121 protein-coding genes (1 of these 121 cut by a window edge) are annotated in these 114,637 nt (G+C 50.4%); 47 read left to right on the top strand and 74 right to left on the bottom strand.

Translation table 11 applies throughout. The features are described from left to right. Positions 1–189, top strand: partial view of a DUF441 domain-containing protein gene (locus HGD79_RS02155; protein WP_000460707.1) — the end only. Its footprint begins 258 nt before the window's first position; the window shows 189 of its 447 coding nt (coding positions 259–447); its start codon lies off the left edge, out of view; its stop codon occupies positions 187–189. Here HGD79_RS02155 and nimR read toward each other — a convergent pair. After that, positions 146–967: a DNA-binding transcriptional regulator NimR gene (gene nimR / locus HGD79_RS02150; RefSeq protein ID WP_000972252.1), complete on the bottom strand. Its 822-nt coding sequence runs from the start codon at positions 965–967 to the stop codon at positions 146–148. The two genes, HGD79_RS02155 and nimR, sit on opposite strands and share 44 nt — an antisense overlap. A gap of 96 nt (positions 968–1,063) precedes the next feature. Here nimR and nimT point away from each other — a divergent pair, with 96 nt between their 5' ends. Both nimT and HGD79_RS02140 read left to right on the top strand, forming a co-directional pair. Next, positions 1,064–2,245 (top strand): 2-nitroimidazole transporter, encoded by a 1,182-nt coding sequence (gene nimT / locus HGD79_RS02145; RefSeq protein WP_000128477.1) that lies wholly within the window; start codon positions 1,064–1,066, stop codon positions 2,243–2,245. Between the two features lie 54 nt (positions 2,246–2,299). Then, a complete protein-coding gene (locus HGD79_RS02140) occupies positions 2,300–2,647 on the top strand; it encodes a DUF488 domain-containing protein (RefSeq protein WP_001297652.1) in 348 nt (115 codons plus the stop codon). A gap of 21 nt (positions 2,648–2,668) precedes the next feature. Here HGD79_RS02140 and yoaF read toward each other — a convergent pair whose 3' ends face one another. Then, positions 2,669–2,923, bottom strand: a complete 255-nt coding sequence (gene yoaF, locus HGD79_RS02135; protein ID WP_000691903.1) for a DUF333 domain-containing lipoprotein YoaF — start codon at positions 2,921–2,923, stop codon at positions 2,669–2,671. A 182-nt stretch (positions 2,924–3,105) separates the two neighbouring features. Here yoaF and dgcP point away from each other — a divergent pair, with 182 nt between their 5' ends. From dgcP to yoaJ, 3 genes are read left to right on the top strand one after another with little or no spacing between them, the layout of a single operon-like run. Continuing rightward, on the top strand, positions 3,106–4,131 hold the full coding sequence (gene dgcP / locus HGD79_RS02130) for a diguanylate cyclase DgcP (protein WP_001306169.1): 1,026 nt from the start codon (positions 3,106–3,108) through the stop codon (positions 4,129–4,131). 32 nt (positions 4,132–4,163) lie between these two features. Continuing rightward, positions 4,164–4,262 (top strand): YoaK family small membrane protein, encoded by a 99-nt coding sequence (locus tag HGD79_RS02125; protein ID WP_001219350.1) that lies wholly within the window; start codon positions 4,164–4,166, stop codon positions 4,260–4,262. A 2-nt stretch (positions 4,263–4,264) separates the two neighbouring features. Then, the gene (gene yoaJ, locus HGD79_RS02120) at positions 4,265–4,339 is read left to right on the top strand and encodes a protein YoaJ (RefSeq protein WP_001386836.1); all 75 of its coding nucleotides are present in this window, start codon (positions 4,265–4,267) and stop codon (positions 4,337–4,339) included. A gap of 58 nt (positions 4,340–4,397) precedes the next feature. Here the strand turns inward: yoaJ and HGD79_RS02115 are convergent, their stop codons facing one another. Continuing rightward, positions 4,398–4,646, bottom strand: a complete 249-nt coding sequence (locus HGD79_RS02115; RefSeq protein WP_000512153.1) for a GlsB/YeaQ/YmgE family stress response membrane protein — start codon at positions 4,644–4,646, stop codon at positions 4,398–4,400. Positions 4,647–4,872: 226 nt separating this feature from the next. Then, positions 4,873–6,081: an RNA-guided endonuclease TnpB family protein gene (locus tag HGD79_RS02110; RefSeq protein ID WP_137584614.1), complete on the bottom strand. Its 1,209-nt coding sequence runs from the start codon at positions 6,079–6,081 to the stop codon at positions 4,873–4,875. Between the two features lie 7 nt (positions 6,082–6,088). On the opposite strand from HGD79_RS02110, the gene tnpA reads away from it, so the two are divergent. Then, complete coding sequence (gene tnpA / locus HGD79_RS02105; protein WP_024203821.1) at positions 6,089–6,520, top strand: IS200/IS605-like element IS609 family transposase; 432 nt, start codon at positions 6,089–6,091, stop codon at positions 6,518–6,520. A 15-nt stretch (positions 6,521–6,535) separates the two neighbouring features. Here the strand turns inward: tnpA and HGD79_RS02100 are convergent, their stop codons facing one another. From HGD79_RS02100 to dmlR, 4 genes are all read right to left on the bottom strand, one after another. Next, complete coding sequence (locus HGD79_RS02100) at positions 6,536–6,724, bottom strand: DUF1869 domain-containing protein (protein ID WP_000513743.1); 189 nt, start codon at positions 6,722–6,724, stop codon at positions 6,536–6,538. 3 nt (positions 6,725–6,727) lie between these two features. Further along, positions 6,728–7,087, bottom strand: a complete 360-nt coding sequence (gene yeaR / locus HGD79_RS02095) for a DUF1971 domain-containing protein YeaR (protein ID WP_088376174.1) — start codon at positions 7,085–7,087, stop codon at positions 6,728–6,730. A 172-nt stretch (positions 7,088–7,259) separates the two neighbouring features. Continuing rightward, a complete protein-coding gene (gene leuE, locus HGD79_RS02090; protein ID WP_000457202.1) occupies positions 7,260–7,898 on the bottom strand; it encodes a leucine efflux protein LeuE in 639 nt (212 codons plus the stop codon). A gap of 126 nt (positions 7,899–8,024) precedes the next feature. Next, on the bottom strand, positions 8,025–8,948 hold the full coding sequence (gene dmlR, locus HGD79_RS02085) for a DNA-binding transcriptional regulator DmlR (RefSeq protein WP_001061578.1): 924 nt from the start codon (positions 8,946–8,948) through the stop codon (positions 8,025–8,027). Between the two features lie 102 nt (positions 8,949–9,050). On the opposite strand from dmlR, the gene dmlA reads away from it, so the two are divergent. From dmlA to yeaX, 4 genes are all read left to right on the top strand, one after another. Continuing rightward, positions 9,051–10,136: a multifunctional D-malate/3-isopropylmalate/tartarate dehydrogenase gene (gene dmlA / locus HGD79_RS02080; RefSeq protein ID WP_168848272.1), complete on the top strand. Its 1,086-nt coding sequence runs from the start codon at positions 9,051–9,053 to the stop codon at positions 10,134–10,136. Positions 10,137–10,386: 250 nt separating this feature from the next. Continuing rightward, positions 10,387–11,997: a BCCT family transporter YeaV gene (gene yeaV, locus HGD79_RS02075; protein ID WP_168848271.1), complete on the top strand. Its 1,611-nt coding sequence runs from the start codon at positions 10,387–10,389 to the stop codon at positions 11,995–11,997. Between the two features lie 31 nt (positions 11,998–12,028). Next, entirely contained in the window at positions 12,029–13,153 is a 1,125-nt protein-coding gene (yeaW, locus tag HGD79_RS02070) for a carnitine monooxygenase, oxygenase subunit YeaW (protein ID WP_139496529.1), read from the top strand. 55 nt (positions 13,154–13,208) lie between these two features. Further along, entirely contained in the window at positions 13,209–14,174 is a 966-nt protein-coding gene (gene yeaX, locus HGD79_RS02065; protein WP_001287005.1) for a carnitine monooxygenase reductase subunit YeaX, read from the top strand. 53 nt (positions 14,175–14,227) lie between these two features. On the opposite strand, the gene rnd is transcribed toward yeaX, so the two are convergent. The 5 genes from rnd to HGD79_RS02040 all read right to left on the bottom strand — a co-directional run bounded on the left by rnd (position 14,228) and on the right by HGD79_RS02040 (position 20,599). Further along, a complete protein-coding gene (rnd, locus tag HGD79_RS02060; RefSeq protein WP_001303529.1) occupies positions 14,228–15,343 on the bottom strand; it encodes a ribonuclease D in 1,116 nt (371 codons plus the stop codon). An 81-nt stretch (positions 15,344–15,424) separates the two neighbouring features. After that, positions 15,425–17,110: a long-chain-fatty-acid--CoA ligase FadD gene (gene fadD / locus HGD79_RS02055; protein WP_000758422.1), complete on the bottom strand. Its 1,686-nt coding sequence runs from the start codon at positions 17,108–17,110 to the stop codon at positions 15,425–15,427. Between the two features lie 204 nt (positions 17,111–17,314). Further along, positions 17,315–17,896 carry a Slp family lipoprotein YeaY gene (gene yeaY, locus HGD79_RS02050; protein ID WP_000290576.1) on the bottom strand — a complete coding sequence of 194 codons (582 nt, stop codon included), beginning with the start codon at positions 17,894–17,896 and terminating at the stop codon, positions 17,315–17,317. 39 nt (positions 17,897–17,935) lie between these two features. Then, entirely contained in the window at positions 17,936–18,631 is a 696-nt protein-coding gene (tsaB, locus tag HGD79_RS02045; RefSeq protein ID WP_001220997.1) for a tRNA (adenosine(37)-N6)-threonylcarbamoyltransferase complex dimerization subunit type 1 TsaB, read from the bottom strand. Positions 18,632–18,688: 57 nt separating this feature from the next. Continuing rightward, positions 18,689–20,599 carry an ATP-dependent DNA helicase gene (locus HGD79_RS02040; RefSeq protein WP_000128847.1) on the bottom strand — a complete coding sequence of 637 codons (1,911 nt, stop codon included), beginning with the start codon at positions 20,597–20,599 and terminating at the stop codon, positions 18,689–18,691. A gap of 131 nt (positions 20,600–20,730) precedes the next feature. On the opposite strand from HGD79_RS02040, the gene HGD79_RS02035 reads away from it, so the two are divergent. Then, positions 20,731–21,075 carry a RidA family protein gene (locus HGD79_RS02035; protein ID WP_001295493.1) on the top strand — a complete coding sequence of 115 codons (345 nt, stop codon included), beginning with the start codon at positions 20,731–20,733 and terminating at the stop codon, positions 21,073–21,075. Positions 21,076–21,497: 422 nt separating this feature from the next. Next, on the top strand, positions 21,498–21,797 hold the full coding sequence (locus tag HGD79_RS02030) for a DUF1889 family protein (protein ID WP_001111995.1): 300 nt from the start codon (positions 21,498–21,500) through the stop codon (positions 21,795–21,797). 119 nt (positions 21,798–21,916) lie between these two features. Here HGD79_RS02030 and HGD79_RS02025 read toward each other — a convergent pair whose 3' ends face one another. Next, complete coding sequence (locus HGD79_RS02025) at positions 21,917–22,096, bottom strand: YoaH family protein (protein WP_000457334.1); 180 nt, start codon at positions 22,094–22,096, stop codon at positions 21,917–21,919. Positions 22,097–22,169: 73 nt separating this feature from the next. On the opposite strand from HGD79_RS02025, the gene pabB reads away from it, so the two are divergent. From pabB to HGD79_RS02005, 4 genes are all read left to right on the top strand, one after another. Next, complete coding sequence (gene pabB, locus HGD79_RS02020; protein ID WP_000854972.1) at positions 22,170–23,531, top strand: aminodeoxychorismate synthase component 1; 1,362 nt, start codon at positions 22,170–22,172, stop codon at positions 23,529–23,531. A 3-nt stretch (positions 23,532–23,534) separates the two neighbouring features. Continuing rightward, complete coding sequence (locus tag HGD79_RS02015) at positions 23,535–24,113, top strand: CoA pyrophosphatase (protein WP_000456725.1); 579 nt, start codon at positions 23,535–23,537, stop codon at positions 24,111–24,113. A gap of 183 nt (positions 24,114–24,296) precedes the next feature. Next, the gene (gene sdaA / locus HGD79_RS02010; protein ID WP_000624298.1) at positions 24,297–25,661 is read left to right on the top strand and encodes an L-serine ammonia-lyase; all 1,365 of its coding nucleotides are present in this window, start codon (positions 24,297–24,299) and stop codon (positions 25,659–25,661) included. 130 nt (positions 25,662–25,791) lie between these two features. Further along, the gene (locus HGD79_RS02005; RefSeq protein WP_053272932.1) at positions 25,792–27,390 is read left to right on the top strand and encodes a cyclic diguanylate phosphodiesterase; all 1,599 of its coding nucleotides are present in this window, start codon (positions 25,792–25,794) and stop codon (positions 27,388–27,390) included. Positions 27,391–27,393: 3 nt separating this feature from the next. Here HGD79_RS02005 and yoaE read toward each other — a convergent pair whose 3' ends face one another. Next, positions 27,394–28,950 carry a CNNM family cation transport protein YoaE gene (yoaE, locus tag HGD79_RS02000; RefSeq protein WP_000394983.1) on the bottom strand — a complete coding sequence of 519 codons (1,557 nt, stop codon included), beginning with the start codon at positions 28,948–28,950 and terminating at the stop codon, positions 27,394–27,396. Next, positions 28,938–29,096 carry a protein YoaL gene (gene yoaL, locus HGD79_RS26815; protein ID WP_269212562.1) on the bottom strand — a complete coding sequence of 53 codons (159 nt, stop codon included), beginning with the start codon at positions 29,094–29,096 and terminating at the stop codon, positions 28,938–28,940. The genes yoaE and yoaL overlap by 13 nt, the downstream gene beginning before the upstream one ends. A gap of 316 nt (positions 29,097–29,412) precedes the next feature. Between yoaL and manX the strand changes: the two genes are divergently transcribed. From manX to mntP, 5 genes are all read left to right on the top strand, one after another. Beyond that, positions 29,413–30,384, top strand: coding sequence for a PTS mannose transporter subunit IIAB (gene manX / locus HGD79_RS01995; RefSeq protein ID WP_000150543.1), 972 nt, complete (start codon positions 29,413–29,415; stop codon positions 30,382–30,384). A 62-nt stretch (positions 30,385–30,446) separates the two neighbouring features. Continuing rightward, a complete protein-coding gene (gene manY, locus HGD79_RS01990; RefSeq protein ID WP_137587285.1) occupies positions 30,447–31,247 on the top strand; it encodes a PTS mannose transporter subunit IIC in 801 nt (266 codons plus the stop codon). Positions 31,248–31,259: 12 nt separating this feature from the next. Then, positions 31,260–32,111: a PTS mannose transporter subunit IID gene (gene manZ, locus HGD79_RS01985; RefSeq protein WP_001331209.1), complete on the top strand. Its 852-nt coding sequence runs from the start codon at positions 31,260–31,262 to the stop codon at positions 32,109–32,111. Positions 32,112–32,165: 54 nt separating this feature from the next. Then, positions 32,166–32,624 (top strand): DUF986 family protein, encoded by a 459-nt coding sequence (locus HGD79_RS01980; RefSeq protein WP_032205293.1) that lies wholly within the window; start codon positions 32,166–32,168, stop codon positions 32,622–32,624. A 428-nt stretch (positions 32,625–33,052) separates the two neighbouring features. After that, on the top strand, positions 33,053–33,619 hold the full coding sequence (gene mntP, locus HGD79_RS01975; RefSeq protein WP_001296134.1) for a manganese efflux pump MntP: 567 nt from the start codon (positions 33,053–33,055) through the stop codon (positions 33,617–33,619). Here mntP and rlmA read toward each other — a convergent pair. From rlmA to mgrB, 5 genes are all read right to left on the bottom strand, one after another. After that, entirely contained in the window at positions 33,616–34,425 is an 810-nt protein-coding gene (gene rlmA / locus HGD79_RS01970; protein WP_096147398.1) for a 23S rRNA (guanine(745)-N(1))-methyltransferase, read from the bottom strand. The two genes, mntP and rlmA, sit on opposite strands and share 4 nt — an antisense overlap. A gap of 165 nt (positions 34,426–34,590) precedes the next feature. Next, positions 34,591–34,800 (bottom strand): transcription antiterminator/RNA stability regulator CspE, encoded by a 210-nt coding sequence (gene cspE, locus HGD79_RS01965; protein WP_001062678.1) that lies wholly within the window; start codon positions 34,798–34,800, stop codon positions 34,591–34,593. 12 nt (positions 34,801–34,812) lie between these two features. Further along, positions 34,813–34,956: a DUF2627 domain-containing protein gene (locus HGD79_RS01960; protein ID WP_001295496.1), complete on the bottom strand. Its 144-nt coding sequence runs from the start codon at positions 34,954–34,956 to the stop codon at positions 34,813–34,815. A gap of 669 nt (positions 34,957–35,625) precedes the next feature. Beyond that, positions 35,626–35,913 (bottom strand): YebO family protein, encoded by a 288-nt coding sequence (locus HGD79_RS01955; RefSeq protein ID WP_001006865.1) that lies wholly within the window; start codon positions 35,911–35,913, stop codon positions 35,626–35,628. A gap of 74 nt (positions 35,914–35,987) precedes the next feature. After that, a complete protein-coding gene (mgrB, locus tag HGD79_RS01950) occupies positions 35,988–36,131 on the bottom strand; it encodes a PhoP/PhoQ regulator MgrB (RefSeq protein WP_000714550.1) in 144 nt (47 codons plus the stop codon). A 158-nt stretch (positions 36,132–36,289) separates the two neighbouring features. Between mgrB and HGD79_RS01945 the strand changes: the two genes are divergently transcribed. Beyond that, entirely contained in the window at positions 36,290–36,529 is a 240-nt protein-coding gene (locus tag HGD79_RS01945; RefSeq protein WP_001211011.1) for a YobH family protein, read from the top strand. 142 nt (positions 36,530–36,671) lie between these two features. On the opposite strand, the gene kdgR is transcribed toward HGD79_RS01945, so the two are convergent. Continuing rightward, positions 36,672–37,463 carry a DNA-binding transcriptional regulator KdgR gene (kdgR, locus tag HGD79_RS01940; protein ID WP_001262174.1) on the bottom strand — a complete coding sequence of 264 codons (792 nt, stop codon included), beginning with the start codon at positions 37,461–37,463 and terminating at the stop codon, positions 36,672–36,674. A gap of 176 nt (positions 37,464–37,639) precedes the next feature. Between kdgR and HGD79_RS01935 the strand changes: the two genes are divergently transcribed. Beyond that, positions 37,640–39,013: an MFS transporter gene (locus HGD79_RS01935; RefSeq protein ID WP_001127216.1), complete on the top strand. Its 1,374-nt coding sequence runs from the start codon at positions 37,640–37,642 to the stop codon at positions 39,011–39,013. Positions 39,014–39,058: 45 nt separating this feature from the next. Here HGD79_RS01935 and htpX read toward each other — a convergent pair whose 3' ends face one another. From htpX to msrC, 4 genes are all read right to left on the bottom strand, one after another. Further along, positions 39,059–39,940: a protease HtpX gene (htpX, locus tag HGD79_RS01930; protein ID WP_000984517.1), complete on the bottom strand. Its 882-nt coding sequence runs from the start codon at positions 39,938–39,940 to the stop codon at positions 39,059–39,061. A 191-nt stretch (positions 39,941–40,131) separates the two neighbouring features. After that, on the bottom strand, positions 40,132–42,180 hold the full coding sequence (gene prc / locus HGD79_RS01925) for a carboxy terminal-processing peptidase (RefSeq protein ID WP_168848270.1): 2,049 nt from the start codon (positions 42,178–42,180) through the stop codon (positions 40,132–40,134). Between the two features lie 19 nt (positions 42,181–42,199). Then, entirely contained in the window at positions 42,200–42,898 is a 699-nt protein-coding gene (gene proQ, locus HGD79_RS01920; protein ID WP_000431370.1) for an RNA chaperone ProQ, read from the bottom strand. A 96-nt stretch (positions 42,899–42,994) separates the two neighbouring features. After that, positions 42,995–43,492 carry an L-methionine (R)-S-oxide reductase gene (gene msrC, locus HGD79_RS01915; RefSeq protein ID WP_001043882.1) on the bottom strand — a complete coding sequence of 166 codons (498 nt, stop codon included), beginning with the start codon at positions 43,490–43,492 and terminating at the stop codon, positions 42,995–42,997. A 129-nt stretch (positions 43,493–43,621) separates the two neighbouring features. On the opposite strand from msrC, the gene yebS reads away from it, so the two are divergent. The 5 genes from yebS (at position 43,622) to HGD79_RS01890 (ending at position 49,676) form a co-directional block, all read left to right on the top strand. Then, entirely contained in the window at positions 43,622–44,905 is a 1,284-nt protein-coding gene (gene yebS / locus HGD79_RS01910; protein WP_001207283.1) for a membrane integrity lipid transport subunit YebS, read from the top strand. Next, a complete protein-coding gene (yebT, locus tag HGD79_RS01905; RefSeq protein WP_001297532.1) occupies positions 44,874–47,507 on the top strand; it encodes a lipid-binding membrane homeostasis protein YebT in 2,634 nt (877 codons plus the stop codon). Before yebS ends, yebT begins: the two co-directional genes overlap by 32 nt. A 79-nt stretch (positions 47,508–47,586) precedes the next feature. Further along, entirely contained in the window at positions 47,587–49,026 is a 1,440-nt protein-coding gene (rsmF, locus tag HGD79_RS01900) for a 16S rRNA (cytosine(1407)-C(5))-methyltransferase RsmF (protein WP_000057022.1), read from the top strand. Positions 49,027–49,143: 117 nt separating this feature from the next. Then, entirely contained in the window at positions 49,144–49,380 is a 237-nt protein-coding gene (locus HGD79_RS01895) for a YebV family protein (protein ID WP_001295499.1), read from the top strand. A 104-nt stretch (positions 49,381–49,484) separates the two neighbouring features. Further along, the gene (locus tag HGD79_RS01890) at positions 49,485–49,676 is read left to right on the top strand and encodes a YebW family protein (protein WP_001296140.1); all 192 of its coding nucleotides are present in this window, start codon (positions 49,485–49,487) and stop codon (positions 49,674–49,676) included. Here the strand turns inward: HGD79_RS01890 and pphA are convergent, their stop codons facing one another. The 4 genes from pphA to yobA all read right to left on the bottom strand — a co-directional run bounded on the left by pphA (position 49,677) and on the right by yobA (position 52,333). After that, on the bottom strand, positions 49,677–50,333 hold the full coding sequence (gene pphA, locus HGD79_RS01885; RefSeq protein ID WP_168848269.1) for a protein-serine/threonine phosphatase: 657 nt from the start codon (positions 50,331–50,333) through the stop codon (positions 49,677–49,679). A 395-nt stretch (positions 50,334–50,728) separates the two neighbouring features. Further along, complete coding sequence (locus HGD79_RS01880) at positions 50,729–51,070, bottom strand: YebY family protein (protein ID WP_000976472.1); 342 nt, start codon at positions 51,068–51,070, stop codon at positions 50,729–50,731. Positions 51,071–51,082: 12 nt separating this feature from the next. Beyond that, positions 51,083–51,955 (bottom strand): copper homeostasis membrane protein CopD, encoded by an 873-nt coding sequence (copD, locus tag HGD79_RS01875; protein WP_000879280.1) that lies wholly within the window; start codon positions 51,953–51,955, stop codon positions 51,083–51,085. Positions 51,956–51,958: 3 nt separating this feature from the next. Then, on the bottom strand, positions 51,959–52,333 hold the full coding sequence (gene yobA / locus HGD79_RS01870; protein ID WP_000204700.1) for a CopC domain-containing protein YobA: 375 nt from the start codon (positions 52,331–52,333) through the stop codon (positions 51,959–51,961). Positions 52,334–52,471: 138 nt separating this feature from the next. Here yobA and holE point away from each other — a divergent pair, with 138 nt between their 5' ends. From holE to exoX, 3 genes are all read left to right on the top strand, one after another. Beyond that, complete coding sequence (holE, locus tag HGD79_RS01865; protein ID WP_000916763.1) at positions 52,472–52,702, top strand: DNA polymerase III subunit theta; 231 nt, start codon at positions 52,472–52,474, stop codon at positions 52,700–52,702. Positions 52,703–52,803: 101 nt separating this feature from the next. Continuing rightward, entirely contained in the window at positions 52,804–53,460 is a 657-nt protein-coding gene (gene yobB / locus HGD79_RS01860) for a carbon-nitrogen hydrolase family protein YobB (RefSeq protein ID WP_000011658.1), read from the top strand. 23 nt (positions 53,461–53,483) lie between these two features. Further along, on the top strand, positions 53,484–54,146 hold the full coding sequence (gene exoX, locus HGD79_RS01855; RefSeq protein WP_000944256.1) for an exodeoxyribonuclease X: 663 nt from the start codon (positions 53,484–53,486) through the stop codon (positions 54,144–54,146). Here the strand turns inward: exoX and ptrB are convergent. The 4 genes from ptrB to yebG form a co-directional block, all read right to left on the bottom strand. Beyond that, positions 54,143–56,203, bottom strand: a complete 2,061-nt coding sequence (gene ptrB / locus HGD79_RS01850; RefSeq protein WP_000936951.1) for an oligopeptidase B — start codon at positions 56,201–56,203, stop codon at positions 54,143–54,145. The two genes, exoX and ptrB, sit on opposite strands and share 4 nt — an antisense overlap. 208 nt (positions 56,204–56,411) lie before the next feature. After that, positions 56,412–57,071, bottom strand: coding sequence for a tellurite resistance TerB family protein (locus HGD79_RS01845; RefSeq protein ID WP_000024756.1), 660 nt, complete (start codon positions 57,069–57,071; stop codon positions 56,412–56,414). A 326-nt stretch (positions 57,072–57,397) separates the two neighbouring features. Beyond that, positions 57,398–57,754 carry a protein YebF gene (gene yebF / locus HGD79_RS01840; protein WP_001295500.1) on the bottom strand — a complete coding sequence of 119 codons (357 nt, stop codon included), beginning with the start codon at positions 57,752–57,754 and terminating at the stop codon, positions 57,398–57,400. 66 nt (positions 57,755–57,820) lie between these two features. Beyond that, positions 57,821–58,111 (bottom strand): DNA damage-inducible protein YebG, encoded by a 291-nt coding sequence (yebG, locus tag HGD79_RS01835; RefSeq protein ID WP_000257738.1) that lies wholly within the window; start codon positions 58,109–58,111, stop codon positions 57,821–57,823. A 133-nt stretch (positions 58,112–58,244) separates the two neighbouring features. Here yebG and purT point away from each other — a divergent pair, with 133 nt between their 5' ends. Beyond that, a complete protein-coding gene (purT, locus tag HGD79_RS01830; RefSeq protein ID WP_000173511.1) occupies positions 58,245–59,423 on the top strand; it encodes a formate-dependent phosphoribosylglycinamide formyltransferase in 1,179 nt (392 codons plus the stop codon). A gap of 55 nt (positions 59,424–59,478) precedes the next feature. Here purT and kdgA read toward each other — a convergent pair whose 3' ends face one another. The 3 genes from kdgA to zwf all read right to left on the bottom strand — a co-directional run bounded on the left by kdgA (position 59,479) and on the right by zwf (position 63,678). Further along, complete coding sequence (gene kdgA / locus HGD79_RS01825; RefSeq protein ID WP_168848268.1) at positions 59,479–60,120, bottom strand: bifunctional 4-hydroxy-2-oxoglutarate aldolase/2-dehydro-3-deoxy-phosphogluconate aldolase; 642 nt, start codon at positions 60,118–60,120, stop codon at positions 59,479–59,481. Between the two features lie 36 nt (positions 60,121–60,156). Continuing rightward, on the bottom strand, positions 60,157–61,968 hold the full coding sequence (gene edd / locus HGD79_RS01820) for a phosphogluconate dehydratase (RefSeq protein WP_001069467.1): 1,812 nt from the start codon (positions 61,966–61,968) through the stop codon (positions 60,157–60,159). A gap of 234 nt (positions 61,969–62,202) precedes the next feature. Continuing rightward, the gene (gene zwf, locus HGD79_RS01815; RefSeq protein ID WP_000301727.1) at positions 62,203–63,678 is read right to left on the bottom strand and encodes a glucose-6-phosphate dehydrogenase; all 1,476 of its coding nucleotides are present in this window, start codon (positions 63,676–63,678) and stop codon (positions 62,203–62,205) included. A gap of 337 nt (positions 63,679–64,015) precedes the next feature. Here zwf and hexR point away from each other — a divergent pair, with 337 nt between their 5' ends. Together hexR and pyk are read left to right on the top strand one after the other, a co-directional pair. Then, entirely contained in the window at positions 64,016–64,885 is an 870-nt protein-coding gene (hexR, locus tag HGD79_RS01810) for a DNA-binding transcriptional regulator HexR (protein WP_001056706.1), read from the top strand. A 127-nt stretch (positions 64,886–65,012) separates the two neighbouring features. Continuing rightward, on the top strand, positions 65,013–66,455 hold the full coding sequence (gene pyk, locus HGD79_RS01805; RefSeq protein ID WP_000091148.1) for a pyruvate kinase: 1,443 nt from the start codon (positions 65,013–65,015) through the stop codon (positions 66,453–66,455). A 130-nt stretch (positions 66,456–66,585) separates the two neighbouring features. Here the strand turns inward: pyk and lpxM are convergent, their stop codons facing one another. The 3 genes from lpxM to znuA all read right to left on the bottom strand — a co-directional run bounded on the left by lpxM (position 66,586) and on the right by znuA (position 69,947). Next, entirely contained in the window at positions 66,586–67,557 is a 972-nt protein-coding gene (lpxM, locus tag HGD79_RS01800; protein WP_000448381.1) for a lauroyl-Kdo(2)-lipid IV(A) myristoyltransferase, read from the bottom strand. A gap of 119 nt (positions 67,558–67,676) precedes the next feature. After that, complete coding sequence (mepM, locus tag HGD79_RS01795) at positions 67,677–68,999, bottom strand: murein DD-endopeptidase MepM (RefSeq protein WP_001184045.1); 1,323 nt, start codon at positions 68,997–68,999, stop codon at positions 67,677–67,679. A gap of 15 nt (positions 69,000–69,014) precedes the next feature. Then, a complete protein-coding gene (gene znuA / locus HGD79_RS01790) occupies positions 69,015–69,947 on the bottom strand; it encodes a zinc ABC transporter substrate-binding protein ZnuA (protein ID WP_001342995.1) in 933 nt (310 codons plus the stop codon). A 78-nt stretch (positions 69,948–70,025) separates the two neighbouring features. On the opposite strand from znuA, the gene znuC reads away from it, so the two are divergent. After that, entirely contained in the window at positions 70,026–70,781 is a 756-nt protein-coding gene (gene znuC, locus HGD79_RS01785) for a zinc ABC transporter ATP-binding protein ZnuC (protein WP_000202996.1), read from the top strand. Further along, on the top strand, positions 70,778–71,563 hold the full coding sequence (gene znuB, locus HGD79_RS01780) for a zinc ABC transporter permease subunit ZnuB (protein WP_000571465.1): 786 nt from the start codon (positions 70,778–70,780) through the stop codon (positions 71,561–71,563). The genes znuC and znuB overlap by 4 nt, the downstream gene beginning before the upstream one ends. Positions 71,564–71,709: 146 nt before the next feature. Here the strand turns inward: znuB and ruvB are convergent, their stop codons facing one another. The 3 genes from ruvB to yobI form a co-directional block, all read right to left on the bottom strand. Continuing rightward, a complete protein-coding gene (gene ruvB / locus HGD79_RS01775; protein WP_000568519.1) occupies positions 71,710–72,720 on the bottom strand; it encodes a Holliday junction branch migration DNA helicase RuvB in 1,011 nt (336 codons plus the stop codon). An 8-nt stretch (positions 72,721–72,728) separates the two neighbouring features. After that, a complete protein-coding gene (gene ruvA / locus HGD79_RS01770) occupies positions 72,729–73,340 on the bottom strand; it encodes a Holliday junction branch migration protein RuvA (protein ID WP_000580323.1) in 612 nt (203 codons plus the stop codon). A gap of 138 nt (positions 73,341–73,478) precedes the next feature. After that, positions 73,479–73,544, bottom strand: coding sequence for a stress response small protein YobI (gene yobI / locus HGD79_RS01765; protein ID WP_001386853.1), 66 nt, complete (start codon positions 73,542–73,544; stop codon positions 73,479–73,481). 70 nt (positions 73,545–73,614) lie between these two features. On the opposite strand from yobI, the gene HGD79_RS01760 reads away from it, so the two are divergent. Continuing rightward, on the top strand, positions 73,615–74,217 hold the full coding sequence (locus HGD79_RS01760; protein ID WP_001024929.1) for a YebB family permuted papain-like enzyme: 603 nt from the start codon (positions 73,615–73,617) through the stop codon (positions 74,215–74,217). A gap of 1 nt (position 74,218) precedes the next feature. Here HGD79_RS01760 and ruvC read toward each other — a convergent pair whose 3' ends face one another. The 4 genes from ruvC to aspS form a co-directional block, all read right to left on the bottom strand. After that, on the bottom strand, positions 74,219–74,740 hold the full coding sequence (ruvC, locus tag HGD79_RS01755; RefSeq protein WP_001295503.1) for a crossover junction endodeoxyribonuclease RuvC: 522 nt from the start codon (positions 74,738–74,740) through the stop codon (positions 74,219–74,221). Between the two features lie 34 nt (positions 74,741–74,774). Next, positions 74,775–75,515, bottom strand: coding sequence for a YebC/PmpR family DNA-binding transcriptional regulator (locus HGD79_RS01750; RefSeq protein WP_000907248.1), 741 nt, complete (start codon positions 75,513–75,515; stop codon positions 74,775–74,777). A 28-nt stretch (positions 75,516–75,543) separates the two neighbouring features. Then, positions 75,544–75,996 carry a dihydroneopterin triphosphate diphosphatase gene (gene nudB / locus HGD79_RS01745; RefSeq protein ID WP_001443602.1) on the bottom strand — a complete coding sequence of 151 codons (453 nt, stop codon included), beginning with the start codon at positions 75,994–75,996 and terminating at the stop codon, positions 75,544–75,546. Positions 75,997–76,113: 117 nt separating this feature from the next. Beyond that, positions 76,114–77,886 (bottom strand): aspartate--tRNA ligase, encoded by a 1,773-nt coding sequence (aspS, locus tag HGD79_RS01740; protein WP_001258662.1) that lies wholly within the window; start codon positions 77,884–77,886, stop codon positions 76,114–76,116. Between the two features lie 309 nt (positions 77,887–78,195). Between aspS and HGD79_RS01735 the strand changes: the two genes are divergently transcribed. Genes HGD79_RS01735 through cmoB form a run of 5 tightly spaced genes read left to right on the top strand, consistent with a single transcriptional unit; the run spans position 78,196 to position 81,777 of the window. Next, positions 78,196–78,762, top strand: coding sequence for a hydrolase (locus tag HGD79_RS01735; protein WP_000891620.1), 567 nt, complete (start codon positions 78,196–78,198; stop codon positions 78,760–78,762). Beyond that, the gene (locus tag HGD79_RS01730) at positions 78,759–79,577 is read left to right on the top strand and encodes a DUF72 domain-containing protein (protein WP_000639271.1); all 819 of its coding nucleotides are present in this window, start codon (positions 78,759–78,761) and stop codon (positions 79,575–79,577) included. The genes HGD79_RS01735 and HGD79_RS01730 overlap by 4 nt, the downstream gene beginning before the upstream one ends. Positions 79,578–79,629: 52 nt before the next feature. Further along, positions 79,630–80,025, top strand: a complete 396-nt coding sequence (locus HGD79_RS01725; protein WP_168848267.1) for an MAPEG family protein — start codon at positions 79,630–79,632, stop codon at positions 80,023–80,025. Between the two features lie 40 nt (positions 80,026–80,065). Beyond that, entirely contained in the window at positions 80,066–80,809 is a 744-nt protein-coding gene (gene cmoA / locus HGD79_RS01720; RefSeq protein WP_000019588.1) for a carboxy-S-adenosyl-L-methionine synthase CmoA, read from the top strand. Continuing rightward, positions 80,806–81,777: a tRNA 5-methoxyuridine(34)/uridine 5-oxyacetic acid(34) synthase CmoB gene (gene cmoB, locus HGD79_RS01715; protein ID WP_168848266.1), complete on the top strand. Its 972-nt coding sequence runs from the start codon at positions 80,806–80,808 to the stop codon at positions 81,775–81,777. The genes cmoA and cmoB overlap by 4 nt, the downstream gene beginning before the upstream one ends. A 164-nt stretch (positions 81,778–81,941) precedes the next feature. On the opposite strand, the gene torZ is transcribed toward cmoB, so the two are convergent. From torZ to HGD79_RS01695, 4 genes are all read right to left on the bottom strand, one after another. Further along, positions 81,942–84,371, bottom strand: coding sequence for a trimethylamine N-oxide reductase TorZ (gene torZ, locus HGD79_RS01710; protein ID WP_000176771.1), 2,430 nt, complete (start codon positions 84,369–84,371; stop codon positions 81,942–81,944). Between the two features lie 24 nt (positions 84,372–84,395). Further along, positions 84,396–85,496: a NapC/NirT family cytochrome c gene (locus HGD79_RS01705; protein ID WP_001214304.1), complete on the bottom strand. Its 1,101-nt coding sequence runs from the start codon at positions 85,494–85,496 to the stop codon at positions 84,396–84,398. A 387-nt stretch (positions 85,497–85,883) separates the two neighbouring features. Next, complete coding sequence (cutC, locus tag HGD79_RS01700) at positions 85,884–86,630, bottom strand: copper homeostasis protein CutC (protein ID WP_001185741.1); 747 nt, start codon at positions 86,628–86,630, stop codon at positions 85,884–85,886. 13 nt (positions 86,631–86,643) lie between these two features. Then, positions 86,644–87,210 carry a VOC family protein gene (locus tag HGD79_RS01695; RefSeq protein ID WP_001300190.1) on the bottom strand — a complete coding sequence of 189 codons (567 nt, stop codon included), beginning with the start codon at positions 87,208–87,210 and terminating at the stop codon, positions 86,644–86,646. Positions 87,211–87,425: 215 nt separating this feature from the next. Between HGD79_RS01695 and argS the strand changes: the two genes are divergently transcribed. Beyond that, positions 87,426–89,159, top strand: a complete 1,734-nt coding sequence (gene argS / locus HGD79_RS01690) for an arginine--tRNA ligase (protein ID WP_001025336.1) — start codon at positions 87,426–87,428, stop codon at positions 89,157–89,159. Between the two features lie 41 nt (positions 89,160–89,200). On the opposite strand, the gene yecV is transcribed toward argS, so the two are convergent. Then, positions 89,201–89,245 carry a protein YecV gene (gene yecV / locus HGD79_RS26480; protein ID WP_211180499.1) on the bottom strand — a complete coding sequence of 15 codons (45 nt, stop codon included), beginning with the start codon at positions 89,243–89,245 and terminating at the stop codon, positions 89,201–89,203. 90 nt (positions 89,246–89,335) lie between these two features. Between yecV and HGD79_RS01685 the strand changes: the two genes are divergently transcribed. Beyond that, a complete protein-coding gene (locus HGD79_RS01685) occupies positions 89,336–89,824 on the top strand; it encodes a lysozyme inhibitor LprI family protein (protein WP_001297434.1) in 489 nt (162 codons plus the stop codon). A gap of 119 nt (positions 89,825–89,943) precedes the next feature. Here the strand turns inward: HGD79_RS01685 and flhe are convergent, their stop codons facing one another. The 15 genes from flhe to flhD form a co-directional block, all read right to left on the bottom strand. Further along, the gene (gene flhe / locus HGD79_RS01680; protein ID WP_001259583.1) at positions 89,944–90,336 is read right to left on the bottom strand and encodes a flagellar protein FlhE; all 393 of its coding nucleotides are present in this window, start codon (positions 90,334–90,336) and stop codon (positions 89,944–89,946) included. Next, positions 90,336–92,414, bottom strand: coding sequence for a flagellar biosynthesis protein FlhA (gene flhA / locus HGD79_RS01675; protein WP_000066997.1), 2,079 nt, complete (start codon positions 92,412–92,414; stop codon positions 90,336–90,338). Before flhA ends, flhe begins: the two co-directional genes overlap by 1 nt. Then, positions 92,407–93,555 carry a flagellar biosynthesis protein FlhB gene (gene flhB / locus HGD79_RS01670; RefSeq protein ID WP_001278954.1) on the bottom strand — a complete coding sequence of 383 codons (1,149 nt, stop codon included), beginning with the start codon at positions 93,553–93,555 and terminating at the stop codon, positions 92,407–92,409. The genes flhA and flhB overlap by 8 nt, the downstream gene beginning before the upstream one ends. A 201-nt stretch (positions 93,556–93,756) precedes the next feature. Continuing rightward, a complete protein-coding gene (gene cheZ / locus HGD79_RS01665) occupies positions 93,757–94,401 on the bottom strand; it encodes a protein phosphatase CheZ (protein WP_000983609.1) in 645 nt (214 codons plus the stop codon). Positions 94,402–94,411: 10 nt separating this feature from the next. Beyond that, positions 94,412–94,801, bottom strand: a complete 390-nt coding sequence (gene cheY, locus HGD79_RS01660; protein WP_000763867.1) for a chemotaxis response regulator CheY — start codon at positions 94,799–94,801, stop codon at positions 94,412–94,414. Positions 94,802–94,815: 14 nt separating this feature from the next. Then, a complete protein-coding gene (gene cheB, locus HGD79_RS01655) occupies positions 94,816–95,865 on the bottom strand; it encodes a protein-glutamate methylesterase/protein glutamine deamidase (protein WP_000036378.1) in 1,050 nt (349 codons plus the stop codon). A gap of 2 nt (positions 95,866–95,867) precedes the next feature. Next, the gene (gene cheR / locus HGD79_RS01650; RefSeq protein ID WP_000204339.1) at positions 95,868–96,728 is read right to left on the bottom strand and encodes a protein-glutamate O-methyltransferase CheR; all 861 of its coding nucleotides are present in this window, start codon (positions 96,726–96,728) and stop codon (positions 95,868–95,870) included. 18 nt (positions 96,729–96,746) lie between these two features. Then, positions 96,747–98,348 carry a methyl-accepting chemotaxis protein IV gene (gene tap, locus HGD79_RS01645; RefSeq protein ID WP_000483214.1) on the bottom strand — a complete coding sequence of 534 codons (1,602 nt, stop codon included), beginning with the start codon at positions 98,346–98,348 and terminating at the stop codon, positions 96,747–96,749. A 45-nt stretch (positions 98,349–98,393) separates the two neighbouring features. Next, positions 98,394–100,055: a methyl-accepting chemotaxis protein II gene (gene tar, locus HGD79_RS01640; protein ID WP_168848265.1), complete on the bottom strand. Its 1,662-nt coding sequence runs from the start codon at positions 100,053–100,055 to the stop codon at positions 98,394–98,396. 144 nt (positions 100,056–100,199) lie between these two features. Then, complete coding sequence (gene cheW, locus HGD79_RS01635; protein ID WP_000147302.1) at positions 100,200–100,703, bottom strand: chemotaxis protein CheW; 504 nt, start codon at positions 100,701–100,703, stop codon at positions 100,200–100,202. Between the two features lie 20 nt (positions 100,704–100,723). Beyond that, entirely contained in the window at positions 100,724–102,688 is a 1,965-nt protein-coding gene (gene cheA / locus HGD79_RS01630) for a chemotaxis protein CheA (protein WP_001355823.1), read from the bottom strand. Positions 102,689–102,692: 4 nt separating this feature from the next. After that, positions 102,693–103,619 carry a flagellar motor protein MotB gene (gene motB, locus HGD79_RS01625; RefSeq protein ID WP_000795630.1) on the bottom strand — a complete coding sequence of 309 codons (927 nt, stop codon included), beginning with the start codon at positions 103,617–103,619 and terminating at the stop codon, positions 102,693–102,695. Continuing rightward, complete coding sequence (gene motA, locus HGD79_RS01620; protein ID WP_000906336.1) at positions 103,616–104,503, bottom strand: flagellar motor stator protein MotA; 888 nt, start codon at positions 104,501–104,503, stop codon at positions 103,616–103,618. Before motA ends, motB begins: the two co-directional genes overlap by 4 nt. 126 nt (positions 104,504–104,629) lie before the next feature. Next, positions 104,630–105,208: a flagellar transcriptional regulator FlhC gene (gene flhC, locus HGD79_RS01615; RefSeq protein WP_001291603.1), complete on the bottom strand. Its 579-nt coding sequence runs from the start codon at positions 105,206–105,208 to the stop codon at positions 104,630–104,632. Positions 105,209–105,210: 2 nt separating this feature from the next. Further along, a complete protein-coding gene (flhD, locus tag HGD79_RS01610; RefSeq protein ID WP_001295647.1) occupies positions 105,211–105,561 on the bottom strand; it encodes a flagellar transcriptional regulator FlhD in 351 nt (116 codons plus the stop codon). A gap of 779 nt (positions 105,562–106,340) precedes the next feature. Between flhD and uspC the strand changes: the two genes are divergently transcribed. After that, entirely contained in the window at positions 106,341–106,769 is a 429-nt protein-coding gene (gene uspC, locus HGD79_RS01605; protein WP_000122426.1) for a universal stress protein UspC, read from the top strand. 6 nt (positions 106,770–106,775) lie between these two features. Here uspC and otsA read toward each other — a convergent pair whose 3' ends face one another. From otsA to araF, 5 genes are all read right to left on the bottom strand, one after another. Further along, on the bottom strand, positions 106,776–108,200 hold the full coding sequence (otsA, locus tag HGD79_RS01600) for an alpha,alpha-trehalose-phosphate synthase (protein ID WP_001295646.1): 1,425 nt from the start codon (positions 108,198–108,200) through the stop codon (positions 106,776–106,778). Next, positions 108,175–108,975 carry a trehalose-phosphatase gene (gene otsB / locus HGD79_RS01595; protein WP_001295645.1) on the bottom strand — a complete coding sequence of 267 codons (801 nt, stop codon included), beginning with the start codon at positions 108,973–108,975 and terminating at the stop codon, positions 108,175–108,177. Before otsB ends, otsA begins: the two co-directional genes overlap by 26 nt. A gap of 166 nt (positions 108,976–109,141) precedes the next feature. Then, positions 109,142–110,128 carry an arabinose ABC transporter permease AraH gene (gene araH / locus HGD79_RS01590; protein WP_000100203.1) on the bottom strand — a complete coding sequence of 329 codons (987 nt, stop codon included), beginning with the start codon at positions 110,126–110,128 and terminating at the stop codon, positions 109,142–109,144. A 14-nt stretch (positions 110,129–110,142) separates the two neighbouring features. Next, the gene (gene araG / locus HGD79_RS01585) at positions 110,143–111,657 is read right to left on the bottom strand and encodes an arabinose ABC transporter ATP-binding protein AraG (protein WP_001187810.1); all 1,515 of its coding nucleotides are present in this window, start codon (positions 111,655–111,657) and stop codon (positions 110,143–110,145) included. 69 nt (positions 111,658–111,726) lie between these two features. Further along, entirely contained in the window at positions 111,727–112,716 is a 990-nt protein-coding gene (araF, locus tag HGD79_RS01580) for an arabinose ABC transporter substrate-binding protein AraF (RefSeq protein WP_000548675.1), read from the bottom strand. A gap of 796 nt (positions 112,717–113,512) precedes the next feature. Between araF and HGD79_RS01575 the strand changes: the two genes are divergently transcribed. Further along, positions 113,513–114,016 carry a non-heme ferritin-like protein gene (locus tag HGD79_RS01575; RefSeq protein WP_000179469.1) on the top strand — a complete coding sequence of 168 codons (504 nt, stop codon included), beginning with the start codon at positions 113,513–113,515 and terminating at the stop codon, positions 114,014–114,016. A 78-nt stretch (positions 114,017–114,094) separates the two neighbouring features. Here the strand turns inward: HGD79_RS01575 and yecJ are convergent, their stop codons facing one another. Continuing rightward, positions 114,095–114,346: a DUF2766 family protein YecJ gene (gene yecJ, locus HGD79_RS01570; protein ID WP_000082127.1), complete on the bottom strand. Its 252-nt coding sequence runs from the start codon at positions 114,344–114,346 to the stop codon at positions 114,095–114,097. Between the two features lie 114 nt (positions 114,347–114,460). Beyond that, positions 114,461–114,547: a stress response protein AzuC gene (azuC, locus tag HGD79_RS01565; protein ID WP_010723106.1), complete on the bottom strand. Its 87-nt coding sequence runs from the start codon at positions 114,545–114,547 to the stop codon at positions 114,461–114,463. Positions 114,548–114,637: the final 90 nt, after the last annotated feature.

The raw sequence follows: 114,637 nt of genomic DNA, 5'->3' as shown, positions 1-114,637 counted from the left end.
GTGGCAATTGCAGTAGGCGTTATTGTCTCCTGGCTGGGTGGGCGCGGCGTGACCTTAATGGGCAGCCAGCCGCAACTGGTCGCCGGGCTGCTGGTAGGCACTGTTTTAGGCGTGGCGCTGTTTCGCGGCGTACCGGTCGGCCCGCTTATTGCCGCGGGTCTTGTTTCGCTGATTGTGGGGAAACAGTAGTTAATCCCGCAATATATCGGCCTGGCGTTTGCCCCAGGCCTTTCTTAAACATAGTAATAAAGGCCGTTGTTGAATCATACCCCAGCGTATGAGCAACTTTCTGTACAGTATCGCCTTTCACTAATCCCTGAAGTGCCATAATCAGCTGTAACTGCTGACGCCACTGGCGAAAACTCAACCCCGTCTCTTTTACTATCAGTCGCGCAAGATTGCGTTCACTCATCGCAAAAAAGCCAGCCCATTGCCCTAATGACCCCCACTCGACGGGCCCTTTCGCCATCATCTCCACCATCGTGCGGATTTTAGGATGAGAAGAAACGGGCAGGTGCAGCTGTTGTTGTGGCTGCTGAGGGAGTTCATCAAACAGGACCTGAATTAATCTGCGGGTCATCGGCTCAGCACGCTGAGTCGTCGTCCTGTTTGCCAGGGTTAAAATCAATTCCCGGCATAAGGGCGATATTTTCAATGTGCAACATGTTGTCGGCATTGTCACTGCGCTGGGTTCGATAAACAGAAAACAGAGTTCAGCGTTAGCTGTCACTTGATTGCTATGTTCCACCCCGCCCGGTATCCAAACCGCATATTGCGGCGGCACCATCCACAAAGCATTTTCCACCGTACAGGTAATTGCACCATGTAATGCTAGTATCAGCTGTCCTTTGCGGTGCTGATGTACAGGACTGGTTAACTCATCCGTTCCGGCGTGAATACAAAATGCGACCGCGGCTTCATGGTGTCGGTCGGGTTCATAGCCATTGAGATTCAACCTGTGCATCATTTTGTCCGAATTTAGCGATAATTTGTCATTTTAGCTTGATTCAACATAACAATAAAAACGGTAAGGTACAGCCTCGTTTGTAACAATGAGAAGCATATGACCTGTTCAACTTCATTAAGCGGCAAAAACAGGATTGTCCTTATCGCTGGCATTCTGATGATTGCCACAACATTACGCGTCACCTTTACCGGCGCAGCGCCGTTACTGGATACGATTCGTTCCGCTTACTCGCTGACGACAGCGCAAACCGGCTTATTAACCACCCTGCCATTATTGGCCTTTGCGCTAATCTCACCTTTGGCTGCCCCGGTGGCGCGACGTTTTGGTATGGAACGTAGCCTGTTTGCCGCGTTACTTTTGATCTGTGCAGGTATCGCAATTCGTTCTCTCCCTTCGCCTTACTTATTATTTGGCGGTACAGCGGTCATTGGCGGTGGGATTGCATTAGGCAATGTCTTACTGCCAGGATTAATTAAACGCGATTTCCCTCATTCCGTCGCCAGACTTACCGGCGCATATTCCCTGACAATGGGAGCTGCAGCGGCACTGGGATCGGCTATGGTCGTGCCGCTGGCTTTGAACGGTTTTGGCTGGCAAGGCGCGTTGTTCATGCTGATGTGTTTTCCTCTGCTGGCTCTTTTTTTATGGCTGCCACAGTGGCGAAGCCAACAACATGCAAATTTGAGTACCTCGCGCGCCTTACATACTCGGGGTATCTGGCGTTCGCCGCTTGCCTGGCAGGTCACATTGTTTCTTGGGATCAACTCACTGGTCTATTACGTGATTATTGGCTGGCTTCCGGCGATCCTCATCAGTCGCGGCTATAGCGAAGCACAGGCGGGTTCACTGCATGGTTTGCTGCAACTAGCCACAGCAGCTCCCGGTTTGCTGATCCCTCTTTTCTTACATCATGTGAAAGATCAGCGTGGTATTGCAGCGTTCGTTGCCTTGATGTGCGCAGTGGGCGCTGTTGGGCTCTGCTTTATGCCAGCGCACGCGATCACCTGGACTCTGCTTTTCGGTTTTGGTTCCGGCGCAACAATGATACTGGGGTTGACGTTCATTGGTCTTCGGGCAAGTTCTGCGCATCAGGCGGCGGCACTCTCGGGGATGGCACAATCCGTCGGGTATTTGCTGGCAGCCTGTGGGCCGCCGCTGATGGGTAAAATACACGATGCTAACGGTGACTGGTCCGTACCACTGATGGGTGTTGCCATACTTTCACTACTGATGGCGATTTTCGGACTTTGCGCCGGGAGAGACAAAGAAATTCGCTAATATCCGGTGCTATAGTGACGTGACAAATCATGCGTGAAAGGGAGAACAAACACGATGAATATTCAGTGCAAACGCGTTTATGATCCGGCTGAACAGAGCGATGGTTATCGCGTACTGGTCGACCGCCTCTGGCCGCGCGGTATCAAAAAAACCGATTTAGCCCTTGATGAGTGGGATAAAGAAATCACGCCGTCAACGGAACTGCGCAAAGCCTTTCACGGCGAAGTCGTCGATTTTGCAACCTTTCGCGAGCAATATCTTGCAGAACTGGCGCAACACGAGCAAGAAGGAAAGCGGCTGGCGGACATCGCCAAAAAACAGCCGCTGACCCTGCTCTACGCAGCAAAAAACACCACGCAGAACCATGCGCTGGTGCTGGCCGACTGGCTACGTAGCTTGTGATTTTAGTACAGCATCCGGCGGTTATTTTTCACCAGCCGGATGGTCCCGTCGCCACAATGCCCATTCATCAATCGTTTCACCGCCCGGTAATTTGCAATTGTTGCTGACCCCTTGCGCTGTCTGCACTGGAATGAGCGTCCCGCCCTTCTGCTGGCAATAGACCGACGCCGGATTTGCCATACCAATCTGCGGCGGTTTAGGTGCTTCTGGCTGAGAAGAGGTTGAACAACCAGCCAGGACCAGCAAGCAAGGCAAAGCAAAACTGATAATTTTCATTTATTGATCTCACACATTTATCTACGCTTAGAGTATCGCGGTATCGTTTTGTTTTGCAGCACTATTTTTATTACATTCACTCAAAACATATTACGTCTTGTTTCATCTTTGTTGATGATGTTTTATCATGCCTGCAAAGATTAAATAATCAGCATTTACCCGCCGTATCCTGGAGTTGTTTCGTGTCAGATCAGATTATCGCCCGCGTCTCGCAATCCCTTGCCAAAGAACAGTCACTGGAAAGTCTGGTCCGACAGCTTCTGGAGATGCTGGAAATGGTCACTGATATGGAATCAACCTACCTGACCAAAGTGGATGTCGAAGCGCGCCTGCAGCATATTATGTTTGCCCGTAACAGCCAGAAAATGCACATCCCGGAGAATTTTACCGTCTCGTGGGATTACTCGTTATGCAAACGCGCTATTGATGAAAACTGCTTTTTCAGCGATGAAGTCCCTGACCGTTGGGGCGACTGTATTGCGGCACGCAATCTTGGAATCACCACATTTCTGAGTACACCAATTCACTTACCGGATGGATCATTCTATGGCACGCTTTGCGCCGCCAGCAGTGAGAAGCGCCAGTGGAGTGAACGCGCGGAACAGGTTTTACAGTTATTCGCCGGACTGATTGCACAATATATTCAAAAAGAGGCGTTGGTTGAACAGCTGCGCGAAGCCAATGCCGCGCTGATTGCGCAATCGTATACCGACTCGTTAACCGGGCTACCGAATCGGCGGGCGATTTTTGAAAATCTGACGACGCTGTTTTCTCTCGCCCGGCATCTTAACCATAAGATAATGATCGCGTTTATCGATCTGGATAACTTCAAATTAATCAATGACCGTTTTGGTCATAATAGTGGCGATCTGTTTCTCATTCAGGTTGGCGAGCGCCTTAATACGCTCCAGCAAAATGGCGAAGTTATTGGTCGTCTCGGCGGTGATGAGTTTTTGGTTGTTTCACTAAACAACGAGAATGCGGATATTTCGTCGCTGCGAGAACGTATTCAACAGCAAATACGTGGAGAATATCACTTAGGTGATGTTGATTTGTATTATCCCGGTGCCAGTCTTGGCATAGTAGAAGTCGATCCTGAAACAACCGATGCAGACAGTGCCCTGCATGCTGCCGATATTGCGATGTATCAGGAGAAAAAACACAAACAGAAAACACCTTTTGTCGCGCATCCAGCGCTACATTCCTGAGGCGTATTCACATCCTTTTGATTGGTGATAACATGCGAATCGGTATTATTTTTCCGGTTGTAATCTTTATTACAGCGGTCGTATTTTTAGCATGGTTTTTTATTGGCGGCTATGCTGCCCCGGGAGCATAAAGATGAAAAAAACAACGATTATTATGATGGGTGTGGCGATTATTGTCGTTCTCGGCACTGAGCTGGGATGGTGGTAACGTCACCTCTAAAAAATAGCAAAGGCTGCCTGTGTGCAGCCTTTGTGCAATTTAAGCGTTAACTTTTAATCTTCCTGTAGATAAATAGCACGACAATCGCACCAATAACGGCAACCACGAAGCTGCCAAAATTGAAGCCATCGACTTTACCAAAGCCAAACAGTGTGCTGATCCATCCGCCGACTACGGCACCGACTATCCCCAGCAGAATAGTCATAAAGAATCCACCACCATCTTTACCTGGCATGATCCACTTCGCCAGAATACCGGCAATAAGCCCAAAAATAATCCATGACAGAATGCCCATTGTTTCCTCACTTATCTGTTTTGCATTAGCGGGTTAGTCGCTGATAAAAAGCATAGCACAACATCGGGAGGGCAAGATTTGTGACGAGCATCACGGAGGATTTTTTTGCGATGGCGCAGAAATTGCGCCATCAACGATCGGTGATAATTACCAACCACAAACATCATGTTCGTTTTCCGTGTCTTGACATCCTCCACGCCCTGAATGACGAGGATCCCTGCTACGTTCAGGCTGTCGCCTGAATCATTTCGGTGGGTTCCTGCTTCAACGAGCGGCCTGACTGCACCATCTCTCCACAGGCAAGAACGGCGTGCCCCGCCGCTAAAATGTTACGAGCGCCGTTTACATCGGCGTTCGCTGTATATCCACATACCTGGCATCTGAATTGACTTTGTGACAGGCGATTTTCTTTCGCTGTATGACCACAGCACGCGCAACGCTGGCTTGTGTACGCTGGCGGAACAGCAAGCACCTGACCGCCACTCCAGAGCTGCTTGTACTCAAGCTGGCGGCGCATTTCATACCAGCCCTGATCCAGTATCGAACGGTTTAAACCTGATTTTGCCCGGACATTGCGCCCCGGCTGGCTGACCGTACCCGCTGCTGACTTTGACATGTTGCTGACCTTCAAATCCTCAATGACTATCATTGCGTGGTTTTTGCTGACGGTCGTTGTGACTTTATGAAGGTAGTCCCTGCGGATATTTGCGATACGGGAATGCAGTCGCTGTATTTTGCGTTTCTGCTTCTGCCAGTTATTGCTGAATTTGACCTTGCGGCTTAACTGTCGCTGAAGTCTCGCCAGCGTCTTCTGGTTTTTCTGAAAACTGTTTACAGGCCCAAAGACTGTGCCATCTGACAGCGTGGCGAGTTTAGCCACGCCAGCATCCAGCCCGATCATTGATGCTGAAGGGTGAACCGGAGTTGATACTTCACTTTCTGTCTGAATACTGATGTACCACTTACCGCAGGACTGGCTGACCGTGACATTTTTCACAACACCCGTGACCTGACGGCTATTCCGGTAGCGCATCCAGCCCAGTTTCGGCAGAAAAATACGGCTGTTTTCCTGATCGAGCTTTACGCCCTGCGGGTAGCGGAATGCATCATTCTGTCCCCGCTTTTTGAATCGGGGAAAAGCAGCCCGCTTCCGGAAGAAGTTTTTGTAAGCCCGCTCAAGGTCTTTCAGTGACTGTTGCAATGGCTGTGAGGGCGAATCTTTAAGCCATTGCGTTTCAGTGGCGTTTTTCCACTCAACCAGCCAGGAAGCCATTTTCCCGTAAGGGATGTATTTATTACCGACCTCATGATTCTCATTCTGACGTGCCAGAGCACGATTGAAAACGAAACGACATGCGCCTGCGAAGCGCCTCATTTCACGCTCCTGTTGACCACCGGGTCTTAACTGGAATTTAAATGCCTGTAATCGTTTCACAGGCCAAATGATACTTTGGTCTGTGAAAAAAGAAACCGATATCCGGCGTGGAAGGCATTGTGTTTTCCTGATGCATGTTCACCTGGTCTTTGTCACCAGATACCGACGTCAGATTTTTGACCATGACGCGACAGAAAAACTACGCACTTACTTTTCAAATGTATGTGCTGATTTTGAAGCTGAACTTGTTGAAATGGATGGCGAACCAGATCACGTCCATTTGTTAATTAACTATCCTCCCAAACTGGCGATATCCAGTCTGGTAAACAGCCTCAAAGGCGTATCGGGTAGGTTACTGCGACGAGATCGACCAGATATTGCAGTCAGGTATTACTACAAAGGCGTTTTGTGGAGTCCTGGCTATTTTGCCAGTAGCTGCGGAGGTGCGCCAATATCCGTCATCCGCCAATACATTGAACAACAGCAAACACCTGGTTAGGTGGAAAACCGCGCCTTATATCCCCGCCCTGAAGGACGGGGTTTTACGGCGCACCGGATAAGAACGCACGGTATTCACCAGATCTTTTATCACTTCAGCCGCCACTTCTGGCACCAGCAAAGTCATCGGCGTCTCTGTTTCATAATCGACAGAAACGCCATTGCTGTTATTGGTGACGGTCACGGTATACGTTGCTTTGCCCATGATTCATTTCCCGTTATGAATGACTTTCCGTTGTTGCGCACCTTCCATCAGGACTTCAGGAGCCACGAAGAAGTCAATGTTGAAATAAGTATCGTCAGTCATGGCTTCAATGTTGTGCCACTTTTCTGGAGGGAACACCGCAAACTGCCCCGCTTCGATAAGGAGCACCTGATCAGGCTCTGCACTGTGTTCATCAGCGTAGCCGAGATATTTGACCGCCCCATGCATAACGGAAAGGCGTGGGTAAACCCCCGGGCGCGTTCCTTTATCAAGATGACGTTCGAATATTCCGGCAGGCGCAGTTTGTTTATTCCAGAAAGGCGTTGAGCGCGTATGAATATAATTCTGTGGGATTTGCAGCATCCTATTCCCTCCTTCGGGGAATGCGCTGAAAACGGTTTATTCCAGCCGTTTCAGGGTACGCCTGATAATTTGCATTTTAAATACCATTTATTGGTTACTTTTTAGCACCATATCAGAGAAAAATCAGGGAGGATTACAAGTGGGAAGCCCGCGACAACGCGGGCTGAATGTATCAGGATTGCAGCGTCGCCAGTCGGGCGGCGAAACCCACGAACATCAAACCAATCAGTGAGTTGCCAACTTTAGCCAGTTTCTTTTTGGTACGTATGTACTGCGTGACAAAAGCACCAGAAATAATCAGGAAGCTCAAATAGCAGAAACTCACCAGTTCCAGCGTCGTCGCCAGAATAAAGAATGAAATTCCCGTATGTGGGGCATTAACATCGATAAACTGTACGAAAAACGACACATAGAACAAAATGGCTTTCGGATTAGTCAGGCTCAAAATTAACGCGCGTTTAAAAATGGCCCCGTATTGGGGCTCATCGGATTTGGCCTCGTTATTTTTACCCTTCAGGGTCGCGTAGAGAATTTTACTCCCCAGATAGAGCAAATAAAACGCACCAAGATAACGTACAATGTTGAATAATATCGGGGTGGTCTTAATTAATGTCGCCACTCCAGCCCATGCCAGAAACATCAATACTGCATCGCCAATAAATACACCGCAGGCCGCAAGATAACCGCCTTTCATACCGCTACTGACGCTATTTTTGAGTACAAACAGGGTATTTGGCCCTGGCACCAACACAATAAAAATGGCCCCAACCAGATAGGTCCAGTAATTCAGAACCCCGTATTCAGCGAACACATTAACCTCTTTAATTATCTTTCGATCATGCGCGATTAAAGGTGAATATGCTAACCAATCTGTAGCGGCTTAGAAAGGAGAAAATCAGGTTTTAACCCGATATCAACCCGATAATTGAATCATTAATCAGGCATGCTCCAGTGAAAAATTCGGGTAGTGCTCGGCAAAATACTGGCGTAAAAATTCTACCGTTATCCGCACTTTCGCTGACGTCGCCAGCCTTGAAACATAAACGGCCCAGACGTTCGCTGGCTGGTAATATTCCGGTAGCACTTGCACTAAATGACCACTGGCAATGTTTTCGCTAACATCCCACCAGGAGCGCAGAGCAATCCCCTGCCCATCGAGACACCACTGATGGACAATTTCTCCATGATTAGACGACAGTGGGCCGGTGACTTTAATCGCATGGTGGCCTTCTTTATTGCGTAATTGCCAGACACCAAAAGGATGATCGCGCTCTTTAATGACCAGGCACGGCAATGCGGAAAGATCGGTTAAATGTTTCGGCGCGCCATGTTGCGCAATAAATTCCGGCGACGCGCAGAGAATGCGGTAATTAGTCGCCAGTTTGCGGGCGATTAAATTAGGGGCGATGTCATCGCCAATGCGAATATCGAGATCAACACCTTCATTGACCAAATCGACCAACCGGTCTTCCACATCAAAACGTAATTCCAGTTGCGGATACGCCTTAGCCAGCGCTGATAACGCCGGAGCCACCACCTGTCGTCCAAAACCAAAGCTGCTGATAATACGCAGCATCCCCTGCGGCACCTGACGCACGTCAGAAAGTTCGTCCATCATCTGACCGACATCCTGCAAAATCCGCTGCGCCCATTCATAAATCCGCTCTCCTTCTTCGGTAATGGTGACGCGGCGGGTGGTGCGGTGTAACAACACCACGTTTAGCGTTTGCTCCAGCAAGGCGATGCGCTTGCTGACGAACGCCGGTGAAACGCCCAGTTCTTCCGCCACGGCGGCAAAACCAGCCCGACGAGCCACCAGCATAAAGACGCGCAAATCATTCAGCAGCGGTAAATTATTCATGATTCGTGTTTTATGTTTCACCAGTTACGGGGATTAATTCCTTTTCAGTCAATTATAGGATGGTGATGTTGTCAATTTTGATGGTCAGGAAGTGAGAACCCAATGATGAAAACGATGCGTATTGCTGCGATCCCGGGAGACGGGATTGGCAAAGAAGTCCTTCCTGAAGGGATTCGCGTGTTACAGGCTGCCGCTGAGCGCTGGGGCTTCGCCTTGAGTTTTGAGCAAATGGAGTGGGCGAGCTGCGAGTATTACAGCCATCACGGTAAAATGATGCCGGACGACTGGCATGAGCAACTTAGCCGTTTCGACGCCATCTATTTTGGTGCCGTCGGCTGGCCGGACACCGTTCCTGACCATATTTCGTTGTGGGGTTCGCTGCTGAAATTTCGTCGTGAATTCGACCAGTACGTCAACCTGCGCCCGGTTCGTCTCTTTCCTGGCGTTCCCTGCCCGCTGGCGGGAAAACAGCCTGGCGACATCGATTTTTACGTGGTCAGGGAAAACACCGAAGGCGAATATTCCTCGCTCGGCGGTAGAGTGAATGAAGGTACAGAGCATGAAGTCGTCATTCAGGAATCGGTATTTACGCGTCGTGGTGTCGATCGCATTTTGCGTTATGCCTTCGAACTTGCGCAAAGCCGCCCACGTAAGACGCTAACTTCTGCCACTAAATCAAACGGTTTAGCCATCAGCATGCCGTACTGGGATGAGCGAGTGGAAGCAATGGCCGAGAATTACCCGGAGATCCGCTGGGACAAGCAGCATATTGATATTCTCTGCGCGCGTTTTGTGATACAGCCGGAACGCTTCGATGTGGTGGTGGCGTCCAATTTATTTGGCGATATCCTTTCCGATCTTGGCCCGGCCTGCACCGGCACCATTGGCATTGCCCCATCCGCCAACCTGAATCCGGAACGCACTTTCCCGTCGCTCTTCGAGCCAGTCCACGGTTCCGCGCCGGATATCTACGGGAAAAACATTGCTAACCCTATCGCCACGATTTGGGCCGGTGCAATGATGCTCGATTTTCTTGGCAATGGCGATGAGCGTTTCCAGCAAGCGCATAACGGTATTCTGGCAGCAATTGAAGAAGTGATTGCTCACGGGCCGAAAACACCTGATATGAAAGGCAATGCCACCACGCCACAGGTTGCCGACGCGATTTGCAAAATTATTTTGCGTTAAGGTCAAACCAGTTTATTTGAACCGCGTCACTGACGCGGTTTTTTTATTCGTTCTTTGCAGTAAATAACCTGCGTCATTTCACCTTTTATTGTTTCCGTTTCGTGTTTTATGGCTTTCCGTATTCTTAATTGTTTAATTTATGTAACATGCAAATAATCAATTTGTTAAACACAACATACAACTCATTACCCTGCAAATAATTACAACTGGCAAAAGCCAGAGACGGGCTTTTATGCCCAGGAGATGACTCATGATGAGCAATGTTAAGAAAAAAGATGTGCCGCTGATAAGCATCAGCCTGGTGGCCATTCTTTTCATCGCAGCTGCATTAAGCCTTTTCCCACAACAATCGGCCGACGCGGCCAACGCAATATACACTTTTGTTACGCGTACGTTAGGTTCCGCCGTACAGGTATTGGTTTTGCTGGCAATGGGACTGGTGATTTATTTAGCCACCAGTAAATACGGCAATATTCGTCTTGGCGAAGGAAAACCGGAATACAGCACGCTCTCCTACCTGTTTATGTTTATTTGTGCCGGTTTAGGTTCTTCTACGCTTTATTGGGGGGTTGCTGAATGGGCCTATTATTATCAAACGCCTGGATTAAATATCGCACCGCGTTCACAACAGGCACTCGAATTTAGCGTCCCTTACTCCTTCTTCCACTGGGGCATCAGCGCCTGGGCAACTTATACGCTGGCCTCATTAATCATGGCTTATCACTTTCATGTGCGTAAAAACAAAGGTCTGAGTCTTTCCGGCATTATTGCCGCGATTACCGGCGTTCGCCCGCAAGGCCCATGGGGAAAACTGGTTGATTTGATGTTCCTGATCGCCACTGTCGGCGCACTGACTATTTCCCTTGTTGTCACCGCAGCAACCTTTACTCGTGGACTTTCCGCGCTGACCGGTTTACCCGATAACTTCACCGTGCAGGCATTTGTGATCCTGCTTTCCGGCGGCATTTTTTGCCTAAGCTCGTGGATTGGTATCAACAACGGTTTGCAACGTCTGAGCAAAATGGTTGGCTGGGGCGCGTTCCTGCTGCCATTACTGGTGCTGATTGTCGGCCCAACCGAATTTATTACCAACAGCATCATCAATGCCATCGGTCTGACCACGCAAAACTTCCTGCAAATGAGCTTATTCACCGATCCGCTTGGCGATGGTTCATTTACCCGCAACTGGACCGTTTTCTACTGGCTGTGGTGGATCTCATACACCCCTGGCGTAGCAATGTTTGTCACCCGCGTTTCCCGCGGTCGTAAGATTAAAGAAGTTATCTGGGGACTGATCCTCGGCAGCACCGTCGGTTGCTGGTTCTTCTTCGGCGTAATGGAAAGCTATGCCATTCATCAGTTTATCAATGGCGTAATCAACGTCCCACAGGTGCTGGAAACACTGGGCGGCGAAACAGCTGTACAGCAAGTTCTGATGTCGTTGCCAGCCGGTAAATTGTTCCTCGCCGCATACCTGGGCGTGATGATTATTTTCCTTGCCTCGCATATGGATGCGGTGGCCTACACCATGGCTGCGACCAGTACGCGTAATCTCCAGGAAGGTGACGATCCTGACCGTGGGCTGCGTCTTTTCTGGTGCGTGGTGATCACTCTGATCCCGCTTTCCATCTTGTTTACCGGTGCTTCGCTGGAAACGATGAAAACCACCGTCGTGCTCACAGCCCTTCCCTTCCTCGTCATTTTACTGGTGAAAGTCGGCGGATTTATTCGCTGGCTGAAACAGGATTACGCCGACATTCCGGCTCATCAAGTTGAACATTATCTCCCGCAGACACCGGTTGAAGCCCTGGAAAAAACGCCAGTGCTCCCTGCGGGAACCGTATTCAAAGGCGACAACTGAGCGCCATCATCCTAACGATAAAGGTATCCCTATGAGCAATCTGAGCCCTGACTTTGTACTACCCGAAAATTTTTGCGCTAACCCGCAAGAGGCGTGGACCATTCCTGCCCGTTTTTATACCGATCAGAACGCGTTTGAACACGAAAAAGAGAACGTCTTCGCCAAAAGCTGGATTTGCGTCGCTCACAGCAGCGAACTGGCGAATGCCAATGATTATGTGACGCGTGAGATCATTGGCGAAAGCATCGTGCTGGTACGCGGTCGTGATAAGGTTTTGCGCGCGTTCTATAACGTGTGTCCGCACCGTGGTCATCAGTTGTTGAGCGGTGAAGGAAAAGCAAAAAATGTGATTACCTGCCCGTATCACGCATGGGCATTCAAACTCGATGGCAATCTGGCCCATGCACGTAACTGCGAAAACGTCGCCAATTTCGATAGCGACAAAGCGCAACTGGTTCCGGTGCGTCTGGAAGAATATGCCGGATTCGTCTTCATCAACATGGACCCCAACGCCACCAGCGTAGAAGATCAGTTACCCGGTCTGGGCGCGAAAGTGCTGGAAGCCTGCCCGGAAGTCCACGATCTGAAACTGGCGGCCCGCTTTACCACCCGCACGCCTGCCAACTGGAAGAACATTGTCGATAACTATCTCGAGTGCTATCACTGTGGTCCGGCGCATCCAGGTTTCTCCGACTCCGTACAGGTTGATTGTTACTGGCACACCATGCACGGTAACTGGACGCTGCAATACGGTTTCGCCAAACCGTCCGAACAGTCGTTTAAATTTGAAGAGGGTACGGATGCGGCATTCCACGGTTTCTGGCTGTGGCCGTGCACGATGCTGAACGTCACCCCGATCAAAGGGATGATGACGGTCATTTATGAATTCCCGGTGGATTCTGAAACTACCCTGCAAAACTACGATATTTACTTCACCAATGAAGAGTTAACCGACGAGCAAAAATCGCTGATTGAGTGGTATCGCGATGTGTTCCGTCCGGAAGATTTACGTCTGGTTGAAAGCGTACAGAAAGGGCTGAAATCGCGTGGCTATCGTGGTCAGGGGCGCATCATGGCCGACAGTAGCGGTAGTGGCATTTCCGAACATGGTATCGCCCATTTCCATAATCTGCTGGCGCAGGTGTTTAAGGACTAATGACATCGGCGGCGGTATTTTCCGCCGCTGGGCTGATTTTTGATGGAGTACAGCAATGTCAGACTATCAAATGTTTGAAGTACAGGTGAGTCAGGTGGAACCGCTTACCGAACAGGTGAAACGCTTCACGCTGGTGGCAACCGATGGCAAACCGCTGCCTGCGTTCACCGGAGGAAGTCACATCATTGTGCAGATGAGCGATGGTGATAACCAGTACAGCAATGCGTATTCACTACTGAGTTCGCCGCATGACACCTCTTGTTATCAGATTGCCGTTCGGCTGGAGGAAAACTCGCGCGGCGGTTCCCGCTTTTTGCATCAGCAGGTAAAAGTGGGCGATCGGTTAACGATTTCAACGCCTAATAACCTGTTTGCGCTAATTCCCTCAGCCAGAAAGCATCTGTTTATCGCGGGCGGTATTGGTATCACCCCTTTCCTGTCGCACATGGCAGAGCTGCAACACAGCGACGTCGACTGGCAGCTACATTACTGCTCGCGAAATCCAGAAAGTTGCGCATTTCGTGATGAGCTAGTCCAGCATCCGCAGGCTGAGAAAGTTCACTTGCATCACTCATCAACCGGAACACGACTGGAATTAGCGCGATTATTGGCGGATATCGAACCTGGCACACACGTTTATACCTGTGGTCCCGAGGCGCTAAATGAAGCGGTAAGAAGTGAAGCTGCGCGTCTGGACATCGTCGCCGATACGCTGCACTTTGAGCAATTTGCTATCGAAGACAAAACCGGCGATGCCTTTACCCTGGTGCTTGCCCGTTCCGGAAAAGAGTTTGTGGTGCCGGAAGAGATGACTATTTTGCAGGTTATTGAAAATAATAAAGCCGCGAAAGTGGAATGTTTATGTCGTGAAGGGGTATGCGGAACCTGCGAAACAGCAATACTGGAAGGTGAAGCTGACCATCGGGATCAGTATTTTAGCGATGAAGAGCGTGCCAGCCAGCAAAGTATGTTGATCTGTTGTTCGCGTGCGAAGGGTAAACGCCTGGTGTTGGATTTGTAGTTTGCCAAAGCCGGATGTGGCGCTGAGCGCGCCCAGTCCGGCTTCGGAAGATTTTACTGCGGATATTCCTGCAATAAATTGTGTAATGCTTCCGCCATCAGCTCACCACGCCAGCCGGAAATCAGCTCCGGCAAATTGTTCTGCGGTTTCAGTTTCCAGTGCCAGTTCAGCAGTTGGTTGATTTGCCGACGCGATGCCAGCAATTCGGCGCTGATCTTATGCGTTTCGCTCACGTCAGTAATCAGCGACTTAATCGCTTTAAACGCTTTACGATAACCAGGCATGTCCATCAGGTTAAGCATCGGCTGCGGTAAGGCCTCTTCCGGCAATGTCTGCGCTTTTTCCACCAGCGCCAGCAGCGTTTTACCGTGAAAGCGGATTTCGCTACCGGATAAACCCAGGCTGTCCAGTTCGCCTAAACTTCCCGGCATATAACGCGCGACCGACCACAAATGCTCTTCACGCACGACAAAGTTCACCGCCAGATCACGCTCTCGCGCCTTGCGCAGTCGCCAGTCGGCTAACAGTTGCAGACAGGCCAGTTGGCGTGTGCGTAACTGCCAGGCATTGGTGATATCACGCCAGGCATCTTCCGGCGCAACGACTTCCTGACGACGCATTTGCATCAGGCGGCATTCATCCAGCGCCGCAGGTAGCCAGCCGGAGGCCTCCGTTTCTACCATAAGCTTGGCGGTGATCGGTAACAGATACCAGACATCCGCCGCTGCGTATTCACACTGACGTTCGGTCAGCGGTCTGGCCAGCCAGTCGGTGCGCGATTCACTCTTGTCCAGCGTAACGCCGGAATACTCTTCCACCATGGAAGCGAAACCCCATGACATCGGGCGTCCGCAGAAGGCAGCAAGGATTTGCGTGTCAATCAAGGGTTGTGGTAATTCGCCAAAGACATTGAGGAACACTTCCAGATCTTCACTGCCTGCATGGAGAAATTTTGTGATGGACGGATCGCGCAGGATCGCTTTCAGCGGTGACCAGTCGGTGATCCCGAGAGGATCAATTAGCGCCAGATGCTCGCCATCGAAAAGTTGAATCAACCCCAGCTGCGGGTAATAAGTGCGCGTACGAACAAATTCAGTATCCAGGGCTATCGCCGGAAAGGCACGGACGGCTTCACACAAAGAAGCCAGCGCATCGTCCGTGGTAATCATTTGGTAATTCAAATTGTTTTCTCTTTAGTGGGCGTCAAAAAAAACGCCGGATTAACCGGCGTCTGACGACTGACTTAACACTCAGGCTTTATTGTCCACTTTGCCGCGCGCTTCGTCACGTAATTCTCGTCGCAAAATTTTTCCGACGTTAGATTTCGGTAACTCATCACGAAACTCCACCAGCTTCGGTACTTTGTAGCCCGTGAGCTGACGGCGGCAAAAGGTCACCAGTGACTCTTCGGTAAGCGATGGATCTTTTTTCACTACGAAGATTTTCACCGCTTCACCACTGGAGCCGGAAGGTACGCCAACAGCCGCGACTTCCTGTACGCCAGGATGCTGCATGACGACATCTTCAATCTCGTTGGGATAGACGTTAAAACCGGAAACCAGAATCATGTCTTTTTTACGATCGACAATGCGCAGGAACCCTTCTTCATCCATCACCGCGATGTCGCCGGTGTGTAACCAGCCATTTTTGATGATCTCATCTGTAGCATCCGGACGCTGCCAGTAACCCAGCATCACCTGCGGTCCTTTGACACAAAGCTCACCCGGTTGACCCGGTGGTACTTCATTATCATCATCATCCACCAGTTTGGCTTCCGTCGACGGCACCGGCAAACCGATGCTACCACTATGATAATCAATATCATATGGGTTAACGCTGACCAGCGGCGCACACTCGGTAAGGCCATAGCCTTCCAGCAGATACTGTCCTGTCAGTTTCACCCAACGCTCTGCCACCACTTGCTGCACTGGCATCCCTCCGCCTGCGGAAAGATGCAGACTGGAGAAATCCAGCTGCTGGAACTCTTTATTGTTCAGCAACGCATTGAACAAGGTGTTAACGCCCGTGATAGCGGTAAACGGATATTTCGCTAACTCTTTTACCAACCCTGGAATATCGCGCGGGTTAGTGATAAGCAGGTTCTGCCCACCCAGTTCGATAAACAGCAGGCAGTTAATGGTCAGGGCAAAAATGTGATACAGCGGCAGCGCCGTCACCACCAGCTCTTTGCCCGGATGCAACAGCGGACCATAGGTCGCGTTAACCTGTTCCAGGTTCGCCAGCATATTGCGGTGAGTCAGCATCGCGCCTTTCGCCACACCAGTGGTGCCGCCGGTGTATTGCAGAAAAGCTAAATCTTCCGGCACCAGTTCGGGTTTGACGTACTGCATCCGGTAGCCGTTATGCAGTGCGCTACGAAATGAAATGGCATCTGGCAGATGGTATTTCGGCACCAAACGCTTGATGTATTTAACAACGAAATTGACTACCGTGCCTTTTGCCGTAGATAGCTGATCGCCCATACGGGTCAGAATTACGTGCTGAACGGCGGTTTTATCAACCACTTTTTCCAGTGTGTGAGCAAAGTTAGACACGATAACAATCGCCGATGCGCCGCTATCGTTAAGCTGATGCTCAAGCTCACGCGGGGTATACAACGGGTTAACGTTTACGACGATCATCCCTGCACGCAAAATGCCAAACAGCGCCACCGGATATTGCAATAAATTAGGCATCATCAACGCAACGCGATCGCCTTTCTTCAGCCCCAACCCTTGTTGCAAATAAGCGGCAAACGCGCGACTGCGTTCTTCCAGCTTGCGGAAGGTCATCACCTCCCCCATATTCACAAACGCAGGCTGATCGGCGTAGCGCGCGACCGACTGCTCAAACATATCTACCAGAGATTGATAACGGTCAGGGTTGATCTCCGTCGGAACGTCCGCGGGATAACGGTTAAGCCAAACCTTCTTCAATTCTTCACCTCTAAAATGCGTGTTCGTCGTCATCGCAACCCCAAATGATATACATGCCGTTAACATAATATTAACTCATCATACCAGCTTGATAATTACCCAACGAAAAGGTTGCGAAGCGCGTCACTATTTATTTTTATCTTTACCGTAAGAATGCAGAAACAGCGGACCAGCCGCTGTTTCTTTTTCTTTAAAAACAAGCAATTATTCAGTTACAACTGTTTGTACTCTCGCGGGGCCGGGATTATACCAGCCCCATCCGCCGTAGCCATAGGGCCAGCCACGACCGCCATAAAACCATGGATCAATCGGCTGAGGCGGCATAATCACCTGCTGGGTTAAATGCCAACGTTTGTAACCCGTTACTTGCATCACCATAAATTTATAGGGCGTGTTGCCGATTTTTCCGTCAACCGCACCAGTGATTGGCCCGACTACCGTAACCAGTTGTCCACGGAAATCCACCGGGTCCAGAAAACCGTTCACATCGGCATAAATGCGACCGCGAGAAGGTTCTCCCAGCGTCGGTCTGGCACCGCTGTCCAGCGGTACGGTAGCAATTTCCAGGCGGGTTTTCCCTTGCTGGTTTTGTACCGCAACCACTTTGCCACCAAAGCGTGCCTCCTGACCAACGTACAGCTGCGGCGCACTCATCACCCGAACTAAATCTTGTTGCGGCGTGGGACTGCTGCCTTTAATGGCGTCCGGCACAGTGACACAACCGCTCAGCATTAGCGCAAACGTACCTGCCAGTATGCCTTTGATAACATTCTTTTGAACCGCCATGATGCGACTCCTTTTTTTCTCAGGGCATACTCTTAAGATTCATTCTTTGCCCGGAAGTTTCTTCCATGCGACGTTGTTACGTAAATAAACCGGTTCGGCATGTTCCACCGCCACCGTTTTACCCTCGGCAAACATCTGACAAGCAATCGGCAGCATATCTTCTGCAGCGGGGAGTAACACTTCGCCATCGCGCAAAACCAGTCCGCTCTCTTTACCGAGATCCGGCCAGGCTTGCCAGCCTGTACCTACCGTCACCCATTCCCCGGAAAGCTGTTGCATTCGTTCATGAACGAGTTCGGGTTTGAGTACGGCTTCGGTTTCTTCACCGTGCCAGATACCGTTTTCATCACGCTGATATTCGGCCCAGTAAACTTCGCCCATTCGCGCGTCAATGGCTGACAGCACGCGTGTTGCGCCGTTTTTGCGCCACGCCCCTTGCGCCATCGTCATTAGCGTGGAGACGCCAATCATCGGTAATTCCGCGCCAAGCGCCAGCCCTTGCGCGATGCCAATACCAATGCGCACGCCTGTAAAGCTACCGGGGCCGCGCCCGTAAGCCAGAGCGTTAATATCAGTCAGGGAAGTTCCGCTGGTGGTCAGGATATCCTGCACCATCGGTAAGATTCGTTGAGTATGTTCACGAGGGCAAAGCTCAAAATGAGCGTTGACAGTACCGTCGTTCCACAGGGCGACAGAGCAGGCCTCTGTCGCGGTATCGATAGCCAGAATTCGCATGGGTCTTCGTGCTTAGATCAATAAAAAGGCGCGCATCATACCATACTCCGTAACAAATTACCTGGAGGATGGTATCGCAAGGAAACGAACCGCACGGGCAATGTCACGGGTGCGTGGCGCGGGCGGCAGACTGGCGAGAAACGTCGCGCCGTAAGGACGCATCACCAGCCGATTGTCACAAATTACCAAAACCCCGCGATCGTCGGCGTCGCGAATCAGTCGCCCGACTCCCTGCTTGAGAGTAATCACCGCATCCGGCAGTTGTACTTCATCGAACGGGTCGCCACCGCGCAAACGGCAATCTTCCATGCGCGCTTTTAACAATGGATCATCAGGCGAGGTAAACGGCAATTTGTCGATAATCACCAATGACAATGTATCGCCACGCACGTCCACCCCCTCCCAGAAACTACTGGTTGCCACAAGAAGCGCGTTACCGGCACTGACAAATTGCTGCAACAGTTGCCCTTTGCTGGTTTCCCCCTGCAATAATACGGGAAGCGTCATGGTAGCGCGGAACTGCTCGGCCAGATCGCGCATCATGGCGTGCGAGGTACAAAGCATAAAACAGCGACCGTTGTTAGCTTCGATGATCGGGCGCAGCATAGCCGCCAGTTGCCGCGCGGAACCCGGTTGATTGGTTTGCGGCAGGTTGCGCGGCACACAGAGTAACGCCTGGCGGCTGTAATCAAACGGGCTTGGCAATAGCAACGACTCCGCCTGTTCTATCCCAAGCCGCGAGGTGAAATGATGCAGATCGTCGTTCACCGACAGCGTTGCTGAGGTGAAGATCCAGCTACCGGGCTTTTGCGCCATTAACTCTTTGAATTTATCCGCCACGCTGAGCGGCGTGAGAGCCAGAGTAAAATGGCGCGAAGTGCATTCGTACCAGTAGCTGTAGCCCGGCTGATTGATCTCTTTTAGCCGCTTCAGCCGTGTGCGATACAACGTGGCGCGCTCAAATGCCGCATCCAGCAAGGCGGAACGCCCCAGTGACAGTTTCGCCACGTCATAACAAAGTTCCAGGGTGTCATCGAGCAGTAAAAATGCCCGCTGAATTTGCGGATTAGCTAACAGCTCACGCAGGTTACCGCGATAACCTGGCTCACCGAGTTGCAGACGAAAATCCTGCGCACTCTGGGCAAGACGATCAGCGCACTTTTGTAACTGCTGGGTGTCTTTTAATTCGGTGCGGTAGGCGATGGTGATGTCTTTTGCCAGGTCGAGCAGTTGTCGACTGGAGAGTGACTGACCAAAATACTGGCTGGCAATGTCCGGTAGCTGGTGGGCTTCGTCGAAGATCATGACGTCCGCTTCCGGGATCAACTCGCCAAATCCACTCTCTTTAACCACCATATCCGCCAGAAAGAGATGATGGTTTACCACCACCACATCGGCGTCCATCGCTTTTTTACGTGCTTTGACCACAAAGCAATCTTTATACATCGGGCAGTCGCTGCCAAGACAGTTGTCGTTGGTGCTGGTGACCAGCGGCCACGCCTGTGAATCTTCCGCCACGCTGACGCAGGTGCTGATATCACCATCGACTGTTTGATTAGACCAGGAGCGCAGCAGGATCACATCGCTTAAGATTTGTACCGGCAGATCGCCCCCCGCCAGCGCCTGCTGTTCGAGACGTTCAAGGCAGAGGTAGTTTGAGCGCCCTTTCAGCAGCGCCACGTTGCCCGTGTATTTCAACGCCTTTGAGACTGTTGGCAAATCGCGGCTGTAGAGCTGATCCTGCAACGCTTTTGAGCCGGTCGAGATAATGACTTTCTTTTTCGCCCGCAGCGCAGGAGCCAGGTAAGCGTAGGTTTTGCCCGTACCGGTTCCTGCTTCCACCACCAGCGGCTGGCCTTTTTCTATCGCCTGGGTGACGGCTACCGCCATCTGTCGCTGTGGTTCTCGCGGCTTAAAGCCTGGTATCGCTTTCGCCAGCTGACCGTCTGGTGCAAAATCGTCCGTCACACTACCCCCTGTTGATTTGAACAGGGATTATGTCAGGATGAGGTCGCTTTCGCCAGTTGAAGTGGTGACGGCGACCTCACATTGTGGCAGTCTTTGCAGCACGAAAATGGAAGGATAATGAGGACAAAATGATGACTATCGTTCGTATCGATGCTGAAGCCCGCTGGTCTGATGTAGTAATCCACAACAACACGCTCTACTACACTGGTGTACCGGAAAACCTCGACGCCGATGCCTTTGAGCAAACCGCCAACACGCTGGCGCAGATTGACGCCGTGCTGGAAAAACAGGGCAGCAATAAATCGAGCATTCTGGATGCCACCATTTTCCTGGCCGATAAAAACGACTTCGCGGCGATGAATAAAGCGTGGGATGCCTGGGTTGTCGCGGGTCATGCGCCGGTGCGCTGCACGGTACAAGCGGGTTTGATGAACCCGAAGTATAAAGTTGAAATTAAGATTGTGGCTGCGGTGTAAGCTTTATCGAAGCAAAATAAGTCAGACGATAATTTATCGATAATACTGGTCGGTTTTACATAAATCGACCAGAGATTAAGATATTACCTGTTGATGCTCCTGCTAATTCATTATTTATTTTTATAATTTCAATTTTATCTATAAAACTAACTATATAAATAACCATAACCATGCCGTTGTGTTCGCCCTCTGACTAGCAACTCTGGTTTTCTTTCTTAGCTGAATAATCTGGTTATAGCGTGAGGACTGACCGTTAAATTTCTCCATCTTACTGGATAACACACCATGAGCTGCTACCTTTAAAACACCTGAATGTCAACAGGTTAACTCGTGCCATATCGTTATAATCCCTTTGATATTAGATGCAAATTAAGGTCATATATAGTCTTATCGATAACATGGTTAATTTTAAGGATAAGAATATGCCTGCTGTAATAGATAAAGCCCTGGATTTCATTGGTGCCATGGATGTATCAGCGCCAACACCAAGTTCGATGAATGAAAGCACGGCGAAGGGAATCTTTAAATATTTAAAAGAACTGGGAGTACCCGCGAGTGCCGCTGATATTACGGCGCGAGCTGACCAGGAAGGCTGGAACCCTGGGTTCACGGAAAAAATGGTTGGATGGGCAAAAAAAATGGAGACAGGTGAACGCTCTGTGATTAAAAATCCTGAATACTTTTCAACATATATGCAGGAAGAACTAAAAGCACTGGTCTGAGTTAAATTTATATCAGCATAAATGGGTCAGGACGCTTTTAATCACATATAAAAAGCGTCCTTTTTCTCACAATCAAATGATCATCGGCTTCTATAACGAAATCGATACGGATTAGTGTGTTACTCGTCTTCATCCTCAAAACGCGCCACGATTCGCTCGCCGGAGTGGTTGGCACGCAGCTCTTCTGCCACCAGCGCGATTGCCTGGCCGCTGCTCATCCCTTGTGCCATCAGTTCCTGGATCCGCTCGACAGCTTTTTGCTGCTGTTCATGGGTGAGTGAAGGTAAACCTGCAAACATTGTTAACTCCTGCTAAATTGTTGGCGCTAATTATTTCATGCTACCCGGCACATAGCCAGTAGAGTCAGGACTGATGAAGACGTTATCTCCCGCTGTGATTACTTTACCCTGGCGTCAGGACGCCGCTGAATTTTATTTCTCCCGCTTAAGCCACCTGCCGTGGGCGATGCTTTTACACTCCGGCTATGCCGATCATCCGTATAGCCGCTTTGATATTGTGGTCGCCGATCCGATTTGCACTTTAACCACTTTCGGTAAAGAAACCGTTGTTAGTGAAAGCGAAAAACGCACAACGACTACTGATGACCCGCTACAGGTGCTCCAGCAGGTGCTGGATCGCGCAGACATTCGCCCAACGCATAACGAAGATTTGCCATTTCAGGGCGGCGCACTGGGGTTGTTTGGCTACGATCTGGGCCGCCGTTTTGAGTCACTGCCAGAAATTGCGGAACAAGATATCGTTCTGCCGGATATGGCAGTGGGTATCTACGATTGGGCGCTCATTGTCGACCACCAGCGTCATACAGTTTCTTTGCTGAGTCATAATGATGTCAATGCCCGTCGGGCCTGGCTGGAAAGCCAGCAATTCTCGCCGCAGGAAGATTTCACGCTCACTTCCGACTGGCAATCCAATATGACCCGCGAGCAGTACGGCGAAAAATTTCGCCAGGTACAGGAATATCTGCACAGCGGTGATTGCTATCAGGTGAATCTCGCCCAGCGTTTTCATGCGACCTATTCTGGCGATGAATGGCAGGCATTCCTTCAGCTTAATCAGGCCAACCGCGCGCCATTTAGCGCTTTTTTACGTCTTGAACAGGGTGCAATTTTAAGCCTTTCGCCAGAGCGGTTTATTCTTTGTGATAATAGTGAAATCCAGACCCGCCCGATTAAAGGCACGCTACCACGCCTGCCCGATCCTCAGGAAGATAGCAAACAAGCAGAAAAACTGGCGAACTCAGCGAAAGATCGTGCCGAAAATCTGATGATTGTCGATTTAATGCGTAATGATATCGGTCGTGTTGCCGTAGCCGGTTCGGTAAAAGTACCAGAGCTGTTCGTGGTGGAACCCTTCCCTGCCGTGCATCATCTGGTCAGCACTATAACGGCGCGACTACCAGAACAGTTACACGCCAGCGATCTGCTGCGCGCAGCTTTTCCTGGTGGCTCAATAACCGGGGCTCCGAAAGTACGGGCTATGGAAATTATCGACGAACTGGAACCGCAGCGACGTAATGCCTGGTGCGGCAGCATTGGCTATTTGAGCTTTTGCGGCAACATGGATACCAGCATTACTATCCGCACGCTGACTGCCATTAACGGACAAATATACTGCTCTGCGGGCGGTGGAATTGTCGCCGATAGCCAGGAAGAAGCGGAATATCAGGAAACTTTTGATAAAGTTAATAAGATATTACGCCAACTGGAGAAGTAAGACGTGGAATACCGTAGCCTGACGCTTGATGATTTTTTATCTCGCTTTCAACTTTTGCGCCCGCAAATTAACCGGGAAACCCTAAATCATCGTCAGGCTGCCGTGTTAATCCCCATCGTCCGTCGACCGCAACCGGGGTTGTTGCTGACTCAGCGTTCAATTCATCTGCGTAAACACGCTGGACAAGTGGCATTCCCTGGAGGTGCAGTCGATGACACGGACGCATCAGTTATCGCCGCCGCGCTGCGCGAAGCTGAAGAAGAGGTCGCTATACCGCCTTCCGCCGTTGAAGTTATCGGCGTGCTGCCGCCCGTCGATAGCGTAACTGGCTATCAGGTAACCCCAGTGGTCGGCATTATCCCGCCCGATCTGCCGTATCGCGCCAGTGAAGATGAAGTCTCGGCGGTGTTTGAAATGCCGCTCGCCCAGGCATTACATCTGGGGCGTTATCACCCTTTAGATATCTACCGCCGTGGCGATTCACATCGGGTATGGCTGTCCTGGTACGAACAGTATTTTGTATGGGGAATGACCGCAGGCATAATTCGTGAGCTGGCGCTGCAAATTGGTGTGAAACCCTGACTATACTTATCTTTACATCTACAAAACACTACTTGAGACAATCATCGCAATATTAGTTAAATCGCGGTTTTTGATTAGTTTAATTCATGTGAATAGTTAAGCCAGTCGCCGCGTTCCCTCTTACACTATGCGCTGTTATTAGTTCGTTACTGGAAGTCCAGTCACCTTGTCAGGAGTATTATCGTGATTAGTCTATTCGACATGTTTAAGGTGGGGATTGGTCCCTCATCTTCCCATACCGTAGGGCCTATGAAGGCGGGTAAACAGTTCGTCGATGATCTGGTCGAAAAAGGCTTACTGGATAGCGTTACTCGCGTTGCCGTGGACGTTTATGGTTCACTGTCGCTGACGGGTAAAGGCCACCACACCGATATCGCCATTATTATGGGTCTTGCAGGTAACGAACCTGCCACCGTGGATATCGACAGTATTCCCGGTTTTATTCGCGACGTAGAAGAGCGCGAACGTCTGCTGCTGGCACAGGGACGGCATGAAGTGGATTTCCCGCGCGACAACGGGATGCGTTTTCATAACGGCAACCTGCCGCTGCATGAAAACGGTATGCAAATCCACGCCTATAACGGCGATGAAGTCGTCTACAGCAAAACTTATTATTCCATCGGCGGCGGTTTTATCGTCGATGAAGAACACTTTGGTCAGGATGCTGCCAACGAAGTGAGCGTGCCGTATCCGTTCAAATCTGCCACCGAACTGCTCGCGTACTGTAATGAAACCGGCTATTCGCTGTCTGGTCTCGCTATGCAGAACGAACTGGCGCTGCACAGCAAGAAAGAGATCGACGAGTATTTCGCGCATGTCTGGCAAACCATGCAGGCATGTATCGATCGCGGGATGAACACCGAAGGTGTACTGCCAGGCCCGCTGCGCGTGCCACGTCGTGCGTCTGCCCTGCGCCGGATGTTAGTTTCCAGCGATAAACTGTCTAACGATCCGATGAATGTCATTGACTGGGTAAACATGTTTGCGCTGGCAGTTAACGAAGAAAACGCCGCCGGTGGTCGTGTGGTAACTGCGCCAACCAACGGTGCCTGCGGTATCGTTCCGGCAGTGCTGGCTTACTATGACCACTTTATTGAATCGGTCAGCCCGGACATCTATACCCGTTACTTTATGGCAGCGGGCGCGATTGGTGCATTGTATAAAATGAACGCCTCTATTTCCGGTGCGGAAGTTGGTTGCCAGGGCGAAGTGGGTGTTGCCTGTTCAATGGCTGCTGCGGGTCTTGCAGAACTGCTGGGCGGTAGCCCGGAACAGGTTTGCGTGGCGGCGGAAATTGGCATGGAACACAACCTTGGTTTAACCTGCGACCCGGTTGCAGGGCAGGTTCAGGTGCCGTGCATTGAGCGTAATGCCATTGCCTCTGTGAAGGCGATTAACGCCGCACGGATGGCTCTGCGCCGCACCAGTGCACCGCGCGTCTCGCTGGATAAGGTCATCGAAACGATGTACGAAACCGGTAAGGACATGAACGCCAAATACCGCGAAACCTCACGCGGTGGTCTGGCAATCAAAGTCCAGTGTGACTAATACTTCTTACTCGCCCATCTGCAACGGATGGGCGAATTTATACCCGCTTTCTCGTCTGCTGTAATATTCCCCACTACACTTCCACTGTTGCGTCAGGCGTTTGTCGCCATACGCTTACAGGGTGGCCCGCATGCAAAAAGCACAACGGATCATTAAAACCTATCGCCGTAATCGAATGATTGTTTGTACGATTTGCGCACTCGTTACGCTCGCTTCGACCCTGAGCGTGCGATTTATTTCACAGCGTAACTTAAATCAACAACGGGTAGTACAATTCGCCAATCACGCTGTAGAGGAATTAGATAAAGTACTGCTTCCCCTACAGGCAGGTAGCGAAGTCTTGCTTCCGCTGATTGGTCTGCCCTGCTCTGTCGCCCATTTGCCATTACGTAAACAGGCGGCAAAACTCCAAACTGTGCGATCCATTGGCCTGGTGCAAGACGGCACACTCTATTGCTCCAGCATTTTTGGTTATCGCAATGTGCCCGTCGTGGACATTCTGGCTGAACTTCCTGCACCGCAACCACTTTTACGCCTGACGATCGACCGTGCCCTGATTAAAGGCAGTCCGGTTTTGATTCAATGGACGCCTGCAGCGGGCAGTAGCAATGCTGGGGTCATGGAGATGATTAACATCGACTTACTGACGGCAATGCTCCTTGAGCCACAACTGCCGCAAATCAGTAGCGCCAGCCTGACGGTGGACAAACGGCATTTGCTCTATGGTAATGGGCTGGTAGATTCCCTTCCGCAACCTGAAGACAATGAAAACTATCAGGTTTCTTCGCAACGCTTTCCTTTTACCATTAACGTTAATGGTCCGGGGGCTACGGCGCTGGCATGGCACTATCTTCCAACACAATTACCGCTGGCGGTGCTGCTAAGTTTACTGGTGGGCTACATCGCCTGGCTGGCGACCGCTTACCGGATGAGCTTTTCCCGCGAAATCAATCTGGGCCTGGCGCAACATGAGTTCGAATTGTTCTGTCAGCCTTTGCTTAATGCGCGCAGCCAGCAATGTATTGGTGTAGAGATTTTGCTGCGCTGGAACAATCCGCGTCAGGGCTGGATTTCACCGGATGTGTTTATTCCTATCGCGGAAGAACATCATTTAATTGTGCCACTGACCCGCTATGTGATGGCAGAAACCATTCGTCAGCGCCATGTTTTCCCGATGAGTAGTCAGTTTCATGTTGGCATTAACGTCGCACCCAGCCATTTTCGCCGTGGTGTGCTGATAAAAGATCTCAATCAGTACTGGTTTAGCGCTCACCCGATTCAGCAACTGATCCTCGAAATCACCGAAGGCGATGCCTTACTGGATGTTGATTATCGGATTGCCCGCGAGCTACATCGTAAAAACGTCAAACTGGCGATTGATGACTTCGGCACCGGCAACAGTTCATTTTCCTGGCTTGAAACATTACGTCCTGACGTGCTGAAAATTGATAAGTCATTTACCGCAGCTATAGGTTCTGACGCGGTTAACTCGACGGTGACCGATATCATCATCGCGCTGGGGCAAAGACTGAATATTGAACTGGTGGCGGAGGGCGTGGAAACGCAAGAACAGGCGAAGTATTTGCGCCGTCATGGCGTGCATATTTTGCAAGGGTATTTGTACGCACAGCCGATGCCGCTACGTGATTTTCCCAAATGGCTGGCGGGCAGCCAACCGCCGCCCGCCCGGCATAATGGACATATCACGCCCATTATGCCGTTACGTTAACGCTTACTCATCTTCATCGTGCGCCGGTTGCTCTTTAACAATGCGAACCAGATCAACACGATAATCATTGGCTTCAATGATGGTGATATGCAGTGGCCCTACATCAATCACATCGCCCACACGGGGAATGTGACCATTTGCCGAGATCACCAGGCCCGCGACCGTCGCGATATCATCGTCATCGGCAAGGTGCTCAACATCAAGCGCCTGCTGCAAGGCATGCAAATCTGTACCGCCTTTTACCAGCCAGCCGTCACCATCGGTAATGATTTCCGGCGTTTCGTCAGCGTCCGGGAATTCACCCGCAATGGCTTCCAGCACATCCAGCGGCGTGACCAAGCCTTGTACCACACCAAACTCGTTGGTCACGATAACAAAGCTCCCGCGAGCGCGACGCAGCACGCCCAGCAGGTTGATCGGATCGAGGGTTTCCGGGACGATAATCGCCGGAGACGCCGAAGCAATCGCCGCCACATCAACGCCCTCTTCCAGCGCCACCAGCAGTTCTTTAGCACGTACGATTCCGATGATTTCATCCAGTTCACCGCGACATACCGGGAACAGGCTGTGCGGTGAGGAGAGCAGCTGCTCGCGGATTTCATCGACCCCGAGATTAGCGTCAACCCAGCTTATTTCACCGCGCGGCGTCATGATCCCGCGCAGAGAACGCGACGCCAGCGTCAGTACGCCGTTAATCATGTAACGTTCTTCTTCGGCAAATGCACCTTCCGGGATCGGCATCGGCATCGGGTTATCGGCATCGTGCTGAACATTGGCCTGACGTTTCCCGCCCATCAAACGCAGGATGGCATCGGCAGTACGCGCTCGCAGCGGCAAAGTCGACTGGTGACGAATAAAGTTGCGACGCGCAATCTGGTTAAACACTTCGATGATGATCGAGAAGCCAATCGCGGCATACAGGTAACCTTTCGGAATGTGGAAACCGAAACCTTCTGCCACCAGACTCAGACCAATCATTAACAGGAAGCTCAGACAGAGCACCACCACCGTGGGGTGCTGGTTAACGAATCGCGTCAGCGGTTTGGATGCCAGCAACATAACCGCCATCGCAATCACTACCGCCGCCATCATCACCGGCAGATGGTTAACCATCCCTACTGCAGTAATTACCGCATCCAACGAGAAGACGGCGTCAAGGATGACAATCTGTGTGACGACCACCCAGAAACTGGCGTAGCCTTTACCGTGGCCGGAATCATGATCGCGGTTTTCCAGCCGTTCATGCAGTTCGGTTGTTGCTTTGAACAGCAAGAATATCCCCCCGAACAACATAATCAGGTCGCGTCCGGAGAAGGAGAAATCCATGACGGTAAATAGCGGTTTGGTCAGCGTGACCATCCATGAAATCAGCGACAGCAGCCCCAGACGCATAATCAGCGCCAGTGATAACCCCAGCAAACGCGCTTTATCGCGTTGTTTTGGCGGCAGTTTGTCAGCAAGAATGGCGATGAAGACCAGGTTATCGATACCCAGCACAATTTCGAGAACAACAAGCGTGAGTAGCCCCGCCCAAATTGAGGGGTCCATTAAGAATTCCATGACAAGCTCCTGCTTAAGGAATAGCTATTCGACGCCAGAAATAATGCAGGCGTAACGACAAAATGCAAACGAAAGGTGCGGCATAGAGAGCCAGAAAGGCAGGCGTTAAAAGGCCTGATGCTGAAATGACGTCGGTGACGATCCATACTGCGGGCTACTGCCCTATACTCCATGGTTGTTAAACGGGAGTTAAACATATCAGAGACGCCTCTGATTTGGCAAAGATTTACCTTCCTTTGCAAACGAATGTGACAAGGATATTTTACCTTTCGAAATTTCTGCTAATCGAAAGTTAAATTACGGATCTTCATCACATAAAATAATTTTTTCGATATCTAAAATAAATCGCGAAACGCAGGGGTTTTTGGTTGTAGCCCTTATCTGAATCGATTCGATTGTGGACGACGATTCAAAAATACATCTGGCACGTTGAGGTGTTAACGATAATAAAGGAGGTAGCAAGTGACCATTGCTATTGTTATAGGCACACATGGTTGGGCTGCAGAGCAGTTGCTTAAAACGGCAGAAATGCTGTTAGGCGAGCAGGAAAACGTCGGCTGGATCGATTTCGTTCCAGGTGAAAATGCCGAAACGCTGATTGAAAAGTACAACGCTCAGTTGGCAAAACTCGACACCACTAAAGGCGTGCTGTTTCTCGTTGATACATGGGGAGGCAGCCCGTTCAATGCTGCCAGCCGCATTGTCGTCGACAAAGAGCATTATGAAGTCATTGCAGGCGTTAACATTCCAATGCTCGTGGAAACGTTAATGGCCCGTGATGATGACCCAAGCTTTGATGAACTGGTGGCACTGGCAGTAGAAACAGGCCGTGAAGGCGTGAAAGCTCTGAAAGCCAAACCGGTTGAAAAAGCCGCGCCAGCACCCGCTGCCGCAGCACCAAAAGCGGCTCCAACTCCGGCAAAACCAATGGGGCCAAACGACTACATGGTTATTGGCCTTGCGCGTATCGACGACCGTCTGATTCACGGTCAGGTCGCCACCCGCTGGACCAAAGAAACCAATGTCTCCCGTATTATTGTTGTTAGTGATGAAGTGGCTGCGGATACCGTTCGTAAGACACTGCTCACCCAGGTTGCACCTCCGGGCGTAACAGCACACGTAGTTGATGTTGCCAAAATGATTCGCGTCTACAACAACCCGAAATATGCTGGCGAACGCGTAATGCTGTTATTTACCAACCCAACAGATGTAGAGCGTCTCGTTGAAGGCGGCGTGAAAATCACCTCTGTTAACGTCGGTGGTATGGCATTCCGTCAGGGTAAAACCCAGGTGAATAACGCGGTTTCGGTTGATGAAAAAGATATCGAGGCGTTCAAGAAACTGAATGCGCGCGGTATTGAGCTGGAAGTCCGTAAGGTTTCCACCGATCCGAAACTGAAAATGATGGATCTGATCAGCAAAATCGATAAGTAACGTATTGTGTTGATTATCACTCAGTTTTCACACTTAAGTCTTACGTAAACAGGAGAAGTACAATGGAGATTACCACTCTTCAAATTGTGCTGGTATTTATCGTAGCCTGTATCGCAGGTATGGGATCAATCCTCGATGAATTTCAGTTTCACCGTCCGCTAATCGCGTGTACCCTGGTGGGTATCGTTCTTGGGGATATGAAAACCGGTATTATTATCGGTGGTACGCTGGAAATGATCGCGCTGGGCTGGATGAACATCGGTGCTGCAGTTGCGCCTGACGCCGCTCTGGCTTCTATCATTTCTACCATTCTGGTTATCGCAGGTCATCAGAGCATTGGTGCAGGTATCGCACTGGCAATCCCTCTGGCCGCTGCGGGCCAGGTACTGACCATCATCGTTCGTACTATTACCGTTGCTTTCCAGCACGCTGCGGATAAGGCTGCTGATAACGGAAACCTGACAGCGATTTCCTGGATCCACGTTTCTTCTCTGTTCCTGCAAGCAATGCGTGTGGCTATTCCGGCCGTCATCGTTGCGCTGTCTGTTGGTACCAGCGAAGTACAGAACATGCTGAATGCGATTCCGGAAGTGGTGACCAATGGCCTGAATATCGCCGGTGGCATGATCGTGGTGGTTGGTTATGCGATGGTTATCAACATGATGCGTGCTGGCTACCTGATGCCGTTCTTCTACCTCGGCTTCGTCACCGCAGCATTCACCAACTTTAACCTGGTTGCTCTGGGTGTGATCGGTACTGTTATGGCAGTGCTCTACATCCAACTTAGCCCGAAATACAACCGCGTAGCCGGTGCGTCTGCTCAGGCTGCTGGTAACAACGATCTCGATAACGAACTGGACTAACAGGTGAGCGAAATGGTTGATACAACTCAAACTACCACCGAGAAAAAACTCACTCAAAGTGATATTCGTGGCGTCTTCCTGCGTTCTAACCTCTTCCAGGGTTCATGGAACTTCGAACGTATGCAGGCACTGGGTTTCTGCTTCTCTATGGTACCGGCAATTCGTCGCCTCTACCCTGAGAACAACGAAGCTCGTAAACAAGCTATTCGCCGTCACCTGGAGTTCTTTAACACCCAGCCGTTCGTGGCTGCGCCGATTCTCGGCGTAACCCTGGCGCTGGAAGAACAGCGTGCTAATGGCGCAGAGATCGATGACGGTGCTATCAACGGTATCAAAGTCGGTTTGATGGGGCCGCTGGCTGGTGTAGGCGACCCGATCTTCTGGGGAACCGTACGTCCGGTATTTGCAGCACTGGGTGCCGGTATCGCGATGAGCGGCAGCCTGTTAGGTCCGCTGCTGTTCTTCATCCTGTTTAACCTGGTGCGTCTGGCAACCCGTTACTACGGCGTAGCGTATGGTTACTCCAAAGGTATCGATATCGTTAAAGATATGGGTGGTGGCTTCCTGCAAAAACTGACGGAAGGGGCGTCTATCCTCGGCCTGTTTGTCATGGGGGCATTGGTTAACAAGTGGACACATGTCAACATCCCGCTGGTGGTTTCGACCATCACCGGGCAGGATGGACAGACCCGTGTCACCACCGTGCAAACCATTCTTGACCAGTTAATGCCAGGCCTGGTACCACTGCTGCTGACCTTTGCTTGTATGTGGCTGCTGCGCAAAAAAGTTAACCCGCTGTGGATCATCGTTGGCTTCTTCGTCATCGGTATCGCTGGTTACGCTTGCGGCCTGCTGGGACTGTAAGACTGTTGTACACTACCGGGGCCTTTTGGCCCCGTTTTTTTATCTGGAGGATTAATGACAATCACGGACCTGGTACTGATTCTTTTCATCGCCGCACTCCTGGCCTTCGCGATCTACGATCAGTTCATCATGCCCCGCCGTAACGGCCCCACCCTGCTGGCAATTCCTTTGCTCCGGCGTGGTCGCATCGATAGCGTTATCTTCGTCGGATTGATTGTCATTCTTATCTATAACAACGTCACGAATCATGGCGCGCTAATAACGACATGGTTATTAAGCGCACTGGCTCTGATGGGTTTTTATATATTCTGGATCCGCGTTCCGAAGATCATCTTTAAACAAAAAGGTTTTTTCTTCGCCAATGTCTGGATTGAATATAGCCGAATCAAAGCGATGAACTTGTCGGAAGATGGCGTGTTGGTGATGCAATTAGAACAGCGTCGGCTGTTAATCCGCGTTCGAAATATCGACGATCTGGAAAAAATTTATAAGCTTCTCGTTTTAACTCAATAAGTTATGAATTTAGCCAAAGCTATGTTTAGTGTATTTTTAATAATCAGACATAGCTTAGGCTATATTACCTCTTCCCTTATTTGTTATTTATTTTAACGTTTCATTGATATATAAATCTAAATGAAAATCGTTATCAATAAAGCAATGAAATAATATATTCCAACAGTTGTTTTATATTCTCAAAATATGTTAAGGTTGCGCCCTCATTTGGGGAGTAGCCGATTTCCAGATTCCGGAAATGTACGTGTCAACATACTCGTTGCAAAACGTGGCACGTACGGACTGAATACTTTCAGTCAGGCGAGACCATATGCACATCAATCGCTATGCCTGCATGAACGCGAAAACCATCACGGCTTGTTGTTCATGTATGCATGTTTGCTGGGGGCGATGATGTGTTTTATGGATACCCCGGTCAGGACATTGTCATGAATATCACTGCTACTGTTCTTCTTGCGTTTGGTATGTCGATGGATGCATTTGCTGCATCAATCGGTAAAGGTGCCACCCTCCATAAACCGAAATTTTCTGAAGCATTGCGAACCGGCCTTATTTTTGGTGCCGTCGAAACCCTGACGCCGCTGATCGGCTGGGGAATGGGCATGTTAGCCAGCCGGTTTGTCCTTGAATGGAACCACTGGATTGCGTTTGTGCTGCTGATATTCCTCGGCGGGCGAATGATTATTGAGGGTTTTCGTGGCGCAGATGATGAAGATGAAGAGCCGCGCCGTCGACACGGTTTCTGGCTACTGGTAACCACCGCGATTGCCACCAGCCTGGATGCCATGGCTGTGGGTGTTGGTCTTGCTTTCCTGCAGGTCAACATTATCGCGACCGCATTGGCCATTGGTTGTGCAACCTTGATTATGTCAACATTAGGGATGATGGTTGGTCGCTTTATCGGCTCAATTATTGGGAAAAAAGCGGAAATTCTCGGCGGGCTGGTACTGATCGGCATCGGCGTCCAGATCCTCTGGACGCACTTCCACGGTTAATAAGAACGCTGCCAGAGGTGAATATTAAAGTCCGTCTGGCAGTCGAACACTTCTTTTGCTGCCAGTGTTTGCCAGACTTCTGGCTTCGCACGCCAGGCAAACGGCGTCATCTGCAATAATGCGACGGCTTCATCACCGCGAAGACGCATCGGATAACACAACTCCGCACTCTGCTGTAATGTAAAACCTTCCAGTTGTTCTGCATGAGGTGCATGAAGATGTACTTCATTGTAAATCAGCCCCTTCAGCTCCATCAAATGTCGCGGTCCCGGCGTGGCAGTAATGACCCAGCCGCCGGGCTTCACTACTCGTGCTAATTCTTCTGCTTTACACGGCGCGTAAATACGTATTATGGCGTCCATACTGGTATCGGAAAACGGCAAACGGTGGCTGGAAGCGACACAAAAAGTGACCTGCGGATAGCGTTTCGCCGCCGCTTTTATCGCTACCTTCGAAACATCCAGACCAAACGTGGTGATTTCGGGCAACGCATCGGCAAATGCGTGTGTGTAATACCCTTCACCACAGCCAATATCCAGCACCGCCGTGGCCTTATCATCAAGCCGTTCCCTCAGTTGGGCGACAATTGCATCACGCAGCGGCTGATAATGTCCGGCATCTAAGAATGCGCGGCGTGCTTGCATCATTTCCGCGCTGTCGCCCGGATCACGAGACCGTTTATGCTGAACGGGCAGCAGATTGACATACCCTTCTTTCGCCATATCAAACTGATGTCGCAGGGGACAGATATAGCTGTTTTTTTCACGCGAAAGAGGCTGATGGCAAAGTGGACAGGAAAAAGACATGACAACTCCGGCAGGATACTAAAGGCCGCAAGTGTAACGCGAATCACGCGGCGGGCAAATATCCGAACGCCAGGAGCGAAGATAAAGCATAGTAAAAAGCCTCGCATTCGACGAGGCTTTATAGCGAGATTGAAGCGTATTCACACTTCAGATCAGTGGATTCGATCAGATAGCTGTTACGTTAACAGCTGCCGGACCTTTCTGGCCGTCCTGAATTTCGAACTCAACGTTCTGACCTTCAGCCAGAGTTTTGAAGCCATTACCCTGGATAGCGGAGAAGTGTACGAACACGTCTTTGCTGCCATCAGCCGGAGTAATGAAGCCAAAACCTTTAGACTCGTTGAACCACTTAACCTGACCTTTAATCTTTGCCATTTGAAAAATTCCTTAGATTGTTTTCTTCGCCCGCAGGCATAACATAGATAAAACTGACACATTACTGCATGAGGCACCAATATAAGGCTCGGCAGAGAAGCGGTATTCAACGTCAACGTGTTTACTCAGGACTTCTTTACTGAAAATGCCACACATAAACAGAACTGTACCTCGTTTAACCCGAAATCTGTTATCACATACAACGTTAATTATGGCAAGCCATTTTTAAACATGTCTCGATCAGACGCACAAATCTCGATACGTCTTCCACTTTTTTTGCACACTTATGCAACGGAATACGCGCCGATATATCATTGTGCTTAACCTTGCCAGTTCAGGCAGATACTTAAACTGGCGTATTTTCTAACATAGTTCAATAAGTTCAGTTGTTCCAGGCCAGTGGGAGAAGTTATTACATAGTGCGTGCAATATCACATTTTCTGCTATGCAATGAATAAAAAGTTATATCACTTTTTCTCATAAAACAGTCAGTTAACGGCTATCAATTACCCTAAAGAGAAGTCAATCCCCAAAGGGATTGTAAATTTAAAATAAGAAAAATTGATGAGTGAGCAAAAAAATCAAGAGAGAAACGTTTCGCTAATAAATAATACCACACTTAATCACAAATCCGATGTAAACATCCTAATAAATTAATGAGGAAAATATCTTTTTCTGATATCCCGTTACGCAAATAAATAATATGATAATTATTTGAAGTCAGACCAGAGTTTTAATTTGAAGCAGTTGCACCATGATAGTGCGTATAATCAGGATGAATTGAGTAACCCTTCAACGACGGGGTTACTCAAGATTGAGGAAGGATTATCGTTCGGCGACCAGACGAATAATATCGTCGTCTTCAACCGATTTTTGACTCTCAACGGTCTTTTTATCTGCTTTCTCTGGTTCGTTTGCTTCGCACAAACGACGTAACAGTGCATTTTGACGTTTTTGCTGATCCAGCAACGCCTCAAGCAGTTCAATCTGTTCGTTAGTCCGAGAACTGGCACGATTAATAAAAAACCACAAGATGAGCCCGATAAGAAGAACCACCACCGATACAACCAAAGACGCAATGTTCATCACGCCTGAATTTACAACTTCGTTCATTTCACCACCTCTGAGTAGAGGCGCTATTCTACCACTGCTGGAGAGGAAGAAAATCTAGTGCTGAAAAAATGATATCACCACGGGATAAACTGGTTAATGGCACAAATTCCGCTGAAAAATTGTACATCCTGATCGCACATCATGTTGAATACCTGCGCCCAAAGCAGCAAGCAAGCCAACACCACGACAACCAGAACGACCCATCGAAACTTTTTCACTCCAATCTCCGTTTCACCTACCTTATGTCATTAAACTAGCATGCGTTAGTTAAACAGCGCCTAACTATGTCGATATTCGTGCTTTTTCGGAATGAGTCGCTTGCTTCAGCGCATATTGCCGCTACGATTAAGCGAACATAAAAAGAGAAGAGGTTGTAATGCGATTCATCATTCGCACAGTTATGCTGATAGCACTGGTATGGATAGGATTATTACTCAGCGGATATGGCGTTTTGATTGGAAGCAAAGAGAATGCCGCAGGATTAGGTTTGCAATGTACCTATCTGACTGCCAGAGGCACCAGCACGGTACAATACTTGCACACTAAAAGTGGTTTCTTGGGGATAACAGATTGCCCACTGTTACGTAAAAGCAATATCGTGGTCGATAATGGTTAAGGGTAATAAATAACCAGATTCTCACTCATGAGTAAAATATTCTTATAGCAAGCGCGTTTAATATAACGCACCTTCAACTTTATTTTTCTCATGCTAAATAAAGAACCTGTCTGTTTGATATTCCGACAGGTTCTTACTCTCATCAGAACGGATAGTCGTGATAACCCATTTGGGCAGAAATTTTGCGCGCTGCGGTATGCAACATTGCGACATATTCCTGTAAACGCTCTTCAGAGAAACGCAACGTCGGGAAGGAGATGCTCAAACCGGCAATGACCACGCCAAAGCGATCAAATACCGGTACCGCAATGCATCGCAGCCCTTCTTCCTGCTCTTCGTTATCTTCGCCATACCCCTGCTCGCGCACCTGGTCCAGAACGGGTAATAACGCTTCTGTACTGGTGATGGTCCGCTCGGTACTGCGTTTATACTCCACGCCCTCAAGAATTTGCTTCACTTCATCGAGATCGCGCCATGCCAGCAGTACCTTACCAATCGCGGTGCTGTACAGCGGATTACGACGCCCAATCCGTGAATACATGCGCAAATTGTACATAGAGTCAATTTTGTGAATGTAAACAATACTGTCTTCGTCCAGTGCGCCGAGGTGGATAGTTTCTTTGGTCAGGCGGGAGATCTCACGCATCTGGATATCTGCGCTACGAATTAAATCGACGTTTTGTAACGCGCGAGCGCCCAGTTCAAACAATTTCAGGGTCAGGGAATATTTCTCCGACTCCCCTTCCTGCGCCACATAACCTAAGGTTTTCATGGTCTGTAAAAAGCGATAAACGGTGCTTTTTGACATCATGACGCGCTGCGACAGCTCGGTTATCCCTATTTCGCGCTCTTCACCCAGCGCCTGCAAAATGCCAAAAACTTTTAGCACGGAAGATACAGAATCAGGCTGTTTATCCAGATCTGCGTTAGCCATTTATCACCTCATTGCGAGTGTTTTATAAAAATCAGAACTGTTTTTTATTATAATTTCGCACCAGGGTGGTCGCAATCCATCTTTTGCCGGTTAGTTACAATTCTGCGACATCCACCGTGAATATCAGTGCTAGAATCATACCCCTGTTGATTATTCACCAAAGATATAAAATTCCTATGCCAAAAGTTCAGGCCGACGGCCTGCCATTGCCCCAGCGATACGGTGCGATATTAACCATTGTGATTGGCATTTCGATGGCTGTCCTTGACGGCGCAATCGCCAACGTCGCCCTGCCAACAATCGCCACGGACCTTCATGCCACGCCAGCCAGTTCCATCTGGGTAGTGAACGCCTATCAAATCGCCATTGTCATCTCCCTGCTCTCGTTTTCGTTTCTGGGCGATATGTTTGGCTATCGACGTATTTATAAATGCGGTCTGGTCGTTTTTCTGTTGTCTTCACTGTTCTGCGCCCTTTCTGATTCGCTGCAAATGCTCACCCTTGCGCGTGTCATACAAGGTTTCGGCGGTGCAGCGTTGATGAGCGTTAATACCGCACTTATCCGCCTGATCTATCCACAACGTTTTCTGGGGAGAGGGATGGGCATAAACTCGTTTATTGTTGCCGTCTCTTCTGCTGCCGGGCCGACAATTGCTGCAGCAATCCTCTCCATCGCATCCTGGAAATGGTTATTTTTAATCAACGTACCGTTAGGTATTATCGCCCTGCTTCTGGCGATGCGTTTTCTGCCACCCAATGGTTCTCGCGCCAGTAAACCCCGTTTCGACCTGCCCAGCGCCGTGATGAACGCGTTAACCTTCGGCCTGCTTATCACTGCGTTGAGTGGTTTCGCTCAGGGGCAATCGCTGACGTTAATTGCTGCGGAACTGGTGGTAATGGTTGTTGTTGGTATTTTCTTTATTCGCCGCCAGCTTTCTCTTCCCGTACCGCTGCTACCGGTGGATTTACTGCGTATCCCGCTGTTTTCACTTTCTATTTGCACATCTGTTTGCTCTTTCTGCGCACAAATGCTGGCAATGGTTTCCCTGCCCTTTTACCTGCAAACCGTGCTCGGGCGTAGTGAAGTCGAAACAGGTTTACTTCTGACACCGTGGCCGTTAGCAACGATGGTGATGGCTCCGCTGGCAGGCTATTTGATTGAACGCGTACATGCAGGATTGCTGGGTGCTTTAGGGTTGTTCATCATGGCTGCGGGGCTTTTTTCCCTGGTTCTGCTGCCCGCGTCACCTGCGGATATCAATATTATCTGGCCGATGATCTTATGTGGCGCTGGATTTGGCTTATTCCAGTCACCCAATAACCACACCATTATTACCTCCGCTCCGCGCGAACGTAGCGGTGGGGCCAGTGGCATGTTAGGAACGGCTCGTCTACTGGGTCAGAGTAGTGGCGCGGCGCTGGTGGCGCTGATGCTAAATCAGTTCGGTGATAATGGTACGCACGTTTCGCTGATGGCTGCGGCTATTCTGGCAGTGATTGCTGCCTGTGTGAGTGGTTTACGTATCACTCAGCCACGATCCAGGGCATAAAAAAAGCGCGTCGATCAGGACGCGCTTTTTAGTATTTACTTCATATTACTTCAGGTATTCACCCGTACGCAGAGCTTCAATTCGTTTATCCAGCGGCGGGTGAGTCATGAACAACTCACTGAGCGATTTCGACTTACCGTTAATGCAGAAAGCCATCATGCTGGTTGCTTCTTGCGGTTCATAGCTGGTTTTCAGGCGCTGCAGCGCGGCAATCATTTTCTCGCGACCAACCAGTTTTGCCGAACCGGCATCAGCATGGAATTCACGATGACGCGAGAACCACATGGTGATAATGCTCGCAAGAATACCAAACACCAGTTCCAGAACCGTTGCAACCGCAAAGTAGATCAGCGGGTTGCCGTTGCTCTCTTCACCTTCATCACGATTTCCGCCCATAAAACCCGCGGCAAGCTGCGCCAGAATACGGGAAATAAAGATAACGAAGGTGTTCACCACGCCCTGAATCAGCGTCATGGTGACCATATCACCATTGGCGATGTGGCTGATTTCGTGAGCAATTACCGCCTCGGCTTCATCCGGGCTCATGTTCTGCAGCAAACCGGTGCTGACAGCAACCAGAGAGGCATCACGGCGCGCACCGGTTGCAAAAGCGTTGATGTCCGGCGCATGGTAGATAGCCACTTGCGGCATAGCGATCCCTGCCTGACGAGCCTGGGTTGCTACAGTATTAACCAGCCAACGTTCCCTTTCGTTACGCGGTTGCTCGATCACTTCCCCGCCAACAGATCGTAATGCCATCCATTTGGACATCAGAAGCGAAACGAAGGAACCACCAAAACCGAACAGCAAGGCCATGATCATCAGCCCCTGAACGCTGCTCGACTGTATCCCTGTCAGGCTCAGTACCAGCCCGAAAACGACCATTACGGCCAGGTTCGTTAGCAGGAAGAGCGCGATTCGCATCATAATTTTCTTTTTACCTCAGTTTAACAAAACGCAATATGCGATACCCACATCGTATGGGTTACGCGACTATTTTCAAGTCTGGATAGTGCGTAAGTCACCAGAAAGACACAACTTTACATTTTGTAGCATCTGATTTACGGCATCTTGCCGCTGTTAAAAAATCAGGCACAATTTCTTGTGCCTGATTGATATTACTTGACGGGAGCGGGTTGTTCCGCGGGTCTGGCTTTTTCAAGCTTCGCCAGATCGAGTGCGATATTCACCGTCTCATCCAGATAAGGATCCGGCTCCTGGTAATCTTTAGGTAGATCATCCAGCTTCTTCAACTCCGGTTTACCTTCGCGTTTAAAGCGTTCGTTCAAACGCGCCAGACGCGTCGCATCATCTTCATTATTCTCTTTCTCACGCACAGCGTAGTTCAGAGAAACGATATTGCGCTTGTCCTTCATAGCGTTGAAGCGCGCGATATCCTTCATGATGTTCTGGAACTCAGGATCTTTCGCGATACGCGCATTATGTTCCTTCAGCAGCTCCGGCCCAAAGGCCGTTAAATCGCCTGATTTCACATAAGTCGCGGCATCAATGCTATCCCACGGCAGCGCGTTATCTTCGAATTTCTCACCCGTTTCCGTTTCTTCATTACCCGTCGGCATGATGATGTCTGGCGTTACGCCTTTACGTTGCGTACTGCCGCCGTTAACGCGATAGAATTTCTGGATCGTGTACTGCACAGAACCCAGCGCTGGCCATTCAGGACGTAACATCTGATCGTAAATACGGTTCAATGAACGGTATTGCTGAACGGTGCCTTTACCAAACGTCGGTTCACCCACAACCAGCGCACGACCGTAATCCTGCATTGCCGCGGCAAAGATTTCTGAAGCCGAAGCACTGAAACGGTCAACCAGTACCACCAGCGGGCCTTTATAGAACACCTGCCCGTCGGTATCGCTGTCTTCACGAACCTTGCCGTTGTTATCGCGGACCTGAACAATGGGACCCGCAGGAATAAACAGACCTGAGAGCGATACCGCTTCGGTCAGCGCCCCACCGCCATTGCTACGCAGGTCGATGATCACACTGCTGACATTCTGTTTTTCCAGTTTCTGCAGTTGAACTTTGACATCGTCTGTCAAACCCACATAGAAGCCCGGAATATCCAGCACGCCGACTTTCTCTTTACCGACGGTCTTCACCGACATTTTAACCGCGCGGTCTTCGAGACGAATACGTTCACGGGTCAATGTTACAGTGCGGGTCTTGGTCCCTTTACCAGCAGGTAAAATTTCCAGACGAACTTTACTGCCCTTCGGCCCTTTAATTAAGGCAACCACATCATCAAGACGCCAGCCAATCACGTCAACCATCGGCTTGCCTGTTTGACCAACACCGACAATTTTGTCACCAACGCTGATAGCTTTACTCTTCGCTGCCGGACCACCTGCCACCATCGAATTGATAACGGTGTAGTCATCATCCATTTGCAGCACTGCGCCAATACCTTCCAGCGACAAACTCATTTCAGTGTTGAACTGTTCGGTATTACGCGGGGAAAGATAGTTGGTATGCGGGTCGATTTCACGCGCAAACGCCGTCATTGCCAGCGAGAAAACATCTTCGCTGTTGGTTTGCGCCAGACGACGAATGGCAAATTTGTAGCGGCGTGTCAGGGTTTCACGAATTTCTTTATCCGTTTTTCCTGCCAGCTTCAGGCTTAACTCGTCGAATTTGACTTTACTGTCCCACAGCGCGTTCAACTCAGCCTCGTTTTTCGGCCAGGGCGCTTTGCTGCGGTCAAGGTTATAAGTGTCGTTGCCGGTGAAATCCATCGGCTTTTCCAGTACCGACAAAGCGTACTGGTAACGCTCAAAACGGCGCTTTTGCGCCAGATTGTAGAGATCGTAGAAAACGTCGAGTTTGCCTGAACGCAGTTCATCGCCTAACTCGGTTTTCTTTTTCGCGAACTGTTCAACATCGTTTGCCAGCAGCACGTTGTGGCTGTAATCGAGCAGATTCAGGTAGCGGTCAAAGATTTTGGCCGAAAATGCCTGATCGAGGTCGAACTGGCGATAATGAGAACGGGTGAAGCGCGACGTTACGCGCTCACTTACCGTCGCATGCTGCGTCTCTTCCTTTAATACCGGAATTTGATCAGCACGCGTGATATCTTCTACAGCGAAGGTCTGGCCTGCTATTGCAAGCAGGCCAGCTAACGCGGTAAGCCTAAAAAACATGTTCATGCCTGGCCCGGCCTCCGTTTCAGAACACCAGGTGTTCTGCGCGCACAATCAAAGACATACCCGAATTCAGCTGGACGCGGACGCCGTCTTTGGTGATTTCTAATACGGTGGCATCCATCGCGTTTTGACCCGCTTTCACCTTCAGGGCTTGTCCGACAGTCAGAGCTGAAATGTCAGAAACCGGGGTGTGCTGTTCTTCGCGAGGTGCTTTTACTGTTTTTGGCGCTTTCTCTACCGGCTTTTGCGCACGAGGTTTACGTTCAGCGCCTTCTTTGCGGCGTGGCGTGGTCGGACGTGGCTTGCGTTCGCGGCGCGGTGCGTCTTCTTTCTCACCAGCAGCTGCGGCAGCTTCGCGTTTTTTCGCTTGCTGTTCAGCACGCTGTGCCTGAACACGCGCTTTCGCTTCTTCAAGCTGCTTGCGAGCATGCTCTACATGTTGCTCGTCCAGCTCACCGCATGGGTTGCCGTCAAGATCGACACGCGTTGCGCCGGGTTTAACACCGTAAAGATAACGCCAGCTCGAAGTGTAGAGACGTAAAGCGGATCGTAATTGCGTTTTGCTCAGGTTCATTTCCCCGGCAACACGATCGACCAAATCCTGAAAAATACCGATTTTCAGCGGACGCGCTTCACCTTCCGCACTGAAACAGTGGGGAAAACGTTCGGCCAGAAACGCGATTACTTCTTTACTGCTATTCAACTTAGGTTGATTTTCCATGAAATTTCCTGATTACAACGGACGTAGCCAACAAGCGCAGGCATGAACAGGCGTCATTATAATGACGCTACCAGTAAATGCTACGTTATCCGTTGATTATCCTGCGACGCTCGCAAAGAATTTTTTGTAATCCGTCGTTGCAAGCACTTTTTCAAGCTGTGCCACAAGCTGACGTAAGCCTTGCTCGTCCTCGTCTGTAAAGCGACCGAAGACGGTACTATCGATGTCAAGAACACCAATAATCTGATTTTTCACCACCAGCGGCAGAACAATTTCAGAATTACTCGCCGCATCACAGGCAATATGCCCGTCAAACGCGTGAACATCCTCGATACGCTGCACTTGATTGCGGGCAACCGCAGTGCCGCACACCCCGCGCCCGACGGGTATCCGGACACAGGCAATTTTGCCCTGAAATGGTCCTAGTACCAGTGTATCGTCCTCAAGCAAATAAAAACCTGCCCAGTTTACGTCAGTGAGACGCTCGTATAACAACGCACTGGTGTTCGCAAGCGTTGCCAGAAAACTGGTTTCTCCCGCCATCAGCGCGTTAAAGTCGCGATTTAAATCCGCGTAAAATTCTGTTTTGTTCATTATATAATCACTTGGTTGTCTTACCTGGAACTGCCAGCCTATTAAAATAAGCATTAAATGCGTTAATGCTCAAGATCATTCCAATCATGGGTTAATATTAATGTTAATTCTTATTACATTTGGCACGTCATGGCTCTTAACACACCACAAATTACGCCGACAAAAAAGATAACAGTGAGGGCAATCGGCGAGGAACTGCCGCGTGGTGATTACCAACGTTGCCCGCAATGTGACATGCTGTTTAGCCTGCCCGAGATAAATTCTCATCAGAGTGCCTATTGTCCGCGCTGTCAGGCAAAAATTCGCGACGGGCGCGACTGGTCGCTAACGCGCCTGGCGGCAATGGCTTTCACCATGCTGTTGCTGATGCCGTTTGCCTGGGGCGAACCGCTGTTGCATATCTGGCTGTTAGGTATTCGTATCGACGCCAACGTCATGCAAGGCATCTGGCAAATGACCAAACAGGGCGATACGATAACGGGGGCGATGGTCTTTTTCTGCGTTATTGGTGCCCCCCTCATTCTGGTGTCCTCCATAGCATATTTATGGTTTGGTAACCGACTGGGAATGAATTTACGTCCGGTACTGCTGATGCTTGAGCGACTTAAAGAGTGGGTAATGCTGGATATCTACCTGGTCGGCATTGGCGTTGCTTCTATAAAGGTACAGGATTATGCCCATATCCAGGCGGGTGTCGGCTTGTTCTCTTTTGTGGCGTTGGTGATTTTAACGACGGTGACGTTGTCACATCTTAATGTCGAGGAGCTGTGGGAGCGATTTTATCCGCAGCGCCCCGCTACGCGTAGGGACGAGAAACTTCGTGTCTGTCTTGGGTGCCATTTTACCGGCTATCCTGATCAGCGTGGTCGCTGCCCGCGTTGCCATATCCCGCTACGCCTGCGTCGCCGTCATAGTTTGCAAAAATGCTGGGCGGCGCTGTTAGCGTCAATCGTTTTGTTGTTACCTGCCAACCTGTTGCCTATTTCTATCATTTATCTGAACGGAGGACGGCAGGAAGATACAATTCTTTCCGGAATTATGTCGCTGGCAAGTAGCAACATTGCGGTTGCGGGAATCGTGTTTATCGCCAGTATTCTGGTACCGTTTACTAAAGTGATCGTCATGTTCACTTTACTGTTGAGCATTCATTTTAAATGCCAGCAAGGTTTACGCACACGCATTCTGTTACTGCGGATGGTGACCTGGATTGGTCGCTGGTCGATGCTCGACCTGTTTGTCATATCTTTAACCATGTCGCTGATTAATCGCGATCAGATCCTCGCTTTTACTATGGGACCGGCTGCGTTTTATTTCGGCGCAGCGGTAATTTTGACTATTCTTGCTGTGGAATGGCTGGACAGCCGCTTACTTTGGGATGCACATGAGTCAGGAAACGCCCGCTTCGACGACTGAAGCGCAGATTAAAAATAAACGCCGTATCTCACCTTTCTGGCTGCTGCCGTTCATCGCGCTAATGATTGCCGGTTGGCTGATTTGGGACAGTTATCAGGACCGGGGTAATACCGTCACCATCGACTTTATGTCGGCGGATGGTATTGTCCCGGGCCGTACGCCTGTTCGTTATCAGGGCGTTGAAGTCGGAACAGTGCAGGATATCAGCCTCAGCGACGATCTTCGTAAGATTGAAGTCAAGGTCAGCATCAAGTCCGATATGAAAGATGCGCTGCGCGAGGAGACTCAGTTCTGGCTGGTGACGCCAAAAGCATCGTTGGCAGGTGTCTCCGGGCTGGACGCCCTCGTCGGTGGTAACTATATCGGCATGATGCCAGGTAAAGGTAAAGAGCAGGATCACTTTGTCGCACTCGATACCCAACCGAAATATCGACTGGACAATGGCGATCTGATGATCCACCTGCAAGCCCCCGATCTCGGTTCGCTGAACAGCGGTTCATTGGTCTATTTCCGCAAGATCCCTGTGGGAAAAGTCTACGACTATGCCATCAATCCCAACAAGCAAGGCGTGGTGATTGATGTCCTGATCGAGCGGCGTTTTACCGATCTGGTGAAAAAAGGTAGCCGTTTCTGGAACGTTTCCGGCGTTGATGCCAATGTCAGTATCAGTGGCGCGAAGGTGAAACTGGAAAGTCTGGCGGCACTGGTTAACGGTGCGATTGCCTTCGATTCACCTGAAGAGTCGAAACCTGCCGAGGCGGAAGATACCTTTGGTCTGTATGAAGATCTGGCCCACAGCCAGCGTGGCGTAATAATAAAACTGGAACTGCCGAGTGGGGCAGGATTAACCGCCGACTCGACGCCATTAATGTATCAGGGACTGGAAGTCGGACAGCTAACTAAACTGGATTTAAATCCTGGTGGTAAAGTCACTGGGGAAATGACAGTTGATCCCAGCGTCGTTACCCTGCTTCGTGAAAATACCCGCATCGAATTACGTAATCCGAAATTATCCCTTAGCGATGCCAATCTCAGCGCCCTGCTGACTGGCAAAACCTTCGAGTTGGTACCCGGCGATGGCGAGCCACGCAAAGAGTTCGTTGTTGTGCCAGGCGAAAAAGCACTGCTGCATGAACCTGATGTTCTGACGCTGACCCTGACCGCGCCGGAAAGTTACGGTATTGATGCTGGTCAGCCGCTCATTCTTCACGGCGTGCAGGTAGGCCAGGTTATCGATCGTAAACTCACCAGCAAAGGCGTCACCTTTACCGTCGCCATCGAGCCTCAGCATCGAGAACTGGTAAAAGGCGATAGCAAATTTGTCGTCAACAGCCGTGTCGACGTGAAGGTGGGGCTGGATGGCGTTGAGTTTCTCGGTGCCAGCGCCTCAGAATGGATTAACGGCGGGATACGTATTCTGCCGGGCGATAAAGGCGAGATGAAAGCCAGCTATCCACTGTATGCCAATCTGGAAAAAGCGCTGGAGAACAGCCTTAGCGATTTACCCACCACAACCGTGAGTTTGAGTGCAGAGACGCTGCCGGATGTGCAGGCAGGATCGGTAGTGCTCTACCGTAAATTTGAAGTTGGTGAAGTTATTACCGTGCGTCCGCGAGCTAACGCGTTTGATATCGATCTGCATATTAAGCCGGAGTATCGCAACCTTCTGACCAGCAATAGCGTGTTCTGGGCAGAAGGCGGGGCGAAAGTTCAGCTGAATGGTAGTGGCCTGACCGTACAGGCATCCCCGCTCTCCAGAGCATTAAAAGGGGCTATTAGCTTCGATAACCTCAGTGGTGCCAGCGCCAGTCAGCGTAAAGGCGACAAACGTATTCTGTATGCTTCCGAAACAGCGGCCCGTGCGGTTGGTGGGCAGATTACGCTTCACGCTTTCGATGCCGGAAAACTGGCGGTCGGGATGCCAATTCGCTATCTCGGTATTGATATCGGGCAAATCCAGACGCTGGATCTGATTACCGCGCGCAATGAAGTACAGGCAAAGGCGGTGCTCTATCCGGAATATGTCCAGACCTTTGCTCGCGGTGGTACGCGCTTCTCAGTGGTCACACCGCAAATTTCGGCAGCTGGCGTTGAGCATCTTGATACTATCCTCCAGCCGTATATCAACGTCGAACCAGGCCGGGGCAATCCTCGCCGCGACTTTGAATTACAAGAGGCCACCATTACTGATTCGCGTTACCTGGATGGCTTAAGCATTATTGTTGAAGCGCCGGAAGCCGGTTCGTTAGGTATTGGTACGCCTGTGCTGTTCCGTGGTCTGGAAGTCGGTACGGTTACAGGAATGACGCTGGGGACATTGTCAGATCGCGTGATGATTGCGATGCGCATCAGTAAACGCTATCAACACCTGGTGCGTAACAATTCCGTCTTCTGGTTGGCATCGGGTTACAGTCTGGACTTTGGTCTGACGGGCGGCGTAGTGAAAACCGGCACCTTTAACCAGTTTATCCGTGGCGGCATCGCCTTCGCCACGCCTCCGGGTACGCCACTGGCACCGAAAGCCCAGGAAGGCAAACACTTCCTGTTGCAGGAAAGTGAACCGAAAGAGTGGCGTGAATGGGGAACTGCGCTTCCCAAATAATGCCCACTGCTCCGGCGTGCCTGCGCCGGAGCGTTTATGCTAAACTGCGCGCCTGTTTTTTTGCCAGTGGTACATGCTCGTGGCCCAACACACCGTTTATTTCCCGGACGCCTTTCTGACACAAATGCGCGAAGCGATGCCTTCGACGCTCTCATTTGATGATTTTCTTGCCGCCTGTCAGCGCCCGTTGCGCCGCAGCATTCGCGTTAATACGCTGAAAATCTCCGTTGCTGATTTCCTGCAATTAACCGCTCCTTATGGCTGGACGCTTACGCCAATTCCGTGGTGTGAAGAAGGTTTCTGGATTGAACGCGACAATGAAGATGCATTGCCATTGGGTAGTACCGCCGAGCATTTAAGCGGCCTGTTTTATATTCAGGAAGCCAGTTCAATGTTGCCCGTTGCCGCCTTGTTTGCTGACGATAATGCACCACAGCGGGTGATGGATGTCGCAGCTGCGCCAGGCTCCAAAACGACGCAAATTGCCGCGCGGATGAATAACGAAGGGGCAATCCTTGCCAATGAGTTTTCCGCCAGTCGGGTAAAAGTGTTACATGCCAATATCAGCCGCTGTGGCATCAGTAATGTTGCGCTCACACATTTTGATGGCCGCGTGTTTGGTGCGGCAGTGCCAGAAATGTTCGATGCCATTTTGCTGGACGCTCCCTGCTCTGGCGAAGGCGTGGTGCGTAAAGATCCCGATGCGCTAAAAAACTGGTCACCAGAAAGCAATCAGGAAATCGCAGCTACACAACGGGAGCTTATCGACAGCGCCTTTCATGCATTACGTCCTGGTGGTACGCTGGTTTACTCGACCTGTACCTTAAACCAGGAAGAAAACGAAGCCGTTTGCCTGTGGCTGAAAGAGACTTACCCCGACGCAGTAGAGTTTTTACCACTTGGCGATCTCTTCCCTGGTGCAAACAAAGCGCTGACCGAAGAAGGCTTTTTGCATGTTTTCCCACAAATTTACGACTGCGAAGGCTTCTTCGTTGCTCGTCTGCGTAAAACTCAGGCGATCCCCGCCTTACCCGCCCCCAAATACAAAGTCGGTAATTTCCCGTTCAGCCCGGTGAAAGATCGCGAAGCCGGACAAATTCGTCAGGCGGCTGCAAGTGTTGGCTTAAACTGGGATGGAAACCTGCGACTCTGGCAACGCGACAAAGAACTGTGGTTGTTCCCGGTGGGCATTGAAGCCCTGATCGGTAAAGTCCGATTTTCTCGCTTGGGGATTAAACTTGCCGAAACGCACAACAAAGGTTATCGCTGGCAGCATGAAGCAGTTATTGCCCTTGCCACCCCCGACAATGTGAACGCTTTTGAACTGACACCGCAGGAAGCGGAGGAGTGGTATCGCGGGCGCGATGTTTACCCGCAAGCCGCGCCAGTGGCGGATGACGTGTTGGTTACTTTCCAGCATCAACCGATTGGTTTAGCCAAACGGATTGGTTCGCGATTGAAAAACAGCTATCCGCGTGAACTGGTGCGCGATGGGAAACTTTTTACCGGTAACGCCTGACAGCGCACAAAAAAAGCGCACTTTTTGACTGGCACATTCGGCTGCCTCAACTAGGCTGAAAAATGGTGCGATCGGACTGGTCGTACCACAACCGGCAGCTAAATGGAGAGCACGAAGATGAAAACCAGTGTGCGCATAGGCGCTTTTGAAATCGACGACGGCGAATTACACGGTGAATCGCCGGGTGATCGAACGTTAACCATTCCTTGTAAATCTGACCCCGATTTATGTATGCAACTCGATGCCTGGGATGCTGAAACCAGTATCCCTGCCCTGCTAAATGGCGAACACTCTGTCCTTTACCGTACCCGTTACGATCAACAATCTGATGCCTGGATTATGCGTCTTGCCTGATCCAAAAAGAACCCGTCGGCATGGCGGGTTATTTGTCCTGGTTATTCCCCCGTTGTAAAATCTCTCCTAAACTTAACGGTACGGCACCACACTTCGGGGATGAAATGTTCGCGCTGGTACTTTTTGTTTGCTACCTGGATGGCGGTTGTGAAGATATTGTTGTGGATGTCTACAACACGGAACAGCAGTGTCTTTATTCTATGAGCGATCAACGGATCCGCCATGGCGGTTGTTTTCCGATTGAGGATTTTATAGATGGTTTCTGGCGACCAGCACAGGAGTATGGTGATTTTTAATTATTGCAATTGCACAAGAGTCAGTTCGCCCCCAAAGACAGCACCGGTATCAATATAATGCAGGTTGCCAATATCCACGCGATGTCGCAACGGTGTATGACCAAACCAGAAATGATCAGCACCTGTAATTCCCTGCCCTTTTTGGCGTTCACCTAATCGCGAGCGGCTCCACAAGACCTGATGCAAATCAACGTCCTTTTGCCATTCATAAACATCATCTGGATAATCGGCATGAGCAATAACATGTTTGCCGGTACGACTATGTACTTCAAGAATAAAGGGCAAATGCTGACATTTTTCCAGCGCCGTTTTCGCTTGTTTCTGTTGATTATCTGCCAGCGCAATAAACCAGTCGCCGCCATTCATCAACCACAAAGACATCTGCTGGGATGCCAGCGCATCCATCGCCATCTGTTCATGATTGCCTCTTACCGCACGAACCCAATGTTGTTTCAGTAACTGCAGGCAACGTAAACTTTGCGGCCCACGATCGATAACGTCTCCCACTGAGATAAGTAAATCTCGCCACGGATCAAAACCACAATGCCATAATTTGCGGCGCAACTGCTCAAGACAACCGTGTATATCGCCAGAAAGCCAGATATGTCGCCATTGATGACCCGCAATTCTCTGATAAACGGGCGCAGGCTGTTTCATCAATATTTTCCTCCCGCGCTAAAGATCACATAATCTTAACAAGAATGTTAAAAAACGCTGGACTCAGACAGTAGAGTGTGTGTTATGGTTGACTATAAAGTCAGCGAAGGAAATGCTTCTGGCTTTTAACAGATAAAAAGAGACCGAACACGATTCCTGTATTCGGTCCAGGGAAATGGCTCTTGGGAGAGAGCCGTGCGCTAAAAGTTGGCATTAATGCAGGCTTAGTTGCCTTGCCCTTTAAGAATAGATGACGACGCCAGGTTTTCCAGTTTGCGTGCAAAATGGTCAATAAAAAGCGTGGTGGTCATCAGCTGAAATGTTAAAAACCGCCCGTTCTGGTGAAAGAACTGAGGCGGTTTTTTTATTGGAAATCAAAAGGCTATTTTAGGTAATTAACAGAGTTTTTCAGCTCGTTCTATAAACGGTGCCAGACTCATTTTTTCGCCGGGATTGTTAGGATCATCAATCTGAATCACCGAAATGGGTTGGGCTTTAGTCTTCCCACTGGCAACTTCCTTTTGTGCGATATCGTTTAAAGGATACTGCACGAGGGTACTTGGGTTGATGACATACAAAGCATTACCCGGTCGGCAAGTCAGCATCACCTCTTCGCGATTAAACGCCCATTTGTCTTTACCCACTTCAAAACGGCTGACGGTAATCACCTGCGGTGCAGCCAGCGCCGCTGCAGAACTGGTGAGTAACAGAAACGCCAGAATACTTTTTTTCATCATTTTCGTAATCCATCAAAAAGGTTCGAGAGTCGCAAGCAGGCTGATGATCACCAGCACTACCGCACCTATCGCCCATTCGAGTTTAGTCATCCACTCAAACCAGGGTGCCGCACGATCTTCATCCTGCCTCATGCGCGGTACAAGAACATAACGATTAGCCAGCGCAATGACCACCATAATCATCACCAGGATGGCTTTGAGCAATAAGAGTTGGCCCCAGTAAGTCGTAAGCGTGGGGGGAAATCCGGTAATCAACAATGCATTAAGCACGCCGCTTGCCAGTACGCCGATCACCGCAAAATGCCCGCACCAGGAAAAACGCATCAGCGCCTGAATGGCCTGGTGTCGCCAACGGCCTTTGATGAGTTGCATACACCAGAGCACCGGCAGTAATCCCCCAAACCACGCCGCCGCACAAATCAGGTGAATCGCGTGATTAGTCTGATGGATTTTCGCCGTTACCCCTTCATTCAGTGTCGCATGCCCGATTCCCGCCAGCAGAATAAATTGCGCGGTAGTGAGCATAAACAGCAAACGTGGCATATTCCGCGGTTGCATAAGGGCGACGATCAACGTTACGAGGGCGAGAACAATTTGCCATAACCAGACGCCACCAAACTGCGTTTGCAAAACAGCCTGCCAAATGTTTGGCGAAAATACATCTGCCCATCCCGTTCCCATCAACCCGCCCTGAACGGCGAGCATTGCAGTGGCACTGATCAAACTCCAGACGGCAGCGTGCTGTTGTAAACGCAGAAAACGCTTCGCCAGCAAGCGACGAATCGTTAAGGGGGCCAGCCAGGCACCGTACATTGCGAAGCCAAAGACCAGCATCAGCGAGGTGAAATGGATAAATCGCAGCGCGATCCAGGTAAACGCCAGCATGATTTATTTCACGCTAAAGGTGTAGTGTCCTTTCGTTTTATGCCCGTCCACCGAAACAACATGCCAGTCAACGGTGTAGGTTCCGGGTTTCAGCGAATCGGCCAGTGGAACAATCAGTTGCTTTTGGTCCTGCTCATTTCGCTTCGCCGGTAATGTTTTAATATTTTCGTTTTTTGGCCCCGTGATTTTTGCACCACTGAATCCTGTTTCAACACCTTCCGAGAAGTTTAAAGTGATTGCCTGCGGTGCAGCTGTCACTTGCGCGTTTGCCGCAGGATACTGATGCGTTAAATGCGCATGTGCCCAGACGGAAGGTGTCACCAACGAAGTGGTCAGGATTGCCAGCGCGTAGCGAAGGGAGCGTGCAGTTGAAGTCATATTATCTATTCCTTTTTGTAATAACTTTTTTACAGAGCATAACCTTGTCTAATGTCTGAGTCGAGGATCATCAATTCCGGCTTGCCATCCTGGCTCACTCTTAGTAACTTTTGCCCGCGAATGATGAGGAGATTAAGAATGCTGAAGAATCTGGCTAAACTGGATCAAACAGAAATGGATAAAGTGAATGTCGATTTGGCGGCGGCCGGGGTGGCATTTAAAGAACGCTACAATATGCCGGTGATCGCTGAAGCGGTTGAACGTGAACAGCCTGAACATTTGCGCAGCTGGTTTCGCGAGCGGCTTATTGCCCACCGTTTGGCTTCGGTCAATCTGTCACGTTTACCTTACGAGCCCAAACTTAAATAAAACTTATACAGAGTTACACTTTCTTACATAACGCCTGCTAAATTATGAGTATTTTCTAAACCGCACCCATAATTTGCAGTCATTTTGAAAAGGAAGTCATTATGTCGTTCTGGAAAGTTGCAGCAGCGCAATATGAGCCTCGTAAAACCTCACTCACCGAACAGGTAGCTCATCATCTGGAGTTTGTGAGGGCCGCCGCCAGGCAACAATGTCAGCTGTTAGTTTTTCCATCGCTTTCTTTACTGGGGTGTGATTATTCGCGACGTGCCCTTCCTGCCCCACCCGATCTCTCACTGTTAGACCCGCTTTGTTATGCCGCGACGACCTGGCGAATGACCATCATTGCCGGCCTTCCCGTTGAATATAACGATCGCTTTATTCGTGGAATTGCGGTGTTCGCACCGTGGCGAAAAACGCCTGGGATCTACCATCAGAGTCATGGTGCATGTCTGGGTCGTCGTTCCAGAACCATCACGGTGGTCGATGAACAACCGCAAGGTATGGATATGGACCCGACCTGTTCACTGTTTACTACAGGGCAATGTCTGGGAGAACCCGACCTGCTGGCGTCGGCCCGTCGCTTACAATTTTTTTCACATCAGTACTCGATTGCCGTGCTGATGGCAAATGCCCGTGGTAACAGTGCACTATGGGATGAATATGGTCGTCTCATCGTTCGCGCCGATCGTGGTTCATTATTGTTAGTCGGTCAGCGTTCATCACAGGGTTGGCAAGGCGATATCATTCCATTACGCTAGGCTTTTTCGGCCTGGAGCATGCCATGTTGCGCATTATCGATACAGAAACCTGCGGTTTGCAGGGAGGGATCGTTGAGATTGCCTCTGTTGATGTCATTGACGGAAAAATCGTCAACCCCATGAGCCATCTGGTGCGTCCCGATCGTCCTATTAGTCCGCAAGCGATGGCGATTCATCGCATCACCGAAGCCATGGTCGCCGATAAACCGTGGATTGAAGATGTGATCCCACACTATTACGGTAGTGAATGGTATGTCGCGCATAACGCCAGCTTTGACCGCCGCGTACTGCCTGAGATGCCCGGTGAGTGGATTTGCACTATGAAACTGGCCCGTCGTTTGTGGCCAGGGATCAAGTACAGCAATATGGCGTTATATAAAACACGGAAGCTCAATGTACAGACGCCGCCGGGCCTGCATCATCACCGCGCGTTGTATGACTGTTATATCACCGCCGCGTTGCTTATCGATATTATGAACACCTCCGGCTGGACGGCAGAACAGATGGCCGATATCACCGGACGTCCGTCGTTGATGACGACCTTCACCTTTGGCAAATACCGTGGCAAAGCGGTTTCCGACGTTGCCGAACGCGATCCGGGCTATCTGCGCTGGTTATTTAATAACCTGGACAGCATGAGCCCGGAGCTGCGTTTAACACTGAAACATTATCTGGAAAATACTTAATCCGCAGGCGTAGCGGGTAATGTTCCCTGCGCCAGCGCGACCAGAAAAGCATATTCCATCGCTACGCCTTCGTACGATTTAAAGCGACCAGATTTACCGCCATGGCCTGAGTCCATGTCGGTACAGAGCAATAAAAGATGGTCATCGGTTTTCAGCTCGCGCAATTTAGCGACCCATTTTGCCGGTTCCCAATATTGCACCTGAGAATCGTGCAAACCGGTCGTTACCAGTAAATGCGGATAAGCCTGTGCGGTGACGTTGTCATACGGGCTGTAGCTTTTCATGTACTCGTAATATTGCGGATCCTGCGGGTTACCCCACTCTTCAAACTCACCAGTGGTAAGAGGAATTGATTCATCAAGCATCGTTGTTACAACATCAACAAACGGTACCTGGGCGATAACGCCGTGGAATAATTCCGGGCGTTGATTAATTGCAACGCCCATCAACATGCCCCCCGCACTCCCGCCCATCGCATAACAAAGCGAAGGAGAGCCATAGCCCAGTTTTAACAATGCATCGCAGGCATCAAGATAATCATTAAACGTATTTTTCTTCTTCAGAAATTTTCCGTCTTCGTACCATTGTTGCCCCAGCTCACCACCGCCGCGAACATGGACAATGGCGTAGACAAAGCCACGATCTAACAAACTCAAGCGGCTAAAACTGAAATCGGCATCAATACTTGCGCCGTAAGAACCATAGCCATACACCAGCAACGGGTTGTGTCCTTTGCGAAAATGTTTGCGATGGTAGACCAACGAAACCGGAACTTCGACGCCATCACGGGCGACTATCCACAGGTGTTCACTGCGGTAATTCGCCGCATCAAAACCGGGCACTTCTGTTTGTTTTAATACACGACGCTCACCGGTATCCATATCCAGTTCAAACAAAGTGTCTGGTGTGGTCATGGAAGAATAACCATAACGCAATCGCGCGGTTTCAGGTTCTGGATTGTAGGCAATCCAGGTCACATAGGCTGGATCATCAAAGGCAATACCAATGACTTCCCGGGTCTTGCGGTTAATTTGGCGCAAACTGGTTAACCCGCGCTGACGCTCTTCAACCACCAGCCAGTCGGTAAACAGCGTAAACCCTTCCAGCATGATGTTTTCGCGTGGCGGAATTAACTCTTCCCACTGTTGCTCATCACGCATACGGGTACGGTATAAGCCAAAGTTTTTGCCGTGGCGGTTGGAACGCAGATAAAAACGATGCTGGTAGTGATCAAGGCTGTATTCGTGATCTTTGCGGCGCGGCAGAAAAACAAACGGCTCGGCATCGGCCATTTCCGCGTCCAGCAGGCGAACTTCACTGGTGGTGGCGCTGGCCAAATGAATAACTACATAGTGCTTCGAGGTCGTTTTATGCAGGCTGACGTAATAGGTATCGTCTTTTTCTTCGTAAATCAGTTTATCTTGCGATGCTGGCGTACCGATAGCGTGACGCCAGACCTGATAAGGCAGCAGCGTCACCGGATGCTTGCGAACATAGTAGAAAGTCCAGGAGTCATTTGCCCAGACAAAGCTGGGTTCAACGTTATCCAGCAGTTCCGGGTACCAGTTACCTGTTTCCAGATTACGAAAACGAATGCCGTACTGGCGTCGGGAAAGAAAATCTTCTGCCAGCGCCATGATGGTGTTATCGGGCGTAATCGCCATTCCGCCCATCGAATAAAACTCACTATGAGCTGCGCGCTTATTGGCATCGAGCAATGTTTCCCACTCATCCCACTCTTCACTGAATGCCGATTGACGCTGGTAGATAGCATATTCACAGCCTGGTTCATAAATATGCCGATAGCGGTAGCCATTTTTGATGTAGGGCGCAGAAACTTCTCGTTGCGGAATGCGGTCGATGATTTCCTTTAAGATGCGATCCTGCAAGGCTTGTTGTGAGGCCATCACCCGATGACCGTAACTATTTTCTTGTTGCAGGTAGTCCAGGACTTCTGGCTGAGAACGCGTATCGTCCCGCAGCCAGTAGTAATTATCGATGCGCGTATCGCCATGAAGCGTCATGGCGTGGGGAATGCGGGCGGCTTTTGGTAGCATGTTATTGTTCTTTCTGGTTGAAACATCTTATAAGGGTGGCAAAACTCACCGGGGATGCAAGCGAAACAGGGGAGTCATTGCTTAGATGATGACAGGTAATGGCGCGGATATCGAATGTTATGCAGACAGAGAAAATCAGCCTGTTCAAATGGCTGTGCGATTCTGGATAGCCCGAAATAGTCAACTTCAGGCTATCCAGAGAGCGGAATTATTCCGCCAAAGTGCGTTTTTGCTGTTCGAGATCGCGTTCAATGCCGTCACGAACATCCTGGGGGATTTTCAGCGCGTCACCCAGTGCATTCAGGTAACTGCGTTCCATAAAATGGTCAATATCAATAGCCGCGCAACTCAGGAAATAGATTTCCAGCGCCTCTTCTTCATTGCGGACCCCGGTAGCCAGGCGTTGTGGATCCAGCGGTTGTTCGATTGCCTGCTCAATGAGTACACGCCCCTGCTCTTCCACGCCGGCTTCACGCAATTGCTGGTCGATTGCCGCACGTTCTTTGGCATCAATATGACCATCACTTTTAGCGGCAAAGACCAGCGCAAGGATCAAACGTGCTGTACGCTCATCCAGCGGCGTACTTTGCGCGCCAAACTGCGGTTCGTCCTGATGCGCCGCGCGAATTTTATCTTTGTATTTATTCCACAGCACCGTACCCGCTACCGCTCCGCCGCCAACCAGTAACGCGTTGGTGCCATATTTCGTAAGAAGTTTACGTGCTGATTTATTTGCGACCAGCAGCCCAGCCAGTCCGCCTAATGCGCCTGGCACTAACAGTTTGACCAATCCCTGATCCGCAGACGAGGAGGTAGAAGAACTGCTTTGCCCAAGCAGGGATTGCAGTTGATTTAACCAGTTAGCCATATTTGCTCCTCAATAACCATTTTTAGTGCCTGTAGCATAGCGGATGAGGATGTCAGAAAATGTATATCGAGACAAAAGATGCGCAAATAAGCGGGGCGGTAGGCCGTTATTCAAAGAAATTCGCGCCAGGTAAGGTATTTACTGTATATCAGGTGATAAGGGTATTTTAGGTGAAAGTAGTTTGTCGTTTTGAGTGGCATTGTTTGATGCTGATTGCCCGATGCGACGCTGTTGCGTCTTCTCAGGCCTACGATTGTGGTGCGTTGTGGGGCGGACAAGGCACTCGCGCCGCATCCGCCAACGGTCAATCGAATTATCAGAAGCCATTAACGCCGCTGATATTCCGCCATTCCCGCTTTGCAGTCCACGCTGACCTGGTAATGAATATCGGCACTTTTACCACGCACGGTTAGCGGTACTGACCATTTATCATCTTTACCCTGAATGTCCTGCAAACTGACCCAAGCCACGGGATCGGCCTGACCGACAATTTTTTGATCATCTGCCCAGCGCGCCACGCGATTTTGTTGATAATCACGTTTTACGCTCGCGGCAATTCCGGCAGCATCCAGACCTTCACACTTTGGGAAAGTGACCGACTTGCTGGTTTCATTATTGGCAGCGAAAACTGATGCGCAGGCAGAAACCAACAACAGCCCTAAAAACGCCCCTCTTTTTTTCATGTTTTTCTCCATAGCACAATGATTCAGGAGAAAGCATGGTACAAATTGTCAGGAGCGCAAGTTGCTTCAGGCCGCGTGTGAGGCATCTTCCTCTTCGGATTCAGCACCGACGACCTGTGGGGACGGTAATTTGCCGGTTTTCAGAATGGTGCTCAGCACATCTTTTTGTTCTGCCAGCCATAGCGAAAGGGCTTCACGTTGCTCGTCTTCCATTTGCACTGGAGAATTTGTCAGCCAGGTGTCAAGCAGATCCGCCGTATCAAGCATTTTGTCATAAGCATCGGCTTCCTTTTTGCTGGTAAACGACATTTTCTCTTCGCCCTCACGAATGACTACGTATTTAACTTCAACCGCCATTTGCAGCCTCTCATAATAACTGTGATTTTATACAGTATATTTCTTTTCGGTTGAGAAATCAACATCAGCAATAAAGACACACGCAAACGTTTTCGTTTATACTGCGCGCGGAATTAATCAGGGGATATTCGTTATGACGTTATTAGGCACTGCGCTGCGTCCGGCAGCAACTCGCGTGATGTTATTAGGCTCCGGTGAACTGGGTAAAGAAGTGGCAATCGAGTGTCAGCGTCTCGGCGTAGAGGTGATTGCCGTCGATCGCTATTCCGACGCACCAGCCATGCATGTCGCGCATCGCTCCCATGTCATTAATATGCTTGATGGTGATGCATTACGCCGTGTGGTTGAACTGGAAAAACCACATTATATCGTGCCGGAGATCGAAGCTATTGCCACCGATATGCTGATCCAACTTGAAGAGGAAGGACTGAATGTTGTCCCCTGCGCTCGCGCAACGAAATTAACGATGAATCGCGAGGGTATCCGTCGCCTGGCGGCAGAAGAGCTGCAGCTGCCCACTTCCACTTATCGTTTTGCCGATAGCGAAAGCCTTTTCCGCGAGGCGGTTGCCGCCATTGGCTATCCCTGCATTGTAAAACCGGTGATGAGCTCTTCCGGCAAGGGGCAGACGTTTATTCGCTCTGCAGAGCAACTTGCTCAGGCATGGGAATACGCTCAGCAAGGCGGTCGCGCCGGAGCGGGCCGCGTAATTGTTGAAGGCGTCGTTAAGTTTGACTTCGAAATTACCCTGCTAACCGTCAGCGCGGTGGATGGCGTCCATTTCTGTGCACCAGTAGGTCATCGCCAGGAAGATGGCGACTACCGTGAATCCTGGCAACCACAGCAAATGAGCCCGCTTGCCCTTGAACGTGCGCAGGAGATTGCCCGTAAAGTGGTGCTGGCACTGGGCGGTTATGGTCTGTTTGGTGTCGAGCTGTTTGTCTGTGGTGATGAGGTGATTTTCAGTGAGGTCTCCCCTCGTCCACATGATACCGGGATGGTGACGTTAATTTCTCAAGATCTCTCAGAGTTTGCCCTGCATGTACGTGCCTTCCTCGGACTTCCGGTTGGCGGGATCCGTCAGTATGGTCCTGCAGCTTCTGCCGTTATTCTGCCACAACTGACCAGTCAGAATGTCACGTTTGATAATGTGCAGAATGCCGTAGGCGCAGATTTGCAGATTCGTTTATTTGGTAAGCCGGAAATTGATGGCAGCCGTCGTCTGGGGGTGGCACTGGCTACTGCAGAGAGTGTTGTTGACGCCATTGAACGCGCGAAGCACGCCGCCGGACAGGTAAAAGTACAGGGTTAAACCCGGCAAAAAAACGCTACAAAAATGCCCGATCCTCGATCGGGCATTTTGACTTTTACAGCTTAGCGCCTTCTACAGCTTCACGCGCCAGCTTAGTAATGCGATCGTAATCGCCCGCTTCCAGCGCATCTGCCGGAACCAGCCAGGAACCACCGATGCACAGCACGCTTTTCAGCGCCAGGTAGTCACGGTAGTTAGCCGGAGAAATACCACCCGTCGGGCAGAAACGGACCTGGGAGAACGGACCCGCGATCGCCTGCAGGGCTTTCACGCCGCCGTTAGCTTCAGCCGGGAAGAATTTGAACTCTTTCAAACCGTAGTCCATACCCAGCATCAGTTCGGAAACAGTGCTGATCCCCGGAATTAGAGGAATAGTCCCTTCGGTAGCAGCTTTCAGCAGCGGCTCGGTCAGACCCGGGCTAATTGCGAACTGTGCACCCGCTTCAGTGACTTCTGCCAGCTGCTGTGGATTCAGCACCGTACCGGAACCCACAATCGCTTCAGGCACTTCTTTGGCGATAGCACGGATAGCGTCAACTGCACACTCGGTACGCAGAGTCACTTCCAGAACGCGCACCCCACCAGCAACCAACGCTTTTGCCATCGGCACTGCGTGTTCCAGTTTTTTTACCACGATAACCGGTACAACCGGGCCGGTGGTCAGGATTGATTCTGCACTTGTTTTCCAGTTTTTCATCAGAGTTTTCTCTCGCCTGATTACAAATTTGTCGTCTTAAAAAGTGATACAGGTTGCGCCCTGTTCGGCACCGGACAGTTTTTCACGCAAGGCGCTGAATAATTCACGTCCTGTCCCCACGCGTGACGCGCTCAGGTCAGGAATGTGCGGTTCGCGAGCAGCCAGTTCCGCTTCGTCTACCAGCAGCGTCAGTTCGCCTGTCTGTCCATTCACACGAATGATGTCCCCGTCGCGCACTTTTGCCAGCAGCCCGCCATCGTAGGCTTCTGGTGTTACGTGGATAGCTGACGGCACTTTACCTGAAGCGCCGGAGAGTCGTCCATCGGTAACTAACGCAATTTTGAAACACCGGTCCAATAATACACCAAGTGGCGGCATGAGTTTATGTAATTCTGGCATTCCGTTCGCTTTTGGCCCCTGATGACGGACAACAACGACACAATCGCGGTCCAGCAAACCCGCTTCAAAGGCCGGCATAACGTCATGCTGGCTTTCAAAAACAACCGCTGGCGCTTCAATCACCTGGTTCTCAACCGGCACGGCAGAGGTTTTCATAACCGCACGGCCCAGGTTACCGCTTAACACTTTTGTCCCACCATGATGAGAGAAAGGTTGTTCGAAGGAAGCGATCACATTGCTGTCGAGTGATTTTTCCGCCCCTTCCCGCCAGTCCAGTTCACCATTATTCAGCCATGGTTCAAGGGTATAACGAGACAGACCAAAGCCTGCCACCGTATTGACATCTTCATGCAGCAGGCCTGCTTTGAGCAGTTCACGCACCAGAACCGGTACGCCACCTGCCGCCTGGAAGTGGTTAATATCGGCCGGACCGTTCGGGTAGAGACGTGCCATCAGCGGTACAACATCAGAAAGGTCAGAGAAGTCATCCCAGTTAATCTGAATACCGGCCGCGCGCGCCATCGCCACCAGGTGCATGGTGTGGTTAGTGGAACCACCGGTCGCCAGCAGTGCAACGATACCGTTCACCACCACTTTCTCATCGATCATCTTACCGATCGGCATCCATTCATTACCATTACCGGTCATGCGTGTAACCTGACGCGCAGCGGCAGCGGTCAAAGCATCGCGCAGCGGAGAATCCGGATGAACAAAAGAAGAGCCTGGCAACTGCATCCCCATAAATTCCACCACCATCTGGTTGGTGTTGGCAGTACCGTAGAAAGTACATGTTCCCGGCGCATGGTAAGACGCGGCTTCTGACTCCAGTAAGGCCATGCGGTCCACTTTACCTTCGGCATAAAGCTGGCGAATACGCACTTTTTCTTTATTTGGCAAACCGCTTGCCATCGGTCCAGACGGCACAAACACCGCAGGCAAATGACCAAACGACAGGGCTGCCATCGTCAGACCCGGGACAATCTTGTCGCACACACCGAGGAACAGAGCACCATCAAACATGTTATGGGACAGCCCCACCGCCGCAGACATCGCTATCACTTCGCGGCTTAGCAGCGACAATTCCATTCCATCCTGCCCCTGGGTGACACCATCACACATCGCCGGAACACCGCCCGCAACCTGACCAACCGCATTCGCTTCATGCAGGGCTTTACGAATGATTTCTGGATAGTGTTCATAAGGCTGGTGCGCGGAGAGCATGTCGTTATAGGAGGTGATGATGGCGATATTGTTACGCAACATGCTTTTCAAAGAGGCTTTGTCTTCTGGCTGGCAGGCAGCGAAACCGTGTGCCAGGTTACCGCATGCCAACTGCGAACGATGAACGGTCGACGTTTTCGCTTGTTCTATCCGGGCGAGATAAGCAGAGCGAGTCTCGCGCGAACGTTCAATGATTCGATTTGTTACGCGTAACAATTGTGGATTCATAAAGGCTCCTGAAATTGAGTTGTCAGAGCAGGATGATTCACAACGCGTTTCATTCAGAGGATTTATGAGTGAAACGCCTGTAACCGGAGCTCATAGGGCAAAAACGTTTCAGTCAGTGTAATAAAAAAAGCCTCGTGGGTGAATCCGCACGAGGCCTGAAAGTGTAAAAATTGTTCTACAATCTGTGCAAGATCATGTTACCGGTAAAATAACCATAAAGGATAAGCGCAGATATTACTCAAACTCATTCCAGGAACGACCATCACGGGTAATCATCGCCACCGAGGCAACGGGTCCCCAGGTTCCGGCCTGATACGGTTTCGGCGCATCATTGTCCATCGCCCACGCCTCAGTAATGGAGTCTACCCATTTCCAGGCTTCTTCCACTTCGTCGCGACGTACAAACAGTGCCTGAATACCACGCATGGTTTCCAGCAGCAAACGTTCATAGGCATCCGCCAGATGCGTCTGATTAAAGGTTTCTGAATAGCTCAGATCCAGCTTGGTGATTTGCAGGTTATGTTTGTGGTCAAGGCCAGGAACTTTATTCAGTACCTGGATATCCACGCCTTCATCAGGTTGCAGACGGATAGTCAGTTTATTCTGCGGCAGATCCTGCCACGACTCTTTAAACAGATTCAGTTCAGGTGTTTTGAAATAGACCACGACTTCAGAACATTTGGTCGGCAGACGTTTACCAGTACGCAGGTAGAATGGCACACCGGCCCAGCGCCAGTTATCAATGTCGACGCGGATCGCCACGAAGGTTTCTGTATTGCTGCTCTTGTTCGCGCCCTCTTCTTCCAGATATCCCGGCACTTTTTTGCCCTGGGCGAAGCCCGCAGTATATTGCCCGCGTACGGTTTTTTCGCGTACGTTGGAGCGGTCGATGCGGCGCAGAGACTTCAGTACTTTCACTTTTTCATCGCGGATGCTGTCTGCGCTCAGGTCAGACGGCGGAGACATCGCAATCATGCAAAGAATTTGCAGCAGGTGGTTCTGGATCATGTCGCGCATCTGACCGGCTTTATCAAAATAGCCCCAGCGCCCTTCGATCCCCACTTCTTCTGCCACGGTAATCTCAACATGATCAATGGTGCGATTGTCCCAGTTATTCACAAACAGGGAGTTAGCAAAACGCAGCGCCAACAGGTTCAGCACCGTTTCTTTACCAAGATAGTGGTCGATACGGTAAACCTGGCACTCCTCGAAGTATTCGCCAACCTGATCATTGATTTCCTGCGAGGTCGCCAGCGACGTCCCCAGCGGTTTCTCCATGACTACGCGTGCCGGTTTAGCATTCAGTTTTGCCTCGCCAAGCCCTTTGCAAATTGCGCCAAAAGTGCTGGGCGGCATGGCAAAGTAGTTAATGGTGATACGATTTTTTTGATCCAGCATCGCGCCGAGACGGCTGAATGCAGCAGTGTCATTGACATCGAGATTACAAAAATCCAGACGTGCACTCAGGGTGTCCCATAAACCTTCATCAATGGTTTCTTTCATGAAAGTTTCGAGCGCCTCGCGGACAACTTTGGTATATGCCGCTTTATCCCAGTCAGCACGCCCTACGCCGATAATCCGGGTGTCCGGGTTGAGCTGACCGGCTTTTTCCAGTTGATACAGGGAAGGCAGCAATTTACGACGCGCAAGGTCGCCTTTCGCGCCGAAAATGACCAGGTCACAGGCCTGGGCTGTTTGCGTTACCGCCATGTCATTCTCCTTAAGTTAACTAACCCGGTACTTAAGCCAGGGTATACTTGTAATTTTCTTACGGTGCACTGTACTGCTTTTACGAGCTTGCGAAAACTGTAAACGCTTATCCACCCGTGCGATTACGGGAAAAGCGCGCAAAGTGCGGCAAAACTGATAAAAAAATCATCGTTTTCCATTGGGTAAAAATCTGACACTGATCATGTTATGAAAAAAAATAACAACTTTTTTATCTGCTTTTGTCATTAACACGGCACACAGGCGTAATATCTGACAAAACTGCATTTCGATTTCTTTCAGTGCGGAAATCGTCATTACCCGTGAGTCTCTTTACATCATGAATATGCTGGAAAAAATCCAGTCTCAGCTGGAACATTTGAGCAAATCAGAGCGCAAAGTTGCCGAGGTCATTCTGGCTTCGCCCGATAACGCGATCCATTCGAGTATTGCTGCTATGGCACTGGAAGCCAATGTTAGCGAACCGACGGTGAATCGTTTCTGTCGCAGCATGGACACGCGCGGTTTTCCTGATTTTAAACTTCATCTGGCACAGAGTCTGGCGAATGGCACTCCCTATGTTAATCGCAATGTCAATGAAGATGACAGCGTTGAATCATACACAGGGAAAATATTTGAGTCCGCAATGGCAACGCTTGATCATGTCCGTCATTCACTGGATAAATCTGCCATCAACCGCGCCGTCGACTTGCTCACTCAGGCAAAAAAAATCGCCTTTTTCGGATTAGGCTCTTCAGCCGCCGTTGCCCACGATGCGATGAATAAGTTCTTTCGTTTTAATGTTCCGGTGGTGTACTCCGATGATATCGTGCTGCAACGCATGAGTTGTATGAATTGTAGCGACGGAGACGTGGTGGTGCTGATTTCTCACACTGGAAGAACAAAAAATCTGGTCGAGCTGGCGCAGCTGGCTCGCGAAAACGACGCCATGGTGATTGCCCTCACCTCTGCGGGTACCCCGCTCGCCCGGGAAGCAACGCTGGCAATTACCCTCGACGTACCGGAAGATACTGACATTTATATGCCCATGGTTTCTCGACTTGCACAGCTGACCGTGATAGATGTGCTGGCGACAGGATTTACTTTGCGACGCGGTGCAAAATTCAGAGATAACTTGAAGCGGGTCAAGGAAGCGCTGAAGGAATCGCGTTTTGATAAGCAGTTACTTAATTTAAGTGACGATCGCTAAAAACGACTGTCACTGTCCTAATCTTATACGACATCCGAATGAGATTAATTTATCGCCATCGCGGCGTTATTTCATTCGGATTTCATGTTCAAGCAACACCTGGTTGTTTCAGTCAACGGAGTATTACATGTCCAGAAGGCTTCGCAGAACAAAAATCGTTACCACGTTAGGCCCAGCAACAGATCGCGATAATAACCTTGAAAAAGTTATCGCGGCAGGTGCCAACGTTGTACGTATGAACTTTTCTCACGGCTCGCCTGAAGATCACAAAATGCGCGCGGATAAAGTTCGTGAGATTGCCGCAAAACTGGGGCGTCATGTGGCTATTCTGGGTGACCTCCAGGGGCCCAAAATCCGTGTATCCACCTTTAAAGAAGGCAAAGTTTTCCTCAATATTGGGGATAAATTCCTGCTCGACGCCAACCTGGGTAAAGGTGAAGGCGACAAAGAAAAAGTCGGTATCGACTACAAAGGCCTGCCTGCTGACGTCGTGCCTGGTGACATCCTGCTGCTGGACGATGGTCGCGTCCAGTTAAAAGTACTGGAAGTTCAGGGCATGAAAGTGTTCACCGAAGTCACCGTCGGTGGTCCCCTCTCCAACAATAAAGGTATCAACAAACTTGGCGGCGGTTTGTCGGCTGAAGCGCTGACCGAAAAAGACAAAGCAGACATTAAGACTGCGGCGTTGATTGGCGTAGATTACCTGGCTGTCTCCTTCCCACGCTGTGGCGAAGATCTGAACTATGCCCGTCGGCTGGCACGCGATGCAGGATGTGATGCGAAAATTGTTGCCAAGGTTGAACGTGCGGAAGCCGTTTGCAGCCAGGATGCAATGGATGACATCATCCTCGCCTCTGACGTGGTAATGGTTGCACGTGGCGACCTCGGTGTGGAAATTGGCGACCCGGAACTGGTCGGCATTCAGAAAGCGTTGATCCGTCGTGCGCGTCAGCTAAACCGAGCGGTAATCACGGCGACCCAGATGATGGAGTCAATGATTACTAACCCGATGCCGACGCGTGCAGAAGTCATGGACGTAGCAAACGCCGTTCTGGATGGTACTGACGCTGTGATGCTGTCTGCAGAAACTGCCGCAGGGCAGTATCCGTCAGAAACTGTTGCAGCCATGGCGCGCGTTTGCCTGGGTGCGGAAAAAATCCCGAGCATCAACGTTTCTAAACACCGTCTGGACGTTCAGTTCGACAATGTGGAAGAAGCTATTGCCATGTCAGCAATGTACGCAGCTAACCACCTGAAAGGCGTTACGGCGATTATTACCATGACCGAATCGGGTCGTACCGCGCTGATGACCTCCCGTATCAGCTCTGGTCTACCAATTTTCGCCATGTCGCGCCATGAACGTACGCTGAACCTGACTGCTCTCTATCGTGGCGTTACGCCGGTGCACTTTGATAGCGCTAATGACGGCGTAGCAGCTGCCAGCGAAGCGGTTAATCTGCTGCGCGATAAAGGTTACTTGATGTCTGGTGACCTGGTGATTGTCACCCAGGGCGACGTGATGAGTACCGTGGGTTCTACTAATACCACGCGTATTTTAACGGTAGAGTAAGTACGTTGCCGGATGCGGCGAAAACGCCACATCCGGCCTACAGTTCAATGATAGTTCAACAGATTTCGAATATTCTGAAGCAAACTTGAACTTATCATCAGGCGAAGGCCTCTCCTCGCGAGAGGCTTTTTTATTTGATGGGATAAAGATCTTTGCGCTTATACGGCTGGATTTCGCCCGGTTTGCGAGTTTTCAGCAATTTTAGTATCCAGGTGTATTGTTCTGGTCGCGGACCAACAAAAATCTCGACTTCTTCATTCATCCGCCGCGCAATCGTATGATCATCCGCCTCTAACAGATCATCCATCGGTGGGCGCACCTGAATCGTCAGACGGTGCGTCTTGCCATCATAAATCGGAAACAGCGGAACAACGCGCGCACGGCACACTTTCATCAAACGACCAATCGCGGGCAACGTCGCTTTATAGGTGGCAAAGAAATCAACAAATTCGCTGTGCTCAGGGCCATGATCCTGATCGGGTAAATAATATCCCCAGTAGCCCTGACGTACCGACTGGATGAATGGTTTAATACCATCATTTCTCGCATGCAGACGACCGCCAAAACGACGACGCACCGTGTTCCAGACATAATCAAAAACCGGGTTGCCCTGATTATGGAACATCGCTGCCATTTTCTGCCCTTGCGAGGCCATCAGCATGGCAGGAATATCGACGGCCCAACCGTGCGGCACCAGAAAGATAACTTTCTCGTTATTACGCCGCATCTCTTCGATGATCTCCAGCCCTTGCCAGTCAACGCGCGGCTGAATTTTCTCCGGCCCGCGTATTGCCAACTCAGCCATCATTGCCATCGCTTGCGGCGCGGTGGCAAACATCTCATCAACAATCGCTTCGCGTTCAGCTTCACTACGTTCTGGAAAGCAGAGCGACAGATTGATTAACGCACGACGGCGTGAGCTTTTTCCCAGTCGTCCGGCAAAACGTCCCAGCCGTGCCAGAATGGGATCACGGAACTTTGGCGGCGTTAAAGCGATACCCGCCATCGCTGCTACGCCCAGCCATGCTCCCCAGTAGCGCGGGTGGCGAAAGGATTTATCAAACTCAGGAATGTATTCGCTATTATTTTTTTTCGTTTCCATGCTTTTCCAGTTTCGGATAAGGCAAAAATCAATCTGGTGATAGTGTAGCGGCGCAACTTGCCCCGCACCAAATAAAAAAAGCCGGTACTGACTTCGTACCGGCTGCGAATGGATGTTAATTAATCAAACCGTAGCTGCGGCACAATCTCTTTGGCCTGCGCCAGGAATTCGCGACGATCGGAGCCGGTCAGCCCTTCGGTACGCGGCAGTTTTGCCGTCAGCGGGTTTACGGCCTGCTGGTTTATCCATACTTCATAGTGCAAATGCGGCCCGGTTGAACGTCCGGTATTACCGGAAAGCGCGATACGGTCGCCACGTTTCACCTTCTGTCCCGGTTTCACCAGAATCTTGCGCAAGTGCATATAACGCGTGGTGTAGCTGCGACCATGACGAATAGCCACATAATAACCTGCTGCGCCACTGCGTTTGGCAACCACCACTTCACCGTCACCCACTGAAAGCACTGGCGTACCCTGCGGCATGGCGAAATCAACACCTCTGTGTGGTGCAACGCGACCGGTCACCGGATTAGTACGACGCGGGTTAAAGTTAGACGAGATACGGAACTGTTTCGCCGTCGGGAATCGCAAGAATCCTTTCGCCAGACCAGTACCGTTACGATCGTAGAATTTGCCATCTTCAGCGCGGATAGCGTAATAATCTTTACCTTCTGAACGCAAACGTACGCCCAGCAGCTGGCTTTGCTCACGTTTACCATCAAGCATTTCTCGAGACATTAATACCGCAAATTCATCGCCTTTTTTCAGTTTGCGGAAATCCATTTGCCACTGCATGGCTTTAATCACTGCGCTCACTTCGGCGCTGGTTAAACCGGCGTTTCTGGCGCTGGCAACAAAGCTCCCCCCGACGGTACCTTTCAGCAGATTGTTAACCCACTCTCCTTGCTGCATTTCGCTGGTCATTTTAAAACCGTTAGCGGCAGTACGGTCATAGGTTCGGGTTTCACGACGAGACACTTCCCAGGTGAGGCGCTGCAGTTCGCCGTCCGCGGTTAATGTCCAGGAGAGTTGTTGACCGATTTTCAGGTTACGCAATTCTTTGTCGGCAGCAGCCAGTTGGGTGATATCACCCATATCAATACCATACTGATTGAGAATGCTGCTTAGCGTATCGCCAGTGGAAACAACATATTCATGCACGCCCGCTTCACCGGCGATTTTGTCATCCAGTTCGTCCTGAGGAATGGCTTCATCTTCTTGTGCAGCTTGATCAATCGGCTCACTGGCTTCAGGTAAGAGCGAACGAATTTCGTTCTGTTCCAGCTCAATGGTTTTGACAATTGGCGTGGCATCGCGGTGATAAACATAGGGCCGCCAGACAGCGACGGCCAGAGTAAGAACGGTGAGCGACCCCAACATAACGCGGTGTGGTCGCGGTAAATTATTAAACGCCAGGGCGACAGAGCGGGCTATCTGTTGCACGTAATCACTTCCTCATTAATCTCCTTTCAGGCAGCTCGCATACTGGTTGGCTAATTGACTCAGGAATTCTGAATAGCTTGTTTTACCCAGTTTGATATTCGTCCCCAGGGGATCCAACGTTCCCATACGAACGGATGTCCCTCGTGCGACGCTCTCAACGACCGCTGGCCTGAACTGTGGCTCAGCAAAAACGCAGGTTGCTTTTTGCTCAACCAACTGTGTTCTTATTTCATGTAAACGCTGCGCGCCAGGTTGAATCTCAGGGTTAACGGTAAAATGACCAAGCGGTGTCAGTCCAAACTGTTTTTCGAAATAGCCGTAAGCATCGTGAAAAACGAAATAACCTTTCCCCTTGAGCGGCGCGAGCTCGTTACCAACCTGCGTTTCGGTTGAGGCTAATTGTGCCTCAAAATCCTTCAGGTTGGCGTCAAGTTTGGCTCGACTTTGCGGCATAAGTTCCACTAATTTTCCATGGATTGCAACCGCTGTAGCCCGCGCTATCTCTGGGGAAAGCCAAAGATGCATGTTGAAATCGCCGTGATGGTGATCTTCGTCACTTTTTTCCGCGTGGTCGTGATCATCATCATCGCCGTGAATACTTTTCATCAGTAGCGGTTTCACATCTTCAAGCTGCGCAATCGTTACCTGCTTCGCTTCTGGTAATTTGCTTACCGGTTTTTGCATAAACGCTTCCATCTCCGGGCCAACCCAAACGACTAAGTCCGCGTTCTGTAAGCGTTTTACATCCGATGGACGCAGTGAATAATCATGTTCTGAAGCGCCGTCAGGCAGTAAAACCTCCGTTTCTGTTACACCATCAGCAATGGCAGAAGCGATGAACCCAACGGGTTTAAGCGAAGCGACAACGGCGGCATCTGCGGCCTGTGTTGCACCTCCCCAGAGAGCGGCGGATAATGCTGCGAAAAGAAGCGTTTTTTTATGTAACATAATGCGACCAATCATCGTAATGAATATGAGAAGTGTGATATTATAACATTTCATGACTACTGCAAGACTAAAATTAACATGACAAGTCTGGTTTCCCTGGAAAATGTCTCGGTTTCTTTTGGCCAACGCCGCGTCCTCTCTGATGTGTCGCTGGAACTTAAACCTGGAAAAATTTTGACTTTACTTGGGCCAAATGGCGCAGGTAAGTCGACACTGGTACGGGTAGTGCTCGGGCTGGTAACACCCGATGAAGGGGTTATCAAGCGCAACGGAAAACTGCGCATCGGCTATGTACCGCAGAAGCTGTATCTCGACACCACGTTGCCACTGACCGTAAACCGTTTTTTACGCTTACGCCCTGGTACACATAAAGAAGATATTTTGCCTGCACTGAAACGTGTCCAGGCCGGGCACCTGATTAACGCACCGATGCAAAAGCTCTCTGGTGGTGAAACGCAGCGTGTACTATTAGCGCGAGCATTGTTAAATCGCCCGCAATTATTAGTGCTGGATGAACCCACTCAAGGCGTGGATGTAAATGGCCAGGTGGCGTTATATGACCTTATTGACCAACTGCGTCGTGAACTGGATTGTGGCGTTTTAATGGTTTCTCACGATCTGCATCTGGTGATGGCAAAAACCGATGAAGTGCTGTGCCTGAATCACCACATTTGTTGTTCCGGCACACCGGAAGTTGTTTCCCTGCATCCGGAGTTTATTTCAATGTTTGGTCCTCGTGGTGCTGAACAACTGGGTATCTATCGCCATCATCATAACCATCGTCACGATTTACAGGGACGAATTGTTTTGCGTCGGGGAAATGATCGCTCATGATTGAATTATTATTTCCCGGTTGGTTAGCCGGGATCATGCTCGCCTGTGCCGCGGGTCCGCTGGGTTCGTTTGTAGTCTGGCGTCGTATGTCTTATTTCGGTGATACGCTGGCTCATGCCTCATTACTTGGCGTCGCGTTTGGTTTGTTGCTGGACGTGAATCCATTCTATGCGGTAATTGCCGTTACGCTGCTCCTGGCGGGCGGTCTGGTATGGCTGGAGAAGCGTCCACAGCTGGCGATTGACACGTTATTAGGGATTATGGCGCACAGTGCCCTGTCGCTGGGCCTGGTGGTCGTTAGTCTGATGTCTAACATTCGTGTTGATTTGATGGCTTACCTGTTCGGTGATTTGCTGGCAGTGACGCCAGAAGATCTCATCGCTATTGCGATTGGCGTGGTCATCGTGGTGGCTATTTTGTTCTGGCAATGGCGCAATTTGCTGTCGATGACGATTAGCCCGGATCTGGCGTTTGTTGATGGTGTGAAATTACAGCGCGTGAAATTGTTGTTGATGCTGGTGACGGCATTGACGATTGGTGTAGCGATGAAATTTGTTGGCGCGTTGATTATTACTTCACTGCTGATTATTCCTGCAGCTACTGCGCGTCGCTTTGCCCGTACGCCGGAACAGATGGCTGGTGTCGCTGTTTTGGTGGGGATGGTGGCAGTAACTGGCGGTTTAACCTTTTCCGCGTTTTACGATACGCCGGCGGGTCCGTCGGTGGTGCTATGTGCGGCACTGTTATTTATTCTCAGTATGATGAAAAAGCAGGCCAGCTAATCTATCGCTGAACACATTTGTCGGATGCGGCGCGAGCGCCTTATCCGACCTACGGTTCGCTATCTCTGGTAGGCCGGATAAGACGCGAATAGCGTCGCATCAGGCACACTGCCAATGTCGGATGCGGTGCGAGCGACCAATCCGACTTACGGCATTTCTGGCGGCGTTATGCCAAAGTGATTCCACGCCCGCGTCGTCGCCATACGCCCACGCGGTGTACGCTGCAAAAAGCCTTGCTGAATCAGATAAGGCTCCAGCACATCCTCAATGGTTTCACGTTCTTCGCCAATAGCCGCCGCCAGGTTATCCAGACCTACAGGCCCACCAAAGAATTTATCGATTACCGCCAGCAACAATTTGCGGTCCATATAATCAAAACCTTCAGCATCGACATTCAGCATATCCAGCGCCTGAGCAGCGATATCTGCCGAGATGGTGCCATCGTGCTTCACTTCGGCGAAATCACGCACTCGACGCAGCAGACGGTTGGCAATGCGCGGCGTACCGCGAGCGCGACGAGCAACTTCCAGCGCGCCGTCATCACTCATCTCAAGCCCCATAAAGCGTGCGCTGCGACTGACGATATATTGCAGATCCGGCACCTGATAAAACTCCAGACGTTGCACAATACCAAAACGGTCGCGCAACGGTGATGTCAGCGAACCTGCGCGTGTGGTTGCACCAATCAGGGTAAACGGCGGCAAATCAATTTTAATGGAGCGTGCCGCCGGACCTTCACCAATCATGATATCCAGTTGGTAGTCTTCCATTGCCGGATACAACACCTCTTCAACAACTGGCGATAGACGGTGGATCTCATCAATAAACAGCACGTCATGCGGTTCAAGGTTAGTGAGCATCGCTGCCAGATCGCCCGCCTTTTCCAGCACCGGACCAGAAGTCGTGCGTAAATTAACGCCCATTTCATTGGCGACAATGTTGGCAAGCGTAGTTTTACCCAACCCCGGAGGACCAAAAATCAACAAATGATCGAGGGCATCGCCGCGCAGTTTCGCTGCTTTGATGAAAATCTCCATCTGTGAACGAACCTGCGGCTGACCAACATACTCTTCCAGTAATTTAGGGCGAATGGCGCGATCTGCTACATCTTCCGGCAAAGTGGTACCGGCAGAAATCAGACGGTCTGCTTCAATCATCCTTTACCTCATAACGCGGCGCGTAGGGCTTCGCGAATTAATGTTTCACTGCTGGCGTCAGGGCGAGCGATTTTGCTCACCATGCGGCTTGCTTCTTGTGGTTTATAGCCCAGCGCCACCAGCGCGGCAACCGCTTCTTGTTCAGCATCGTCGGTCGCCGGGCTGGCAGGAGACGTGAGCACCAGATCGGCGGCTGGCGTAAAGAGATCGCCGTGCAAACCTTTAAATCGGTCTTTCATTTCGACAATTAAACGCTCGGCGGTTTTTTTACCAATGCCCGGCAGTTTCACCAGTGCTCCCACTTCTTCACGTTCAACGGCATTAACGAACTGCTGCGCTGACATTCCGGAGAGGATCGCCAGCGCCAACTTCGGGCCGACGCCGTTGGTTTTGATTAACTCTTTAAACAACGTGCGCTCTTGCTTATTGTTAAAGCCGTACAGCAGCTGCGCGTCTTCACGCACCACAAAGTGGGTGAAAACGATCGCTTCCTGACCCGCTTCAGGGAGTTCATAAAAACAGGTCATCGGCATATGCACTTCATAGCCTACGCCGCCCACTTCAATTAACACCAGCGGGGGTTGTTTTTCAATGATGATGCCTCTGAGTCTGCCTATCACATGACGCTCCTGCGTAATGAATCAAAGATAATGCTGTATGATAAAAAAATGCTGGATAGATATCCAGCGAAGGATGAAGAAAACTTGCGAGGCGTCCCAACGATCTGAAAAATGGCGCAGTATAATTTATTCTACAGGTTATATTGGAAGCAAATATTTGAATATTACATATTCAGTGAAGAAATGCGTAATAAAAATATACATTGCGACTCCTGAAATAATAAATTTTTTATGCTATTACGTATATTCATATCTATTTCAATGGAATGACAACGTGAATATTAATTACCCTGCTGAATATGAAATTGGAGATATCGTCTTTACATGTATAGGTGCTGCCTTATTTGGTCAAATATCAGCTGCATCAAATTGCTGGAGTAATCACGTCGGGATCATTATCGGTCATAACGGTGAAGACTTCCTGGTTGCAGAAAGCCGGGTTCCCCTTTCAACCATCACCACGCTATCTCGTTTTATTAAACGTTCGTCTAATCAACGCTATGCTATAAAGCGATTAGACGCTGGGCTGACAGAACAACAAAAACAACGAATTGTTGAACAGGTTCCCTCCCGGCTACGCAAACTTTACCACACCGGTTTTAAATACGAATCTTCGCGCCAGTTCTGTTCAAAATTTGTTTTTGATATTTATAAAGAAGCGCTATGCATTCCGGTGGGTGAAATAGAAACGTTTGGAGAACTGTTAAATAGCAATCCGAATGCAAAACTCACTTTCTGGAAATTCTGGTTCTTAGGTTCTATTCCGTGGGAGCGTAAAACCGTCACGCCAGCCAGTTTGTGGCATCATCCGGGTTTGGTGTTGATTCACGCGGAGGGAGTTGAAACGCCTCAGCCTGAACTGACCGAGGCGGTATAACTTAACGCAGTCGCCCTCTCGCCAGGTTCAGCCGCGATTCGCTCATCTGCATCGCATTCTGACTAACGTGGCAGTGGGTGATGGCAATCGCCAGTGCATCGGCGGCATCCGCTTGTGGATTAGCGGGCAGTTTCAGCAAGGTGCGGACCATATGCTGCACCTGGCTTTTCTCGGCGCTACCAATGCCTACCACCGTTTGCTTTACCTGACGTGCCGCGTATTCAAATACTGGCAACTCCTGATTCACCGCCGCCACAATCGCCACGCCGCGCGCCTGGCCCAGTTTCAGGGCTGAGTCAGCGTTCTTCGCCATAAAGACTTGTTCAATGGCGAAATAATCAGGCTGGAACTGGGTGATGATTTCCGTCACGCCCGCATAGATGAGCTTCAGACGAGACGGTAAATCATCCACTTTGGTGCGTATGCATCCGCTACCCAGGTAGGACAGTTGCCTGCCTACCTGGCGAATTACGCCATAGCCGGTCACGCGCGAACCCGGATCAATGCCGAGAATAATAGCCATCACGCGTCTCCGTTTTGCTGTTTAGCAGGCCTCATCAGAGAGTCGCTGCGACCTCATCAGAGATTTCACCGTTATGGTAAACTTCCTGCACGTCGTCGCAATCTTCCAGCATATCGATCAGACGCATCAGTTTCGGTGCGGTTTCTGCATCCATATCAGCTTTGGTGGACGGGATCATGGAAACTTCCGCGCTGTCTGCTTTCAGACCTGCCGCTTCCAGAGCGTCGCGCACTTTACCCATTTCTTCCCATGCAGTGTAGACATCAATCGCGCCGTCATCATAGGTCACAACGTCTTCAGCACCTGCTTCCAGAGCTGCTTCCATGATGGTGTCTTCATCGCCTTTCTCGAAGGAGATCACGCCTTTTTTGCTGAACAGATAGGCTACGGAACCATCTGTACCGAGGTTACCGCCACATTTGCTGAATGCATGACGCACTTCAGCAACGGTACGGTTGCGGTTGTCAGACAGACATTCAATCATGATTGCCGTGCCGCCAGGACCGTAACCTTCGTAGATGATGGTTTCCATGTTTGCATCATCATCACCGCCCACACCACGTGCAATTGCGCGGTTCAGTGTGTCACGGGTCATGTTGTTAGACAGTGCTTTATCCACCGCCGCACGCAGACGCGGGTTAGCGTCCGGATCGCCACCGCCCAGCTTAGCCGCGGTTACCAGCTCACGAATGATTTTAGTGAAGATTTTACCGCGCTTAGCATCCTGCGCAGCTTTACGATGTCTGGTGTTGGCCCATTTACTATGACCTGCCATAAAAATATCTCCAGATAGCCCTGCCTGTTCAGGCAGCGTTAATTACAAACTGTTCAATCGCCTGCCGGTTGCTCCAGGACTTAGTGAGCGCCGCCGCAGCAGGCGCATCAAGCCACTTGTAAGCCAGATGTTCAGTGAAAACGATCTGCCGCTCGTGCGGAAGCGCAAGACAGAACCATGATTCCGTATTACGCGTCACGCCCGGCGCATAGCGATGACGTAAATGTGAAAAAATTTCAAACTCTACCGTGCGCTGACAGTCAATTAAGGTCAGTTGTTCAGCGACAACATCAATGGTGACCTCTTCCTTTACTTCGCGCATGGCAGCTTGCGGCGCGGTTTCACCCTCTTCCACGCTGCCGGTTACCGACTGCCAGAAATCGGGATCGTCACGCCGCTGCAACATCAGCACCCGTTTCGTATCTTGTGCATAGATGACCACTAAGATCGAAACGGGACGCTTATACACTTTATCCTCCACGCTGCCTCTTCGTTGACTGCCTTCGCTCATCCCATTCACATAGTTATCTATGCTCATGGGAGTTCACTCAGTTGCCGCCTTGATGCAACGCGAATGATTTCGTGTATTTGAGTCATATCAGTTATTCTCAGCCTTCTTCACAACCTGAATGCTCAGCTCAGCCAGTGCAGTCGGGTTAGCAAAGCTCGGTGCTTCAGTCATCAGACACGCTGCCGCCGTGGTTTTCGGGAAGGCGATAACGTCACGGATATTGTCGGTGCCGGTCAGCAGCATGGTCAGACGGTCAAGACCGAATGCCAGACCTGCGTGCGGCGGAGTACCGTATTTCAGAGCGTCGAGCAGGAAGCCGAATTTCTCGCGCTGTTCCTCTTCGTTGATACCCAGAATACCAAACACCGTCTGCTGCATATCACCATTATGGATACGTACTGAACCACCGCCCACTTCGTAACCATTGATGACCATATCGTAAGCGTTCGCCACCGCATTTTCCGGTGCAGCTTTCAGTTCTGCAGCAGTCATGTCTTTCGGTGAGGTGAACGGATGGTGCATTGCCGTCAGGCCGCCTTCACCGTCGTCTTCAAACATCGGGAAGTCGATAACCCACAGCGGTGCCCATTTGCTTTCGTCGGTCAGACCAAGGTCTTTACCCACTTTCAGGCGCAGTGCGCCCATCGCGTCGGCAACAATTTTCTTGTTGTCGGCACCGAAGAAAATCATATCGCCATCTTGCGCGGCAGTACGATCCAGGATGGCTTCGATGATTTCTGCATTAAGGAACTTCGCTACCGGGCTGTTGATACCTTCCAGACCTTTCGCGCGTTCGTTAACTTTGATGTAAGCCAGACCTTTCGCGCCGTAGATTTTAACGAAGTTACCGTATTCGTCGATCTGCTTACGGGTCAGCGATGCGCCGCCCGGAACGCGCAGAGCGGCAACGCGACCTTTCGGATCGTTCGCCGGACCTGCAAATACTGCAAACTCAACAGATTTCAGCAGATCAGCAACGTCGGTCAGTTCCATCGGGTTACGCAGATCCGGTTTATCAGAACCATAACGGCGTTCTGCTTCCGCAAAGGTCATTACCGGGAAATCGCCCAGATCCACGCCCTTCACTTCCAGCCACAGATGGCGCACCAGCGCTTCCATCACTTCACGCACTTGCGGCGCGGTCATGAAAGAAGTTTCCACATCGATCTGAGTAAATTCAGGCTGACGATCAGCGCGCAGGTCTTCGTCACGGAAGCATTTAACGATCTGATAGTAGCGGTCAAAGCCGGACATCATCAGCAGCTGTTTGAACAACTGCGGGGATTGTGGCAGCGCGTAGAATTTACCTTTGTGCACACGAGAAGGCACCAGGTAGTCACGCGCGCCTTCCGGCGTGGCTTTGGTCAGCATCGGAGTTTCGATGTCGAGGAAGCCGTGGTCATCCATAAAACGGCGCACCAGGCTGGTGATTTTAGCGCGGGTTTTCAGGCGCTGAGCCATTTCCGGGCGACGCAGGTCGAGGTAGCGGTATTTCAGACGCGCTTCTTCGGTGTTGACGTGGTTAGAGTCAAGCGGCAGAACATCTGCGCGGTTGATGATAGTCAGCGAGGACGCCAGCACTTCGATTTCGCCGGTCGCCATATCGCGGTTAATATTTTTTTCGTCACGCGCACGTACGGTGCCCGTGACCTGAATGCAGAACTCATTACGCAGTTCAGAGGCCAGCTTTAACGCGTCCGCACGATCCGGATCGAAAAATACCTGCACGATACCTTCGCGGTCGCGCATATCGATGAAGATCAGGCTACCAAGATCACGACGACGGTTGACCCAACCACACAGAGTCACCTGCTGCCCCACGTGGGACAAACGGAGCTGTCCACAATATTCTGTACGCATGAGATATCCCTTAACTTAGCTGCCGGCGGATGCCCCCTGCTGCGCAGGTGACCAAGTCGCAGCGTTAGCTGTATGTCACAACTGAATGAAAAAAGGCGGCTATTATACTGGAAATTCTGCCGCACCGTAAGAGCCTGGCCCGCGCTGGAACGCCTCGTTACCACTTTATATCGGGCCTGAAATCAGACTCTACGCCAGTTTGCTATAAAGGTGTTGCCCGAACTCATAAAAATTAACAAAATTTGTCGTTCCGCCATCGGCTAATCGCATTAAGGTGTGAGGCACGATTTTGTTTTTTCAGGAGTCATTATGCTTGAACTTAATGCTAAAACCACTGCGCTGGTGGTGATCGATTTACAAGAAGGCATCTTACCTTTTGCCGGTGGTCCACATACTGCCGATGAGGTAGTTAATCGCGCCGGGAAGCTGGCGGCGAAATTTCGCGCCAGCGGTCAGCCCGTGTTTCTGGTGCGCGTTGGCTGGTCTGCCGATTACGCCGAAGCATTAAAACAGCCGGTTGATGCCCCCTCCCCCGCTAAAGTGTTGCCCGAAAACTGGTGGCAACATCCAGCTGCATTAGGTGCAACTGACAGTGATATCGAAATCATCAAACGTCAGTGGGGTGCGTTTTACGGTACGGATCTGGAGTTGCAACTGCGCCGCCGAGGTATCGATACAATAGTGTTATGTGGGATCTCGACCAATATCGGTGTTGAATCCACCGCCCGCAATGCCTGGGAACTTGGCTTTAATCTGGTGATTGCCGAAGACGCCTGTAGTGCCGCTAGCGCCGAGCAGCACAATAACAGCATCAACCATATCTACCCACGCATCGCCCGTGTGCGTAGCGTGGAAGAGATCCTTCACGCGTTATGATTTACATCGGTCTACCGCAATGGTCGCATCCTAAATGGGTGCGGTTGGGGATCACCAGCCTTGAAGAGTATGCCCGCCACTTTAACTGCGTGGAGGGCAACACCACGCTTTACGCCCTGCCGAAACCCGAGGTTGTCCTGCGCTGGCGTGAACAGACCACAGATGACTTCCGCTTCTGTTTTAAGTTTCCGGCGACCATTTCGCATCAGGCAGCATTACGACATTGCGATGATTTAGTGACTGAATTTTTGACCCGCATGTCACCGTTGGCTCCGCGCATTGGGCAATACTGGCTGCAACTGCCTGCCACATTCGGCCCACGGGAGCTGCCTGCGCTTTGGCATTTTCTCGATTCTCTCCCTGGCGAATTTAATTATGGTGTGGAAGTCCGCCATCCACAGTTTTTCGCCAAAGGGGAAGAGGAACAAACTCTTAATCGCGGTTTACATCAGCGCGGCGTTAATCGGGTGATTTTAGACAGCCGCCCGGTTCATGCAGCATGTCCACACAGTGAAGCTATTCGCGACGCTCAACGAAAAAAACCTAAAGTTCCGGTACATGCTGTACTGACGGCGACAAATCCGCTGATCCGTTTTATCGGTAGTGATGATATGACGCAAAACCGGGAATTATTTCAGGTCTGGTTACAGAAATTAGCGCAGTGGCATCAGACCACTACGCCTTATCTTTTTTTACATACGCCAGACATTGCCCAGGCCCCGGAACTGGTACATACCCTGTGGGAAGACTTACGTAAAACGCTTCCAGAGATCGGAGCAGTTCCGGCTATTCCACAGCAATCTTCTCTTTTCTGAATTTGCCACCTATCATAGACAGGTGCCATCGGCCATTTTAAAGGGAGTTTGTATGGTAAGCGCGCTATATGCCGTTTTAAGTGCGTTGTTATTAATGAAGTTCTCTTTTGATGTCGTTCGCTTGCGTTTGCAGTACCGCGTTGCCTATGGTGACGGTGGTTTTAGCGAACTGCAAAGCGCTATTCGCATTCATGGTAACGCGGTGGAATATATTCCCATCGCGATTGTGCTGATGCTGTTTATGGAAATGAATGGCGCAGAAACCTGGATGGTGCATATTTGCGGCATCGTTTTGCTTGCTGGTCGTCTGATGCATTATTACGGTTTTCATCACTGTCTGTTTCGCTGGCGACGTTCCGGCATGAGCGCCACCTGGTGTGCGCTGTTGCTGATGGTGCTGGCGAATCTTTGGTATATGCCCTGGGAGTTGGTTTTCTCCCTGCGTTAGCGCACAATACGCCACTTTCTTTTTCCCGGATTTTTACGTTATGTCTCACCGCGACACGCTATTTTCTGCCCCTATCGCCAGACTGGGCGACTGGACCTTTGATGAACGGGTAGCTGAAGTCTTCCCGGATATGATCCAGCGTTCCGTTCCCGGCTATTCCAATATTATTTCCATGATTGGTATGTTAGCCGAGCGCTTCGTTCAACCTGGTACGCAGGTTTACGATCTGGGTTGTTCTCTGGGCGCGGCGACGCTCTCGGTGCGTCGCAACATTCATCATGATAATTGCAAAATTATTGCCATCGACAACTCCCCGGCGATGATTGAACGCTGCCGTCGTCATATTGACGCCTATAAAGCCCCTACGCCAGTAGACGTCATTGAAGGTGATATTCGCGATATCGCCATTGAAAACGCATCGATGGTGGTGCTGAATTTTACCCTGCAATTCCTGGAACCTTCCGAGCGCCAGGCATTACTGGATAAAATTTATCAAGGACTGAACCCAGGCGGCGCGCTGGTGCTTTCGGAAAAATTCAGTTTCGAAGATGCCAAAGTTGGTGAACTGTTGTTCAACATGCACCACGACTTTAAACGTGCCAACGGTTACAGCGAACTGGAGATCAGCCAGAAGCGCAGCATGCTGGAAAACGTGATGCTGACCGATTCCGTGGAAACCCATAAAGCACGCCTGCATAAAGCCGGTTTTGAGCATAGCGAGCTGTGGTTCCAGTGCTTTAACTTTGGTTCACTGGTGGCATTAAAAGCAGAGGACGCTGCATGATCGACTTTGGTAACTTTTATTCTCTGATTGCCAAAAATCATCTTTCACACTGGCTCGAAACGCTGCCCGCGCAGATTGCTAACTGGCAGCGCGAGCAGCAGCACGGGCTGTTTAAGCAGTGGTCCAACGCGGTGGAATTTCTGCCTGAAATTAAACCGTATCGTCTGGATTTATTGCATAGCGTAACCGCCGAAAGCGAAGAGCCACTGAGCACCGGGCAAATTAAACGCATTGAAACGCTTATGCGGAACCTGATGCCATGGCGCAAAGGGCCGTTCTCACTGTATGGCGTCAACATCGATACCGAATGGCGTTCCGACTGGAAATGGGATCGTGTTCTGCCCCATCTTTCTGATTTAACCGGACGCACCATTCTGGATGTCGGCTGCGGCAGCGGTTATCACATGTGGCGCATGATTGGCGCAGGCGCGCACCTCGCGGTGGGGATCGACCCTACGCAACTGTTTCTGTGCCAGTTTGAAGCGGTGCGTAAACTACTGGGTAACGATCAGCGCGCACATTTGTTACCGTTAGGTATTGAACAGCTTCCGGCACTGAAAGCCTTTGATACCGTCTTTTCGATGGGCGTGCTTTACCATCGCCGTTCGCCGCTGGAGCATATCTGGCAGTTGAAAGATCAACTGGTGAATGAGGGTGAACTGGTGCTGGAAACGCTGGTTATTGATGGCGATGAGAACACGGTGCTGGTACCAGGCGATCGTTACGCGCAAATGCGTAATGTCTATTTCATCCCTTCCGCGCTGGCGCTGAAAAACTGGCTGAAGAAGTGTGGTTTTGTAGATATCCGCGTTGTGGATGTGTGCGTTACCACTACTGAAGAGCAGCGACGCACTGAATGGATGGTTACCGAATCTCTGTCCGATTTCCTCGACCCACATGATCCGAGTAAGACAGTTGAAGGTTATCCTGCGCCTAAACGCGCGGTGCTGATTGCGCGCAAGCCGTAAAGGTCTGGCATTACTGCCGGATGCGGCTTGAATGCCTTATCCGGCCTACAAACCCTTGCTAATTCAATCTATTGCAGGGACTATGTAGGCCTGATAAGCATAGCGCATCAGGCAGTTTTACGTTTGCATAACCTCAGCGCCCGTTTCCGGGCGCTATTCACTTCTTATGCCTGAATAGCTGGCTGATCAAACGCCGTTAACTTCGGCGCATTGCCCGTATATTTTTCGATATACACCAGCGCAGAGTTACCGGCACAGGCATTTGCCAGCTGCGAGCTGGGGATATCCGCCGTTAACACGTTCGCACTGCCGTTTTTACACAAGCCATTTTCCAGATCTGGCCATGCACCTTCATGCACGCATACCACGCCTTTTTTGATCCCGTCAGTCACCACCGCGCCTGTCAGAATCTGACCACGTTTGTTCCACACACGCACCAGATCACCATTCGCAATACCAAAGCGAGCAGCATCTTCGGTGTGAATAGTGATTGGTTCACGATCTGCAACCGCATATTTTTTACGCAGTTCCGCATAGTTAAGCTGACTATGTAAACGGTGTGCCGGATGTGCGGTCAGAAGCTGCAACTGCTTCTCGTCGGCGGTACCCTTCCACTCATCAGGCGCAAGCCAGGTTGGGTGTGCCGGGCAATCCTTATAGCCAAATTTTTCCAGCGTTTTGGAGTAAATCTCAATTTTGCCGCTTGGCGTACCCAGCGCATTTTTCACCGGATCGGCGCGGAAATCAGCATAACGAACGTACTGTTCGTTCTTCTCGCTGCGGCGCATTTCGATCAGTTTATTTTGCTGCCAGAAGGCATTAAACATCGGCATAGTCACGCGTTGCGCACGAGCACCTTTCTGAGCGGCATCATAGAAAAATTTCAGCCACGCCATTTCATCTTTACCTTCGGTATAGATCTCTTTTCCGCCAGGTTTCAGTAATTCAGCAAGATCGGCAAATACGTCAAAATCGTTACGCGCTTCAAATTGCGGAGCAACAGCCTGCTTCATCGGCACAATATGCTGGTTGCTGTAATCACCGGTCATCGTCAAGTCATTGCGCTCAAACGATGTGGTGATCGGTAATACGATATCTGCATGTTTAGCAGCTGCGGTCCAGTAGCATTCAGAAACGACGATCATCTCCGGTTTCTGCCATGCTTTGATCAGACGATTAGTATCCTGGTGATGGGTAAAGTTACCGCCACCCGCCCACCAGATCATTTTGATATTCGGATACGTTTGTTCTTTACCGTTATGCTGATATTTGCCACCAGGATTTTCCAGCGCATCGACGATACGGGCAACAGGAATCGCCGTCATTCCGCCATCATCAGCGGCCTCGCTGGCCTGTCCGGCAATCGCCGCAGACATTTCCGGCAGCACGCCGCCAACACGCGTCGGATTGCCACCGTTGGAGTAATGATAAGAGAAACCAAAACCGCCGCCCGGTGTACCAATCTGCCCTAACATCGCCGCCAGCGTCACCAGCATCCAGTGTTTCTGTTCACCATATTGCTGGCGCTGAATTCCCCAGCCAGCCATCAGCATTGTGCGATTCGCCGCCATCAGTTCAGCGAGTTTGACTATCTGCGCTTCCGGTACGCCAGTAATTTCCGCCGCCCAGGCCGCGCTCTTCGGAGTATTATCGCTCTTACCTGTCAGATACTCTTCAAACTGCGGATACCCGGTGGTGTATTTTTCAAGGAACACTTTATCGTGTTTACCTTGTGTCATCAGGGTATGCGCAATCCCTAACATCAGTGCCACGTCGGTGCCCATATTCGGCGCGATCCAGGTAGCATTATCACCAAAGAACTCGATGGTTTCGGAGCGGATAGGATCAATGGCAATCACTGGTTTGCCAGATTTTTTCAGCTGATGGAAGTATTCCAGCCCTTGCTCATCGGTACTGCTCCAGGCAATTTTTAAGGTATTCAGCGGGTTCATCCCCCACAGCACCACAGCCTGGCTGTTTTCCAGAATCAGCGGCCAGGAGGTCTGCTGTTCATACACCTCTACAGAACCGACCACATGCGGCATGATCACCTGTGCTGCCCCGGTTGAATAATCGCCGCTATGCCCGGAATAACCGCCCGCCAGGTTCATATAACGTTGCAGTAAGGTTTGCGCTTTATGCAACACGCCAGAAGAGCGCCAGCCGTATGATCCGGCAAAAATAGCAGATGGTCCGTTAGCTTTGCGAATGCGATCGTGTTGCTCATGAATCAGTTTTAATGCTTGCTCCCAGCTCACCTGTACATAAGTATCTTCGCCACGACCTTTCGCCGGTTGCAGTGGATTATCGAGATAGCTTTTTCTTACCATCGGATGCTGAATACGTGCCGTGGTGTGTACCTGATCCGCCGCCGTAGACTGTAAGGAGTTCGGTATGGTTTTCGCCAGCGCGCCTGTTGAAGAAACAATCTTGCCGTCCTTCACTTCTACGTTCATCGCTCCCCAACGTCCCGCGGTGAGGATTTTACCGCCCTTCTCTTCTGCCCATGCGGGGAGCGGTGCTGCCGATGTCACCACCAGCGCTCCAGCGGCAATACCGCTGTGTTTAATAAATTCACGTCTTGTTAATGTCATAACTTCCTCCCTGATCAACGAGGATCACTGTTTCTCGGTAATATCTTTGGCGTTGTACTGGAAATACCGCGTTAAAATGTCCAGTTCGTTTTCGCTCATGCTGGTTCGCGCACCCATTCCTTTGGCAATGGACGGCCATGCATTGACGGTGTAATGGTCAGCGGCAATAGGCGCATGGCAACCAGCGCAATAGGTATCGTCAAGTTTTTCAGCGTATTGCCATAGCGGTTTACGGTCCGCTAATGCGGGATCGGTAAGCGCACCCTGTAAAGACGCCTGACGCCATTGATTGCCGTATTCGTCAGCCTGCCATTCCCCGTTTACCGTGAGCGCCTTGATACCTTCTTCACTTAATGTGGCTAGCGCCAGCCGTTGACCTGCCGCCAGGTAGAGCGTGTTTTCACTGCCCTGCATTTGATAACCCTGCAACAGAACGATCGGCTGTTTGCCACTGGCATCAACGACGGTGAGATCGGTACCAGGATTCACGGTAGCCAGCTCGCCTATGCGAGAAGTTTTGAAAGGATAAATATGTGCGCCATTAGTCACTGAAGTAGCGGCCTGACTTTCCAGCTCATGCGCCGCGTTGTCATCCATTTTTATTTCTGGCGGAAAATGGGCAATGCCTTTATGACAATCGATACAGGTTTCGCCGCCCTTTTGTGCTTTGTTATGCATTTTCTGCGCAGATTCACTTTGCGAGGCAATATCCATGGCATCAAAAGAATGGCAACTACGGCACGTTGCAGAGTCAGTTGCTTTTAATTCTTTCCATACTGTTTCGGCCATTTCCTGGCGATGAGTTTCGAACTTATCGTCACTGTCTATTTTGCCGCTAACAAATTCATGATAAATATCTTTAGATGCTTTTAATTTAGCAAATAAATAATCCATCCCTGACTTTGGAATATGGCAATCTGCACATTCCGCACGTATCCCTTTCTGGTTCGAAAAGTGGACAGTTCCCTGATATTCCTCAAAAGGTTTACTCATCGAGTGGCAGGAAAGGCAAAATGCTGTATCCGACGTTTTATGTAAGGCTTTTTGCGCCAGCAATAACCCGCCGCCACCAACCACAACCGCTATCAGCAAAAACAATAACCCAATGCGTTTTTTCCCTCGCATAGATTCCTCTAAATAAATTCCAGAACACCGAAATCATTGTATAATTAAATACACAACGAATTAACCGCTTGCATAACTCGGCACAACACTGCCTGAAATAATCGATAAAGAATATGATTTATTACAATGTAATCATTAATTGCTAAGGAATAACCCAGTTGCTATTTAGAATATATATTTATCAGTTTTAGCAATTTAAATCCCATAATCAATGTGAATATAAAAAATATTATTAGCACAACGCTATGTTCACTGTCACCCGCTCAACAGATCACGGTTATCGTTCGTTTTTTATACTGCTCAGGGATAAAAAAAGGCCCCTGTTGAAATTGCAGGGGCCTGGTACGAGCAAGCATCATATTGGGCGACATGATGCAACGGTAAAAATCATTTGGCCTGATGGCGTTCAATGATTCCTTTCATTTCAGCAACCGCCGCCCCGTCTACGATATAACGCGAATACTCGTCCGCGTGTTCATCTGATGACATGGACAATCCTTGATTACGATAACGCATCGGTGAGGCTTGCCACGCTCCCGCGGAGCTATGGACTTCCAGCACTCCGGCATCGAGGAAGTGGTGCAGGTTTTCTGCACGGACTCCTGCTCCGGCCATAATGATTGGAGCATCACGATGGGCAATAAGTTCCATAATTTTTGATAAACCTTGCAGTGCGTCTGATTTTTGCCCTGATGTCAGTACCCGGGCAATGCCCAATTCCGCAAGATTATTGAGTGTATATAAAGGGTTAGCGCACATATCGAAGGCGCGATGAAAAGTCACTGCCAGCGGACCGGCAGCAGCCATTATTTTTTCCATTCGTGGCATATCGACATTCCCGTCAACATCGAGAACGCCCGTCACCAGTCCAGGAAAACCTAATTCGCGGACCGTGCGCACATCCTCAAGAATGGCGGCAAACTCACCGTCGCTGTAGCAAAAATCACCACCGCGTGGGCGAATTATCGGATGCACAGGGATCGTCACCCGCTGGCGCACGGATTTCAGTACCCCCAACGACGGCGTTAAGCCCCCCTCTTTTGGGGCTGCGCATAATTCAACTCTGTCTGCGCCGTTTTGCTGCGCCGTTAGTGCACATTCCATGCTGTAACAGCAAATTTCCAGTAATGCCATTTTTGCTCCTTAATTACGCTGACTGCTCGCTGGCAACGATCTCTTCAATGGACCACGGATGAAACTTAATAGTTGTTTTGCCATCGGTGACCGCCAGCGTCGGATTCGGTAATCGCTCATGCTCACCTTTTGGTGAACTGGTTTTAACTGAGATCCCCGGTAGGCTGAGTCCTTCATCAGAAAGCAATGCCAGCGCACGGGCATTCAGCGTTTCTGGATCACCCGGCAGAACGATTTCAATATGTTCCCAACCTTCGTGTGGGTAACGTTTTTCCCCGGGCCACGGTAGCTCCACAATAGAAAACTGCCAGTGCGCAACCTGTACCGGTTCATGCAATTTAAACAGACAAATCGGTCTGCCATTGATCATATTTTCTGACAAAAGCTCGCCACACTGTTCAAACCCGCGACGCCAGCGTTCAGCAGTGGCGTTTTGATGGCAACGCAAAGAAATGTGATCGGCAGTCAGCGGAGTGATATTCAACCCCAGACGGAGGGAAAGTTCATCTAATGCGTGGGTAAATCGCGGTAAATCCGATGCAATATCCTGCAGCTCGTCGATAGATTGCCAGTTCGCCATAATCACTCTTCGTCTTTCAGTAAAAGCGTTAATTTACCCTGTTGCCCTGCGCCAACCAACCGCTGATTTCACGCCGCTTCTGATGCAATAGTGAAAACGGCAATACGCCACGCGCACGTTGCTGACGAAAACAGCCATTTGCAGTATACTCCCGCCCTAATTTCTTTAACTGGTGCGGGCAATTTTTGCTCGCTTCATCAATGTAAGGTATTCCGGTGAATATTCAGGCTCTTCTCTCAGAAAAAGTCCGTCAGGCCATGATTGCGGCAGGCGCGCCTGCGGATTGCGAACCGCAGGTTCGTCAGTCAGCAAAAGTTCAGTTCGGCGACTATCAGGCTAACGGCATGATGGCAGTTGCTAAAAAACTGGGTATGGCACCGCGACAATTAGCAGAGCAGGTGCTGACTCATCTGGATCTTAACGGTATCGCCAGCAAAGTTGAGATCGCCGGTCCAGGCTTTATCAACATTTTCCTTGATCCGGCATTCCTGGCTGAACATGTTCAGCAGGCGCTGGCGTCCGATCGTCTCGGTGTTTCTACGCCAGAAAAACAGACCATTGTGGTTGACTACTCTGCGCCAAACGTGGCGAAAGAGATGCATGTCGGTCACCTGCGCTCTACCATTATTGGTGACGCAGCAGTGCGTACTCTGGAGTTCCTCGGTCACAAAGTGATTCGCGCAAACCACGTCGGCGACTGGGGCACTCAGTTCGGTATGCTGATTGCATGGCTGGAAAAGCAGCAGCAGGAAAACGCCGGTGAAATGGAGCTGGCTGACCTTGAAGGTTTCTACCGCGATGCGAAAAAGCATTACGACGAAGATGAAGAGTTCGCCGAGCGTGCACGTAACTACGTGGTAAAACTGCAAAGCGGTGACGAATATTTCCGCGAGATGTGGCGCAAACTGGTCGACATCACCATGACGCAGAACCAGATCACTTACGATCGTCTCAACGTGACGCTGACCCGTGATGACGTGATGGGCGAAAGCCTCTACAACCCAATGCTGCCAGGAATTGTGGCGGATCTCAAAGCCAAAGGTCTGGCAGTAGAAAGCGAAGGGGCGACCGTCGTATTCCTTGATGAGTTTAAAAACAAGGAAGGCGAACCGATGGGCGTGATCATTCAGAAGAAAGATGGCGGCTATCTCTACACCACCACTGATATCGCCTGTGCGAAATATCGTTATGAATCACTGCATGCCGATCGCGTGCTGTATTACATCGACTCCCGTCAGCATCAACACCTAATGCAGGCATGGGCGATCGTCCGTAAAGCAGGCTATGTACCGGAATCCGTACCGCTGGAACACCACATGTTCGGCATGATGCTGGGTAAAGACGGCAAACCGTTCAAAACCCGCGCGGGTGGTACAGTGAAACTGGCCGATCTGCTGGATGAAGCCCTGGAACGTGCACGCCGTCTGGTGGCAGAAAAGAACCCGGATATGCCAGCTGACGAGCTGGAAAAACTGGCTAACGCGGTTGGTATTGGTGCGGTGAAATATGCGGATCTCTCCAAAAACCGCACCACGGACTACATCTTCGACTGGGACAACATGCTGGCGTTTGAGGGTAATACCGCGCCATACATGCAGTATGCTTACACGCGTGTATTGTCCGTGTTCCGTAAGGCAGAAATTAACGAAGAGCAACTGGCTGCAGCTCCGGTAATCATCCGTGAAGATCGTGAAGCGCAACTGGCAGCTCGCCTGCTGCAGTTTGAAGAAACCCTCACCGTGGTTGCCCGTGAAGGCACGCCGCATGTGATGTGTGCTTACCTGTACGATCTGGCTGGTCTGTTCTCTGGCTTCTACGAGCACTGCCCGATCCTCAGCGCAGAAAACGAAGAAGTGCGTAACAGCCGTCTGAAACTGGCACAACTGACAGCGAAGACGCTAAAGCTGGGTCTGGATACGCTGGGTATTGAGACAGTAGAGCGTATGTAATCGATTTTTCGTGAGAGTAAAGCCTGATCAGGGTTACCTGATCAGGCTTTTTTATTGCCATCTAAATGTATTCTGAAAATGGACATGCCATTGTTTTCTGACTGTTGGATAAGAGGCCAGAAGCGTAATATCCGGCCCCAGGGAAACGATAACGGTTGAATTTAAGGAATACCGCAGTGTTTAAATTTCTTGTATTAACATTAGGCATTATCTCTTGCCAGGCTTACGCAGAAGATACGGTTATAGTAAACGACCATGACATTTCAGCCATCAAAGATTGTTGGCAAAAAAATTCAGATGATGATACTGACATTAACGTGATCAAATCATGCCTGCGACAAGAATACAATCTCGTCGATGCGCAATTAAATAAAGCCTATGGTGAAGCTTATCGTTATATAGAACAAGTGCCACGCACAGGTGTAAAAAAACCTGATACCGAACAACTTAACTTGCTTAAAAAATCACAGCGAGCCTGGCTGGATTTTAGGGACAAAGAATGTGAATTAATCCTTTCAAATGAGGACGTTCAGGATTTAAGTGACCCTTATTCTGAATCAGAATGGCTCTCATGTATGATCATACAGACCAATACGCGAACTCGCCAGTTGCAGCTATACCGTAACTCTGAAGATTTTTATCCAAGCCCTTTGACAAGAGGATAATTCACATCTTTTTGGCATGTTTTGTTGCAAGCTATTCCTGATAAATAATTGCAACAAGACATCGAGCCTTTTTCACTGAGTTATTAAACATACTCGCGAGCGCGTAATTTTTTTGTCCTTCAGCGATAATTCACAATCACTTCATTACGTTGTACCTTTAGCGGTGGAATTAACCGCCCACCGCCTGGCACTTCCCAGATAAATCGCAACGGTTCTGCTGCCGCTATACCGGAAAAGGCCACGGTGGTTCCGCTCTGCCCCTCTAATTCGACACAACGAGATTGCGAACACAAGCGAACCCGCAGTCCTGAAGGTGTCGGGCCGATAAGCTGATAACGCCACGCTACCAGCGTCATCAATCCTGAAGCAGGTTGTCGCGTAGAAAGAGGCGCAGACGACATCGACTCACCGCGATGATTTAGCGTAATTCCTACACTACTTGCCTGCCACATCCCCTCCCCGGCGGCTTGCACCAGCAGCGGAAACAATAATATTGCTAATAAGGTTCTCATTATTTGCCGCCAATTGTCGCCGTCATGCGGATATGTCGGTTATCAGACAGTTCCAGATTCGACAGGACCACTAACTGCGGCAAGCTGCGGCGCAGGAAGCGAGACAATAATGGTCGCAGCGCGTGGTTCACCAACAATACTGGCGGCGCACCCAGCATCTCCTGACGGGATAGCGCTTCCTGAGTTTGCGCCAGTAAACGATCCGCCAGCCCTGGCTCCAGTCCTCCCCCGCCCTGCAGCGCCTGTAGTAACAAACGTTCCAGCGGTGTATCGAGGCCAATAACATGGACTTCATCTTTGCCAGGAAACCACTGCTGGGTAATCGCCCGTCCCAACGCCACGCGCACGACGGCGGTTAATTCATGTGGATCGCTTTGGATGGGCGCATGTTCCGCCAGCGTTTCGAGAATGGTGCGCATATCGCGAATCGGTACTTTTTCATCGAGGAGATTTTGCAGCACTTTATGCAGTGTGGTGAGCGTGACGACGCCAGGAACGAGATCTTCCGTCAGCTTTGGCATCTCCTGGGCGACGCGATCCAACAGCTGTTGCGCCTCCTGACGACCAAACAGCTCTGCGGCATGCTGGCTAATGAGGTGGTTAAGATGCGTTGCTACCACCGTGCTGGCCTCAACCACTGTGTACCCCTGAATCTGCGCCTGTTCTTTTAGCGCACTTTCAATCCAGATAGCATTCAGGCCAAATGCCGGATCGACGGTCGCCTCACCAGGTAACGTCCCGGCAGCGGTTCCAGGGTTAATCGCCAGCCAGCGCCCCGGATAAGCATCACCACTGCCAATCTCCACGCCTTTCATCAAAATGCGATAGCGGGCAGGTTGCAGATCCATATTGTCGCGAATGTGCACCACTGGCGGCAGAAATCCCATCTCCTGGGCAAATTTCTTGCGGATACTGCGTATACGGCCCAACAACTCACCATCCTGCTGGAAATCGACCATCGGGATCAGTCGATAACCCACTTCCATTCCCAGAGAATCTTCCAGTTGTACATCGTTCCACGTCGCTTCGACAACGGTATTATTCTCTGCCATTTTTACCGGTTTGGGTTCGACAGGCGCTTTTTGTTCGCGTCCGCGTATCCACCAGGCCAGCCCCAGCAATCCGGCAGTGAACAGCAAAAATACCAGGTTCGGCATTCCAGGCACCAGGCCGAGTAAACCGAGCACGGCGGCGCTTAACAACATAACGCTTGGGTTACTGAAAAGCTGATTCACCATCTGCTCGCCAACATCCTGATCGGTGCTGACACGCGTAACGATGACCCCCGCGGCGGTAGAAATCACCAGCGCCGGAATTTGTGCCACCAGACCGTCGCCAATGGTCAATAGTGTATAACTTTCCGCCGCGTGTCCCATGCTCATGCCATGTTGCAGCACGCCGACCAGCAACCCGCCGACAACGTTAATGACCATGATGAGGATCCCGGCGATGGCATCGCCGCGAACAAACTTACTTGCCCCGTCCATTGAGCCGTAAAAATCGGCTTCCTGAGTCACTTCGGAGCGGCGTTTTTTCGCCTCATCTTCACCAATCAATCCAGCGTTAAGGTCGGCGTCAATCGCCATCTGCTTACCCGGCATACCATCGAGAACAAAGCGCGCACCCACTTCTGCGATACGCCCGGCACCTTTGGTAATGACCATAAAGTTGATGATCACGAGAATGACAAACACTACGATACCGATAGCGAAATTGCCACCAACGAGGAAGTGACCGAATGCTTCGACCACCTTCCCAGCCGCCGCCGCGCCGGTATGCCCTTCCATCAAAATGATACGGGTTGAAGCCACGTTAAGTGCCAGACGCAACAACGTAGTAAACAACAGAATGGTCGGAAACGCAGCAAACTCAAGCGTGCGCTGGGTAAACATCGCCACCAGCAACACCATGATCGACAAGGCAATATTGAAGGTAAACAACAGGTCGAGTATGAATGCGGGCAGTGGCAGCACCATCATCGACAAGATCAACAGGATCAAAATCGGTCCGGCAAGGATCTGCCATTGTGTCGATTTCAGGTTTGCGGGCAGGCGCAGCATCGCGGCCAGATTACTCATGGGTCGGTTTCTCGTTAATAAAATCCAGGGCTTCCGGCACCGGAAGATGAGTAGGTTGTACAGGGCGCTGTCCACCAGCCAGACGCCAGCGTTTCAGTTGCCAGACCCAGGCCAGCACTTCCGCCACCGCGGCGTACAGTTGACCCGGGATTTGTTGACCAATCTCCGCATGTCGATACAGCGCTCGCGCCAGCGGCGGCGCTTCAAGCGTCGGGACGTTATTTTCAGCGCCAATTTCACGAATGCGCAGCGCGACCAGCCCTGCACCTTTAGCGACCACTTTCGGTGCGCTCATTTTGTTTTCGTCATACTGCAACGCTACCGAATAGTGGGTCGGGTTATTGACAATGACATCCGCTTTCGGCACATCGGCCATCATCCGACGCCGTGCAGCAGCTCGCTGCATCTGACGGATCCGCCCTTTAACATGAGGGTCACCTTCGCTTTGTTTGAACTCATCACGAATATCCTGCCGTGACATACGCAGCTTTTTCAGGTGGCTGAATATTTGGAAAAAGACGTCAAATCCCACCATTGGAATGACACCAAGCACCACCAGCAGTGCGCATAGCCCTACCAAATCCATCGCATTACCCATGGCGGTAATCGGAGACTCGGCCATCAAGCGCATCATCTGCGGCCAGTGATGCCAGAGAAAAAACCCCGTCACGCTGCCAACCAGGATGGTTTTCAAAATTGCTTTAAGCAACTCCGCGCCAGTCTGAGCCGAGAACATCCGTTTAATGCCCGGTAGCGGGTTGAGTTTGGAAAACTTCGGCTGCAAGGATTTGCCGCTAAATACCAGCCCTCCCAGCATGACCGGAGAAATGAGCGCCACCAGCACCACGCCGCTAATCAGCGGCAGCAGCGCCAGCATGGCTTCTCTGATCAGCAGAATAATCTGCCCGAGGATCAGATTCGGGTCATTGATAATACTGTGATCAAAATGCAGCCCAGCGGAGAGCATGCCCGACAATCGACGGGCCAGCGACACACCGCCAAACCAGATAACACTAACGCCCACCAGCAAAATCAGCAGTGAGGTCAGTTCACGGGAACGCGGGATTTGCCCCTCTTCCCGCGCTTTTTCTAGTCGGTGAGGTGTGGGGGCTTCTGTTTTGTCGTCGCTCTCGTCAGACACGTCGCCAATCCTGGAAAGAGTATTAAGCGTGAATGATGCCAGAGCGCAAAGCGTTCAATGGTTTGAGTAAGGGGCAAAACAGGCGGGATTTAGGGCTTTTGCTGCCACACATCAAGCATAGTGTGCGTTTGTCGGATGCGGCGTCATCGCCTTATCAGACCGCCTGATATGACGTGGTCACGCCACATCAGGCAATACAAATCAAAATCCAAGACTATCCAACAAATCGTCCACCTGATCCTGACTGGCTACCACGCCGGCTTTGCTGGTATCGACCTGAGGTCCATTAAGCAAACTCTGGTTTTCACGTTTTGGACGCGACTCCTGTTCCGGGATGTTTTCCAACAGCACCATCAGCAACTGGCGTTCGATCTCCTGAATGACATCCATCATCCGCTTAATGACCTGCCCGGTGAGATCCTGAAAATCCTGCGCCATCATGATTTCCAGCAGTTGCGCGTTAGTAAAGCTGGTATGCGCGGGTACATCTGCCAGAAATTGTCGTGTATCTGTTACCAGTTCACGGGCGTCGGCAAGGTCAATCGGATCGGCAAACCAGTCATCCCAACGTTGGGTTAACGCTTTTGCTGATTTCTCCATTTGATCCTGATGCGGTTGTGACGCCTCAACACTGTTCAGCGCCCGCTCCGCAGCCTGGGCGGTCATCTGCACAACATAGTACAAACGATCGCGCGCATCGGGGATGGCTTCCGCCGCTTCGGCAATGGCCTGATCCAGCCCCAGTTCCCGCAAACTGTCGCGCAGCATACGCGTCAGGCTGCCGATGCGCGCAATGATATCGCCAGCTGAATGCTCGTCAGCAGGTTTGATTGATGGTTGCATCATAGTCGCATCCTCACATGCCCAGTTTCTCAAAGATTTTGTTGAGTTTTTCCTCCAGCGTCGCGGCGGTAAATGGCTTCACCACATAGCCACTGGCCCCCGCTTGCGCCGCAGCAATGATGTTCTCTTTCTTCGCTTCTGCAGTCACCATTAACACTGGCAATGCCGACATCGCGCCATCCGCACGAATTGTTTTCAGCAATTCCAGGCCATCCATATTGGGCATGTTCCAGTCGGAGATAACAAATCCATAACCGCCTGCCTGCAACTTATTGAGAGCGTCGACGCCATCTTCCGCTTCCTCAACATTATTGAATCCCAGCTCTTTAAGCAGGTTACGCACTATGCGTCGCATGGTGGAAAAGTCATCCACAACCAAAAATTTAAGTTCTTTATCCGCCATTTCACACTCCTGATTTAAATACGTATCGCCTGTCCGGCACTAATTTTTGCCAACATTTGCTGGCTTACCTGGCTAAGATCGACCACTTCGCAGACACCACCCATATTGATGGCCTCGCGCGGCATGCCGAACACCACGCAACTTGCTTCGTTTTGCGCAAGGGTCCATGCCCCCGCCTGACGCATCGCCAACATTCCCGCCGCGCCGTCGTTGCCCATACCGGTCAGGATCACCCCAACCGCATTACGCCCCGCCTGTTTGGCGACAGAATGGAACAACACATCTACCGAAGGCCGATGACGGTTAACCGCCGGGCCATCGTGAATTTTGATTTGGTAATTTGCGCCACTACGCGACAGCTCCATATGCCGATCGCCCGGCGCAATATAGGCATGCCCCGGCAAGACACGTTCTCCGTCTTCGGCTTCTTTAACCCCGATCTGGCAAAGCTTATTAAGTCTGTCGGCAAAAGAGCGGGTGAAACCGGGCGGCATATGTTGGGTAATTAACAATGCCGGGCTGGAAAGCGGCAACGGTTGCAGTACGTGACGAATTGCCTCAGTTCCACCCGTTGAAGCACCAATCGCAATCAGTTTTTCAGAACTCAACAACGGACCCGCCTTCAGCGTTGTCGGTGCTGACAATGGCTTATGTGCTGCAAGGCTCGCCTTTGCTGCCGTACGCACCTTTTCAGCAATCATTTCGCTATACGCCAGCATTCCTTCGCGAATACCCAGTTGCGGTTTGGTGACAAAATCTATTGCCCCCAGCTCCAGCGCGCGCAGCGTGACTTCTGATCCTTTGCCGGTCAAGGAAGAAACCATCACAACGGGCATTGGACGCAAACGCATTAATTTTTCGAGGAAATCCAGTCCGTCCATCCGCGGCATTTCAACATCCAGCGTCAGCACATCGGGATTGAATTTCTTAATCAAGTCACGCGCGACCAGCGGATCAGGCGCGGTCGCCACCATTTCCATGTCGCTATGGCTGTTGATGATTTCTGTCATGATCTGGCGCATTAGTGCCGAATCATCGACAGATAACACCCTGATTTTGCTCATCGTTAATCCTTACTTAGCGCATACACCGTCTGACCACGCAGCGTGAAGCGGCGCTCAAGGTGGCTAAAGTTTTCAGAGTGACCCGCAAACAGCAATCCGTCGGGTTTAAGGAGCGGAACAAAGCGGCGCAAAATCTCCTGCTGGGTATTTTGATCGAAGTAGATCATGACGTTACGACAGAAGATCGCATCAAACGGCCCCGGCACGGTGTACTGTTTCTCCAGTAGATTCAGCGGGGCAAAATCAACATAGTTCGCCAGCTCCTGACGCACGCGTACCAGCCCTTCATGCGGTCCCGTCCCTCGCATGAAATACCGTTGCAGTTGCTGCGGCGTCAGGTTTTTCAACTCTTCATGGCGATAAATACCGCTTCTGGCTTTTTCCAGCACTTCGGTGTCGATATCACTGGCAAACACTTTCCAGCGTCCGGGCGCGGTGCCCAATGTGTCAGCCAGCGTCATCGCAATGCTGTACGGCTCTTCGCCGGTCGAAGCCGCCGCGCTCCATACGCGATACTCGCCAGAACGGCGACGTGCGTGATCCGCGAGCAGAGGGAAATGGTGTGCCTCACGGAAAAATGCCGTCAGATTCGTGGTCAGCGAATTGATAAACGCCTGCCACTCACCGCTGTGCTGATTAGATTCCAGCAAGTTCAGATAATGACCGAAATCCGTTAGTCCCAGCGAACGCAAACGACGAACCAGTCGGTTGTAAACCATGTCGCGTTTATGGTCAGCCAGAACGATCCCGGCTCGTTGATAGATCAATTGACTTATCCGCCGAAAATGCGCGTCGGAAAGCGCCAGGCGCTCGGTCATCTGTAACAATAAAGACGTTTGCCCACAGGGCAGAGATGAAGTCATAGCGCCTTCTCAATCACTTCAGGATACCACTGGCGCAATTTGTAACTGCGCCGACTCATGTCGTGCTACTTCATGTTCTTCAAGGGTAAATACCGCCACACGCGACGAAAGATGGTCGGCCTGATTCGCCAGTTGTTCCGTTGCCACCGCCGCTTCTTCTACCAGCGAGGCGTTCTGCTGAGTCACCTGATCCATCTGGCTGACAGCCTGTGCAACCTGCTCAATCCCCCGCTGTTGTTCTTCCGACGCAGAGGCAATTTCTCCCATAATGTCGTTCACGCGGGTCACCGAACTGACAATATCGATCATGGTCGCGGCGGCGTTATTCACCAGTTTCGAACCCTGCTGGACACGATTGACTGACTCTTCGATCAGCCCTTTGATCTCTTTTGCTGCCTGCGCGCTACGGCTGGCAAGATTGCGCACTTCACCTGCCACTACCGCAAAACCACGCCCCTGCTCTCCGGCGCGAGCCGCTTCCACTGCCGCATTCAGGGCCAGAATATTGGTCTGGAAAGCAATTCCGTCGATAACGCTGATAATGTCGCCAATTTTTTGCGAGCTGGTGGCGATCTCCTGCATGGTGTGAGTCATGGTACTGACCTGAACACCGCCCGCCTGCGCCGTTGTCGCGGCATTTTTTGCCAGTTCCGACGCCTGTCGTGCGTTATCGGCGTTTTGCCCTACCGTGGCGGTTAATTGCTCCATACTGGCGGCCGTTTGTGCCAGCGATGCCGCCTGCTGTTCGGTACGACTTGAGAGATCGTTATTGCCTGCGACAATCTCCGCGATCCCAATGTGCATCTCATGGCTTCCCTTACGCACATCACTCACCGTCCCACGCAAAGCCTGCTGCATGGTCTTCAGGCTGGCAAAAATGGCGGTGATCTCATTACGACCATATACCGCAATCGGACGCGCCAGATTACCCGCAGCAATGCTGTCAAAATGGCTACCAATAATGGCCAGTGGTTGAACAATCATCTTGCGCGTCCACCACAGCGCACTGCTGATGTAGATTGCCGCAACAATAATCATGCTGATAAACACCAGCGCCGAAATCTGATAGTTACGCTGACTTTGCGCACTGGCGGCTTCCAGCACATGGTTGATCTCCAGCTGCCAGGCCTCAAAGTTAACGTCAAACGCATTCTGTGATCCCTGCACCGGCGCAGTGAGGAAATCCGAAAGTTGATTACTTTCAAGCCAGGTCGCCTGATGTTCGAGATCGTTGTGCCAGCGGGCAAAACTTTTCTCCGTCTCTTTTTGCAATGCCCTGACGTGCTCGTTGCCCGCAGTCATCGCCATAAAACTTTTAAACAGCGTGGTGGATTGCGTCAGACTGGCGCGCGCCGTCGTCATCAACGTTTTAATGTCATCCGCCGGATAGCTAAGTGCCGTCAGAGTGCCCGCTTTGTTCAGCGCGGTACTGGCCTGTAACATTACCGCCCGAGTTTGCGCTAATGCCGCACGTTGCTGATTGCTCTGCTCGACCTGATTCAGTCGTTGCAAATCGTCGCGAAATGCCCAAAAAGACATGCCGTTACTGCCAATCTGCAAGATCCCGCAGAGAATCAAAATTAAAAACAGCGTGGTCGAAATTCGAATACGATTAAACATCAACGCTCCCCATCAGGCGGCAATGACCGCGTTAGTAAATACTCGTCAAAATGTTTCCCAGTTTGGATCTTGTTCAGCAATTCGCAGTCGTGGCTGTGTCGGTGGTTGCTCACTGGCAGGACGGGATGGTGTTTGCGGTTTATTGGTGAGTGGGCTGGCTGCCAGACGGAACGTGGAAACCGCTTGCGTTAAACGACTCGCCTGTTCTTCCAGCGCAGCGGCGGCGGCAGCTGATTCCTGCACCAGCGATGCGTTCTGTTGCGTGACGCGATCCATTTCCGAAACCGCCAATGCGACTTGATCGATGCCACGGCTCTGTTCATCCGATGCCGATGCAATCTCGCCCATAATGTCAGTCACGCGAGTGACAGCATTGACGATATTGTTCATTGTTTCCCCGGCGCTTTCGACCAGCACCGAACCGGTATCAACGCGTGAGACGGAGTCTTCAATGAGGGCTTTGATCTCTTTTGCCGCCTGGGCGCTACGACTGGCAAGATTACGCACTTCACCCGCCACCACGGCAAAACCACGGCCCTGTTCACCCGCACGCGCGGCTTCAACCGCGGCATTCAGCGCGAGGATATTAGTCTGGAAGGCAATACCGTCGATAACGCTGATAATGTCGGCAATTTTCTTCGAACTATCGGCGATCTCATGCATCGTTTTCACTACGCCATCCACCACTTTGCCGCCGTGCTGGGCGGTGTCGGAGGCACTTTGCGCCAGTTGCGAGGCCTGGCGGGCGTTATCGGCGTTTTGCTTCACTGTCGCGGTGAGCTGCTCCATGCTGGCGGCAGTTTCTTCCAGCGCGGATGCCTGCTGTTCAGTACGGGAGGAAAGATCGGTGTTGCCCGCCGCAATTTCACGGGTACCGGCATAGATGGCATCTGAACCTTCGCGGACATGAGTGACGGTGTCAGTCAAAGAGCGTTGCATATGTGAAACGCTCTGCGCCAGGTCGCCCATTTCACTGCGCCCGTCAATGGTCAGGGTATTCGCCAGGTTACCACCGGCGATTTCGCGAATGTGAGCAATAATTTTTGCCAGCGGAGTAAGCAACATACGGCGAATGCCGTACCACGCCACCAGCAGAATCAATACCACCACCAGCGCGATAACCGCCAGTTGCCACTGGGCAAATCGGTAATCATCTGCGTTGTCAGTGACGATATCGCGATACAGTTTTTCACTGCTGAGGGCGTACTGAGCAAACGCTTCGCCCATTGCATTTTGCATTCCCTGGGTTGGCTGAGCGAAATAAGCTCCAGTATTGCCATAATCAAGATAATCAATCAGTTCAGTTAACGCTGTGTGATAGTTTTTATATTTTTCATCAATATTACGACTGGTGGCGACCATTTCAGGTAACGGTGCCATGCTTTTGAATTTTTTATAATGCGTCGCGGCCTGGGCCAATGTTTTCCTGGCGCTATCGAGCAATTCAACTTTGGCATTACTTTGTTGATTGGAGGAATCCATCATCATCCGCACCGCTGAACGACTCAGGTTAATACGCGTTTGCAGCATTAAATCCCAGGTTGACATCAGCTCGCCCTGCTGTTCCCGTAATTGATTGGAAACCACAAAGCTCTTCTGGCTATGGTGAAGGGAAGAAAAAAACAGACTGCCGGAAATAAGTTGTAACAGTGCGAATACCCCCAGCACCATTACCAACAGCGTGACTACGCGGATACGGTTAATCATAAGGCACCTTCCTGAAAACAAGTTGATCTCGTTATCGGCAAGAAGGGGGGAAACTTTATTGCTGATGCCACCCGCCGCGAAATTGAAATAAAAAACCCGATGCGCAGATCATCGGGTTCATTTCAATTGAGGAAATCGGGAGAATTACGCCACTTCTGACGCCGCGCTATCTAACAGCGCCATCTCTTCGCTATTCAGCAGTTTTTCGATGTTCACCAGAATCAACATACGGTCGCCCAGTGCGCCCAGTCCAGTGAGATATTCTGTTGAAAGCGTCACGGCAAATTCCGGTGCCGGACGAATTTGCTCCGCCGTCAATGAAAGCACGTCTGAAACGCCGTCAACTACGATGCCGACCACCCGCTGTCCGAGATTCAGGACGATAACTACCGTGTTGTCGTTATAGTCCACATCCACCTGGCTGAACTTAATTCGTAAGTCAACAATCGGCACAATAACCCCGCGCAGATTCGTGACGCCTTTGATAAACGCTGGCGTGTTCGCAATCCGTGTTACCTGATCGTAGCCACGGATCTCCTGCACTTTCAGGATATCAATACCGTACTCTTCATCACCAAGGGTAAATACCAGAAATTCCTGGCCTGACGGCTCGCTGGCCAGCTTTGTTACATTCGTCATACCGGTCATATTGTTACCTTTTTACTCATTCAGGCGGCGGTGTTCGCCATACGTTGTTCGCGGTTTATCGCCTGCAAGGCGGAGACATCAACAATCAGTGCCACGCTGCCGTCGCCAAGAATGGTCGCAGCAGAAATGCCGGGGACTTTGCGATAGTTACTTTCAAGGTTTTTAACCACAACCTGGTGCTGACCAATTAATTGATCCACCAGCAAGGCGTAGCGGCGACCGCCACTTTGTAAGATCACCACAATTCCCTGGGTGGCTTCGGTTTTCGCGCCCGCGACGTTGAACACTTTCCACAGTTCGACGATGGGCAGATATTCGCCCCGCACTTCCAGCACCCGCTCGCCGCCGGCCAGTGGATGCAGATCGGCTTCACGGGGTTGCAGTGATTCCATGACAGCATTCAGCGGCAGAATGAAAACTTCATCCGCAACGCGTACGGACATGCCGTCGAGGATGGCCAGCGTCAGCGGCAGTAAAATGCGGATCGTAGTGCCAGTACCCTGCTTCGACTGGATTTCGACATGACCGCCCATCTCCTGGATATTACGTTTAACGACGTCCATGCCGACGCCGCGCCCGGAGACGTCGGTGACCTGCTCTGCCGTGGAGAAGCCTGGTGCAAATATCAGCATCGCGACTTCGTCGTCGCTCATGTTTTCGCTGACAGTCAAACCTTGCGAGGCCGCTTTTGCCAGAATTCGCTCACGGTTTAGCCCCGCCCCATCGTCGGTCACTTCAATGCAAATGTTGCCGCCCTGATGTTCGGCAGACAGAATTAAATTTCCGACGCTGTTTTTACCTGCGGCGAGCCGTTTTTCTGGCAGTTCAATACCGTGATCGAGGCTATTGCGTACCAGGTGGGTCAGCGGGTCGATAATGCGTTCTATCAGGCTCTTGTCGAGCTCGGTGGAACTGCCCACCAGCGTCAGTTCTACCTGCTTGCCGAGTTTTCCCGCCAGATCACGCACCAGCCGGGGATAGCGACTAAAGACATATTCCATCGGCATCATGCGAATCGACATCACTGATTCCTGCAAATCACGGGCGTTACGTTGTAACTGCCCCATGCTGGTAATCAAATCACCATGATTAACCGGGTCCAGTTCGCTGGAACGCTGGGCAAGCATGGACTGGGTGATAACCAGCTCGCCGACGAGGTTAATTAATTGATCAACCTTTTCTACCGCTACACGGATGCTGGTGGATTCACTGCTGCGCGTCGTTTTTTCCCGCTCCACGCGACCGGTTGGCGCTTGTTCGGCTGCCAGTTTAAGCACTGGTGGGGTGGATATTTTTGGCGAGACTTCTACTGTTTCAAAGGTAATCTGATCGGCTTCAATCACAAAACAGAGTACCGCTGTGATGTCATCTTCGGCGATATCGCCCGGTAATATTGCCGAGAGAGAATCCGCCCCTTTCACCACGTCAGTTAACGTTGTCAGATGCCCCAGCTCTTCTTCCAGCAGGTCGACTTCGCCGGCCTTCAGGCGCGAAAGGATAATTCGTCGCGGCGACTGACTGCGACTCTGCTCATCTTGCGGTTCACTTTTGGCAACCACACTTAATCGGGTCACTGCGGATGGCGTTTCGCCTTTCGCTTCTAATGCCAGTTGACGCAAGGCCTGGCAGATATAATCGAAGCTGGCGGCATCCGGCTCTTGCGACTGTTTATAAGCGTCGAGCTGTTCTTGCATGATGTCCTTCGTTTCCAAAAACAGATTGATAATGTCGGTGTTGAGTTGCATCTCACCTCGTCTGGCTTCATCGAGCAGGTTTTCCATCAGATGCGTGGTTTCCTGCAAAACGCTGAAGCCAAAAGTTCCTGCCCCTCCTTTGATCGAGTGGGCAGCCCGAAAGATGGCATTCAATTGTTCGGCATCTGGCGCTTCCGGCTGCAAAACCAGCAGATGCTGCTCCATATCAGCCAACAGTTCGTCCGCTTCATCAAAAAATGTCTGATAAAAATCGCTTATATCCATGCTCACGCTGTCACCTCGGTTCGGCTGATGGCATTGTGGGAACACTGACCTGTGGTGCAACCTCAGGTTTTTCCAGGGCGCTTACTGGCTCATTCTGGCTTTCGGCGTTTTCATGCAAAATGGCCTGTTCGGCTTGTTTGTTCAGTACCAGCAGGCTGATGCGACGGTTGACGGCATCATCAGGTCCGCGATCGCTTAAGCGCATCGTTGCCGCCATGCCGACGACACGTAACACTTTGCCGCTATCCAACCCTCCGACCATCAGTTCGCGGCGGGATGCATTGGCCCGATCGGCAGAAAGCTCCCAGTTGCTATATCCTTTCTCACCGCTGGCGTAGGGGAAATCATCGGTATGACCTGAAAGGCTAATACGGTTGGGAATACCGTTCAGTACAGGCGCAATGGCACGCAGAATGTCGCGCATATAGGGTTCGACATCGGCACTGCCGGTTCTAAACATCGGGCGATTCTGGCTATCGATGATCTGAATACGTAGACCTTCCTGGACCAGATCGATTTTGAGATGGGGACGTAACGCCCGCAGTTTCGGATCGGACTCTATCAACTGGTCGAGATCACCCCGCAATTTCCGCAATCGACTTTGCTCCATGCGTTTTTTCAGCTCTTCGATGTTCGGCTGCTTATTCACTTCCCCCTGGCTTTGGGTGTAATCATCACCACCGCCGGGAATTGGGCTTTCACTATTAGAAATGCGATCGCCGCCCGTAACCGCAGTCGCCAGTGGAGTCCGGAAGTACTCCGCAATCTGAATCAGCTCTTTTGGGCTGGAGATGGAGATCAGCCACATCACCAGAAAAAAGGCCATCATCGCAGTCATAAAGTCGGCATAAGCAATCTTCCACGATCCATGTGCTGCCCCGTGGCTTTTGGCTTTGCGTCGTTTGACGACAATAATCGGATGCGCTTGATTCTTCATGCTTCCTCGGTTGTCGTCTGTTGTTGCGGATTTTTCACCGCACGCACATGCTCTTCCAGTTCAATAAACGACGGACGTTCGCTGGAATAGAGCGTTTTGCGACCAAACTCAACGGCGATAGGCGGTGCGTAACCGTTCAGATTAGAAAGCAGAGTGACTTTGACGCACTGCATCATTTTGCTGGTTTCGGCGCTTTTCTGACGTAAAACACTCGCTAATGGGGAAATAAATCCGTAAGCCAATAAAATGCCGAGGAAAGTCCCCACCATCGCATGTGCGATAAGCGCACCCAGCTCGGCGGCAGGACGATCGGCTGAACCTAACGCGTGAACGACCCCCATTACAGCCGCGACAATACCAAACGCCGGAAGTGAGTCCCCAACCAGCGCCAGACTGTTCGCCGGGACTTCTGCCTCGCTTTCGTGCGTCTCAATCTCTTCATCCATCAGGGCTTCGATTTCGAAGGTGTTCATATGACCGCTGATAATCAGACGCAGATAATCGACGATAAAATCAAGCATGACGCTATCCGCGAGGATGCGTGGGTAGCTGGCGAAGATCTCGCTCTCACGGGGATTTTCAATATCACGTTCCAGCGAAAACATCCCCATCTGCCGCGATTTCGCCATCAACCGATAAAGCAGAGCCAGCAGATCCATATACATTGCTTTGGTGTATTTGGAGCGACGAAACAGCAACGGCAGCGCCTTCAGCGTGCCTTTAATCGCTTTGCCATTATTGCCGACGATAAACGACCCAATCCCTGCACCGGCAATAATCACCAGTTCAGCGGGTTGATAGAGTGCTCCAAGGCTTCCACCGGTCATCAAATAACCGCCGAAAACTGTACCGAGAACAACCAGGTAACCTAATAAGATAAGCACGACATCATCCTTCCACTGTTGACCATGACAGGATGTTCAGTCGTCAGGCGTTAACGCGCGATTGGGGCAAAAAAAAGCAGCGGTACGTCGTTACCGCTGCTGGAATGTTGCGCCTCACCGTATCAGTTAAACAGCCTGTACTCTCTGTTCATCCAGCAGTTGTGGGATAATATCGGCAGGATTCTGGGAAAGTTTACGTCTTTTTACTGCCCGGGATGGCGGTTGACATAAGCTGCAGGCAAAGCTGCCAACAGGCTGGTGAGCGTGGGTAATAAAATTGCCGCCGCAGCAGTTGCAGCTGGAAAGTTGCAGTAATCCACTTTCAACAAACCGCACCAATGTCCAGGCACGGGTTAATGCCAGCAGTGGTCCTTCTTCTGCTTGTGGGCACTGTTCAAGGTATAAACGGTAGGCTTTGATCACCGCATCGACGCCATTACACAAACCGGTTTTCAGTAAAAACTGCCATGCATTACAGAACATCGAAGCATGAACGTTTTGTTCCCAGGTCATAAACCAGTCGGTTGAGAATGGCAGCATGCCTTTCGGCGGTGGGCTTCCGCGCAGTTCTTTATAAAGTTTTATCAGGCGTCCGCGACTTAACTGTGTTTCGCTTTCCAGCATCTGCAAACGAGCGCCCAGGGTGATCAATTCCATTGCCAGCTGAATATCCCGCGCTTCCTGAACAATGCTTTTTTCACTCATGATCAGGCCCTTTTCTTGCGCAGCGCTTCTTCAGGCTGATTAACATCATTCAGCAAGCGTGTTGAGAGCATGATGCCGGTATGAATTTGCTGGAGATCGTCAACGCGGGAATCTTGCGTCAACTGAGTAATCGTCTGGTGGCTGTCAAAACGGAAGTGACAAACCAGTTGATTGGTTTCTGCCAGCTTAACCATTTGCGGAAGAGTCAGTGCCGCTAACGTTGTCGCCATTTCTTCATTTATGCCGAGACGAAACATAGCGGACGCTTTGTCCTGAACAATCAAACGCTGTGCAAGTAGTAAATATGACAAGTTGATGTCATAAATGTGTTTCAGCAACTCGGAGGTATGCATTATTCCCACCCTGAATAACCAACTTTATTTTTATGCGGTTTCACCGCACCCCGTGATGTCGCCGGGAAGCCCCGGTAAAAAATAATTAGCATTAGAATAGTTGCGATAAGCTGCAATAAGCAGAACCACCTTTTTGGTTTAATATGTCCTTACAAATAGAAATGGGTCTTTACACTAATCTAAGATTTTTCCTAAATCAACGCAACTGTACTCGTCACTACACGCACATACAACGGAGGGGGGCTGCGATTTTCAATAATGTGTGATGCAGATCACACAAAACACTCAATTACTTAACATAAATGTATAAGTCATACTTTTGTTTTGGGTGTATTTCAATCTGTTAAAAAGTTTTTCGCTACGCTAGCAAGCAAAAATGAAACAGGAATAATCGAAATGGGATGTTGCGCACAGTTAAAATAACTCACCGTAAATAATCATCTGCTATAAATAATCACTTTCATGCAATACCAGATAAGCTATTTTTAAACAGACACTTACCGCACAACAAACTAATTAAATACAAAGAAAGGCAACAATCAACTTAATGTTAATGAAATGTTTTACATATATTAACCACTTGTTTAATGCGGAGAATCAGTACACTATTTTCTTATAATTACATTTGAAATTATATGATCACCGGGAGTGATTGATTAATTGTCTTTACTAATAATCAGACTAATATTTACCTGTTTGACCGAGTTGGGATTGCGTCGTTTCTCCATTAGGAGTAAAGCTTTAATGTCACCTGAAGTTCACAGAATAAGGAACAGGTTATGAGCTATAGCAATATTCTTGTCGCTGTTGCGGTTACACCGGAAAGTCAGCAACTGCTGGCAAAAGCGGTATCTATCGCCAGGCCAGTAAAGGGACACATCAGTTTAATTACTCTCGCTTCCGACCCGGAAATGTACAATCAATTAGCCGCGCCGATGCTTGAAGATTTACGCAGCGTGATGCAAGAAGAAACGCAAAGCTTTCTTGATAAGTTAATTCAGGATGCGGGGTATCCCGTTGACAAGACGTTTATTGCCTACGGTGAGTTAAGCGAACATATTCTGGAAGTATGTCACAAACATCATTTCGATTTGGTGATTTGCGGTAATCACAATCACAGTTTCTTTTCGCGAGCATCCTGCTCGGCGAAAAGAGTGATTGCCTCAAGTGAGGTCGATGTGCTGTTAGTTCCACTTACGGGTGATTAACCGCTCCTACGCAAGCTTTGGAAAGGTAGCAACTTTATCGCGCTGCTGGCTTTCCGCGCTTCGCGGAACTATCTGCTTTAGGTCGCTAATGAAGCACTCCTGCCAGTGGTTAATATCGTTTTTCACGATAACGTCCAGCATTTCTGCATGACGGGAAATACGTTCCGCCAGCGACATAGTCAATGCACGATCCAGCGCAGCTGCAACTTCGTCACGATCGTAGGGGTTAACAATTAACGCCGACGTTAACTCGTTTGCCGCTCCCGCAAATTGCGAAAGAACAAGAACGCCCGGGTTGGCTGGGTCCTGAGCAGCAACATACTCTTTTGCTACCAGGTTCATCCCGTCACGCAGTGGCGTCACTAAGCCCACGTCAGAGTAGCGGAATATTTTCATCAGTAATTTACGGTCAAAATGCTGATTCAAATAATAAAGCGGCGTCCAGCCTAATTGCCCGTATTTACCATTAATTCGTCCAGCTTCATTTTCGAGCTGATGACGAATATCCTGATAGGCTTGCACATCACCACGCGACGTTGGTGCAATCTGGGTATAACGAATTTTACCATGATGCTGCGGATATTTTTCCAGCAACGCTTCATAGGCGAGAAAACGCTCTGGCAAACCTTTGGAATAATCCAGCCGTTCGACAGAAAAGATATTTTGTACGTTTTTCAGTTCCGCTTTAAGTTGCGCCAGTTTTGGCGGCAGTGGCCCGGCAGCCTGTTTGGCTATTTCTTTCGGTTCAATGCCGATCGGGTAGACTTCTGTTCGAAATGCTTTGCCCCAGGCTGTATGGCTTTTTGCGCTACGTGTCGTGACGCGGGTCAGGTTAGAAAGACAATCCAGGAACGCCAGACGATCGTTTTCTGTCTGGAAACCCAGCAAATCATAATCACAAAGCTGTTCAAGCAAGGTGTCATATGTCGGCAGCGCGTTGAAGATTTCCGGTGTCGGGAAAGGAATATGCAGAAAGAAACCAATGCGATTATTCACTCCCCGTTTGCGTAATTCATGCGCAAATGGCAACAGGTGATAATCGTGGATCCAGATAATGTCATCGTCTTGCAACAGCGGCAGTAATTTATCTGCCAGCAACGCATTTACGCGTAGATAGCCGTCCCAGGCAGGACGCTGAAATTGCACCAGATCGAGCCGATAATGAAAAGCGGGCCAGAGAACGGCATTGGAGAATTGGTTGTAGTATTCGTCAAGGTCCTGTTCGCTGAGGTTAAAAGAGGCCCACGTAATGTTACCTTTTTTCACCTTTTTTAGCGGCTGATCCTCATTCCCTGTTTCACCACTCCAGCCAAACCACAGTCCGCCTGCGGCTTTCAGTGCCCCCAGTATGCCAACGGCAAGGCCACCGGCACTGGCGGCGTGCTCGTCTGGTGGTGCAATCCGGTTAGATACTACGACTAAACGACTCATAGTCATCACTCCTGTTATTTTCTCTTTTTTGTTGTAATGCGGTGGTTATCATTTCAAGCCAGCTCCAGACATCCGGCACACCCGCCAGTCGCCATGATGCCTGAGTTGCACCTGTGCCAATTTTTACTGACATTCCGCCCAGTCGGTTAACGACTGCGAAGCCAGATTCATCGGTTAAATCATCGCCCAGAAATACGGGCGTTCGCCCGATAAAGGGAGCTTCCTGCATAAAAGCTGCAATTGCCTCACCTTTACTGGTACCTCTCGGTTTGATCTCGACAACACACTTTCCCTGCTGTAACGCCATTTGTGGCCAGATCTGAGTAATACGTTGCGCTAATGTCATTAATGCGTCTTCATGCTGCGGAGCCTGACGATAATGCAGCGCAAAAGCCATCCCTTTCGCCTCCAGCTCCGCGCCGGGATACTGAGCGATGACTGTATGCAGTTGCACGCTAATATCACGCGCAATCGCATCCGGCAGATGAACGATATGTGTTTTACCATTGATGTCACGGCGCTCCGCCCCATGCACGCCCGCTAACGGGAAGCGATAAGGTTTTGCCAGTGCGTCAAGCTCCACCATTGAGCGCCCTGATATCAATGCCAATGCACCATCACTTGCGGTTGCCAGTAGCTGTAGTCCTTGCAGAATATTGTCAGGCACGACGACCTGATCGGGATGCGGTTTGATTTCCGCCAGCGTTCCATCAAGATCAAAAAACCAGGCATATTTCGCGGATAGTTCAGGGGTTTCGGTTAACGGTTCTGTCACCCGGCTCTCCTCCTTCTCTTTTCTTATTGTTTTGCGCAGAACGCGCTTTACAGACATGTAAGTATAGACAGTGTGACGGGGGTCGCCATTTGCAATGAAGAACAGCCAACCGTTGTGGCGGCTGGCTGTGGTGGGAAAAAACGTTAAATTGTTGTGGAAAAAAGCATCAGACAGTGCGTTTCGCTTTTTGCTTGTAACGGTCGAAGATCACCGCTGCCAGCAGGATTAAGCCGCGAACCACGTACTGCGCGAAAGGAGAAATATTAAGCAGGTTCATGGCGTTTTCCACGGTGCCTAAAATTAAGATACCCGCCACCACATATGAGATTTTTCCGATGCCACCTTTCAGAGAAACGCCACCTAAAACGCAGGCGGAGATAACAATAAGCTCATAACCAATCGACGTCATTGGCTGCCCACTAGTCATACGTGAAGCCAGAATAATTCCGGCTATCGCAGATACCAGGCCAGAGAGAACAAAGATAATAATTTTGGTGCGAACAACCGGTACACCCGCCAGACGCGCAGCCTCTTCGTTCCCGCCAATCGCCAGGGTGTTACGACCAAAGGTGGTTTTATTCAGCAACAAACCAAAGATAATCAGACACGCGACGGTGAGCCAGATTGGCGCAGGCAGACCGAACCAGTTAGCGTAACCAAGGGCAAAGAAGCTTTCATCTTCGATACCGACCGCTTTACCGTCTGAAATGATGTACGCCAGACCTCGAACAATCTGCATCGTTGCCAGTGTTGTGATCAGAGCATTTATTTTCAGTTTGGCGATAACAAAGCCATTGACCAGGCCACAGAGAATGCCAAGCAGCAACCCCGCTGCCACGCCAATCCACAGGCTTTCAGTCAGGTTGATAACCACCGCCGTGGTGACACCCGCACAGGCAATTACGGAGGCGACAGAAAGGTCAAAGTCACCGGAAGCAAGGCAGAACAACATGCCACACGCCACCATCCCCGACATGGAAATTGCCAGGCCCAACCCTTTCATATTAATGAAGGTGGCAAAATTTGGGACAAAAATGGCACAGGCGATAAAGAGCACCGCAAACACCACCAGCATGCCGTACTGATCCCAGATACGCCCGAAGCTGAATGACGACTTAGGTGCGCCAGACCCCGATGTAGAAACAGAAGACATCATACTCTCCTTACTCAGGCAACTGCCTGGCTGACTTTAGGCATCGCAAGGCTCAGTGCCTGACGCTCATCTGCCTGCTCGTGTAACAATTCACCGGCGATTTCACCTTCCCGCATCACCACAATCCGGTCGGCAACGCCGAGGACTTCAGGTAAGTCGCTGGAGGCAAACAGCACCGCCACACCCTGCGCCGCCAGCGCATAAATCACGTTGTAAATTTCATGCTTAGCACCAACATCAATGCCGCGCGTAGGTTCATCCAGCAAAATGACCTTCATCTCTTCCGATAACCAGCGGCCCAGAATGGCTTTTTGCTGATTTCCGCCTGAGAGATTCATGATCAGTTGCTCAGCGCCCGGCGTTTTGATGTTGAGCGAACGAATGTGGTGATCGGCATTGTTTTCTTCCCAACCGTTGTTGATTACACAACCGCCGAGCACATGTTTACGTCTGGCACTGATGTTGATATTGTCGCGAACGGAGTGCACGGGAATAATGCCTTCCGCTTTGCGATCTTCCGGGCAGAGCATCATGCCTGCGGCAATGGCGTGGCTCGGTTTACGAATATCGATCGGCTGTTGGTCGATATAAACCTGACCGGCGGTGATTTGCGTCCCGCCAAACAAGCCTTTCATTAATTCGCTACGCCCCGCTCCTACCAGACCAAACAGCCCAACAATTTCACCACTGCGAACCGCCAGACTTATTGGCGTACGCACGCCTGGTGCTTTCACAGCATCAAGACGCAGGCGCTCCTCGCCATAACTACGAGGTTGCCAGCCGTAGATATCGCCAATGTCGCGCCCGACCATCGCCTGCACCAGCGCGTCGTGGTCAACCTGCTGCATATCGGTAAAGGTTTTGACATAACGTCCATCTTTAAAGACAGTGATGGCATCGCTGAGGGCAAATATTTCTTCCATACGGTGAGAAACGTATAAGATCACCCGCCCCTCTTTTCGCAGTTCACGAATAACGCGGAAAAGATTGTCGATTTCGCGGGCAGAAAGGGAGCTGGTTGGCTCATCAAAGGCGATAATTTTAGCGTTACGCGCCAGCGCCTTGGCGATTTCAACCATCTGCCACTGACCAATGGAGAGATATTTCAGCGGCGTGTCCGGGTCAATATCCATACCAAGATGTTTAAGTTGTAAACCCGCCTCATAATTCAGCAATGAGCGATTCACAATGCCGCCTTTATGCGGCAGCTGGCCGAGATAGATGTTTTCCGCGACGGTCATTTCCGGCACGAGATGCAGTTCCTGGTAAATAATCGCCACACCCGCATTAAGTGCTGCGGTCGTGTCGGAAAAGGACATTTCCTGCCCATTAATCACTACAGAACCCGTGGTTGGCGCATAGTTGCCGCTGAGGATTTTTAAGAGAGTTGATTTTCCTGCGCCATTTTCACCCATCAACGCATGAACCTGACCGGCATAGCAGTCAAAACTAATATCCGTCAGCGCCTTAACGCCGGGAAACGTTTTACCGATGCCGCGAAATGAGAGATACGGGGTAGACTGTTGCATAACGTCTCCGTGAATCACTGGTCGTTCACACCCCCTCTGCATCATGCAGAGGGGAATTTTTCCGGCAAATTACTTACCGCCTAAACCTTTTTTCTCCAGTTCTTCTTTAAAGTTGTCACGCGTGATCAGCACCACGTCGGTAACTTCGGTAAATTTTGGCGGTTCAACGTCTTTTGCTACCCAGTTGTAAAGCATTTCGCTGGATTTATAGCCATGTACGTCCGGGCTTGGCAGCAGGGAACCGTAGAAGCCGGTTGCCTGTGCTTTAGACAGTTCGCTCACCGCATCCACACCGTTAATGCCAATGCCGATGATATCGGCAGCTTTAAAGCCCTGACCTTCCGTCGCGCGTACGCCGCCCAGCACGGTGCTGTCGTTCATACCGACGATCAGCCAATGTTTAACTTCCGGATGTTGAACCAGCATTGAGTTGGCAGCGTCAAATGCCCCCGGGATGTCGTTAGATTTGGTAGGTACCTGATAAATTTGTTTTTCCGGGAATCCGGCCGCTTTCAGCGCATCCATAGAACCCGTTGTACGGCGACGTGCCGTATCCAGTTCGTTGGCGGTAATCGCCATCACCGCGCTTTCTTTGACATCCCAGCCACGTTTCTGCATCTCTTTATACAGTTCCTGACCCTGACGTTCGCCAATTTTAGTCGCCGCCATCATCACCAGCGGAACGGTATCCATTGGCTTACCTTTGGCGTTAACAAACTGGTCATCCACGGCAATGACTTTCATATCGTAGCCACGCGCTTTCGCGACGATGGCAGAGCCGAGTTTGGGGTCCGGAGTACAAATAACGAAACCTTTTGCGCCACTGGCAGCCAGGCTGTCGATCGCGTTCAATGTTTTTTCGCCATCCGGCACGGCAATCTTAATAACCTCAAACCCTAAATCCTTCCCGGCTTTATCGGCAAACTTCCATTCGGTCTGGAACCACGGCTCTTCCGGTTGCTTCACCAGGAAACCGAGCTTCAGGTTCTCCGCCATAGCGGATTGTGACATAACGGCTGCCAGACCAATGGCTGCCAGGGCTTTAGTAAATTTGTGCATGGTTCTCTCCAGCTTTAGTGTCGTTTTGTGTAGGGCAAAAACGAATGACATTCGTTAAATTAATCGGAAAACAAAGCATTACCTTTTAACTAAAAGATAAGTGACTGTGTTGACATAGTTTTAGCGAGAAATTAATTCTCCATAGGAGAGCAATATCACATCGCAGAATTACAGTGAGAACGTGCATAAATTTAGCGGGAAAAGACATAAGGGAAAGCCAATTTGTCAGACAAATTGTCGAATGCACAGCAGATTAATCCATAAGATTAGCCTGGAAATCCTTGTTGTCTTTGGTACCCATGCGGGATGTCTTCTTTTTAACCAGTCAATAGGCCGCATTACCTGGCGTTGAGTTTTTGAAATGGTGTAATAACCGCAACTCAAAGATGTGGAAAATGCACGTCATTCATTTCGCCATTAATTATCACTGTGCTCATTAATTAACAGAACACGTATAATGAGAGCCATCTCGCAAAAATGAAAAAACGTTTTATAAAATCATCACTTCATCATGAATTCAAATTCATTGATTAATATCAATAAGATACAAAAAGCACTATCATTAAAATTCATTGCAGTTACATTGATTTCATCAATGAAATGTAAAAATATATAAACTTGATGATTTAAGCATTTTCTTATACCCGTTCAGACGTTATTCTTATTTCAGATCATCGTCAGAATTGACTCCACGATCACATTTCGGACCGGCAGAAAGGAATTATTCTGCAAACAGTAATTATGGTGTTTTGATTTATCTTGCACCTCTCCACTTCTGGATATAAGGATATTAGGTATGGCAACCGCTGGAATGCTTCTCAAACTCAACTCTCAAATGAACCGCGAGTTTTACGCATCCAATCTCTACCTTCACCTGAGTAACTGGTGTTCTGAACAGAGTCTGAACGGCACCGCCACTTTCCTTCGCGCCCAGGCACAGAGTAATGTGACCCAAATGATGCGCATGTTTAACTTTATGAAGAGTGTCGGCGCTACCCCCATCGTTAAAGCCATTGATGTTCCCGGTGAAAAACTGAACTCTCTGGAAGAACTGTTCCAAAAAACGATGGAAGAATACGAGCAACGTTCTAGTACGTTGGCACAGTTAGCCGATGAAGCGAAAGAACTGAATGATGATTCAACCGTCAATTTCCTGCGCGATCTGGAAAAAGAACAGCAGCATGATGGTCTGTTGCTGCAAACCATTCTTGATGAAGTGCGCAGTGCGAAACTTGCGGGTATGTGCCCTGTGCAGACCGACCAACATGTTCTGAATGTCGTGTCACACCAGCTGCATTGATCATCATCGGCGCTAATGCATTGCGCCGATGAAGGTTTTGAGAAACCGCTGCCTCATCTGTTTGAAGCAGCGGTTTTTTTAATGGGATTCACCCTGTGGGGTAAACTTGAGTTCAATAAGCGCGATGGCTTTTTGGATTGCCCGCATGGTGACCGGGTCTGCGGCGGCGGGATGGTTAGTAAAGTCGATATTCTTCAGCTGACTGGACATTTTTTCACGAACTTCAACGGGCGCGATTACATCGAGAACATCCAGAATTTGTTTGATAACCAACTGGCAAGCAACCACATCAGAAACCAGTTCCTGATCGGCATTCAGCGGCTGGGACATCGTAAACTCCTGATAGCATTTTGAAAGCCGTTATAGTAGCGGCTTCACATCTTCAGCGATAGTCACATCCACCGTCATCAGGACACAAAAAAACCTGCCGGAGCAGGTTTTTTGTTATCGGAACATATTGCCTGGCGGTACGTCTTTGAACGTCTTGCAATAGTTATTGAACATACTTTTCAGGATTTTGCGCAGTTTCATCGCGGCACTCCGACCATTTGTTATACAGGTGTTATTGTCTTTGCGCTTATAATATGACAACCATCACAAAAATCAATCTTTATGTGATAC

Source organism: Escherichia sp. SCLE84 (assembly GCF_012584495.1).
Lineage (GTDB): Bacteria > Pseudomonadota > Gammaproteobacteria > Enterobacterales > Enterobacteriaceae > ECMA0423.
This window is presented reverse-complemented; position numbering and strand designations above follow the sequence as displayed.

Coding starts and splice junctions, on each gene's coding strand:
- nimR (WP_000972252.1), bottom strand. CDS start 967: ATGATGCACAGGTTGAATCTCAATGGCTATGAACCCGACCGACACCAT.
- nimT (WP_000128477.1), top strand. CDS start 1,064: ATGACCTGTTCAACTTCATTAAGCGGCAAAAACAGGATTGTCCTTATC.
- HGD79_RS02140 (WP_001297652.1), top strand. CDS start 2,300: ATGAATATTCAGTGCAAACGCGTTTATGATCCGGCTGAACAGAGCGAT.
- yoaF (WP_000691903.1), bottom strand. CDS start 2,923: ATGAAAATTATCAGTTTTGCTTTGCCTTGCTTGCTGGTCCTGGCTGGT.
- HGD79_RS02125 (WP_001219350.1), top strand. CDS start 4,164: ATGCGAATCGGTATTATTTTTCCGGTTGTAATCTTTATTACAGCGGTC.
- HGD79_RS02115 (WP_000512153.1), bottom strand. CDS start 4,646: ATGGGCATTCTGTCATGGATTATTTTTGGGCTTATTGCCGGTATTCTG.
- tnpA (WP_024203821.1), top strand. CDS start 6,089: ATGATACTTTGGTCTGTGAAAAAAGAAACCGATATCCGGCGTGGAAGG.
- HGD79_RS02100 (WP_000513743.1), bottom strand. CDS start 6,724: ATGGGCAAAGCAACGTATACCGTGACCGTCACCAATAACAGCAATGGC.
- yeaR (WP_088376174.1), bottom strand. CDS start 7,087: ATGCTGCAAATCCCACAGAATTATATTCATACGCGCTCAACGCCTTTC.
- dmlR (WP_001061578.1), bottom strand. CDS start 8,948: ATGAATAATTTACCGCTGCTGAATGATTTGCGCGTCTTTATGCTGGTG.
- dmlA (WP_168848272.1), top strand. CDS start 9,051: ATGATGAAAACGATGCGTATTGCTGCGATCCCGGGAGACGGGATTGGC.
- yeaV (WP_168848271.1), top strand. CDS start 10,387: ATGATGAGCAATGTTAAGAAAAAAGATGTGCCGCTGATAAGCATCAGC.
- yeaW (WP_139496529.1), top strand. CDS start 12,029: ATGAGCAATCTGAGCCCTGACTTTGTACTACCCGAAAATTTTTGCGCT.
- yeaX (WP_001287005.1), top strand. CDS start 13,209: ATGTCAGACTATCAAATGTTTGAAGTACAGGTGAGTCAGGTGGAACCG.
- rnd (WP_001303529.1), bottom strand. CDS start 15,343: ATGATTACCACGGACGATGCGCTGGCTTCTTTGTGTGAAGCCGTCCGT.
- yeaY (WP_000290576.1), bottom strand. CDS start 17,896: ATGGCGGTTCAAAAGAATGTTATCAAAGGCATACTGGCAGGTACGTTT.
- tsaB (WP_001220997.1), bottom strand. CDS start 18,631: ATGCGAATTCTGGCTATCGATACCGCGACAGAGGCCTGCTCTGTCGCC.
- HGD79_RS02035 (WP_001295493.1), top strand. CDS start 20,731: ATGACTATCGTTCGTATCGATGCTGAAGCCCGCTGGTCTGATGTAGTA.
- HGD79_RS02030 (WP_001111995.1), top strand. CDS start 21,498: ATGCCTGCTGTAATAGATAAAGCCCTGGATTTCATTGGTGCCATGGAT.
- HGD79_RS02025 (WP_000457334.1), bottom strand. CDS start 22,096: ATGTTTGCAGGTTTACCTTCACTCACCCATGAACAGCAGCAAAAAGCT.
- pabB (WP_000854972.1), top strand. CDS start 22,170: ATGAAGACGTTATCTCCCGCTGTGATTACTTTACCCTGGCGTCAGGAC.
- HGD79_RS02005 (WP_053272932.1), top strand. CDS start 25,792: ATGCAAAAAGCACAACGGATCATTAAAACCTATCGCCGTAATCGAATG.
- yoaE (WP_000394983.1), bottom strand. CDS start 28,950: ATGGAATTCTTAATGGACCCCTCAATTTGGGCGGGGCTACTCACGCTT.
- yoaL (WP_269212562.1), bottom strand. CDS start 29,096: ATGGATCGTCACCGACGTCATTTCAGCATCAGGCCTTTTAACGCCTGC.
- manY (WP_137587285.1), top strand. CDS start 30,447: ATGGAGATTACCACTCTTCAAATTGTGCTGGTATTTATCGTAGCCTGT.
- manZ (WP_001331209.1), top strand. CDS start 31,260: ATGGTTGATACAACTCAAACTACCACCGAGAAAAAACTCACTCAAAGT.
- HGD79_RS01980 (WP_032205293.1), top strand. CDS start 32,166: ATGACAATCACGGACCTGGTACTGATTCTTTTCATCGCCGCACTCCTG.
- mntP (WP_001296134.1), top strand. CDS start 33,053: ATGAATATCACTGCTACTGTTCTTCTTGCGTTTGGTATGTCGATGGAT.
- rlmA (WP_096147398.1), bottom strand. CDS start 34,425: ATGTCTTTTTCCTGTCCACTTTGCCATCAGCCTCTTTCGCGTGAAAAA.
- cspE (WP_001062678.1), bottom strand. CDS start 34,800: ATGGCAAAGATTAAAGGTCAGGTTAAGTGGTTCAACGAGTCTAAAGGT.
- HGD79_RS01960 (WP_001295496.1), bottom strand. CDS start 34,956: ATGTGTGGCATTTTCAGTAAAGAAGTCCTGAGTAAACACGTTGACGTT.
- HGD79_RS01955 (WP_001006865.1), bottom strand. CDS start 35,913: ATGAACGAAGTTGTAAATTCAGGCGTGATGAACATTGCGTCTTTGGTT.
- HGD79_RS01945 (WP_001211011.1), top strand. CDS start 36,290: ATGCGATTCATCATTCGCACAGTTATGCTGATAGCACTGGTATGGATA.
- kdgR (WP_001262174.1), bottom strand. CDS start 37,463: ATGGCTAACGCAGATCTGGATAAACAGCCTGATTCTGTATCTTCCGTG.
- HGD79_RS01935 (WP_001127216.1), top strand. CDS start 37,640: ATGCCAAAAGTTCAGGCCGACGGCCTGCCATTGCCCCAGCGATACGGT.
- htpX (WP_000984517.1), bottom strand. CDS start 39,940: ATGATGCGAATCGCGCTCTTCCTGCTAACGAACCTGGCCGTAATGGTC.
- prc (WP_168848270.1), bottom strand. CDS start 42,180: ATGAACATGTTTTTTAGGCTTACCGCGTTAGCTGGCCTGCTTGCAATA.
- proQ (WP_000431370.1), bottom strand. CDS start 42,898: ATGGAAAATCAACCTAAGTTGAATAGCAGTAAAGAAGTAATCGCGTTT.
- msrC (WP_001043882.1), bottom strand. CDS start 43,492: ATGAACAAAACAGAATTTTACGCGGATTTAAATCGCGACTTTAACGCG.
- yebS (WP_001207283.1), top strand. CDS start 43,622: ATGGCTCTTAACACACCACAAATTACGCCGACAAAAAAGATAACAGTG.
- yebT (WP_001297532.1), top strand. CDS start 44,874: ATGAGTCAGGAAACGCCCGCTTCGACGACTGAAGCGCAGATTAAAAAT.
- HGD79_RS01895 (WP_001295499.1), top strand. CDS start 49,144: ATGAAAACCAGTGTGCGCATAGGCGCTTTTGAAATCGACGACGGCGAA.
- HGD79_RS01890 (WP_001296140.1), top strand. CDS start 49,485: ATGTTCGCGCTGGTACTTTTTGTTTGCTACCTGGATGGCGGTTGTGAA.
- pphA (WP_168848269.1), bottom strand. CDS start 50,333: ATGAAACAGCCTGCGCCCGTTTATCAGAGAATTGCGGGTCATCAATGG.
- HGD79_RS01880 (WP_000976472.1), bottom strand. CDS start 51,070: ATGATGAAAAAAAGTATTCTGGCGTTTCTGTTACTCACCAGTTCTGCA.
- copD (WP_000879280.1), bottom strand. CDS start 51,955: ATGCTGGCGTTTACCTGGATCGCGCTGCGATTTATCCATTTCACCTCG.
- yobA (WP_000204700.1), bottom strand. CDS start 52,333: ATGACTTCAACTGCACGCTCCCTTCGCTACGCGCTGGCAATCCTGACC.
- holE (WP_000916763.1), top strand. CDS start 52,472: ATGCTGAAGAATCTGGCTAAACTGGATCAAACAGAAATGGATAAAGTG.
- yobB (WP_000011658.1), top strand. CDS start 52,804: ATGTCGTTCTGGAAAGTTGCAGCAGCGCAATATGAGCCTCGTAAAACC.
- exoX (WP_000944256.1), top strand. CDS start 53,484: ATGTTGCGCATTATCGATACAGAAACCTGCGGTTTGCAGGGAGGGATC.
- ptrB (WP_000936951.1), bottom strand. CDS start 56,203: ATGCTACCAAAAGCCGCCCGCATTCCCCACGCCATGACGCTTCATGGC.
- HGD79_RS01845 (WP_000024756.1), bottom strand. CDS start 57,071: ATGGCTAACTGGTTAAATCAACTGCAATCCCTGCTTGGGCAAAGCAGT.
- yebF (WP_001295500.1), bottom strand. CDS start 57,754: ATGAAAAAAAGAGGGGCGTTTTTAGGGCTGTTGTTGGTTTCTGCCTGC.
- yebG (WP_000257738.1), bottom strand. CDS start 58,111: ATGGCGGTTGAAGTTAAATACGTAGTCATTCGTGAGGGCGAAGAGAAA.
- purT (WP_000173511.1), top strand. CDS start 58,245: ATGACGTTATTAGGCACTGCGCTGCGTCCGGCAGCAACTCGCGTGATG.
- kdgA (WP_168848268.1), bottom strand. CDS start 60,120: ATGAAAAACTGGAAAACAAGTGCAGAATCAATCCTGACCACCGGCCCG.
- edd (WP_001069467.1), bottom strand. CDS start 61,968: ATGAATCCACAATTGTTACGCGTAACAAATCGAATCATTGAACGTTCG.
- zwf (WP_000301727.1), bottom strand. CDS start 63,678: ATGGCGGTAACGCAAACAGCCCAGGCCTGTGACCTGGTCATTTTCGGC.
- hexR (WP_001056706.1), top strand. CDS start 64,016: ATGAATATGCTGGAAAAAATCCAGTCTCAGCTGGAACATTTGAGCAAA.
- pyk (WP_000091148.1), top strand. CDS start 65,013: ATGTCCAGAAGGCTTCGCAGAACAAAAATCGTTACCACGTTAGGCCCA.
- lpxM (WP_000448381.1), bottom strand. CDS start 67,557: ATGGAAACGAAAAAAAATAATAGCGAATACATTCCTGAGTTTGATAAA.
- znuA (WP_001342995.1), bottom strand. CDS start 69,947: ATGTTACATAAAAAAACGCTTCTTTTCGCAGCATTATCCGCCGCTCTC.
- znuC (WP_000202996.1), top strand. CDS start 70,026: ATGACAAGTCTGGTTTCCCTGGAAAATGTCTCGGTTTCTTTTGGCCAA.
- znuB (WP_000571465.1), top strand. CDS start 70,778: ATGATTGAATTATTATTTCCCGGTTGGTTAGCCGGGATCATGCTCGCC.
- ruvB (WP_000568519.1), bottom strand. CDS start 72,720: ATGATTGAAGCAGACCGTCTGATTTCTGCCGGTACCACTTTGCCGGAA.
- ruvC (WP_001295503.1), bottom strand. CDS start 74,740: ATGGCTATTATTCTCGGCATTGATCCGGGTTCGCGCGTGACCGGCTAT.
- HGD79_RS01750 (WP_000907248.1), bottom strand. CDS start 75,515: ATGGCAGGTCATAGTAAATGGGCCAACACCAGACATCGTAAAGCTGCG.
- aspS (WP_001258662.1), bottom strand. CDS start 77,886: ATGCGTACAGAATATTGTGGACAGCTCCGTTTGTCCCACGTGGGGCAG.
- HGD79_RS01735 (WP_000891620.1), top strand. CDS start 78,196: ATGCTTGAACTTAATGCTAAAACCACTGCGCTGGTGGTGATCGATTTA.
- HGD79_RS01730 (WP_000639271.1), top strand. CDS start 78,759: ATGATTTACATCGGTCTACCGCAATGGTCGCATCCTAAATGGGTGCGG.
- HGD79_RS01725 (WP_168848267.1), top strand. CDS start 79,630: ATGGTAAGCGCGCTATATGCCGTTTTAAGTGCGTTGTTATTAATGAAG.
- cmoA (WP_000019588.1), top strand. CDS start 80,066: ATGTCTCACCGCGACACGCTATTTTCTGCCCCTATCGCCAGACTGGGC.
- cmoB (WP_168848266.1), top strand. CDS start 80,806: ATGATCGACTTTGGTAACTTTTATTCTCTGATTGCCAAAAATCATCTT.
- torZ (WP_000176771.1), bottom strand. CDS start 84,371: ATGACATTAACAAGACGTGAATTTATTAAACACAGCGGTATTGCCGCT.
- HGD79_RS01705 (WP_001214304.1), bottom strand. CDS start 85,496: ATGCGAGGGAAAAAACGCATTGGGTTATTGTTTTTGCTGATAGCGGTT.
- cutC (WP_001185741.1), bottom strand. CDS start 86,630: ATGGCATTACTGGAAATTTGCTGTTACAGCATGGAATGTGCACTAACG.
- HGD79_RS01695 (WP_001300190.1), bottom strand. CDS start 87,210: ATGGCGAACTGGCAATCTATCGACGAGCTGCAGGATATTGCATCGGAT.
- flhe (WP_001259583.1), bottom strand. CDS start 90,336: ATGAGAACCTTATTAGCAATATTATTGTTTCCGCTGCTGGTGCAAGCC.
- flhA (WP_000066997.1), bottom strand. CDS start 92,414: ATGAGTAATCTGGCCGCGATGCTGCGCCTGCCCGCAAACCTGAAATCG.
- cheZ (WP_000983609.1), bottom strand. CDS start 94,401: ATGATGCAACCATCAATCAAACCTGCTGACGAGCATTCAGCTGGCGAT.
- cheY (WP_000763867.1), bottom strand. CDS start 94,801: ATGGCGGATAAAGAACTTAAATTTTTGGTTGTGGATGACTTTTCCACC.
- cheB (WP_000036378.1), bottom strand. CDS start 95,865: ATGAGCAAAATCAGGGTGTTATCTGTCGATGATTCGGCACTAATGCGC.
- cheR (WP_000204339.1), bottom strand. CDS start 96,728: ATGACTTCATCTCTGCCCTGTGGGCAAACGTCTTTATTGTTACAGATG.
- tap (WP_000483214.1), bottom strand. CDS start 98,348: ATGTTTAATCGTATTCGAATTTCGACCACGCTGTTTTTAATTTTGATT.
- tar (WP_168848265.1), bottom strand. CDS start 100,055: ATGATTAACCGTATCCGCGTAGTCACGCTGTTGGTAATGGTGCTGGGG.
- cheW (WP_000147302.1), bottom strand. CDS start 100,703: ATGACCGGTATGACGAATGTAACAAAGCTGGCCAGCGAGCCGTCAGGC.
- motB (WP_000795630.1), bottom strand. CDS start 103,619: ATGAAGAATCAAGCGCATCCGATTATTGTCGTCAAACGACGCAAAGCC.
- flhC (WP_001291603.1), bottom strand. CDS start 105,208: ATGAGTGAAAAAAGCATTGTTCAGGAAGCGCGGGATATTCAGCTGGCA.
- flhD (WP_001295647.1), bottom strand. CDS start 105,561: ATGCATACCTCCGAGTTGCTGAAACACATTTATGACATCAACTTGTCA.
- uspC (WP_000122426.1), top strand. CDS start 106,341: ATGAGCTATAGCAATATTCTTGTCGCTGTTGCGGTTACACCGGAAAGT.
- otsA (WP_001295646.1), bottom strand. CDS start 108,200: ATGAGTCGTTTAGTCGTAGTATCTAACCGGATTGCACCACCAGACGAG.
- araH (WP_000100203.1), bottom strand. CDS start 110,128: ATGTCTTCTGTTTCTACATCGGGGTCTGGCGCACCTAAGTCGTCATTC.
- araG (WP_001187810.1), bottom strand. CDS start 111,657: ATGCAACAGTCTACCCCGTATCTCTCATTTCGCGGCATCGGTAAAACG.
- araF (WP_000548675.1), bottom strand. CDS start 112,716: ATGCACAAATTTACTAAAGCCCTGGCAGCCATTGGTCTGGCAGCCGTT.
- HGD79_RS01575 (WP_000179469.1), top strand. CDS start 113,513: ATGGCAACCGCTGGAATGCTTCTCAAACTCAACTCTCAAATGAACCGC.
- yecJ (WP_000082127.1), bottom strand. CDS start 114,346: ATGTCCCAGCCGCTGAATGCCGATCAGGAACTGGTTTCTGATGTGGTT.
- azuC (WP_010723106.1), bottom strand. CDS start 114,547: ATGAAACTGCGCAAAATCCTGAAAAGTATGTTCAATAACTATTGCAAG.